The organism is Nocardia sp. NPDC006982 (assembly GCF_042869435.1).
GTDB lineage: Bacteria > Actinomycetota > Actinomycetes > Mycobacteriales > Mycobacteriaceae > Nocardia.
In genome coordinates this window covers 69583-181171 of sequence record NZ_JBIAFV010000012.1, presented here as the reverse complement: position 1 = coordinate 181171, position 111589 = coordinate 69583, and the positions used below count along the sequence as shown (strand labels likewise).

117 protein-coding genes, 4 tRNA genes and 1 pseudogene (2 of these 122 running past the window's edge) are annotated in these 111589 nt (G+C 65.6%); 45 read left to right on the top strand and 77 right to left on the bottom strand.

From position 1 onward, the window contains the following. Positions 1–470, bottom strand: partial view of a glutamate racemase gene (locus ACFYOW_RS35630; RefSeq protein ID WP_387294430.1) — the 5' portion only. Its footprint begins 292 nt before the window's first position; 470 of the gene's 762 nt are visible here — the first part of the coding sequence; the start codon lies at positions 468–470; the stop codon falls past the left edge of the window. Positions 471–499: 29 nt separating this feature from the next. Next, positions 500–1699 carry an NAD(P)/FAD-dependent oxidoreductase gene (locus tag ACFYOW_RS35625; RefSeq protein WP_387294429.1) on the bottom strand — a complete coding sequence of 400 codons (1200 nt, stop codon included), beginning with the start codon at positions 1697–1699 and terminating at the stop codon, positions 500–502. 301 nt (positions 1700–2000) lie between these two features. Here ACFYOW_RS35625 and ACFYOW_RS35620 point away from each other — a divergent pair, with 301 nt between their 5' ends. The 3 genes from ACFYOW_RS35620 to ACFYOW_RS35610 all read left to right on the top strand — a co-directional run bounded on the left by ACFYOW_RS35620 (position 2001) and on the right by ACFYOW_RS35610 (position 4290). Continuing rightward, positions 2001–2357 (top strand): SPW repeat protein, encoded by a 357-nt coding sequence (locus ACFYOW_RS35620; protein WP_063037083.1) that lies wholly within the window; start codon positions 2001–2003, stop codon positions 2355–2357. Then, a complete protein-coding gene (locus ACFYOW_RS35615; protein WP_387294428.1) occupies positions 2357–2986 on the top strand; it encodes a TetR/AcrR family transcriptional regulator in 630 nt (209 codons plus the stop codon). The genes ACFYOW_RS35620 and ACFYOW_RS35615 overlap by 1 nt, the downstream gene beginning before the upstream one ends. 107 nt (positions 2987–3093) lie before the next feature. Further along, the gene (locus ACFYOW_RS35610) at positions 3094–4290 is read left to right on the top strand and encodes a lipase family protein (protein ID WP_387294477.1); all 1197 of its coding nucleotides are present in this window, start codon (positions 3094–3096) and stop codon (positions 4288–4290) included. Here ACFYOW_RS35610 and ACFYOW_RS35605 read toward each other — a convergent pair. The 8 genes from ACFYOW_RS35605 to hppD all read right to left on the bottom strand — a co-directional run bounded on the left by ACFYOW_RS35605 (position 4287) and on the right by hppD (position 12503). After that, complete coding sequence (locus tag ACFYOW_RS35605) at positions 4287–5096, bottom strand: alpha/beta fold hydrolase (protein ID WP_387294427.1); 810 nt, start codon at positions 5094–5096, stop codon at positions 4287–4289. The genes ACFYOW_RS35610 and ACFYOW_RS35605 overlap by 4 nt on opposite strands. A 216-nt stretch (positions 5097–5312) precedes the next feature. Continuing rightward, a complete protein-coding gene (gene tuf, locus ACFYOW_RS35600; RefSeq protein ID WP_062983881.1) occupies positions 5313–6503 on the bottom strand; it encodes an elongation factor Tu in 1191 nt (396 codons plus the stop codon). A gap of 115 nt (positions 6504–6618) precedes the next feature. Beyond that, positions 6619–8721 carry an elongation factor G gene (gene fusA, locus ACFYOW_RS35595; protein WP_387294426.1) on the bottom strand — a complete coding sequence of 701 codons (2103 nt, stop codon included), beginning with the start codon at positions 8719–8721 and terminating at the stop codon, positions 6619–6621. A gap of 141 nt (positions 8722–8862) precedes the next feature. Beyond that, positions 8863–9333, bottom strand: a complete 471-nt coding sequence (rpsG, locus tag ACFYOW_RS35590) for a 30S ribosomal protein S7 (RefSeq protein ID WP_014353063.1) — start codon at positions 9331–9333, stop codon at positions 8863–8865. Between the two features lies 1 nt (position 9334). Then, entirely contained in the window at positions 9335–9709 is a 375-nt protein-coding gene (rpsL, locus tag ACFYOW_RS35585; RefSeq protein WP_014353064.1) for a 30S ribosomal protein S12, read from the bottom strand. A 295-nt stretch (positions 9710–10004) separates the two neighbouring features. Beyond that, a complete protein-coding gene (locus tag ACFYOW_RS35580) occupies positions 10005–10562 on the bottom strand; it encodes a DUF3558 domain-containing protein (protein WP_387294425.1) in 558 nt (185 codons plus the stop codon). An 11-nt stretch (positions 10563–10573) separates the two neighbouring features. Continuing rightward, positions 10574–11101: a DUF3558 domain-containing protein gene (locus tag ACFYOW_RS35575; protein ID WP_063047415.1), complete on the bottom strand. Its 528-nt coding sequence runs from the start codon at positions 11099–11101 to the stop codon at positions 10574–10576. A gap of 193 nt (positions 11102–11294) precedes the next feature. Then, positions 11295–12503, bottom strand: a complete 1209-nt coding sequence (gene hppD / locus ACFYOW_RS35570; RefSeq protein WP_387294424.1) for a 4-hydroxyphenylpyruvate dioxygenase — start codon at positions 12501–12503, stop codon at positions 11295–11297. 159 nt (positions 12504–12662) lie between these two features. Between hppD and ACFYOW_RS35565 the strand changes: the two genes are divergently transcribed. Further along, positions 12663–13187 carry an Lrp/AsnC family transcriptional regulator gene (locus tag ACFYOW_RS35565; protein WP_387294423.1) on the top strand — a complete coding sequence of 175 codons (525 nt, stop codon included), beginning with the start codon at positions 12663–12665 and terminating at the stop codon, positions 13185–13187. Between the two features lie 46 nt (positions 13188–13233). After that, the gene (locus tag ACFYOW_RS35560) at positions 13234–14397 is read left to right on the top strand and encodes a low temperature requirement protein A (protein ID WP_387294422.1); all 1164 of its coding nucleotides are present in this window, start codon (positions 13234–13236) and stop codon (positions 14395–14397) included. Positions 14398–14407: 10 nt separating this feature from the next. Here the strand turns inward: ACFYOW_RS35560 and ACFYOW_RS35555 are convergent, their stop codons facing one another. Further along, positions 14408–15523 (bottom strand): winged helix DNA-binding domain-containing protein, encoded by a 1116-nt coding sequence (locus ACFYOW_RS35555; protein ID WP_387294421.1) that lies wholly within the window; start codon positions 15521–15523, stop codon positions 14408–14410. 130 nt (positions 15524–15653) lie between these two features. Continuing rightward, entirely contained in the window at positions 15654–16628 is a 975-nt protein-coding gene (locus ACFYOW_RS35550) for an NADPH:quinone oxidoreductase family protein (RefSeq protein WP_387294420.1), read from the bottom strand. Positions 16629–16775: 147 nt separating this feature from the next. On the opposite strand from ACFYOW_RS35550, the gene ACFYOW_RS35545 reads away from it, so the two are divergent. Both ACFYOW_RS35545 and ACFYOW_RS35540 read left to right on the top strand, forming a co-directional pair. Further along, the gene (locus ACFYOW_RS35545) at positions 16776–17099 is read left to right on the top strand and encodes an ESX-1 secretion-associated protein (RefSeq protein WP_387294419.1); all 324 of its coding nucleotides are present in this window, start codon (positions 16776–16778) and stop codon (positions 17097–17099) included. Next, the gene (locus tag ACFYOW_RS35540; RefSeq protein WP_387294418.1) at positions 17096–18229 is read left to right on the top strand and encodes a transglycosylase SLT domain-containing protein; all 1134 of its coding nucleotides are present in this window, start codon (positions 17096–17098) and stop codon (positions 18227–18229) included. The genes ACFYOW_RS35545 and ACFYOW_RS35540 overlap by 4 nt, the downstream gene beginning before the upstream one ends. A gap of 45 nt (positions 18230–18274) precedes the next feature. On the opposite strand, the gene ACFYOW_RS35535 is transcribed toward ACFYOW_RS35540, so the two are convergent. Next, complete coding sequence (locus tag ACFYOW_RS35535) at positions 18275–18466, bottom strand: DNA-binding protein (protein ID WP_387294417.1); 192 nt, start codon at positions 18464–18466, stop codon at positions 18275–18277. Between the two features lie 137 nt (positions 18467–18603). On the opposite strand from ACFYOW_RS35535, the gene ACFYOW_RS35530 reads away from it, so the two are divergent. Further along, on the top strand, positions 18604–19371 hold the full coding sequence (locus ACFYOW_RS35530) for an acyl-[acyl-carrier-protein] thioesterase (RefSeq protein WP_387294416.1): 768 nt from the start codon (positions 18604–18606) through the stop codon (positions 19369–19371). A gap of 41 nt (positions 19372–19412) precedes the next feature. On the opposite strand, the gene ACFYOW_RS35525 is transcribed toward ACFYOW_RS35530, so the two are convergent. After that, the gene (locus tag ACFYOW_RS35525; protein ID WP_387294415.1) at positions 19413–21083 is read right to left on the bottom strand and encodes an FAD-dependent oxidoreductase; all 1671 of its coding nucleotides are present in this window, start codon (positions 21081–21083) and stop codon (positions 19413–19415) included. Between the two features lie 181 nt (positions 21084–21264). Here ACFYOW_RS35525 and ACFYOW_RS35520 point away from each other — a divergent pair, with 181 nt between their 5' ends. After that, on the top strand, positions 21265–21756 hold the full coding sequence (locus ACFYOW_RS35520) for a histidine phosphatase family protein (protein WP_063047403.1): 492 nt from the start codon (positions 21265–21267) through the stop codon (positions 21754–21756). Between the two features lie 12 nt (positions 21757–21768). Here the strand turns inward: ACFYOW_RS35520 and ACFYOW_RS35515 are convergent, their stop codons facing one another. Then, positions 21769–21972 carry a hypothetical protein gene (locus ACFYOW_RS35515; RefSeq protein ID WP_062983850.1) on the bottom strand — a complete coding sequence of 68 codons (204 nt, stop codon included), beginning with the start codon at positions 21970–21972 and terminating at the stop codon, positions 21769–21771. 59 nt (positions 21973–22031) lie between these two features. Between ACFYOW_RS35515 and ACFYOW_RS35510 the strand changes: the two genes are divergently transcribed. Further along, positions 22032–22400: a glyoxalase superfamily protein gene (locus tag ACFYOW_RS35510; protein WP_387294414.1), complete on the top strand. Its 369-nt coding sequence runs from the start codon at positions 22032–22034 to the stop codon at positions 22398–22400. A gap of 82 nt (positions 22401–22482) precedes the next feature. On the opposite strand, the gene ACFYOW_RS35505 is transcribed toward ACFYOW_RS35510, so the two are convergent. Then, positions 22483–22758: a hypothetical protein gene (locus tag ACFYOW_RS35505; protein WP_387294413.1), complete on the bottom strand. Its 276-nt coding sequence runs from the start codon at positions 22756–22758 to the stop codon at positions 22483–22485. 158 nt (positions 22759–22916) lie between these two features. Between ACFYOW_RS35505 and ACFYOW_RS35500 the strand changes: the two genes are divergently transcribed. The 7 genes and pseudogenes from ACFYOW_RS35500 (at position 22917) to ACFYOW_RS35470 (ending at position 27344) form a co-directional block, all read left to right on the top strand. Next, a complete protein-coding gene (locus ACFYOW_RS35500) occupies positions 22917–23387 on the top strand; it encodes a MerR family transcriptional regulator (protein WP_387294412.1) in 471 nt (156 codons plus the stop codon). Beyond that, entirely contained in the window at positions 23384–24394 is a 1011-nt protein-coding gene (locus ACFYOW_RS35495; protein ID WP_387294411.1) for an aldo/keto reductase, read from the top strand. The genes ACFYOW_RS35500 and ACFYOW_RS35495 overlap by 4 nt, the downstream gene beginning before the upstream one ends. 29 nt (positions 24395–24423) lie before the next feature. After that, entirely contained in the window at positions 24424–24717 is a 294-nt protein-coding gene (locus ACFYOW_RS35490; RefSeq protein ID WP_327093977.1) for a putative quinol monooxygenase, read from the top strand. 64 nt (positions 24718–24781) lie between these two features. Beyond that, positions 24782–25240 (top strand): annotated as a pseudogene (locus tag ACFYOW_RS35485) (carboxymuconolactone decarboxylase family protein); the annotation flags it as partial. 18 nt (positions 25241–25258) lie between these two features. Beyond that, positions 25259–25570 carry a GNAT family N-acetyltransferase gene (locus tag ACFYOW_RS35480; protein ID WP_387294476.1) on the top strand — a complete coding sequence of 104 codons (312 nt, stop codon included), beginning with the start codon at positions 25259–25261 and terminating at the stop codon, positions 25568–25570. Continuing rightward, positions 25567–26556: a pirin family protein gene (locus ACFYOW_RS35475; RefSeq protein ID WP_387294410.1), complete on the top strand. Its 990-nt coding sequence runs from the start codon at positions 25567–25569 to the stop codon at positions 26554–26556. The genes ACFYOW_RS35480 and ACFYOW_RS35475 overlap by 4 nt, the downstream gene beginning before the upstream one ends. A gap of 143 nt (positions 26557–26699) precedes the next feature. Continuing rightward, complete coding sequence (locus tag ACFYOW_RS35470; protein ID WP_387294409.1) at positions 26700–27344, top strand: hypothetical protein; 645 nt, start codon at positions 26700–26702, stop codon at positions 27342–27344. On the opposite strand, the gene ACFYOW_RS35465 is transcribed toward ACFYOW_RS35470, so the two are convergent. After that, positions 27334–28200: a helix-turn-helix transcriptional regulator gene (locus ACFYOW_RS35465; RefSeq protein ID WP_387294408.1), complete on the bottom strand. Its 867-nt coding sequence runs from the start codon at positions 28198–28200 to the stop codon at positions 27334–27336. The genes ACFYOW_RS35470 and ACFYOW_RS35465 overlap by 11 nt on opposite strands. Before the next feature lie 100 nt (positions 28201–28300). Here ACFYOW_RS35465 and ACFYOW_RS35460 point away from each other — a divergent pair, with 100 nt between their 5' ends. Continuing rightward, a complete protein-coding gene (locus tag ACFYOW_RS35460) occupies positions 28301–29308 on the top strand; it encodes an aldo/keto reductase (protein ID WP_387294407.1) in 1008 nt (335 codons plus the stop codon). Positions 29309–29362: 54 nt separating this feature from the next. Here the strand turns inward: ACFYOW_RS35460 and ACFYOW_RS35455 are convergent, their stop codons facing one another. After that, positions 29363–29833 carry a PaaI family thioesterase gene (locus ACFYOW_RS35455; protein WP_387294406.1) on the bottom strand — a complete coding sequence of 157 codons (471 nt, stop codon included), beginning with the start codon at positions 29831–29833 and terminating at the stop codon, positions 29363–29365. 68 nt (positions 29834–29901) lie between these two features. After that, positions 29902–30219: a CD225/dispanin family protein gene (locus tag ACFYOW_RS35450; RefSeq protein WP_387294405.1), complete on the bottom strand. Its 318-nt coding sequence runs from the start codon at positions 30217–30219 to the stop codon at positions 29902–29904. A gap of 194 nt (positions 30220–30413) precedes the next feature. On the opposite strand from ACFYOW_RS35450, the gene ACFYOW_RS35445 reads away from it, so the two are divergent. Continuing rightward, positions 30414–31121, top strand: coding sequence for a hypothetical protein (locus ACFYOW_RS35445; protein WP_387294404.1), 708 nt, complete (start codon positions 30414–30416; stop codon positions 31119–31121). On the opposite strand, the gene ACFYOW_RS35440 is transcribed toward ACFYOW_RS35445, so the two are convergent. The 16 genes from ACFYOW_RS35440 to rplJ form a co-directional block, all read right to left on the bottom strand. Continuing rightward, positions 31112–32161: a glycerophosphodiester phosphodiesterase family protein gene (locus ACFYOW_RS35440; protein WP_387294403.1), complete on the bottom strand. Its 1050-nt coding sequence runs from the start codon at positions 32159–32161 to the stop codon at positions 31112–31114. The genes ACFYOW_RS35445 and ACFYOW_RS35440 overlap by 10 nt on opposite strands. Positions 32162–32309: 148 nt before the next feature. After that, complete coding sequence (locus tag ACFYOW_RS35435; RefSeq protein WP_387294402.1) at positions 32310–36263, bottom strand: DNA-directed RNA polymerase subunit beta'; 3954 nt, start codon at positions 36261–36263, stop codon at positions 32310–32312. A 106-nt stretch (positions 36264–36369) separates the two neighbouring features. Beyond that, positions 36370–39879 (bottom strand): DNA-directed RNA polymerase subunit beta, encoded by a 3510-nt coding sequence (locus ACFYOW_RS35430; RefSeq protein WP_387294401.1) that lies wholly within the window; start codon positions 39877–39879, stop codon positions 36370–36372. Between the two features lie 420 nt (positions 39880–40299). After that, positions 40300–41010 carry a hypothetical protein gene (locus ACFYOW_RS35425; protein ID WP_387294400.1) on the bottom strand — a complete coding sequence of 237 codons (711 nt, stop codon included), beginning with the start codon at positions 41008–41010 and terminating at the stop codon, positions 40300–40302. A gap of 12 nt (positions 41011–41022) precedes the next feature. Then, on the bottom strand, positions 41023–41718 hold the full coding sequence (locus ACFYOW_RS35420; RefSeq protein ID WP_387294399.1) for a hypothetical protein: 696 nt from the start codon (positions 41716–41718) through the stop codon (positions 41023–41025). Between the two features lie 50 nt (positions 41719–41768). After that, positions 41769–43010 carry an MCE family protein gene (locus ACFYOW_RS35415; RefSeq protein ID WP_387294398.1) on the bottom strand — a complete coding sequence of 414 codons (1242 nt, stop codon included), beginning with the start codon at positions 43008–43010 and terminating at the stop codon, positions 41769–41771. Beyond that, positions 43007–44242 (bottom strand): MCE family protein, encoded by a 1236-nt coding sequence (locus tag ACFYOW_RS35410; protein WP_387294397.1) that lies wholly within the window; start codon positions 44240–44242, stop codon positions 43007–43009. The genes ACFYOW_RS35415 and ACFYOW_RS35410 overlap by 4 nt, the downstream gene beginning before the upstream one ends. Next, positions 44239–45513, bottom strand: a complete 1275-nt coding sequence (locus ACFYOW_RS35405) for an MCE family protein (protein ID WP_387294396.1) — start codon at positions 45511–45513, stop codon at positions 44239–44241. Before ACFYOW_RS35405 ends, ACFYOW_RS35410 begins: the two co-directional genes overlap by 4 nt. Position 45514: 1 nt before the next feature. After that, complete coding sequence (locus tag ACFYOW_RS35400; protein WP_387294395.1) at positions 45515–46525, bottom strand: MCE family protein; 1011 nt, start codon at positions 46523–46525, stop codon at positions 45515–45517. After that, positions 46525–47592 carry an MCE family protein gene (locus tag ACFYOW_RS35395; protein ID WP_387294475.1) on the bottom strand — a complete coding sequence of 356 codons (1068 nt, stop codon included), beginning with the start codon at positions 47590–47592 and terminating at the stop codon, positions 46525–46527. The genes ACFYOW_RS35400 and ACFYOW_RS35395 overlap by 1 nt, the downstream gene beginning before the upstream one ends. A gap of 8 nt (positions 47593–47600) precedes the next feature. After that, positions 47601–48953 carry an MCE family protein gene (locus ACFYOW_RS35390; RefSeq protein ID WP_387294394.1) on the bottom strand — a complete coding sequence of 451 codons (1353 nt, stop codon included), beginning with the start codon at positions 48951–48953 and terminating at the stop codon, positions 47601–47603. Positions 48954–48993: 40 nt separating this feature from the next. After that, positions 48994–49794, bottom strand: a complete 801-nt coding sequence (locus ACFYOW_RS35385; RefSeq protein WP_387294474.1) for an MlaE family ABC transporter permease — start codon at positions 49792–49794, stop codon at positions 48994–48996. A 69-nt stretch (positions 49795–49863) separates the two neighbouring features. After that, a complete protein-coding gene (locus tag ACFYOW_RS35380) occupies positions 49864–50625 on the bottom strand; it encodes an ABC transporter permease (RefSeq protein WP_063045457.1) in 762 nt (253 codons plus the stop codon). 44 nt (positions 50626–50669) lie between these two features. Further along, positions 50670–51746 carry an ABC transporter ATP-binding protein gene (locus ACFYOW_RS35375; protein WP_387294393.1) on the bottom strand — a complete coding sequence of 359 codons (1077 nt, stop codon included), beginning with the start codon at positions 51744–51746 and terminating at the stop codon, positions 50670–50672. Between the two features lie 241 nt (positions 51747–51987). Continuing rightward, a complete protein-coding gene (gene rplL, locus ACFYOW_RS35370; RefSeq protein WP_043698929.1) occupies positions 51988–52368 on the bottom strand; it encodes a 50S ribosomal protein L7/L12 in 381 nt (126 codons plus the stop codon). A gap of 64 nt (positions 52369–52432) precedes the next feature. Next, positions 52433–52972 (bottom strand): 50S ribosomal protein L10, encoded by a 540-nt coding sequence (gene rplJ, locus ACFYOW_RS35365; RefSeq protein WP_364358575.1) that lies wholly within the window; start codon positions 52970–52972, stop codon positions 52433–52435. A 428-nt stretch (positions 52973–53400) separates the two neighbouring features. Here rplJ and ACFYOW_RS35360 point away from each other — a divergent pair, with 428 nt between their 5' ends. After that, a complete protein-coding gene (locus tag ACFYOW_RS35360; RefSeq protein ID WP_387294392.1) occupies positions 53401–54999 on the top strand; it encodes an MFS transporter in 1599 nt (532 codons plus the stop codon). A gap of 70 nt (positions 55000–55069) precedes the next feature. Here ACFYOW_RS35360 and ACFYOW_RS35355 read toward each other — a convergent pair whose 3' ends face one another. From ACFYOW_RS35355 to ACFYOW_RS35305, 11 genes are all read right to left on the bottom strand, one after another. Next, complete coding sequence (locus ACFYOW_RS35355) at positions 55070–55603, bottom strand: NADPH-dependent FMN reductase (protein WP_387294391.1); 534 nt, start codon at positions 55601–55603, stop codon at positions 55070–55072. Positions 55604–55792: 189 nt separating this feature from the next. Next, on the bottom strand, positions 55793–56506 hold the full coding sequence (rplA, locus tag ACFYOW_RS35350) for a 50S ribosomal protein L1 (protein ID WP_354960268.1): 714 nt from the start codon (positions 56504–56506) through the stop codon (positions 55793–55795). A gap of 77 nt (positions 56507–56583) precedes the next feature. Further along, positions 56584–57018, bottom strand: coding sequence for a 50S ribosomal protein L11 (gene rplK, locus ACFYOW_RS35345; RefSeq protein WP_040696015.1), 435 nt, complete (start codon positions 57016–57018; stop codon positions 56584–56586). 50 nt (positions 57019–57068) lie between these two features. Continuing rightward, entirely contained in the window at positions 57069–57848 is a 780-nt protein-coding gene (gene nusG, locus ACFYOW_RS35340; RefSeq protein WP_387294472.1) for a transcription termination/antitermination protein NusG, read from the bottom strand. 105 nt (positions 57849–57953) lie between these two features. Further along, the gene (gene secE / locus ACFYOW_RS35335; protein ID WP_387294390.1) at positions 57954–58337 is read right to left on the bottom strand and encodes a preprotein translocase subunit SecE; all 384 of its coding nucleotides are present in this window, start codon (positions 58335–58337) and stop codon (positions 57954–57956) included. A 106-nt stretch (positions 58338–58443) separates the two neighbouring features. Continuing rightward, a tRNA-Trp gene (locus tag ACFYOW_RS35330) sits at positions 58444–58516 on the bottom strand. Between the two features lie 231 nt (positions 58517–58747). Beyond that, a complete protein-coding gene (locus ACFYOW_RS35325) occupies positions 58748–59812 on the bottom strand; it encodes a fused (3R)-hydroxyacyl-ACP dehydratase subunits HadA/HadB (RefSeq protein WP_387294471.1) in 1065 nt (354 codons plus the stop codon). 263 nt (positions 59813–60075) lie between these two features. Continuing rightward, positions 60076–60246, bottom strand: coding sequence for a 50S ribosomal protein L33 (gene rpmG / locus ACFYOW_RS35320; protein WP_011211653.1), 171 nt, complete (start codon positions 60244–60246; stop codon positions 60076–60078). A gap of 43 nt (positions 60247–60289) precedes the next feature. Further along, positions 60290–60365, bottom strand: a tRNA-Met gene (locus ACFYOW_RS35315). A 74-nt stretch (positions 60366–60439) separates the two neighbouring features. After that, positions 60440–60512, bottom strand: a tRNA-Thr gene (locus ACFYOW_RS35310). A gap of 141 nt (positions 60513–60653) precedes the next feature. After that, positions 60654–61145 (bottom strand): YajQ family cyclic di-GMP-binding protein, encoded by a 492-nt coding sequence (locus ACFYOW_RS35305; protein WP_040696024.1) that lies wholly within the window; start codon positions 61143–61145, stop codon positions 60654–60656. A 205-nt stretch (positions 61146–61350) separates the two neighbouring features. On the opposite strand from ACFYOW_RS35305, the gene ACFYOW_RS35300 reads away from it, so the two are divergent. Then, positions 61351–61433: transfer RNA gene (locus ACFYOW_RS35300), tRNA-Tyr, on the top strand. A 116-nt stretch (positions 61434–61549) separates the two neighbouring features. Here ACFYOW_RS35300 and ACFYOW_RS35295 read toward each other — a convergent pair. Beyond that, positions 61550–61681, bottom strand: a complete 132-nt coding sequence (locus tag ACFYOW_RS35295; RefSeq protein ID WP_387294389.1) for a hypothetical protein — start codon at positions 61679–61681, stop codon at positions 61550–61552. Next, positions 61671–62018, bottom strand: a complete 348-nt coding sequence (locus tag ACFYOW_RS35290) for a nitroreductase/quinone reductase family protein (RefSeq protein WP_387294388.1) — start codon at positions 62016–62018, stop codon at positions 61671–61673. The genes ACFYOW_RS35295 and ACFYOW_RS35290 overlap by 11 nt, the downstream gene beginning before the upstream one ends. Positions 62019–62143: 125 nt before the next feature. On the opposite strand from ACFYOW_RS35290, the gene ACFYOW_RS35285 reads away from it, so the two are divergent. Then, positions 62144–62608, top strand: a complete 465-nt coding sequence (locus tag ACFYOW_RS35285; RefSeq protein ID WP_387294387.1) for a MarR family transcriptional regulator — start codon at positions 62144–62146, stop codon at positions 62606–62608. An 18-nt stretch (positions 62609–62626) separates the two neighbouring features. Here ACFYOW_RS35285 and htpX read toward each other — a convergent pair whose 3' ends face one another. Both htpX and ACFYOW_RS35275 read right to left on the bottom strand, forming a co-directional pair. Then, positions 62627–63502, bottom strand: coding sequence for a zinc metalloprotease HtpX (gene htpX / locus ACFYOW_RS35280; RefSeq protein WP_387294386.1), 876 nt, complete (start codon positions 63500–63502; stop codon positions 62627–62629). Between the two features lie 221 nt (positions 63503–63723). Beyond that, entirely contained in the window at positions 63724–64746 is a 1023-nt protein-coding gene (locus ACFYOW_RS35275) for a polyprenyl synthetase family protein (protein WP_387294385.1), read from the bottom strand. A gap of 194 nt (positions 64747–64940) precedes the next feature. On the opposite strand from ACFYOW_RS35275, the gene ACFYOW_RS35270 reads away from it, so the two are divergent. From ACFYOW_RS35270 to ACFYOW_RS35260, 3 genes are all read left to right on the top strand, one after another. Beyond that, complete coding sequence (locus tag ACFYOW_RS35270) at positions 64941–66221, top strand: geranylgeranyl reductase family protein (protein ID WP_387294384.1); 1281 nt, start codon at positions 64941–64943, stop codon at positions 66219–66221. A gap of 1 nt (position 66222) precedes the next feature. Further along, entirely contained in the window at positions 66223–66636 is a 414-nt protein-coding gene (locus ACFYOW_RS35265; RefSeq protein ID WP_364389587.1) for an AraC family transcriptional regulator, read from the top strand. Positions 66637–66708: 72 nt separating this feature from the next. Further along, a complete protein-coding gene (locus ACFYOW_RS35260) occupies positions 66709–67143 on the top strand; it encodes a VOC family protein (protein ID WP_063045424.1) in 435 nt (144 codons plus the stop codon). Between the two features lie 48 nt (positions 67144–67191). On the opposite strand, the gene ACFYOW_RS35255 is transcribed toward ACFYOW_RS35260, so the two are convergent. After that, on the bottom strand, positions 67192–67698 hold the full coding sequence (locus ACFYOW_RS35255) for a DUF2505 domain-containing protein (RefSeq protein WP_387294383.1): 507 nt from the start codon (positions 67696–67698) through the stop codon (positions 67192–67194). 40 nt (positions 67699–67738) lie between these two features. Here ACFYOW_RS35255 and ACFYOW_RS35250 point away from each other — a divergent pair, with 40 nt between their 5' ends. The 4 genes from ACFYOW_RS35250 (at position 67739) to ACFYOW_RS35235 (ending at position 74651) form a co-directional block, all read left to right on the top strand. Continuing rightward, positions 67739–68221, top strand: a complete 483-nt coding sequence (locus ACFYOW_RS35250) for a DUF3592 domain-containing protein (RefSeq protein ID WP_063045442.1) — start codon at positions 67739–67741, stop codon at positions 68219–68221. Positions 68222–68310: 89 nt separating this feature from the next. Then, on the top strand, positions 68311–69453 hold the full coding sequence (locus ACFYOW_RS35245) for a glycosyltransferase family 4 protein (RefSeq protein ID WP_387294382.1): 1143 nt from the start codon (positions 68311–68313) through the stop codon (positions 69451–69453). 149 nt (positions 69454–69602) lie between these two features. After that, a complete protein-coding gene (locus ACFYOW_RS35240) occupies positions 69603–70316 on the top strand; it encodes a demethylmenaquinone methyltransferase (RefSeq protein WP_387294381.1) in 714 nt (237 codons plus the stop codon). A gap of 150 nt (positions 70317–70466) precedes the next feature. Continuing rightward, positions 70467–74651, top strand: coding sequence for a molybdopterin-dependent oxidoreductase (locus tag ACFYOW_RS35235; RefSeq protein ID WP_387294380.1), 4185 nt, complete (start codon positions 70467–70469; stop codon positions 74649–74651). 66 nt (positions 74652–74717) lie between these two features. Here ACFYOW_RS35235 and ACFYOW_RS35230 read toward each other — a convergent pair whose 3' ends face one another. Beyond that, entirely contained in the window at positions 74718–75752 is a 1035-nt protein-coding gene (locus tag ACFYOW_RS35230) for an aldo/keto reductase (protein ID WP_387294379.1), read from the bottom strand. 82 nt (positions 75753–75834) lie between these two features. Between ACFYOW_RS35230 and ACFYOW_RS35225 the strand changes: the two genes are divergently transcribed. Continuing rightward, complete coding sequence (locus ACFYOW_RS35225; protein ID WP_387294378.1) at positions 75835–76449, top strand: TetR/AcrR family transcriptional regulator C-terminal ligand-binding domain-containing protein; 615 nt, start codon at positions 75835–75837, stop codon at positions 76447–76449. Here the strand turns inward: ACFYOW_RS35225 and ACFYOW_RS35220 are convergent. Next, positions 76344–76913 (bottom strand): TIGR03086 family metal-binding protein, encoded by a 570-nt coding sequence (locus ACFYOW_RS35220; protein ID WP_387294377.1) that lies wholly within the window; start codon positions 76911–76913, stop codon positions 76344–76346. The two genes, ACFYOW_RS35225 and ACFYOW_RS35220, sit on opposite strands and share 106 nt — an antisense overlap. A 110-nt stretch (positions 76914–77023) precedes the next feature. On the opposite strand from ACFYOW_RS35220, the gene ACFYOW_RS35215 reads away from it, so the two are divergent. Next, the gene (locus ACFYOW_RS35215) at positions 77024–77260 is read left to right on the top strand and encodes a hypothetical protein (RefSeq protein WP_040696132.1); all 237 of its coding nucleotides are present in this window, start codon (positions 77024–77026) and stop codon (positions 77258–77260) included. A 149-nt stretch (positions 77261–77409) separates the two neighbouring features. Then, complete coding sequence (locus ACFYOW_RS35210) at positions 77410–77640, top strand: hypothetical protein (protein WP_387294376.1); 231 nt, start codon at positions 77410–77412, stop codon at positions 77638–77640. A gap of 13 nt (positions 77641–77653) precedes the next feature. Here ACFYOW_RS35210 and menD read toward each other — a convergent pair whose 3' ends face one another. The 3 genes from menD to ACFYOW_RS35195 form a co-directional block, all read right to left on the bottom strand. Continuing rightward, positions 77654–79297: a 2-succinyl-5-enolpyruvyl-6-hydroxy-3-cyclohexene-1-carboxylic-acid synthase gene (menD, locus tag ACFYOW_RS35205; protein ID WP_387294375.1), complete on the bottom strand. Its 1644-nt coding sequence runs from the start codon at positions 79295–79297 to the stop codon at positions 77654–77656. A 376-nt stretch (positions 79298–79673) separates the two neighbouring features. Further along, entirely contained in the window at positions 79674–80117 is a 444-nt protein-coding gene (locus tag ACFYOW_RS35200; protein ID WP_387294374.1) for a DUF6918 family protein, read from the bottom strand. A 154-nt stretch (positions 80118–80271) separates the two neighbouring features. Next, entirely contained in the window at positions 80272–80949 is a 678-nt protein-coding gene (locus ACFYOW_RS35195) for a PaaI family thioesterase (RefSeq protein WP_387294373.1), read from the bottom strand. A gap of 192 nt (positions 80950–81141) precedes the next feature. On the opposite strand from ACFYOW_RS35195, the gene ACFYOW_RS35190 reads away from it, so the two are divergent. The 5 genes from ACFYOW_RS35190 to ACFYOW_RS35170 all read left to right on the top strand — a co-directional run bounded on the left by ACFYOW_RS35190 (position 81142) and on the right by ACFYOW_RS35170 (position 85979). Then, a complete protein-coding gene (locus ACFYOW_RS35190; protein ID WP_387294372.1) occupies positions 81142–82035 on the top strand; it encodes a 1,4-dihydroxy-2-naphthoyl-CoA synthase in 894 nt (297 codons plus the stop codon). A 1-nt stretch (position 82036) separates the two neighbouring features. Continuing rightward, complete coding sequence (locus tag ACFYOW_RS35185) at positions 82037–82429, top strand: VOC family protein (protein ID WP_387294371.1); 393 nt, start codon at positions 82037–82039, stop codon at positions 82427–82429. A 356-nt stretch (positions 82430–82785) separates the two neighbouring features. Beyond that, complete coding sequence (menE, locus tag ACFYOW_RS35180; protein ID WP_387294370.1) at positions 82786–83946, top strand: o-succinylbenzoate--CoA ligase; 1161 nt, start codon at positions 82786–82788, stop codon at positions 83944–83946. Positions 83947–84156: 210 nt separating this feature from the next. Beyond that, positions 84157–85143 carry an ATP-binding cassette domain-containing protein gene (locus ACFYOW_RS35175; RefSeq protein WP_063045400.1) on the top strand — a complete coding sequence of 329 codons (987 nt, stop codon included), beginning with the start codon at positions 84157–84159 and terminating at the stop codon, positions 85141–85143. Then, the gene (locus ACFYOW_RS35170; RefSeq protein WP_387294369.1) at positions 85140–85979 is read left to right on the top strand and encodes an ABC transporter permease; all 840 of its coding nucleotides are present in this window, start codon (positions 85140–85142) and stop codon (positions 85977–85979) included. The genes ACFYOW_RS35175 and ACFYOW_RS35170 overlap by 4 nt, the downstream gene beginning before the upstream one ends. A gap of 24 nt (positions 85980–86003) precedes the next feature. Here ACFYOW_RS35170 and ACFYOW_RS35165 read toward each other — a convergent pair whose 3' ends face one another. Continuing rightward, a complete protein-coding gene (locus tag ACFYOW_RS35165) occupies positions 86004–89549 on the bottom strand; it encodes a BTAD domain-containing putative transcriptional regulator (RefSeq protein WP_387294368.1) in 3546 nt (1181 codons plus the stop codon). Between the two features lie 163 nt (positions 89550–89712). Between ACFYOW_RS35165 and ACFYOW_RS35160 the strand changes: the two genes are divergently transcribed. Then, complete coding sequence (locus ACFYOW_RS35160; protein ID WP_387294367.1) at positions 89713–90189, top strand: SRPBCC family protein; 477 nt, start codon at positions 89713–89715, stop codon at positions 90187–90189. Positions 90190–90234: 45 nt separating this feature from the next. After that, positions 90235–91107: a 1,4-dihydroxy-2-naphthoate polyprenyltransferase gene (locus ACFYOW_RS35155; RefSeq protein ID WP_387294366.1), complete on the top strand. Its 873-nt coding sequence runs from the start codon at positions 90235–90237 to the stop codon at positions 91105–91107. Positions 91108–91148: 41 nt separating this feature from the next. Here ACFYOW_RS35155 and ACFYOW_RS35150 read toward each other — a convergent pair whose 3' ends face one another. From ACFYOW_RS35150 to ACFYOW_RS35130, 5 genes are all read right to left on the bottom strand, one after another. Further along, a complete protein-coding gene (locus tag ACFYOW_RS35150; RefSeq protein WP_387294365.1) occupies positions 91149–91535 on the bottom strand; it encodes a phage holin family protein in 387 nt (128 codons plus the stop codon). 77 nt (positions 91536–91612) lie between these two features. Continuing rightward, a complete protein-coding gene (locus ACFYOW_RS35145) occupies positions 91613–92191 on the bottom strand; it encodes a Clp protease N-terminal domain-containing protein (RefSeq protein ID WP_387294364.1) in 579 nt (192 codons plus the stop codon). Continuing rightward, complete coding sequence (locus ACFYOW_RS35140) at positions 92191–92412, bottom strand: helix-turn-helix domain-containing protein (RefSeq protein ID WP_354959891.1); 222 nt, start codon at positions 92410–92412, stop codon at positions 92191–92193. Before ACFYOW_RS35140 ends, ACFYOW_RS35145 begins: the two co-directional genes overlap by 1 nt. Positions 92413–92516: 104 nt before the next feature. Beyond that, positions 92517–93602, bottom strand: a complete 1086-nt coding sequence (locus ACFYOW_RS35135) for a PLP-dependent cysteine synthase family protein (RefSeq protein ID WP_387294363.1) — start codon at positions 93600–93602, stop codon at positions 92517–92519. Further along, entirely contained in the window at positions 93599–93949 is a 351-nt protein-coding gene (locus ACFYOW_RS35130) for a DUF4229 domain-containing protein (RefSeq protein WP_387294362.1), read from the bottom strand. Before ACFYOW_RS35130 ends, ACFYOW_RS35135 begins: the two co-directional genes overlap by 4 nt. Before the next feature lie 210 nt (positions 93950–94159). On the opposite strand from ACFYOW_RS35130, the gene ACFYOW_RS35125 reads away from it, so the two are divergent. Together ACFYOW_RS35125 and ACFYOW_RS35120 are read left to right on the top strand one after the other, a co-directional pair. After that, positions 94160–94369 (top strand): BldC family transcriptional regulator, encoded by a 210-nt coding sequence (locus tag ACFYOW_RS35125; RefSeq protein ID WP_040696172.1) that lies wholly within the window; start codon positions 94160–94162, stop codon positions 94367–94369. 127 nt (positions 94370–94496) lie between these two features. Continuing rightward, positions 94497–94694 (top strand): hypothetical protein, encoded by a 198-nt coding sequence (locus tag ACFYOW_RS35120; protein WP_387294361.1) that lies wholly within the window; start codon positions 94497–94499, stop codon positions 94692–94694. Positions 94695–95199: 505 nt separating this feature from the next. Here ACFYOW_RS35120 and ACFYOW_RS35115 read toward each other — a convergent pair. Next, positions 95200–95820, bottom strand: a complete 621-nt coding sequence (locus ACFYOW_RS35115; RefSeq protein ID WP_387294360.1) for a hypothetical protein — start codon at positions 95818–95820, stop codon at positions 95200–95202. A 292-nt stretch (positions 95821–96112) separates the two neighbouring features. On the opposite strand from ACFYOW_RS35115, the gene ACFYOW_RS35110 reads away from it, so the two are divergent. Beyond that, the gene (locus ACFYOW_RS35110) at positions 96113–96778 is read left to right on the top strand and encodes a hypothetical protein (protein ID WP_387294359.1); all 666 of its coding nucleotides are present in this window, start codon (positions 96113–96115) and stop codon (positions 96776–96778) included. Positions 96779–96821: 43 nt separating this feature from the next. Here ACFYOW_RS35110 and ACFYOW_RS35105 read toward each other — a convergent pair whose 3' ends face one another. The 7 genes from ACFYOW_RS35105 to hemL form a co-directional block, all read right to left on the bottom strand. Continuing rightward, positions 96822–98027, bottom strand: coding sequence for an MspA family porin (locus tag ACFYOW_RS35105; protein WP_387294358.1), 1206 nt, complete (start codon positions 98025–98027; stop codon positions 96822–96824). A 159-nt stretch (positions 98028–98186) separates the two neighbouring features. Next, a complete protein-coding gene (gene ccsB, locus ACFYOW_RS35100; protein ID WP_387294357.1) occupies positions 98187–99155 on the bottom strand; it encodes a c-type cytochrome biogenesis protein CcsB in 969 nt (322 codons plus the stop codon). A gap of 2 nt (positions 99156–99157) precedes the next feature. Further along, positions 99158–100795 (bottom strand): cytochrome c biogenesis protein ResB, encoded by a 1638-nt coding sequence (locus ACFYOW_RS35095; protein WP_387294356.1) that lies wholly within the window; start codon positions 100793–100795, stop codon positions 99158–99160. Beyond that, positions 100792–101628, bottom strand: coding sequence for a cytochrome c biogenesis CcdA family protein (locus tag ACFYOW_RS35090; RefSeq protein WP_364472177.1), 837 nt, complete (start codon positions 101626–101628; stop codon positions 100792–100794). The genes ACFYOW_RS35095 and ACFYOW_RS35090 overlap by 4 nt, the downstream gene beginning before the upstream one ends. Before the next feature lie 281 nt (positions 101629–101909). Further along, positions 101910–102533 carry a TlpA disulfide reductase family protein gene (locus ACFYOW_RS35085; protein WP_387294355.1) on the bottom strand — a complete coding sequence of 208 codons (624 nt, stop codon included), beginning with the start codon at positions 102531–102533 and terminating at the stop codon, positions 101910–101912. Further along, a complete protein-coding gene (locus tag ACFYOW_RS35080; protein WP_387294354.1) occupies positions 102530–103285 on the bottom strand; it encodes a histidine phosphatase family protein in 756 nt (251 codons plus the stop codon). The genes ACFYOW_RS35085 and ACFYOW_RS35080 overlap by 4 nt, the downstream gene beginning before the upstream one ends. Further along, positions 103282–104619, bottom strand: a complete 1338-nt coding sequence (gene hemL / locus ACFYOW_RS35075; RefSeq protein ID WP_387294353.1) for a glutamate-1-semialdehyde 2,1-aminomutase — start codon at positions 104617–104619, stop codon at positions 103282–103284. Before hemL ends, ACFYOW_RS35080 begins: the two co-directional genes overlap by 4 nt. 190 nt (positions 104620–104809) lie before the next feature. On the opposite strand from hemL, the gene ACFYOW_RS35070 reads away from it, so the two are divergent. After that, complete coding sequence (locus ACFYOW_RS35070; protein WP_387294352.1) at positions 104810–105190, top strand: hypothetical protein; 381 nt, start codon at positions 104810–104812, stop codon at positions 105188–105190. A gap of 28 nt (positions 105191–105218) precedes the next feature. Here ACFYOW_RS35070 and ACFYOW_RS35065 read toward each other — a convergent pair whose 3' ends face one another. The 6 genes from ACFYOW_RS35065 to ACFYOW_RS35040 all read right to left on the bottom strand — a co-directional run bounded on the left by ACFYOW_RS35065 (position 105219) and on the right by ACFYOW_RS35040 (position 109230). Then, positions 105219–105464 carry a hypothetical protein gene (locus ACFYOW_RS35065; RefSeq protein WP_387294351.1) on the bottom strand — a complete coding sequence of 82 codons (246 nt, stop codon included), beginning with the start codon at positions 105462–105464 and terminating at the stop codon, positions 105219–105221. A gap of 346 nt (positions 105465–105810) precedes the next feature. Beyond that, entirely contained in the window at positions 105811–106077 is a 267-nt protein-coding gene (locus ACFYOW_RS35060; RefSeq protein WP_387294350.1) for a hypothetical protein, read from the bottom strand. Continuing rightward, positions 106074–106610 carry a hypothetical protein gene (locus tag ACFYOW_RS35055; protein ID WP_387294349.1) on the bottom strand — a complete coding sequence of 179 codons (537 nt, stop codon included), beginning with the start codon at positions 106608–106610 and terminating at the stop codon, positions 106074–106076. The genes ACFYOW_RS35060 and ACFYOW_RS35055 overlap by 4 nt, the downstream gene beginning before the upstream one ends. A 365-nt stretch (positions 106611–106975) precedes the next feature. Continuing rightward, complete coding sequence (locus ACFYOW_RS35050; RefSeq protein ID WP_387294348.1) at positions 106976–108070, bottom strand: hypothetical protein; 1095 nt, start codon at positions 108068–108070, stop codon at positions 106976–106978. Further along, entirely contained in the window at positions 108067–109044 is a 978-nt protein-coding gene (hemB, locus tag ACFYOW_RS35045; protein WP_387294347.1) for a porphobilinogen synthase, read from the bottom strand. Before hemB ends, ACFYOW_RS35050 begins: the two co-directional genes overlap by 4 nt. A 57-nt stretch (positions 109045–109101) precedes the next feature. Further along, on the bottom strand, positions 109102–109230 hold the full coding sequence (locus tag ACFYOW_RS35040) for a hypothetical protein (protein ID WP_387294346.1): 129 nt from the start codon (positions 109228–109230) through the stop codon (positions 109102–109104). A 160-nt stretch (positions 109231–109390) separates the two neighbouring features. Between ACFYOW_RS35040 and ACFYOW_RS35035 the strand changes: the two genes are divergently transcribed. Together ACFYOW_RS35035 and ACFYOW_RS35030 are read left to right on the top strand one after the other, a co-directional pair. After that, complete coding sequence (locus ACFYOW_RS35035) at positions 109391–110203, top strand: tetratricopeptide repeat protein (protein ID WP_387294345.1); 813 nt, start codon at positions 109391–109393, stop codon at positions 110201–110203. A gap of 165 nt (positions 110204–110368) precedes the next feature. Then, the gene (locus tag ACFYOW_RS35030; protein WP_387294344.1) at positions 110369–110734 is read left to right on the top strand and encodes a hypothetical protein; all 366 of its coding nucleotides are present in this window, start codon (positions 110369–110371) and stop codon (positions 110732–110734) included. A gap of 129 nt (positions 110735–110863) precedes the next feature. On the opposite strand, the gene ACFYOW_RS35025 is transcribed toward ACFYOW_RS35030, so the two are convergent. Further along, positions 110864–111589 carry the end of a uroporphyrinogen-III synthase gene (locus tag ACFYOW_RS35025; RefSeq protein WP_387294343.1) on the bottom strand. It continues 837 nt past the right edge of the window, so only the last 726 of its 1563 coding nucleotides appear in the window; the start codon falls outside the window, past its right edge; the stop codon is at positions 110864–110866.

The following is a 111589-nucleotide window of genomic DNA, read 5'->3' as shown; positions in this document are numbered from 1 at the left end:
TCACGAGCAGCGACCAGATCACCGCGATCGATCGAATCCGCCAGACCATGGCAGGCGATGCCGACGACCTTCGCATCGCCGCCGAAGCGGGCGATCAGATCAGCCTGATAGCGGCTGGCCGTGGTCGCCGCGGTCGCCCACACCGCGACCGATTTGCATACCGCCGCGGCGGGTTTGATCGCGGGGACCGTGCCGACCACCGGAATACCCGGTCCGACCTCGGCGCGCACCTCGTCCAGGGCGGTGACGCTGGCCGTATTGCACGGCAGCACGAGCACTTCCGCACCGAGCCGCACCGAGCTCCGCGCGGCGTCGACCACCCGGTCGGTCACCCACTGTTCCGGCTTGGGCCCCCACGGCGCGCCATCGGGGTCCAACTGGAGTAGCAGGTCGACATCGGGCCGCAGCTTGCGCAGCCAGGCGGCCGTGGGCAGCAACCCCAGCCCGGAATCGATGAGCGCGACGATCACCCGACCACCGTATTACAACGGCACAATCGCTACGGCTGGGCGGCCTCTAGCAGGTCCGCGACCGGCGCACCGGCGGCGATCTTCGCGCGGACCTTCATCACCTGAGCGGTCTTTCCGGCGCCGACCACACCGGTCAGATTGCCGTGCTGCGAGTAGTAGGCGAGGAATTTGCGGCCGTCGTCGGAGACGATGTGGATCTCGTCATCAGCGCTCGGGGTGCCGAGCGCCTGGATCTTCACGTCGTACTGATCGCTCCAGAAGTACGGCACCCGTGCCGCGGTCGGCAGTTCCGCGCCCAGCAGCGCACACGCCAGCAGCCGCGCCTGCTCACCGGCATTGGTCCAGTGCTCGACGCGCTTGCGCTGCCCGGTCTCGTGCAGCCAGGCCGACACATCGCCGACCGCCCACACACGCTCGACCGAGGTACGTCCCACCTCGTCCGCGAGTACGCCGCCACCGGCCGATGGTTCGGCGAGTGCGATACCGGAATCGGCGAGCCATTCGGTCACCGGCCGGGAACCGACACCGATGACCACCAGATCGGCGGCCACCTCGCTGCCGTCGGAGAGCCGGGCGCCGCGCACTCGATCGTCAACAGAGAGGAAGGTGTCCAGGCCGGTTTCGCAGCGCAGATCCACGCCCTCGTCACGATGCATGCGCGCGACCAGCGCACCGATCTCCGCGCCGAGCACCGAGGCCAGCGGCGTCGGCTGTGGTTCCACCAGTACGACCTCGACGCCGCCGGCCCGGAAGCTCGCCGCGAGTTCACAACCGATGAATCCGGCCCCGACCACCAGGGCGGTACCCGCACCGGACAATTCGTCGCGCAGTGCGGCGGCGTCGGCATAGCCGCGCAGGACATGCACGCCCTTCAGATCCGGCAGCCCGGGCAGGCGACGCGGCCGCAGACCGGTCGCGATGATCAGCTGGTCGTAGTCGAGCGTGCCGCCGTCGGCCAGGCGCACCTGGTGCGCGGCGGTGTCGACGCCGACCGCCTCGGTATTCAGCCGCAGGTCGATCTGCTTCTCGTCGAAGAATTCGGCGGGGCGCAGGGTGGTGTCGTCGGTTTCGCCGCGTACGAACTGCTTGGACAGCGGCGGGCGATCGTAGGGCAGCCGCGACTCCTCGCCGACGAGGAGCAACTCACCCTCGTACCCGGCCCGGCGCAATTCCTCCGCCGTGCGCAAACCGGCAAGACCAGCTCCGATGATCACAATCGGCCCGTTCATACCGCCACCTCGCTGCGCTCGGCTCCGCCATGACCGGGCCACCCGGCTCTGTTCATGGTTCGCTCGCTCACGCGACCTTCCCTTCGTAGTGCCTGGCAGGCGCCGGGTCGAGTTGGCATCCGTCACCGAGGGTGACGCAGCTAACCCTAACCTTTGCTTGGGCGCGAATCGCCGTGAGGGCGGTCACTCCGCACTACCCGACCTATCGGTGCGCAATCGTGTCCATACCTATATTGATCGGGCGGTCAATCAGAGTTAGATCTGAGTAGGGAGAACAATTCAGAGCCTGAGGAGGCACCCCATGTTCACCGAAAGTCGCGCGCAGGACTTCCTGGCCGTTGTGCTGGGCGTCTTTACCGCGCTGTCACCCCTGTGGGTGACCCACAACGACAACGCCATGTGGACGCTGATCGTGCTCGGCGTACTAATCGCCCTCACCGGCCTGGCGCAGATGTACCGAGCGAGCCTGACGGCCGCCGACTACGCGATGGGCCTGTTCGGCGCGTTGCTGTTCATCTCCCCGTGGGCGATGGACTACACCGACTACCGCGGCGCATCCTGGACCGCATGGGTAGTGGGCGTAGTGACGGTAGTGGTCGCGGTGGCGGCGCTGCCGACGGTGTCGGGCCGGTTGCACGACATGGCGCCGCATCACTGATGCAGATGCCGAAAGCCCGGCGAGGCGGGCGTCGTCGTAGCGCGAAAGTCGACGGCGACGCCCGTCAGCTCATTCTCGATGCGGCGGAACGACTTTTCGCGGCACAGGGATTCGACGCGACCGCGACAGCGGCCATTGCCGAGGGCGCCGGTGTCCCCAAGGGTCTGGTCTTCTATTACTTCCCCACCAAGGATTCGATCCTGTCCGCACTGATGGCCGAGCGGGTACCCGCCCAGCCGATCGCCGATATCGGCACCGTGGTCGCACCAGGCGATCCGGCGGCCAGTCTGATCAATCTCGATGCCGCGCTCAATCTGCGCGATCACCATTCGTCGGTGCTGCGCGTGATCATGTGGCGCGAGGCCGATACCCATCCCGACGTGCGCCGGCAATTGCGCCGCCTGCGCGATCAACTACTCGACGTCACCGCCCGGGTGCTGCAGGCCAGCGCGCCCGGCCCGGTCCAGCCCGGCACGTTGCGCGCGTGTGCCGCAGCCTGGGTTTCGGCGATGTTCGCTATTGCCAGCAGCGATCGGCTGCATGCGCTCGACGGACTGCCGCTGCCGACGGCGGATGAAATCTGCAATGTCGCCCAGGTTGTCGCGGCGGGTATGACCCAGCTCGGCTGAGCACCGAAATCTGAAAGACTCGTGTTCTCAATACGAGTCCACCGTGCGTGATACAAGTTCCAATTGTGGAGATCAATCGAATCATTCGAGATCTCACCGGTCTCGCGATGCGCGCAGTGCTTGTCGGCCTGCTGGTCGGCGCTTCGACGACAGTCCTGGGCGGAACCGAGGCCCAGGCCGCACCGACTTATCCGGATCCGGATCCAGACCCTTTCTATGCGGCGCCACCCGACCTGGCGAATAAGAAACCGGGAGACGTGCTCGCGACGCGGCAGTTGCCGCCTATATTGATCTTTCCCGATACCACCGTCACGCTGATCGAATTCCGTTCGACGAATTCCACCGGCCGACCGATCGCGGCGACGACCACGGTGCTGACACCGCGCTCACATCAACCCGATGGGCCGGTGCTGTCCTATCAGCACATCATCAACGGCCTCGGGGCGAAGTGCGCGGTTTCCCACGTGCTGTACACCTCCGATCCGAATCTGCAGGTCCGCGAGGCGATATTGCTCAACGCCCTGCTGCTGAGCGGGTGGAGCATCGCGCTGCCCGATCACCTGGGACCGACCTTCGCCTACGGTGCGGCCCGGCTCGGCGGCCAGATCACCCTGGACGGAATTCGCGCCGTGCGCCGGGTCCCCGAACTCGCCGCCGCGCGCAGCCGGATCACGATGGCCGGATATTCCGGCGGCGGTATGGCCACCGCATTCGCCGCCGCGATGGCACCGAAGTACGCACCGGAACTCGAGATCGCGGGCGCCGCGACCGGTGGCGTCCCGATGAATCTGGTGAAAATGCTGGAGGCGGTCGACTTCAATCCGCATCCGGCATTCGGACTGCTGATGGCGGCCGCTATCGGACTGGAACGGGAATACCCGGACCGATTTCCGATCAGCAACTATCTGAACAAACGTGGTGTGGCGGCACGCAATGCCATCGCCAACGGCTGCACCAATGAAATCCTCACCACCGGCGCGGGACACAGCGTTCGGGATTACGCGAGCAGTACGACGATGATCGGTGACCGCAACGCCAGGGCCGTGGTCGAGGAGAACAGTCTGGAACTGTTCGACGGAATCCCGAAAATACCGATATTCGAATGGCATTCGCCCAGTGATCCGCTCATCCCGACCGATTCGATCCTGAATGTGGACCGACGCTACTGTGCGGCCGGAGTGCCGCTGCAGGCCGAACTCACCTTCGCCCCCGAACACCTGAGCGCCGCCATCCTCGGCATCCCCTCCGCGCTCTCCTGGCTTGCCGCGCGCTTCCGCGGCGAACCGGCGCCGAGCAACTGCTAGTCGGCGAGAAACGCGACGACGTCGGGAACGAACCGCTTCACGACCCCGATATGGGTTGTTTCCGGGTAGATGATCAAGTGCGAGTCCGGGATTCCGTCCGCGGTACGACGGAAGGTCTCGGTGCTGTAGGCGCCGTCGCGGTCGCCGCCCAGGACGAGCGTAGGCGCGGTGATATCGCCGAGCCGACCGGCGAGGTCGAAAGCATCCTCGGCACGGATGAAAGCCAGTGTGTCCGCCGGATTCTTGGGGCGCGCAAGGGGATCGGCCAACCACATACCCGCCGCGGCAATGCGCTGCGCGATCGGCGAGGTGGAGCCGACGGCGGCCATATGGTGCAGTGCGCGCCTACCCGCATAGGCCGCCTCGCCGTAGGCCAGTTGCGCCGCGCGAGTGGCATTTTCCAGGGTGTAGCCAGATGAGGCGATGATCAGCCTGCGCACCGCGGCAGGTCGATCCGCCGCGAGTTGCAGCGCAAGCGATCCACCCGAGGAGACACCGAGAACATCGACAGGCGCGCCGAATTCGGCCAGCAATGCGTCCGCGTGCTCGGCGGCGATATCGGCCATCGTCGTCCCCTCGGCCATACCGGGCGCGCGGTTCACCGCATACACCCGAAAATGCGCCGCGAGCGGTGCCAACGTCTTGATTTCGGACTGCCGCATCCACCCGGTCGGATTGGCGTGATCCGGGGTGAACCATCGCAGGAATACCAGCGGCCGCCCGGCTCCGAGCGCGAGATACGGCATACCGTGCACCAACGTGCCCTCGGTGACGTCGAGCGCGCTGGCCAGCGCCGAACTCCTCATTGCATCCTCCGATCAACCGGTCTTTACCCCTTTTGCCCGACGTTAACCAAAGTGGCGGTGACACGCGATGACCACCGACGTCATGGACAGGAATACCGTTCCCCCGGCAGGACGCACCGAAAACCCGAGCGGCGCCGCACCTTTCGATGCGGCGCCCGAAATGCCGAACGGCGCCGCCCCTTTCGGAGCGACGCCGTTCGAAAGCGATTCAGGGAATCACTTGATGATCTTCGTGACGCGACCGGCGCCGACGGTGCGGCCACCCTCGCGGATCGCGAAGCGCAGACCCTCGTCCATGGCGACCGGCTGGATCAGCTTGACGGACATCTCGGTGTTGTCACCGGGCATGACCATCTCGGTGCCCTCGGGCAGGGTCACAACGCCTGTCACGTCCGTGGTACGGAAGTAGAACTGCGGACGGTAGTTGTTGAAGAACGGGGTGTGGCGGCCACCCTCGTCCTTGGACAGGATGTAGGCCTGACCCTCGAACTCGGTGTGCGGGGTGGTGGTGCCCGGCTTCACGACGACCTGGCCACGCTCGACATCTTCGCGCTTGATACCACGAACCAGCAGACCGACGTTGTCACCGGCCTGGCCCTGGTCGAGCAGCTTGCGGAACATCTCGATACCGGTGACGGTGGTCTTGGTGCTCTTCTCGCGGATGCCGACGATCTCGACTTCCTCGTTCACGTTGATCACACCGCGCTCGACACGACCGGTGACGACGGTGCCACGACCGGTGATCGTGAAGACGTCCTCGACCGGCATCAGGAACGGCTTGTCGGTCTCACGAACCGGGTCCGGGATGGACTCGTCAACCGCGGCCATGAGCTCGAGCACCGACTCGGTCCACTTCGGGTCGCCCTCGAGCGCCTTCAGACCGGAAACGCGCACGACCGGCGCTTCCTCGTCGAACTCCTGCGAGGCCAGCAGCTCGCGGACCTCCATCTCGACGAGTTCGAGGATCTCGTCGTCGTCGACCATGTCGGCCTTGTTCAGCGCGACCAGGATGTAGGGCACACCGACCTGACGGGCGAGCAGCACGTGCTCACGGGTCTGCGGCATCGGGCCATCGGTCGCGGCGACCACGAGGATGGCACCGTCCATCTGCGCCGCACCGGTGATCATGTTCTTGATGTAGTCGGCGTGACCCGGCGCGTCGACGTGTGCGTAGTGGCGCTTCTCCGTCTGGTACTCGACGTGGGAGATGTTGATCGTGATACCACGAGCCTTCTCCTCCGGCGCCTTGTCGATCTGATCGAAGGCAAAGCTCTCGTTCAGATCCGGGTACTTGTCAGCCAGCACCTTGGTGATCGCTGCGGTCAGCGTGGTCTTGCCGTGGTCGACGTGACCGATGGTGCCGATGTTGACGTGCGGCTTCGTCCGCTCGAACTTCGCCTTCGCCACTTGGTGTCCTCCTGGACTTGTTGGTGCGTGCAGTTGCAGCAGTGCGGTTTACATATTGGGGGTCGTGCATGACTCCCGGCTGATAGGGGCAAGTCTTGCACCTGCCCCAATCGACTTATTCGCCGGTCGCCTTGGCGATGATCTCCTTCGACACGTTGGCCGGAACCTCCGCGTACGAATCGAACACCATGGAGTAGTTCGCCCGGCCCTGGGTCTTCGACCGCAGGTCACCGATGTAACCGAACATCTCCGAGAGCGGAACCAGCGCCTTGACGACACGGGCACCACTGCGTTCCTCCATGGCCTGGATCTGGCCACGGCGGGAATTCAGGTCGCCGATCACATCGCCCATGTAATCCTCGGGCGTGATGACCTCGACCGCCATCAGCGGTTCGAGGATCACCGGACCGGCCTTACGGGCCGCTTCTTTCAGGGCCTGCGAGCCAGCGATCTTGAAGGCCATTTCCGACGAGTCGACGTCGTGGTAAGCGCCGTCGAGCAGCGTGACCTTCAGGTTCACCAGCGGGTAGCCCGCGAGCACACCGTACTGCATGGCATCCTGCGCACCCGCGTCCACCGAAGGGATGTATTCGCGGGGCACGCGGCCACCGGTGACCTTGTTCTCGAACTCGTAGGTCGCGCCGTCCTCGCCGACGAACGGCTCGAGGGCGATGATGACCTTCGCGAACTGGCCGGAGCCACCCGTCTGCTTCTTGTGGGTGAACTCGAGCTTCTCGACCGGCTTGGTGATCGTCTCGCGGTAGGCCACCTGCGGCTTGCCGACGTTCGCCTCGACCTTGAACTCGCGTCGCATGCGGTCCACGAGGATGTCGAGGTGCAGCTCGCCCATGCCGCCGATGACGGTCTGGCCGGTCTCCTGGTCGAGCTTGACCGAGAAGGTCGGGTCCTCTTCGGACAGACGCTGGATCGCGGTGCCCAGCTTCTCCTGGTCGGACTTGGTCTTGGGCTCGATCGAGACCTCGATGACCGGGTCCGGGAAGGTCATGGACTCGAGCACGATCTGGTTCTGCGGATCGCACAGGGTGTCACCGGTGGTGGTGTCCTTCAGGCCGATGACCGCGTAGATGTGGCCCGCGACGGCCTCGGTGACCGGGTTCTCCTTGTTGGAGTGCATCTGGAACAGCTTGCCCAGACGCTCCTTCTTGCCCTTGGTCGAGTTGATGACCTGGGCACCGGAGTCGACCTTGCCCGAGTACACGCGGACGTAGGTCAGCTTGCCGAAGAAGGGGTGCACGGCGATCTTGAACGCCAGCGCCGAGAACGGCTCGCTGGTGTTCGCGTCGCGGTGGATGATCTCCTCTTCCTTGCCCGGGACATGGCCGTCGGTGCCACCGTCGTCCAGCGGGGTCGGCAGGTAGTCGATCACGGCGTCGAGCATGGGCTGCACGCCCTTGTTCTTGAACGCCGAACCGCACAGGATCGGGTAGAGCTCGGAGTTGACCGTCATCTTGCGGATGGCGCCCTTGATCTCCTCGATCGAGAGCTCCTCGCCGCCGAAGAACTTCTCCAGCAGCGCCTCATCCGATTCGGCGACGGTCTCGAGCAGCTCCTGGCGGTACTGCTCGGCCTTCTCCTTCAGATCGGCCGGGATCTCTTCGATCTCGTACTTCTCGCCGAGCTTGGTCTCGCCCTTCCAGACCTTGGCGTGCATCTCGACCAGGTCGACGATGCCCTCGAAGGTGTCCTCGGCGCCGATCGGGAGCTGGATGACCAACGGCTTGGCGCCGAGACGGTCCTTGATGGTCTGCACGGTGAAGTAGAAATCCGCACCGAGCTTGTCCATCTTGTTGACGAAGCAGATCCGAGGCACGCCGTACTTATCGGCCTGACGCCACACCTGCTCGGACTGCGGCTCGACGCCTTCCTTGCCGTCGAACACCGCAACGGCGCCGTCGAGCACGCGCAGCGACCGCTCCACCTCGACGGTGAAGTCGACGTGCCCGGGGGTGTCGATGATGTTGATCTGGTTGTCGTTCCAGAAGCATGTGGTGGCCGCGGAGGTGATGGTGATACCACGCTCCTGCTCCTGCTCCATCCAGTCCATGGTGGCGGCGCCATCGTGGACTTCACCGATCTTGTAGGTGATGCCGGTGTAGAAGAGGATGCGTTCAGTTGTGGTCGTCTTGCCCGCATCAATGTGGGCCATGATGCCGATGTTGCGGACCTTGTTCAGGTCGGTGAGCACGTCCTGTGCCACGGAAATCTTCCCCGCTCGTAGCTAGTTGGGATTCTCGGGGACGACCGGCGTGGTCGTCTCTATGTCAACGCCGGAAGCGGCAGGTAAGTGCCGCTTTCCGACTGTGCCTCCCGACCCAGAAAACGACGGGCCGGGCAGACGTCACCAGCGGTAGTGCGCGAAGGCCCGGTTGGACTCGGCCATCTTGTGGGTGTCCTCACGACGCTTCACCGAAGCGCCCAGGCCGTTGCTGGCGTCGAGCAGCTCGTTGGCGAGGCGCTCGACCATGGTCTTCTCCCGACGGGCGCGCGAGAAGTTCACCAGCCAGCGCAGCGCCAGGGTGTTGGCGCGGCCGGGACGAACCTCGACCGGCACCTGGTAGGTGGCACCACCCACGCGGCGGGGCTTCACCTCGAGGGACGGCTTGACGTTGTCGAGCGCGCGCTTGAGGGTGACGACCGGATCGGTACCGGTCTTCTCGCGCGCCTGCTCCAGCGCGCCGTAGACGATGCGCTCTGCGGTGGACTTCTTGCCGTCCAGCAGGATCTTGTTGACCAGCTGAGTAACCAGCGGCGAACCGTAGACCGGGTCGTTGATCAGCGGACGCTTGGGTGCGGGGCCCTTGCGTGGCATATCAGCTCTTCTCCTTCTTGGCGCCGTAACGGCTGCGGGCCTGCTTGCGGTTCTTCACACCCTGGGTGTCGAGCGAGCCACGGATGATCTTGTAGCGGACACCCGGAAGGTCCTTCACACGACCGCCGCGAACGAGCACCATCGAGTGCTCCTGCAGGTTGTGGCCCTCACCCGGGATGTAGGCCGTGACCTCGACCGCGCTGGTCAGGCGAACACGCGCGACCTTGCGCAGCGCGGAGTTCGGCTTCTTCGGGGTGGTGGTGTACACGCGGGTGCACACGCCACGACGCTGCGGGCTCCCCTTGAGGGCCGCGGTCTTGGTCTTGGCGACCTTGTCACGACGACCCTTGCGGACCAGCTGGTTGATGGTTGGCATAGACCGGCTTTCCTTAATTAGTTAACGCGGTGTCTGGAACTTCATGTCTTTGTCATCGAGCTTTCACTCGCACGTCCGGCCGCGTTTCTCGCGTCCCGAGGTCGGGCGTGTCGCACGCAAGACATATCCCGAATTCCGGGCACGCCGGAAAGGTCAGCCGCTCTCGCTGGCCTACGTTTGCGCACGAACTTGCCCGCATGCTTCCGGGCACAGCGATCCACGATACTCGTGACCGCGACACAGGGTCAAAGTGGGGTCGATCATCACGCCCTACGGGCCAATACCCCCTGCCAGGCTACCGCGCCAGATTCAGCGTCAACTCGACCAATTTCTGCGCGCCCGCGCACGGATCGGGATGGCCGCCGGGGTGGTAGTTGATCCACCAGCCGATGATGCCGGTGTCGGCGGCGCCCGCACTCACCCCGCACGAGTCGGGATCGTTCGGACGCGTCGTCTTCAGACCGCGCCGCCCCTGCACGGTGATGTTCTCGGTGTTGTAGCCGAGCTTGTCGTTATTGGACTTCTCGTTGTTCAGCGAGCCTTCCTCGTACCAGTTCAGCGTCACCATGGCCGAGCCGCCGGGCGCGTCCTCGACATCCCACATGCACACCGCGCCGTTGAAGGACGGGGATACGACCGACGCATTGCCGACCGCCGCACCGATCTGGTCGAGCCCGACCACCTCGCATTCGCGCAGCAGCTTGTCGAAATTGGTATTGATCGTGGTGGTGCCGCTGCCGCCCGCCGGATGCGCCGAACCCTTGACGGTTTTGCCGCACCCGCCCGCGGACACCGCGACCGCGAGCACCGCGGCGGCGACGGTCGCTACCCGCAGACCAGGACGTGAACTCATCCGCATTCCCCTCATTGCAGCCGCTGCACGGTCAACTCGGCCAGCTTGCGGGTCCGGTCACACGGATTGCCCTGTTCGGAGAACAGTCCGTAGGACATCGACCATTCGAAGAAATCATCATCGAGCTGCACCGCCAGATCGCAGACCGAACCGCTGGGATCCAGTGCCTGGAAGCCCTTGCGGCCACCGACATCGATGGTCTCCGGATTGCGCCCGACATTGGATACCCAGGCCTTCTCGCGATCGATCGGGCTACCCCGATAGGACGCGAAAGTGACACTCGGCGAAGCGAGTCCGGCGGATTGGAAGTTGCAGCCGACCGAATTCCGGTTGACCCGCGCGAGTTGGCTCAACCCGGCGATATCGCGGACCTCTTGATCGGTGACATGGCCGCACTCACCGACGAACGGGCCGAGCGTCGCGACCTTCGGCGGCGGGCGCAGCGGGGCATTCGAGGAATCGGAGTCACCGTCCGAGCCGCAGGCCGACAGCGTCAATGCCAAGGCAAGACCGGTGATGATCGCCGACGGGATCCGCATGCCGTGAACTCTACTGAGTTTTTGGCCGCGCGGGCGCGGCGTGTTCGCGGCCCCCTTCTGTCTCGCGTCCGAGCCGTCGAGACTCGCGCCTGCGGCGCATACGCTTCGACGACTCGGACGCGAGACGGGCCGCGAACGGGCCGCTCGTAAGACTCGCTCCGTCATGGCTGGTAGTACGGAATCGTTCGTCTGGTCAGAGGTTTCCGCGCGCGGCCTGTTCGCGCTCGATTGCTTGGAACAGGGCCTTGAAGTTGCCCTTGCCGAAACCGAGTGAACCGTGGCGCTCGATGAGTTCGAAGAAGACAGTCGGGCGGTCGGTGAGCGGTTTGGTGAAGATCTGCAGCAGGTAGCCGTCTTCGTCGCGGTCGACCAGGATGCCGCGGCTCTGCAGCTCACGCACCGGGACGCGGACGTGGCCGATGCGAGCGCGCAGTTCGGGATCGGAATAGTAGGTGTCCGGCGTTTCGAGGAATTCGACGCCCTCGCGGCGCAATACATCGACGCATTCGAGGATGTCGCTGGTGGCCAGCGCGATGTGCTGCACGCCGGGACCGCGGTAGAACTCCAGGTATTCGTCGATCTGGGAGCGCTTCTTACCCATCGCGGGTTCGTTGAGCGGGAACTTCACCCGGTGATTGCCATTGGCCACCACCTTGCTCATCAGCGCCGAGTATTCGGTGGCGATATCGTCGCCGACGAATTCGGCCATATTCGTGAATCCCATGACGCGGCGGTAGAACTCGACCCACTCGTCCATCATGCCGAGCTCGACATTGCCGACGACGTGGTCGATCGCCTGGAACAGCCTGGTCGGAGTGCCGGCGCGCGGCTGATATCCGGAGCGGCGGGCGACATATCCGGGCAGATACGGCCCGTAGTATTCGGAGCGGTCGATCAGCGTATGCCTGGTCTCGCCGTAGGTGGCCAGGGCGGCCGAGCGGACCGTGCCGAATTCGTCTGTGTCGTCATGTGGTTCGACCAGGACCGTCGCGCCGTGCGTCCGTGCCCATTCGATGCAGCGGTCCACATCCGGAACCTCGAGCGCGATATCGACAATGCCGTCGCCGTGCCGATCGTGGTGTGCGACCAGCGGACTGTCCGGGGCGACCGCGCCGGTGACGACGAATCTGGCCGCACCGCTGCGCAGCACATAGCCCTTGTGATCGCGGTTGCCGGTCTCCGGCCCCGAGTAGGCCTCCAGCCGCATGCCGAAGGCGGATTCCAGGAAGTGCGCGGTCTGGGTCGCGTTGCCGACCACCCACACCAGTGCGTCCCAGCCGATGACCGGGAACGGATCGATGCTGTCGTCGTGATCGACCAGCCCGACCAGGCGGCGCAACTCACCGTCGGTGGGCAGCGGGCCGCTCGGTCGCTGGGCATTCCGCAGATGCTCGATGGTCATGATCCAAGGAAATCGCCGCCCCATCGGATAGGCAACATCACCGATTTCGGTTAGACACTATGGCGAAATCGGCTAGCAAGTCACCCCTGATGCTGGACAATTTGAATAGCACCGCAAGTGACCCGCATCACGCCGGTCACGCCCCGAACGGAGGCCGTCATGTCGCGCACGCCCGCGAAACTGGATGAACTCGATCTCGCCATCCTCACCGCGATGCACGAGTATCAGAAGGCGGGCATTCTCGAGCTGTCCCGGCGCACCCGGGTCGCCAGGGCCACCGTCCAGTCACGCATCGCGCGGATGGAGGAGTCGGGCGTCATCTCCTCCTATGATCCGCAGATCGATGTCACCGCAGCGGGTTTCGATGTGCAGGCCTTCGTCACCTTGGAGATCGCACAGGGCGCGCTGGATGCGGTGGCGGCCGAACTCGACACGATTCCCGGTGTGCTGGAGGCATATGCGACCACCGGCTCCGGCGATGTGCTGTGCCGGATCGGGGCGGATTCACATGCCGGGCTGCAGGCGGTGTTGTTGAGCATCGACCGGACGAGTTCGGTGGTGCGCTCGCACAGCGTGATCGTGCTGTCGACGGTGGTCGCGCACCGGACGCTGCCGCTGTTGCGCACACTCACACCGACTGGAACGACGAAAGCGCCCGCGTACCGGGACAACCCGGAGCGCTGATTCGATCTAGGCTCGTACTTCCTGTGTCACCGAGTACGAGATTTCGATGAGCGAGCCTGCCGAATCCACCACCGCAACACCCCATGCCCGCGCCACCTGGGCGGAACTGTTCTTCGACCTGGTCCTCGTCTTCGCGGTCACCCAGACCGCGCATGTACTCGGCCACCACACCTCGATCGGCACGCTCGGCCACGCGCTGGTGCTGTTGGCGCCGCTGTGGTGGGGGTGGGTCGGGGTCACCATCCTGGTCAATACCGTGGAGGAGAACAACGCTCAGCGCCTGGTGCTGTTCGGATCCGGGCTGTGCATCTTCCTGATGGCGGTGCCCGCGCCCGCCGCGCTGGACCAACCACGCGGGGCCGCAATGGTTTTCGCGGGTGCGCATCTCTTGCTGCGGATCGTCTTGTTCGTCGCCGTCACCCGGACGAACGGGTTCGCGACCACCATCAACCCCTTCAGCATCGGATTGGTCACCGGCATAGCGATTTTCGCGAGCGCGCCGCTGCCGGAGCATTCGCGCATCTGGGTGTGGACCGGGGCGCTCGTGGTGCAGTTGGGCGCGCCGCTGCTGTACAGCAGGGCCGTGCGCAACCGGACGATCGGGGTTTCCCATCTCGCCGAGCGGTTCGGCCTGTTCATCATCATCGCGCTGGGCGAATCCGTGGTGGATGCGGGTGCGCAGGCATCCGCGACCGGCCTCGATCCTGCGGTGGTGACCACGCTGGTGCTCGCCTTCTTGGTTGGCCTCGGGCTGTGGTGGATCTACTTCCATCGATCCGCGCGGCTGATCGAACATGCGCTGTCCACCATGCCCTCACCCGGACTGATCGTGCGAGATGTGTTGAGCTACGGGCATTTCGCGCTGGTCACCGGGCTGGTGGCGGTCGCCGTCGGGCTCGGGCATTCGGTCGCCGACCCCGGCCATACCGCGCACGGCGTGGCCGCAGCGCTGGCGCCGGGTGGCGCCGCGCTGTTCATGGTGGCACTGGTGGTTAATCGGTGGCGCATGCTCGGCAATGTGGCGACCACACGCGTTGTACCGGCCATCGCATTGATTGCCATCGCGCTCACCTCGTCGCTGCTGCCCGCCATCGTCGTGGTGGCGCTGACCGCGGCCGTGCTGGTAACCGCGAATCTCGTCGAGCAATTGGTGGCCGCACCCGGTCGGCCGTTGCCCGCGGTGCCCGTCGGGCGCCGCCGTTCGCGATAACGCTGCCGGTTCAGGGACGCAGATCCCCGTTCACGTCGAGGATTTCGACGCTCGGCCGTTTGTCGGCCTCCAGGAATGCGACCAGCGCGTTGGCTTCGGCGTCCACCGCCGCGCATTCCGTGCTCGACCACTTCCGGGTCGGGGTGATGCGCAGACGGGCGACACCCTTCTCCAGAAAGATCTTGTAGAAGCCCGCGAGAAAGCCGTCTACCAGGACCGGGGATACCGCGGTGGCGAATGCGCGCAGGGGTGGGGCCGTGCCGTCGGGGACGATCCTGGTTCGGTCCTGGTGCGAGAGGATCGCATTGTCGTACCAGCCGAGCAGGCGGACCGGCGCGGGTAGGTCGGGATCGGCGAGTTCGCCCTCGGCGATGTCGTAGAGGGTGCGGCCGCGTTCGTCGGTGTAGGTGCGCAGGCGGTCGCCGAGCTGTTCGACGGCGGCCTTCATGCCGGTCAGCTTCGACCAGGTCTGCATATCCATGGTGCTGGCAGGACCGAAGGCACGCAGGTAACGAAAGACCAACTCCGCCAACGGATAGCCGTGTTCGAGCGGCGCCCCGAGCCAGGGTTCGACGCGGGACCAGACCGGCCTGCTGTTGTCCTTCCACCTGCCGCGCGGCGGAGTCTGCAATACGGGCAGTTGGTACAGCCAGGTCTGCAGCACCGCACCGGCATCGCGATCCGGGTAGATCGCCGCTGCCTTGGCGCGCAGGTCCGCCGCCGACATCGGCTCGTCACCGAGCGCGGCCTCGCCGTGCTCGCGCACCTCGTCCGGATCCAACCCGACCATCGCGCCGTAGTTGAAACCTTTTCGGAAGGGTACTTTTTCGAGCTCGGGCTGGATATGTGGTGCGATGCGCAACGCATCCGGCGGCGTGACCATATGAATCGTGCCGCGCATCAAGGTGATTCGCACCAGCGAGCGATCGTCCAGACCCGCCGAAACCGTCTCGGGATCGAAATCCGCTATGCGGCTCCACAATCCGACGAACGGCGGCGGCGAATCCTGGGCCTGCAACCCCACCAGATGGTCACACATCTGCGGCACGGTCAACGCCGAACGCTCCAGCAGATGCTGGCGTGCCAGCAAAGTCCGATTCAGTACCCGATTAGACAGCATCTGCATAGCGATTCCATGAGGGGTGGTGGTCGGGCGACGGGTGGGCCAGCTCCATGATCAGATCACCGTACCGGCGCGCACGGTTCACCGCGCCGGACATGGAGCAGTCGGAGAATTCGCACGCGGCGGCTCATGGTCAGCGCAGAGTGACGACGACCTTGCCTGCGGCGGTGCGGTTGTCCAGGGATGCCACGGCCTCGGCGGCGCGGTCCAGCGGGTAGAGCACCGGTTCGGGCGGCGCGATCTTGCCCGCGGCGAGCAGGGGCTCGACCTCTTCCCACTGCTCGGTCAGGTAGCCCGGATGGGTCATCACCCATTCGCCCCAGGCCGCGCCGATCACCTCGACGTTCTTGAGCAGCAGTCGATTCACCTTGACCGTCGGGATCTCACCGGCGGTGAAGCCGACCACCAGCAGACGGCCCGCCGGAGCGAGACTGCGGATGCTGTCGGTGAACCGGTCACCGCCGACCGGATCGAGCACGATATCCACGCCGCGGCCACCGGTCAGCTCCTTGACGGCCGCGAGCCAGCCGTCGGTCAGCACCACATCGGTGGCGCCGTTGGCACGCGCGACTGCCGCCTTCTCCTCGGTGCTCACCACCGCGATGACCCGGCTCGCACCCAGCGCGACCGCCATCCGCAGCGTCGAGGTGCCGACGCCGCCCGCAGCGCCGTGTACCAGCACGGTCTCCCCCGCGGCCAACCTGCCGCGGTTGCGCAGGCAGAAATGCACGGTCAGATCGTTGAACAGGATTCCGGCCCCGGCCTGCAGAGATACGTTATCCGGCAACCGGAAAACCATCTGCGACGGCACCACGGCAACCTCGGCAAGGGCATTGCCGAGCAGCGTCAGCGCGACCACCCGATCCCCCGCCGCGACCTGCGCACCCTCCGGCGCCTCCCGCACGATCCCGGCCACCTCGCCACCGACGACGAACGGCAGCTCCGGCTTCATCTGGTACAGACCCCGCGTCATCAGCACATCGGGAAACGCCACCCCGGCCGCATGCACGTCGATGACCACACCCCCCGGATATGCCGCGGGCTCCGGAATCTCGACGACCTCGATCGCCTCCGGCCCTTCCAGCTTGCTGACCTGAGCTGCACGCATATGCCGACCTCTCTGTCCAGTCGGCGACATTCACATCGTCACCGACGCACTGACTTACCTAACCACGGACCGTCACCGCCCTGTCCACACCACCCGTTTTTGCTATGCTGACCGCGACCTGAGGTGGGGACGAAGGGGGAGTTTTTCGTGGTGGAGAAGATGGACGCGGGGACCCTGCGGGTCGACGCGGGCGCGCTGCAGAAATTCGCGAAGAATCTCGGCGACGAGGCGGACGGGGTCAAGAAGCTCAATGCCGGCGACGGCTTCGACATCGCGGCCAACGCATTGCCCGGCACCCAATTCGGCACCGCGGTGCCACCGGTGACCGATGCCGTCAACCGCAGCCTGACCCGAATCGGCGAGCGCCTCGAGAAGATCGCCTCGCTCACTCACAACGCCGCGGGCGCGTTCGAAGTCGCGGAGACCGACTTCGCGAACAACCTGAAGACGATCGGCCTGCAACTGCCATGACCCTCACCCTTGACGACGTAGCCAAATGGGAGCCCGACCACCTCAACACCGCAGGCAATAACGCGGCCAAAATCTCGACGGACCTGGATGCCGCGGTCCGCAAAGGCACCGACGACACCGCGAAATTGGGGACCGACAAGATGTGGTCGGGCGCTGCGGCCGCTGCGGCCGATACTCGGATGGGGACCGAGCAGACCCGCGCGTCGACGGTGAGCCAGGCACTGCACGATCTGCAAACCGCCTTTACCTCCCAGGTAGACAACCTGAACAATGCCAAGCGCAATGTCCTCTCGCTGCGCGACCTGGCCACCAACCCGAGTTGCCCGACCCCCGGCACGAAAACCGAGCCGGGCTTCCACGTCGCCCCGAACGGAACCGTCGATGCCAATGACCGAATCGCGTGGTACAAGGCGAATCTGAACGAGTCCGAAGCCAACCGGCTCACCGATCAGGCCACCCGCGACGCGGCGTACTGGCAATCGGAGATCGTCAACGCACTGGCACAGGCGGAATCGGTAGCCGAACAAGCGAAAAAGCAGGTGGATCAGGCCGTCTCGAAACTCCAGAGCGCCTTCGACAGCCTCGGCGACCCGAATGTCGTTGCGTCACAAACGCAGAACACCGGCACAACACCGGCCTCCACCTCCTCTACCACGAGCAAGCCCAGCTATGTGACGAGCAGCCACAACGGCAGCGGTTCCGGGACGTCCTCCGGCAGTTCGTATTCCGGAGCCACCGGCGGTACGCACAACGCCACCGGGGCGATGCCGACAGGCGACGTCGCGGAATGGATCAAGAAGGCCAAGGCCAAGTTGATCGAGATGGGATACAGCCCGGATCAAATCGATGAGCGGGCCCTGGCCATGATCATCGAACACGAGTCCGGTGGCAATCCCTTGATCGTCAACGATTGGGACAGCAATGCCGCGGCGGGCCACCCGTCAAAGGGACTGATGCAGACGATCGACAGCACCTTCAACGCATATAAGGCGCCCGGCCACGAGAATATCTACGACCCGGTCGACAACATTATCGCCGGCACTCGCTACGCCATCGACCGGTATGGCTCCCTGTCCAACGTCCCGGGCGTAGCGGCCGTCAACAGCGGTGGGGCCTACCAGGGTTACTGACCGGGATAGTACCGGCGCGGGTGTGGGGCGTGCCGGGTGCGGGGATCAGGCGAAGCTCTGGTTGCGTTCGGCCAAGGCGGCGCGGAGTTTGGCGATGGCGGTGGGACCGACGCCGTGCAGTGCGGCGAGATCACGTTCGGTCCATGCGGTCAGGTCGGCTAGGCGGTGGATTCCGGCGGCGGCCAGGGCGCGTTCGGCCGGTTTGCCGAGTTTTGCGGGGAGGTCGGAGTCGGGCATGGCCCCATACTGCCCCGTGGGACCGACAACGGTGAGTAGAGGCGGCTCGACGCGAGTGTGTGACGCGCGCCCCGTAAAGTCGTCTCAGAACAGCAGCGTAAGAGAACGCGGCACACCGTGCAGCGCGAGGAGCACCAGTGTCACTCGATCAGCCACTCGCCCCGCTTCCCCAGGAGGGCATGGGGTTTGCTTCGGCGTGGCCCATCCGGGCTGGCGATGTCGATCCGTACAACCGCTTGCGGTTCGACGCAGTCGCACGTTATCTGCAGGACATTGCCTGGGAACAATTGCAACAGACGAATCTGCATACGACCGATCCGAGCTGGATCGTGCGTCGCACGGTCATCGACGTCATCCGGCCGATCCTGTGGCCCGACCAGGTGCGGCTGCTGCGGTGGTGTTCGAGCATGTCCACCCGGTGGACGAATATGCGGGTACGCATCACCAGTGCGAACGGCGGATTGATCGAGACCGAGGGCTTCTGGATCAATATCAGCGAGTCCAACAACATGCCCGCCAGGATCAGCGACGAGGGCCTGTCCTACCTGGCGCAGACCACCAATGAGCACCGCCTGCGCTGGCGGCCCTATCTCACCGAAGCCACCCCGCCGGAATCGGATACCGATATGCCGTTCCCGGTGCGGGCCACCGATATCGACCAGTACAACCACGTCAACAATGCCTGTTACTGGCAGGCGGTGGAACAGTTCCTGGTCGAATACCCCAAGCTGGTCGCAGGGCCGCATCGCGCGGTGATCGAGTATGTCGCGCCGGTGCTGGCTCGTCAGCATGTCGCCGTGCGCAGCCGCTACGAACCGGGCGACCGCTCCGGACGGCCGGTGCTTCGGTTGTGGTTCGTGGTCGGCGGAACCACCACGACCGTCGTGCGCATCATGCCGCTGTAAAGAAAACCGGCTCCGTTCACTGGAACGGAGCCGGTCGCTGTTCAGCCGCGCGCGGCCTTGAGCAGATCCTCACGGGTAGTGAGCTTGACCCGCGGCCGGCCCGACGCCTTACCCGCGGACTTCTCCGCCGTATCGATCGCCTTCCAGCCCTCACGGTCGACCAGATCGGCCTGCCGCTGTCCGATCAGCGCCTTCAGCGCGGCCCGATCGGCCTGTGGCACACCGAGTTTGCCCGCGGTGAAGTCGGCGAGCAGGTGCTCGACGGTCTCCTCGGAGTCGATGCGGTTTGAGCCGATGACACCGCGCGGACCACGCTTGATCCAGCCGCTCACGTACACACCGGGCATCGGAACACCGTCCTCGCCGATGACGCGGCCGTGCTCGTTGGGAACGACCGCGCGGCGCTCGTCGAACGGCAGATCCTTGATCGCTTTGCCCTTGTAGCCGATGGAACGCAAAACCAGTCCGGCGTCCAGGGTTTCGCTGCGATCGGTCGTGCGCGCCACCAATTGGCCGTTCTCGCTGACCAATTCGTTGTGTGCGAACTCCACCGACTCGACGTGATCGGCACCGTGCAGTGCCGTCGGCGAGACCAGGTAGCGGAAGACGATCCGCTTGTTGGCCGGATCGCGCCGCCCCGCCGCGTATTCCTTGGCGAGGGTGTATTTGAGCTCCAGCGACGGCTCGACCTCGGGATCGTCCAACAGCGCCTGACTGCCCGGGTCCAGCGTCAGATCGGCCTCCTCGACGATGACATCGACGCCCTTCAGATGCGTCAGCGCCAGGAACTCCGGCGAGGTGTAGGCCGCCTGCAGCGGACCGCGCCGACCGAGCACGACGACCTCGCGGATATTGCTGCCGCGCAGCGCATCCAGGGCATGGTCGGCGATATCGGTCTTGGCGAGTTCGTCCGGGTCCACCGTCAGCACGCGGGCGACATCGAGGGCGACGTTGCCGTTGCCGACGATCACCGCGCGCTCACCGGACAGGTCGAACTTGCGATCCGCGTAGTCCGGATGGCCGTTGTACCAGGCGACGAATTCGGTCGCGGAATGGCTGCCCGGCAGATCCTCGCCCGGCACGCCCAAACGGCGGTCGGAGGACGCGCCGACGGCGTAGATGACCGCGTGGTGGTGGGCCAGCAGTTCCGCATGGGTGATGTGCGAGCCGACCTCCACATTGAGGTAGTACTGCAGCGTCTCGCGCCGGAAGGCCGACTCGAACAGCCCGGAGACCGTCTTGGTGCCCGGGTGGTCGGGGGCGACGCCCGCGCGCACCAGACCCCACGGAGTCGGCAGCCGATCGAACATCTCGACCTCGACATCGCAGCGGCGCAGCAGCTCGTCGGCCGCGTAACAGGCCGCCGGTCCCGCGCCGACGATCGCGACGCGCAGCGTGCCGAGTTCCTTGGGCGGACGCGCGGGCGTGACGATCGGATCGAAGTTCGATTCGAGTGGATGCCGCTGGAAGTAGGCGGCGTTGATGTCACGGAACCTGGCCAGCGACGCGGTCAGATCATCCTCGGAGAAGATGGCCTCCACCGGGCACGCGTCGACGCAGGCACCGCAGTCGATACAGGTGTCGGGGTCGATGTAGAGCATCTCGGTCGTCGCGAATTCCGGCTGGTCCGGGGTGGGACGGATGCAATCGACCGGGCACTCAGTGACGCAGCTGGCGTCGTTGCAACAACGCTGCGTGATTACGTAGGCCATATTGTGCAGATCCTCGAAATGTACCTGGGCTATAGCCACCCAAGGGGGTCGGGAGTGGTCGGGAGCGTCATCGTCACGGTGCCGGCGGGGGTGCCCCATGAGGCGCCGTGATTGTGATGCCGCTTTCAGTTTGCCTCGAGTGTGTTCGAGACCTCTCCTCCGGAGGGCTTACGGTATCTCCATGGTGCGGACTCTGATCCTCATGCGGCACGGTAAGTCGTCCTATCCCGACGGTATCTCCGATCACGAACGCCCGCTCGCTCCGCGTGGTCAACGCGAGGCTGGACTTGCCGGTCAGTGGTTACGCGAGACCCAGCCGCCGATCGATGCGGTACGGTGCTCGACCGCCACCCGCACGCGGGAAACGCTGGCGGCGACCGGAGTCACCGCGCCGGTGGTCTACGAGGCGGGCATCTACGAGGCGTCGCCGCGCACGCTCATCGAATTGGTCCAGCTCAGCGATGACGATGTCACGACGCTGCTGGTCATCGGGCATGCGCCCGGAATGCCGTGGACGGCATGGGAGTTGGCGAGCAATCGCGACTCCGATCCGGCGATCGAGCTCAGCCGAAAATTCCCCACGTCGGCGCTCGCGGTGCTCGAATTCGACCGGCCGTGGGCACAGGTGGACGAGGGCACCGGCGATCTGGTGCGCTTCCACATTCCGCGCTGATCGCGGACGGCGTCAGTGCAATAGTTTGCCGCCGACGACCACGACGACGCCGAGGACGACGAGCAGCACGAACGCGGCGAATCCGCCGAGCAGCCACCACACGACGCCGAGCGCCAGCACGAACGGCGCCACCGCGATAGCGGTGATCACGGGGCTTTCCTTGACCGTGGCCCAGGCCGAGCGGGCCCTGATCCGGTCGATGTCCTTACCTGGCATGTCACCAGGGTAGGTGCGAAAACCCGTTCTCGCCGTCGAGCTGATGGGATGCTCTCGAGATGGATTGGAAAATCGAACTGGTCGCAATTCCGGTGACCGACGTGGACCGCGCCAAGGACTTCTACACCAAGATCGGCTTCAACGCCGACCACGACCACCGCGTCGACGAGACCCTGCGCTTCGTCCAACTGACCCCGCCCGGCTCCGGCTGTTCCATCTGCATCGGTGAGGGCATCACCGACGCCGCACCGGGCAGCGTCGAAGGCATGCAGGTGGTCGTCGCGAGCGCCGAGGACGCGTACCAGCAACTGGTCGCGGCGGGTGTGGACGCGTCGCCGGTGGTGGATATGGGCTGGGGCCTGTTCACCTTCTTCACCGACCCCGATGGCAACAAATGGGCAGTGCAGCAGTTGCCCAAGCGCGACTGAGTCCGCAGAGCAGCAGCCGTCCGATCGATGATTCGGCCCCGCATCGCGACCAAGCGTGCGGGGATGGCCGCAACCTGCTCGGTCACCCCAGCTTGTCGAGCTGGATCGAGATCGGGCACTGCGATGTAGTCGTGAAGGTTTCCGTAACCTCGCCACTGTCGACATAGCCGAGTTCCTCGGTAAGCGACAAGGCCAGCAGACTCATCGGCGGCGTCGAATCGATGATCCAGTAGTGCGGGATTCCCGCATCACGGCAAACCGAGCTCGACCGCCGCAAGTCCACGTAATCGGCGATAGTCAGCGGCCGCTGTGGCGCGGCAATAGCCAGTCGCCGTACCGGCTCAGGAAGTGCCGTCACCCTGGCTCCTCAGCTCGCCCCACTCTGTCGGCTCCAGTGTCCCACGCAAGCTACCGGCACGGCTGCAACCAAAACCGAGGTTCGGCAGAATTGGGGCTTGCTTGGAGTGCGCTCCAGGTTATTAGCGTCGGTTGTGTTCATCGAGAAGGGCGAGTGCAGTGGGTGGAGCCGTAGGTCAGGTTGTCGGTGATCAGCAAGTCGTCGATGTGGATCGGGAGAAGCCGCAGTATTCGATCGGCGAGGCCGCCGATCGGTCGGGACTGAGTCGCGACACGCTGCGCTGGTACGAGCGGATCGGGCTGATGAACTACATCGGGCGCGATCACGCCGGGAAGCGGCGGTTCAGCAATCGCGATCTGGAGTGGTTGGCGTTGATCGGCAGGTTGCGCACCACCGGGATGTCGGTGGCGGACATGGTCCGCTACGCCGAATTGGTGCGGGAGGGGGAGTCCACTGTGCCCGAGCGGCTGCAGATGTTCCGCAATACCCGCTCGGAGGTGCTCGCCAAGATCGACGAACTCCGTCAGACCCTGGCCGTACTCGATTACAAGATCGACCTGTACGAGGGCAAGACCGCCGCCGTCAAACCGGCCGCACTCACGCAACCATGCGAAGGGATCAAAATATGAGCTCACTTCCGACTGCAGCATTGGGCGCCAGTGGCATCCAAGTGGGCACACAGGGCCTGGGCTGCATGGGAATCAGCGATGCCTACGGTCCGTCGGATCTCACCGAATCGCGGGCAACCCTCGATCGCGCGCTGGAACTCGGCGTCACCCTGTTCGACACGGCCGATATGTACGGCTCCGGTCACAACGAGGAATTCCTGAGCGATTTCGTGCGCGCCAACCGCGACCGGGTGGTCCTCGCCACCAAGTTCGGCATCGTCCGCAAGGCCGACGATCCCACCTACCGCGGCATCGACAACTCTCCCGAATACATCCGCAACGCGGTCGATGCCAGCCTGCGCCGCCTCGGCATCGACACCATCGACCTGTACTACATGCACCGCCGCGATCCCGCGGTCCCGATCGAGGAATCGGTCGGCGCGATGGCCGAACTCGTCGCACAGGGCAAGGTTCGGGCACTCGGCCTGTCCGAGGTGACCGGCAAGGAACTGCGCGCGGCCCATGCGGTGCATCCGATCGCGGCCGTGCAGTCCGAATGGTCGCTGTTCTCCAGGGATGTCGAGCACAGTGCGGTACCCGCCGCCGCCGAACTCGGCGTGGCATTCGTGCCGTACTCACCGCTCGGTCGCGGATTCCTCACCGGATCCTTCACCGCGGCAGGCGAATTGGCAGATGGTGCGGACTTCCGGCACCGGCAGCCGCGCTTCTCGGGCGACAACGCGGCACACAATGCCGAACTGCTCGCTCCGCTGCGCGCCATCGCCGACGAGCGCGGAATCTCGCTCGCGCAGGTGGCATTGGCGTGGGTGCATGCCCAGGCGGATGTGCACGGGCTGACGGTGGTCCCGATTCCGGGCACCCGCAGCCGCACCCGGCTCGCCGATAACGTCGCCGCCGCGACCATTTCGCTGACCGCCGACGAATTGGCCATGCTGGACCCGATCGCCGACAAGGTGGCCGGCGACCGGTACGCGGATATGTCTTTCACCTCGGTCGGCCGGGAATGACGGACCACCCAGCAGATCAGGAGGCATCGGTGTCCACGCTGACGCTCAATGTCCGGTTCACCGCCAAGCCCGGTCACGAGACCGAACTGCGCGAGACGCTCGAGGATTTGGTCGCGCCGACGCTCGCCGAGGCGGGCTGCATCGCCTACGAGCTGTATCTGCACCCGAGCGATCCGAGTCGGGTGGTGCTGCTCGAGGAGTGGGTCGACGAAGCGGCGCTCGCGACGCATTTCGAAACCCCGCATCTGAAGGAGGCCGCGGTCGTATTGAACGAGATCCTGATCGAGCCGTTCCAACTCCGCCGGTTCCACGAGGTCGCCTGATCCCCAACGCAGCACGGTGAACCGGACCGCAGTCCGGGAACCGTGCTGCTCTAGTATCCGGACCATGGAGTCCTCCGGCAGACGCGTGTTCATCGATAAGCAGACACCCGAGGCGTTTCGAGCGCTGAACACCGTGGCAAGCGCGGTCCGCGCGGCCGGTGCCGCGGCTGGACTCGACCGCAGGCTCATCGAACTGATCAACGTGCGCGTCTCGCAGCTCAACGGCTGCGCCTATTGCCTGGACGTGCACCATCGCGCCGCCGTCGCGGCGGGTGCCACCGAGCGCGAACTCGCCGTGCTGTCCGCATGGCGACGGACCGAACTGTTCACGCCGCTGGAGCGGGCCGCGCTGGCACTCGCCGAACTCACCACCACGCTGCCGGACGAGGCCACGCTGGACCGTGAGTACGCTCTGGCACGCGAGCATTTATCCGATGAGCAAGTCTCGGCGATCCTGTGGGTCGCCACCACGATCGGCGCGTTCAACCGCGTGTCGATCCTGAGCAAACACCCGGTCCGCCCGACGAAGGAGAAGCCGACCATGACCGAATCGACGCCCGAAAGCAAGGTCGCCCGCAACGACGAGAAGAAGCGCTACGAGGTGTTCTACGGCGGCGAACTGGCCGGATTCGCCGACTACGAGGAGCGCGACGACGAGACGGTGTTCATCCACACCGAGATCGATGGCGCGTTTTCCGGTAAAGGCCTCGGCACCATCCTGGCCAAGAATGCGATCGAGGATGCGATCGCCCGCGCCCGTGTGATCCGGCCGCTGTGCCCGTTCATCAAGGCCTACCTGGAGAAGCATCCGCAATACGACGAGCATGTGGTCGGCAAGGGCGTTACCCGATGAGCGACCTCGATCCGCATCCGGAGGAAGCGGTCTGCGAGGCGACACCGGGTCCCGGTCCGGTGGCCGAGCTCTATCCGGCGCGCGAGGTCCCGCTGGGCGGGGTGCGCGGCGTCTATGTGGAACGCGTACTGCCGCAACGTGATCTGCCGACTGTCGGCGCCTGGTGCTTCCTCGATCATTTCGGCTCGCCCACGGTTACCAAGACGGGTGCGTCACCGGATATCGATCCGCATCCGCATATCGGATTGCAGACGGTGACCTGGCCGTTCGACGGACGCATCCGCCACCGCGATTCGATCGGCTCCGATGTGGAGATCGAGCCGGGACAGCTGAATCTGATGACCTCCGGTCGCGGCATCGCGCATTCCGAATACGGCGTCGCGGGCGCGCACGCCGGGCACGGCCTGCAACTGTGGATCGCATTGCCCGGCAACAGCCTCGGGATCGATCCGCATTTCGAACAGCATCGCGAGCTGCCGGTCTACGAGGCACCCGGGGTGCGAGCGATCGTGCTGATCGGCACGTTCGCCGGACTCACCTCGCCCGCCAAGGCGTACACGCCGATCGTCGGGGCGGATGTGCGAATCGAACCGGGCACCGACACCGCCATCGCCCTGGATCCCGATTTCGAGCACGCACTGATGGTGATCGAGGGCAGTGTCACAGCCGACGGCACCGAAATCACCGCCGGCCCACTGCTCTACCTGGGCACCGGACGCGAGGAGTTGCGGCTCAGCAGCGCCGAGGGCGCGCATTTCGCGCTCATCGGCGGCGAGCCGTTCGGCGAGGAATTGGTGATGTGGTGGAACTTCGTCGGCCGTAGCCATGAGGACATCGTCGAGGCCCGAAACGATTGGGAGAAACACGTTGTCGAGCGTTTCGCCGATATCGCGGGCCACACACCGGAACAGCGCATTCCGGCCCCGCCCCTGCCCGGTCTGCACCTGAAGCCCCGTAAACGTCGCATGGGTTCGGCCAGGAGCTGAATCCGAAGCACCACAAAACAATCGGGACTTTCTCTAATGCGTTGGAGTTCGGGACGGAAACCCTTCAACATCCGATCACGAAACGGTATCTTCGTTCGGAACAAACCGGACATTCCGCGCCGGTGGTCGGATGAAAGAGCAGGATGAGGATCTCCAGAATCGCCGCGACGGCACTGCTTGCGCTCGCGGCCACCACGATCGGCACCGGCGTCGTACACGCGGAACCCGCACCGCCCGCACCGAATTCGACCGCCGACGTGCCACTCGACCTGCAGGGTTTCTTCCAGCACATCGGCTATCACGTCGCGGCGACCGAGAACCGCCACGCCGTGGTGACGACGATTTCCGAGGGACGCTGGGACCTGGTCCGCGACAACAAGGTCATCTCGCTGACCGATGCCAACGGACATGTGGTCGCCGCGCTGCCGACCGCGGTGAAGATCGCCGGACATCGGATCGATCTGGTGCCTGCCATCGATGCGGCGGGCTCCCGGCTCTCGCTCACCCCGATCAGCACGACCGATGATCCGGTGCGGGAGGTGAGCACCGAGCAGCGCTTCTTCGATCAGGTCGAGAAGTCCATGCCGCAGGTGCTGACCGGTGCCGCGATCGGTGCGGCCATCGGATTCGTCCTCGGTTTCCCGCTCGGTCTCTTCGTCTTCGACTTCGTCACCGTCCCGGTCATGACTGTGGTCGGCGGGGCCATCGGTGCGTTCGCCGGTCTGTCCGCCGGTGGTGGTGAACCGGCGGTTCAGGCGGCGATGGATTACTTCGATCTCAATCCCTGAGCGAGCCGATATCGTCGTGCGGCAGCAGGCGCTGCGTTCCGATGACTCGCAATAGATCCAGCTTCTCCGCGGCATCGGTACCCGGACGCGGCATATAGACCAGTAGCCGCTGTGCCGCGTTCGGGGTCAGCAGGGTTTCGCAGACCGTATCGATCGCGCCCACCTCGGGGTGCAGGATCCGCTTGATATCCGAAGTCCGCACCGCCACTTCGTGTTCGTGCCACAGCTGCTCGAATTCCGTACTCGCGGCACGCAATCGGCTCACGAATTCGGTGACGTCGGCATCGCCGGATCGGCGCGCCGCGGTGGCCCGCAGATCCGCGACATGGTTGCGGCCCAACCGATCCCAGTCGTCCTCGGGGAAGATCGAACGCGACTGCGGGTCGGTGAACCAGCGCCAGGCGTAGAACCGGTCCCAGCCACGCCGATTCGCGTGGTCGCCGACCAGCAGGGTGTGCATCCGGTTCTGCACCAGGACCTCGCCGAGATCGGTGATGACGGTGGCCGCGGTGTCGTCGAGCTTGGCCAGCACATGCATGATCCCCGGAGCGACATGCTTATCGGCCACCTCGCGCCCGGGCGGCGCGTGATCGCACAGGTGATAGAGATGGTCGCGCTCGTCATTGCTGAAACGCAGCGCCCGCGCCAGCGCGGCCAGCACCTGGGTGGAAGGCCGCGGGCCCCGGGACTGTTCGAGGCGCGTGTAGTAGTCGGTGGACATCCCCGCCAGCATCGCCACCTCATCCCGGCGCAGGCCGGGCGTGCGGCGGCGCACTCCCGGTGGCAGCCCGACGTCCGCGGGCGTCAGCTGTTCGCGACGCCTACGCAGGAAATCGGCCAGTTCGGATCGGTCCATGTCACCACTGTCCCGCAATACCCGTCGCCCAGCCAGGGATCGCCGGTCCCCCGATAAGCGATCTCTCCCGCAACCCTTCAGCAGGGGTCAGGCTTATCCCATGACGACATCGAAGATCACCACCAAGCTCGGCGACACCGGCCCGACGGTCGGCCGCATCGGACTCGGCGCCATGGGCATGTCCGGCATGTACGGCACCGCCGACGACGCCGAATCGATTGCCACCATCCACGCCGCACTGGACTCCGGCGCCAACCTCATCGATACCGGCGATTTCTACGGCGCCGGTCACAACGAGATGCTGATCGGCAAGGCCATTGCCGAGCGTCCCCGCGAGGACGTGGTGCTCAGCGTGAAGTTCGGTGCACTGCGTGGGCCGGGCGGCACCTGGGGCGGCAGCGACAATCGGCCCGTCGCGCTGCGCAACTTCCTCACCTACAGCCTGCAGCGCCTCGGCGTGGATTACATCGACATCTATCGTCCCGCGCGCTTGGACCCGAATGTCCCGATCGAGGAGACCATCGGCGCCATGGCCGAACTCGTCGAGGCGGGCTATATCCGGCACATCGGCCTGTCCGAGGTCGGCGTCGACACCATTCGCCGGGCCGCCGCGGAGCACCCGATCGCCGATCTGCAGATCGAATATTCGCTGATCTCCCGTGGGATCGAGACCGAAATCCTGCCCGCGGTAAGGGAACTCGGCATCGGCATCACGGCCTACGGTGTGCTGTCGCGTGGTCTGCTCAGCGATTCGGTGCGCCCGGGTGCGACCTTCGCGCCGACCGACTTCCGCGCCCACAGCCCGCGCTTCCAGGGTGAAAATCTCGACCAGAACCTGAAATTGGTCGACGCGCTCGCGAATATCGCTGCGGAGAAGGATGTTTCGGTCGCACAGCTCGCCATTGCCTGGGTGCTGACCCGGGGCACGGATATCGTGCCGATCCTCGGCGCGCGCACTCGTCAGCGCTGGTCGGAATCCCTTGGGTCCGTGGATATCCAGCTCAGCGCCGACGAACTGGCGACCATCGAGGCCGCGGTGCCCGCGGATCAGATCGCGGGCGAGCGTTATGCGGCAGCGCAGATGGCGCTGCTGGACAGCGAGCGCTGACGTGGTTTACGGGAGGGCGCGCGCTCGGGCCGCCCTCCCGACCGGGTCATTCGATCACTTCCGCCGTGGCCGAATGACCGCCGTGAATGCCGATGCCGCAACGGACTTTCCGGTGCTATCGGTGATATTCACCGGCACCTCCAGCTCGACATCGACCCGCGCCGCGATGTCGGCGCGGACCTTTTCCAGGGTTTCGGCGGTCAACTCGGACGTCGCGAGGAACGGACCCGCCTCGCCCTTGGCCCGCGCCAGATATTCGATCCGGCCGTCGCGGGCGACGATGAACGTCTCACCCATGAGATCGACGATGCCCGAGATCGACGCGCCCATCGCCGCCGTTTCGGCCAGGCCGAACAGCACCGCGGCATGCAGATCACCGTTGTGGTTGAGATGTTCGGGCTTCGGCGCGATCGTCACGACATTGCGGCCCGCGCTGAACTCCACCCCTTCGATACCGGCGAACTGGATAAATCCCAGCTTCTGAAATCCGGCCATCACCAGATCGCCCATGGTCGCGTCGTCCATCGCATCTCCCACCGAACTGAAACGTGTTCTAATTTCATACCCCGGCGGGATGGCGGTTGTCCACCGGGTCAGGAAGAGGATTGGGTGAGCGTGACGACCAGGTAGCCGAGTCCGAGTACCACGCACAGCACATTCGCGACCATCGCTCCGATCGCCCAGCCTCGTGCCTTCTTCGACGCGTCCATCGCGCCGGCGATGTCGCCGGCGATCCACTTCGAATGCACCTGGGTGCCGAAGACGATCGCGACCAGCCCGAGCGCCGTTCCCACCAGGCAGGTCAGCGTGCCGATAATCGTGGCGACGACCGCGAAGCCCAGATGTGCCGGTGGTTCGAACTGCGGCTGGGCCGGCGGGTAGCCATAGCCGGGCTGTTGTCCATAGGTCATGGGTGGGGATCCCGTCTCGAAGTCGGCGGCCGGGCCCGGCATTTCGGGCTGTACCAGCCTACGAACACAACCTTGCACCGTGGCCGATGATCGCGCGATCGGCTCGGCTTGGGCACAATTGACAACGGTGGCATGTCTATCGCGATTGGATATTGCATGACGGCGTTGGCGCGGAAAGCAGAGGGAAAGCCGATGTGTCTGCGGCCGATCGGGCGGTAGGGCCGATGTACGACCCGACCTCCGATATCGATCGGATCATCGCGCAGCAGGTGGGTTGGACCACGGCCGACGACCATCTGCTGTACACCTGCGGTGTCATCGACTTCCTGCTGCACGACCGGCTTGCCGAACTGCCGCCCCGAGCCACCATGGTCCGAACCGAAGCCGACGAAATATGCCTGGCCGAGGGCCCTGCCGTCTGGTTTCAGTGGCGGGCGGTCGGCGACGGAACCTGGAACCGCAACAGCGTGACGGCAGTCGGCACGCTGTCCTTCGTGGCGGCGGTCCATCTCGGCAATGCCATGGCGAACCGCTCGCGACGCCGCCAGGCCGAGGCGGGACTGCGCCCGCGCTGGGTGGCCGAACGCCCCGGCTCGGTAATGGTTTCGGACCGGCGGATGTACTGCTACAACGCCGATCATTCGTTCTCGGTGCATTGGGCGGGTCTGGAAATGGTGGATATGCCCGGGCCCGACCGACTGATCTGCCGTTATCCGGACCGAAACGGCAATCCACATCTCCTCCAAGTCCAAAGCCCATGGGCCGTACTGATTTTCGCACTCGCGGCACACACTCAGTTCCCGAGCCATCCGCTCCTGCAATCGGGTAACTGGCTACCGGCGGGGTTCGAGGAAAAGTGCCACATCGCAGGCAAAACCTGCCCGCGAGTACGTCATCGGTGATACGCCCTTGGCAACCGGTAGCCGCGTTCGGCAAGGATGGTGCGCAGTAGGTCCGGGCGGTTGGTGATCAGGCCGTCCACGCCGAGATCGATCAGCGCGGTCATGGTGGGGCGATCGTCGACCGTCCACGGAACCACCGTCATGCCGCACTCGTGTGCGGCGCGGACCAGTTCGGCGGTTGTGAACGCCGCGTAGCCCGGATCCTCGACCGTGCCGTCCTGCGGACTGCCGTGTACCGGTGACAGCACATTCGCGCCGAAAGACGCTGCGGCCGCGACGTATTTCTCCGGCAATGTGCCAGGGAAGTCGTCGATGTCGATCCCGCCCAACCAAGGCGACGCACCCGGCCGACCTTCCTGCAGAAATTGCTGCCCGTTGGTCAGCGCGACGATCGGCAAATCCGGCGCCACCTGTCGCATCCGCATCAGCGCGCCCCAATCGAAACTCTGTATGGTCACCCGATTTTCGAAATGCGCCCGATGCACCTGCGCCGCGACCACCTGCACGAATTGCTCCCGCGGCGCGGTCTGCTCCGGCGCCCCGGCCTCGACCTTCGTCTCGACATTCAGCTTCACATCATCGGCTCGATAGGCCCGCACCAGCTCGAATACCTCCGACAGCAACGGCATTCGCTCCCCCGGCACGATTCGCTGATTCGGAAACGCGGCCAATTGCTTCGATCCACAATCGATCGTCCACACCTGAGCCAGTGTCAGATCCCGAATGAACTGTGCACCAGGCACATACGGGAACTTCGGATCGCCCGGAAACGCGGGCGCAGTATCGACACATTTATCCGGACTCGGATCCCGATCATGCGTGACCACCGCAAACCCATCCGCCGTGATCTGCACATCCAATTCCAACGTGCTGACCCCGAGTTCCAACGCATTCGCGAACGCGGCCAATGTGTTCTCCACAACGAGCGCGGCACCACCCCGATGCGCCTGCAGATCGAAACTGTGCCCCGGCCCATCCGCCGAAGCCGCACCGGCAGCGGCCACCAACAACCCGACCAGACCCACCGCATACCACCGCATGCACCTCATCGTGACAAACGCACCCCACTACCTCGCAACCTACGGATGAACACAAACAGCCACACAGGCGACCTGGCACCCGTAAATCCTCCGTACGACGCGAAACGGCCCCCGCTCCGGAGAGCGGGGGCCGAATGCTGTTACCGGGTCAGCGGTAGTCGCTGAAACCGTAATCGTCGAGCGGGACCGCGGCACCGGTGGTGGCGCCGAAGCTGTCCGGGCTGTAGTAGGTGTCGTCGTAGGACGGCACCGCGTACGCGGCGGCACGAGCCTCTTCGGTCGGCTGGACCTGGATGTTGCGGTAGCGGTTGATACCGGTACCGGCCGGGATCAGCTTGCCGATGATCACGTTTTCCTTGAGGCCGATGAGCTTGTCCGAGCGGCAGTTGATGGCCGCGTCGGTCAGGACTCGGGTGGTCTCCTGGAAGGATGCCGCCGACAGCCACGAATCGGTCGCGAGCGACGCCTTCGTGATACCCATCAGCACCGGGCGACCCGCCGCGGGCTCATTGCCCTCGGCGACGACGCGACGGTTGGAGGCCTCGAACTCGGAACGCTCGGTGAGCGAACCGGGCAGGAACTCCGTGGCACCCGAATCGATGATCGTCACGCGACGCAGCATCTGGCGCACGATGACCTCGATGTGCTTGTCGTGGATCGACACACCCTGCGAGCGGTAGACCTCCTGGACCTCGTGGACCAGGTGGATCTGCACCTGACGGGGGCCCATCACGCGCAGCACCTCGTGCGGATCCGCCGCGCCTTCCAGCAGCTGCTGGCCGACCTCGACGTGGTCACCGTCGGAGAGCAGACGCTCGGTGCCGTCGTCGTGCTTGAACACACGCAGACGCTGACGCTTCGAGAGCTTGTCATAGACAACCTCTTCGCCACCGTCATCCGGGATGATGGTGATCTTGTAGAAGCGATCGTCGTCCTCGAGCCGCACCCGACCCGAGACCTCCGCGATCGGCGCCTTGCCCTTTGGCACACGAGCCTCGAAGAGCTCCTGCACACGGGGCAGACCGCCGGTGATGTCGTCACCCGCGACACCACCCTGGTGGAAGGTACGCATGGTCAGCTGGGTACCGGGCTCACCGATGGACTGCGCGGCGACGATACCGACGGCCTCACCGATGTCGACCAGCTTGCCGGTCGCCATGGAGCGGCCGTAGCAGGTCGCGCAGACGCCGGTACCGGTGGTGCAGGTCAGCACGGAGCGAACCTTCACATCGGTGATACCCGCGTCGAGCAGCGCCTCGATGGCCGGGTCGCCGAGATCGGCGCCCTTACCCACCACGACGTTGCCCTTGGCATCCAGCGCGTCCGCCGCGAGGGTACGGGCGTAGGCACTGGTCTCCACGTGCGCGTCCCGGATCAGCGAGCCGTCGAGCTGCTTCTCCGCGATCGGCACCAGGATGCCGCGCTCGGTGCCACAGTCGTGCTCGCGCACGATGACGTCCTGCGAGACGTCCACCAGACGACGGGTCAGGTAACCCGAGTCGGCGGTACGAAGCGCGGTGTCGGCCAGACCCTTACGAGCACCGTGGGTGTTGATGAAGTACTCCAGCACCGTCAGGCCCTCACGGAAGGAAGACTTGATCGGCCGCGGGATGAACTCACCCTTCGGGTTGGTAACCAGGCCCTTCATACCGGCGAGGGTACGAGTCTGGGTGAAGTTACCGGTCGCGCCCGAGTCGACGATCGTGATGATCGGGTTGTCGGCCGGGTAGTGCGAACGCAGCGCCTTACCGACCTCTTCGGTCGCTTCCTGCCAGATCTTGACCAGGGCGTTGTTGCGCTCCTGGTGATCGAGCGCACCACGCTGGTACTTCTTCTCGATCTGATCGGACTGCGCCTCGTAGCGCTCCATGATCTCGGTCTTCTCCGGCGGAACGAGCACGTCCGACATCGAGACCGTCACGCCGGAACGGGTGGCCCAGTAGAAGCCCGCGTCCTTCAGCTTGTCGACGGTCTGCGCGACCACGATCATCGGATAGCGCTCGGCCAGATCGTTGATGATCGTCGCCTGACGCTTCTTCGGCATCTGCTCGTTGATGAACGCGTAGTCCGCCGGGAGCAGCTCGTTGAACAGCACGCGACCAAGGGTGGTCTCGGCGATCCACGCGTCGCCGCGGTTCCAGCCATCCGGGAACAGCTCCGCCTCGATTGCCTTCGGCGGGCGCTGGTCGGTGAGACGCACCTTGATCAGCGAACGCACGGTGAGCTCACCACGGTCCACCGCCATCTGCGCCTCGGCGGGCGAGGAGTACACGCCCTGCTCCGGTGCGTCCTTGGTGGCCGCCTGGTACTCGCCCTTCGCGCCCTCTTCCAGGCGGGTCAGGTAGTACAGACCGGTCACCATGTCCAGACGCGGCATGGCCAGCGGACGACCCGAGGCAGGCGACAGGATGTTGTTCGAGGACAGCATCAGAATGCGGGCCTCGGCCTGCGCCTCCGCGGACAGCGGCAGGTGCACGGCCATCTGGTCACCGTCGAAGTCGGCGTTGAACGCCTCACAGACCAGCGGGTGCAGCTGGATGGCCTTGCCCTCCACCAGCTGCGGCTCGAAGGCCTGGATGCCGAGGCGGTGCAGGGTGGGCGCACGGTTCAGCAACACCGGGTGCTCGGCGATGACCTCTTCGAGGACATCCCACACCTGGGGACGCTGCCGCTCGACCATCCGCTTGGCGGACTTGATGTTCTGCGCGTGGTTCAGATCGACCAGACGCTTCATCACGAACGGCTTGAACAGCTCCAGCGCCATCAGCTTGGGCAGACCGCACTGGTGCAGCTTCAGCTGCGGACCGACGACGATGACCGAACGGCCCGAGTAGTCGACGCGCTTACCGAGCAGGTTCTGACGGAAACGACCCTGCTTACCCTTGAGCAGATCGCTCAGCGACTTCAGCGGACGGTTACCCGGTCCGGTGACCGGGCGGCCGCGGCGGCCGTTGTCGAAGAGTGCGTCCACGGACTCCTGCAGCATCCGCTTCTCGTTGTTGACGATGATCTCGGGCGCGCCCAGATCAATCAGTCGCTTGAGGCGGTTGTTGCGGTTGATCACGCGGCGGTACAGGTCGTTCAGGTCGGAGGTGGCGAAGCGGCCACCGTCGAGCTGAACCATCGGGCGCAGCTCCGGCGGGATCACCGGAACGGCGTCGAGCACCATGCCCATGGGCGAGTTGCCGTTGGCCTGGAAGGCCGCGACAACCTTGAGCCGCTTGAGCGCGCGCAGCTTCTTCTGGCCCTTACCGCTGCGGATGGTCTCGCGCAGCGATTCGGCCTCGGCGTCGATGTCGAAGTTCTCCATCAGTTTCTGGATGGACTCCGCACCCATGGCGCCGGTGAAGTACTCGCCGTAGCGGTCGATCAGCTCGCGGTAGAGCACCTCATCGACGATGAGCTGCTTGACCGACAGCTTGGTGAAGGTGCTCCAGATCTCGTCGAGCCGGTCCAGCTCACGCTGGGCGCGGTCGCGCAGCTGACGCATTTCGCGCTCGCCGCCGTCCTTGACCTTGCGGCGGACATCGGACTTGGCACCCTCGGCCTCGAGCTCGGCCAGATCGGCCTCGAGCTTCTGGGCGCGGGCCTCGAGATCGGCGTCGCGCTGATCGGCGACCGCCTTCTTCTCGACCTCCATCTCGGCCTCGAGCGTGGAGAGCTCGTTGTGACGCAGCTCCTCGTCGACGCCGACAATGACGTAGGCGGCGAAGTAGATGATCTTTTCCAGATCCTTCGGCGCCAGGTCGAGAAGGTACCCGAGGCGCGAGGGCACGCCCTTGAAGTACCAGATGTGGGTAACCGGAGCGGCCAGCTCGATGTGGCCCATCCGCTCACGGCGCACCTTGGCGCGAGTCACCTCGACGCCACAGCGCTCACAGATGATGCCCTTGAAGCGGACGCGCTTGTACTTACCGCAGTAGCACTCCCAGTCTCGGGTCGGACCGAAGATCTTCTCGCAGAACAGGCCGTCCTTCTCCGGCTTGAGCGTGCGGTAGTTGATGGTCTCCGGCTTCTTCACCTCGCCGTAGGACCACTGGCGGATGTCTTCGGCGGTGGCCAGACCGATCCGGAGTTCATCGAAGAAGTTGACGTCTAGCACGTAACTTCCTTTCCCCTATTCGGGTCGAATTCGAGCAAAAAGTTCACTAGTTGGTCGAGCGCGGAGGCCGGATGTCGTCGGCGTGCACGCCATCCGGCCCTACCGCCTAGTTCGCCAGATCGTCGACGGTCGCGGCTTCGTTCCTGGACAAGTTGATGCCCAGGTTCGCGGCCGCGCGCTCCAGATCCTCATCATCGCCGTCGCGCATCTCGATCGCCGCGCCGTCCGAAGACAGCACCTCGACGTTGAGGCACAGCGACTGGAGCTCCTTCAGGAGCACCTTGAACGACTCCGGAATGCCCGGCTCCGGAATGTTCTCGCCCTTGACGATCGCCTCGTACACCTTCACGCGACCGACCACGTCGTCGGACTTGATGGTGAGCAGCTCCTGCAGCGTGTAAGCGGCGCCGTAGGCCTGCATGGCCCAGCACTCCATCTCACCGAAGCGCTGACCACCGAACTGCGCCTTACCACCGAGCGGCTGCTGGGTGATCATCGAGTACGGACCGGTCGAACGGGCGTGGATCTTGTCGTCGACCAGGTGGTGCAGCTTCAGGATGTACATGTAGCCGACGGCCACCGGGTACGGGAAGGGCTCACCGGAACGTCCGTCGAACAGCGTCGCCTTGCCGTTGTCGTCGACCATGCGCTCACCGTCGCGGTTCGGCAGGGTCGAGGCGAGCAGACCGGTCAGCTCCTCTTCACGAGCGCCGTCGAACACCGGGGTGGCGATGTTGGACTCGGCCGGAGCCGCCAGCATCTCCTCCGGCAGCGCCCTGGCCCAATCCGGACGGGAATTACCGTCCACACCGGCGCCGACATCCCAGCCCGCCTTGCCGATCCACCCGAGGTGGGTCTCCAAGATCTGGCCGATGTTCATACGACGCGGCACGCCGTGGGTGTTCAGGATGATGTCCACCGGGGTGCCATCGGGCATGAACGGCATGTCCTCGGTCGGGAGGATCTTGCCGATGACACCCTTGTTGCCGTGGCGGCCGGCCAGCTTGTCGCCGTCCTGGATCTTGCGCTTCTGCGCCACGTACACCCGGACCAGCTCGTTGACGCCCGGAGGCAGATCGTCGTCGTCCTCGCGCGAGAACACGCGGATGCCGATGACCTTGCCGGACTCACCGTGCGGCACCTTCAGCGAGGTGTCGCGCACTTCGCGCGCCTTCTCACCGAAGATCGCGCGCAGCAGCCGCTCCTCCGGGGTCAGCTCGGTCTCACCCTTCGGGGTGACCTTGCCGACCAGGATGTCGCCGTCGCGAACCTCGGCGCCGATGCGCACGATGCCGCGCTCGTCCAGGTCCGCGAGAACCTCGTCGGAGACGTTCGGGATGTCCCGGGTGATCTCCTCGGCACCGAGCTTGGTGTCGCGGGCATCGATTTCGTGCTCCTCGATGTGGATCGAGGTGAGCACGTCCTCTTCCACGAGGCGCTGCGACAGGATGATCGCGTCCTCGTAGTTGTGGCCTTCCCACGGCATGATCGCCACGAGCAGGTTCTTGCCGAGGGCCATCTCACCGTTCTCGGTGCAGGGACCATCGGCGAGCACCTGACCGGACTCGACGCGCTGCCCCTCGTCCACGATCGGCCGCTGGTTCGCGCAGGTGCCCTGGTTCGAGCGAGCGAACTTGCGCATCCGGTAGCTCTTGCGGGTGCCGTCGTCGGCCATCACAGTGACGTAATCGGCCGAAACCTCTTCCACCACACCGGACTTCTCGTTCACCACGACGTCACCGGCGTCAACCGCGGCGCGCAGCTCCATACCGGTACCCACGATCGGGGATTCGGAACGGATCAGCGGCACGGCCTGGCGCTGCATGTTCGCACCCATGAGGGCACGGTTGGCGTCGTCGTGCTCGAGGAACGGAATCATCGCGGTCGCGACCGAAACCATCTGGCGCGGCGAAACATCCATGTAGTCGACCTCGGAGGCGGGGACGAGTTCGTTCTCGTCGTTGCCCCGGCGGCAGAGCACGCGCTCCTCGAGGAAGCGGCCGTCGGCGTCGACCGGCGAGTTGGCCTGCGCACGGACGTGGCGGTCCTCTTCGTCGGCGGTGAGGTACTTGACCTCATCGGTGACCTTGCCGTCGACCACCTTGCGGTAGGGCGTCTCGATGAAGCCGAACGGGTTCACCCGCGCGTACACCGACAGCGAACCGATCAGGCCGATGTTCGGGCCTTCCGGGGTCTCGATCGGGCACATGCGGCCGTAGTGCGAGGTGTGCACGTCGCGGACTTCCAGACCGGCGCGCTCACGGGACAGACCACCCGGGCCGAGCGCCGAGAGGCGACGCTTGTGGGTCAGACCCGACAGCGGGTTGTTCTGGTCCATGAACTGCGACAGCTGCGAGGTTCCGAAGAACTCCTTGATCGCGGCCACGACGGGACGGATGTTGATCAGGGTCTGCGGCGTGATGGCCTCGACGTCCTGGGTGGTCATCCGCTCGCGGACCACGCGCTCCATGCGGGAGAGGCCGACCCGGATCTGGTTCTGGATCAGCTCGCCGACGGTGCGCAGGCGACGGTTGCCGAAGTGGTCGATGTCGTCGACCTCGACCGGCACCTCTTCGCCGCCCGGCGCGGTCATCGCCCGATCACCCGCGTGCAGACGCACCAGGTACTCGATCGTGGTGACGATGTCTTCCTTGGTGAGCACCGATGCGGTGATCGGCTCGCCGAGGTGGATGCCGAGCTTCTTGTTGATCTTGTAGCGACCGACGCGCGCCAGGTCGTAGCGCTTCTCCTTGAAGAACAGGTTCTCCAGCAGGGTCTGCGCGGACTCCTTGGTCGGCGGCTCGCCCGGACGCAGCTTGCGATAGATGTCCAGCAGCGCCTCGTCCTGACCGGCGGTGTTGTCCTTCTCCAGGGTCGACATCATGATCTCGGAGAAGCCGAAGCGCTCGACGATCTCCTCGTTCGTCCAACCCAGCGCCTTCAGCAGCACAGTGACCGGCTGACGGCGCTTGCGGTCGATGCGCACACCAACGGTGTCGCGCTTGTCGATATCGAACTCCAGCCACGCGCCACGCGACGGGATGACGCGCACGCTGTGCAGGTCCTTCTCCGTGGCCTTGTCGACGCTGTGATCGAAATACACACCCGGCGAACGCACCAGCTGCGAGACGACGACGCGCTCGGTGCCGTTGATGATGAACGTGCCCTTGTCGGTCATCATCGGGAAATCACCCATGAAGACCGTCTGGCTCTTGATCTCACCGGTGTTGTTGTTGATGAACTCGGCGGTCACGAACAACGGCGCCGCGTAGGTCATGTCCTTGTCTTTGCACTCATCGATGGAGGCCTTGACCTCCTCGAAACGAGGATCAGAGAAAGAAAGGGACATGGAGCCGGAGAAGTCCTCGATCGGCGAGAGCTCCTCGAGCACCTCCTCCAGACCGCCCGTTAGTCCGCCGTCGCCGCGAGCCGCGGCTTTCTCACGCCACGAGGGCGAGCCGATCAACCATGCAAATGAGTCGGTCTGTAGATCGAGAAGTCCGGGCACCTCCAAGGGTTCACGGATCTTCGCGAAAGACACCCGCAACGGGGCTCCGGGGATTCCGGCAACTGCCTTGGTCTGGGTGGAGACTGCCAAGATGCGTCCTTCCAGCACCTCACGCGCGTCGCGTGGTGGTCCGCGACCGTCGCTTGTCTGCTACGAATTCCGCTGGATACAACCCGAACGAAACCCGAACAGGCAACAACGGAAGTAACACCGGAAGGTGGAACTTACGTATGCAAATCGAGGTATGGACAGGAGGCAGCCAGCGCAACGTCCAACCGTACACCCATACGCAAGGTGGTGTCAAAGTACCACCCGAACAAGCCTCCGTGTGGCGGCACGCCGTGACCGTTATGGCCGCATTCCGGGTCCGAATCGCTGGCTGCGTCGGGAGCCACGGGGCGCGAAAAGCCACTGTGACAGCTGCCGCTGTTGTGAATAGCGTGACGTGTCCGGCGAAACTCGTCAAGTGGCGGGCCCGACCCGGTGATCAGCCAGATCCCCTGCCCCGCTGGGCTTATGCCGCCGAAATCACTGGTCGACGATGGCCGCGGCCAGCCACTTGCCGTCCACCTTCTGCATTTTCAGCACGATCGGGCCGGAGGCGCTCTGCTGGGCAACGCCGTTCTTGTTCGCGCTGACCACGAAGTTCACCAGCAGCTCGGCCCTGTCCTGGGTGAGCAAGGTCACCCCGATCGGGTCAGCGAGGGCATCGGCGCTGGTCTGCGCCTGTTTCAGGGCGGCGAGATTGGTATCGGCGTACTTGTCGAAATCGGCGAGCATCTGCCCGGTGACGACACCGTGCACCGCATCCTTGTAGCCGTCGAGCTTGTTCACGTCATAGGCGTAGATGGTCTTCAACGCGTGCGAGGCGGCCGCGGTCACCTCTTCGGTGGCCTTGGTGTCCACGTAGGCCTCGTTGGAATCGTCGATGCCGGGACGGAACGCCGCAACCGCGGCGAAGGCACCGAACAGCACAGCGACGAGGAGAAGGGCCGCGACCACGCCCCACCCCGCGCCCGGACGCAACCGCTGCGACCACGGCCGCGACTGCTCGGTGGACTGCGGAGCCGGTCGGACCGGTTCCGCGCTACCGGCGACCTTCGTCCGGCGCTTCGTGGTCGCTTCGTCGGCCGCGCGGGTGCTGCGGCGTGCGGTGACGGAACCGGTGTTCGCCGCCGTGCGGCCGACGGTGGGACGGTTGCGGGGAGTGACCCGATTGACTGGTCGACGAGATGCCATGACGGGGTTCTCCTACGATCCGGGCTTGGGCGCGGGCGTGGCACCGGGCTGTGCGGCAGTCGGCTGATTCAAGGGGATCGGCTGACTCAACGGACTCGCCTTCTCGGCCTTCCAGACCTCCCCCTGCTTGACCAGATCAAGGGCCCAGGTCTGACGGTAGGAGTACGGCGCGACATCCGGGACGGTCCTGGTGGTCTGCAGCACGATGAGCGCGGAGGCGTGGTCGCGCTCGGAGTTCAGCGCGGTCAGCGAGGAACCGACGACCTTGGACTCCAGCCTGGTCTTGGCCTGCGTGGCCTGCTCGCGGAACTGCTCCTGGGTCTTGGTGGCATCGTCGAGCAGCGATCCGGTCATCGACGACTGGATCAGCTTGATCGAACCGTCGACATCATTGGGATCCAGCGACATCAGGTTGATCGCGGCCTGCCTGGCATCGGCGAGCGCGGTATCGCGCGCCTCGACGCGCGGACCGTCGGTGAAGAAGGCCGCGCGCACCCAGCCGGTGCCGAACCAGACCGCGGCGATCAACGCGACGACCAGCGCGGCGGCCGCGACCATGGTGACCGCGAGTCGTCCGCGGGGTGCGTCCGCGGACGCGACCGCCGGGTGCACGGGATCCGATGCCGTCGCGTCATGCGCTGCGGCATCAGCTTCCGTGGAATCGGAGCCGGTTACCGCCGGCGTTTCCTTGGACATGTCGATGCTCACAGCGAGACACCCTAACTATTGTTACTGCGGCGTAGCCGCGTAGGTCCTGTTCACCGCTTGGGCGTGACCCCCAACAGGGTGGCCATCTGTACGGCGATCGGGTTCAGATTCAGCTTCTCGGGATCGGTCTTGGGGTTGGCATCCCAGGGCTGCACAATGCTCGGATCCGCCAGATCTGCGCGCATTCCACCGCGCACCGCGGTCGGATTACCGAACGGCACAGTGCATTTCGCGTCCTTGTTGAACGGGAACTCGTCGCGGGTGTCGTCGAAGTCCGGATTCTCCCGCTTCATCTGGTCGAGGATCGCCTTGGTGCCCTCGTAGCCCTGGGTGCACGCGGGCGGGTTGTTCGCCTCTAGCACCAGGCCGAAGTGGCTGGTGCCGTCGCCGGGCGCGGTGGACGAGGCGCCGATGGACAGCCCCGGCAGCATCTGCAGCAGCGGACGCAGCGCGTAGAACTTCGGCGAGATGGTCAGCAGCAGCTGACGCAGGTTGGTCAGATCCTCGGTGAGCGCGCCGCCGCTCTCGTTCAGCAGCGCGGTGATCTGCTGGCCGGCATCGGTGCCGGTGCCGATGAGCCGCCGGATGTCCGGATCGCTCGAGCGCAGTTGAGCGGTGAGTTGGTCGAGGCCCTGGCTGAACTGCCGGATGTAGCCCGACTGCTCGGCCTGGGTGCCCAGTGCGATCCGGCCGTCGCGGATCAACTGGATCGTCTGCGGCAGGCTGTCGTTGAACGTGGCGGTGAACTTGTTCAGCGAATCGACGAAGACCTTGAGGTCGTCGCCCTTGCCGTCGAAGGCCTTGCCGAGTTCGGTGACGGTGGTGTTCAGCGCGGTGAGATCGACCGAGCGAGTGAAGGTATCCACGCTCTGGACCAACTGCTCGACGGAAATCGGGGTCGTCGCCGAGGTGATGACCGAACCGTCGCGCAGATACGGGCCCTTATCGGAATCGGGCTGCAGATCGAGGTACTGCTCACCGATGGCCGACCGGTTGGCGATCACCGCCTTGGCCGACTCCGGAATCTTCGGCGCACTCGAATCGAGCACCAGGCCGATAACCACACCCTTGTCGGTGAGTTCCAGATTGCCGACCCGGCCGACCGGGACGCCGCGGTAGGTCACCTCGGCGCCCTTGTAGATGCCGCCGGTCTGCTTCGCGTCGACCTTGACGTTGTACTCGCCGATGCCCAGCATGTGATCGAGCCGAACATATTTGGCGCCGACGAAAACCACGCCGAGCACCGCGATCAGGGCGAACGCGACCAGCTGGTAGCGCACCAGACGGGTCATCGCTGACCACCTCCGATCTGGTCGAGAATCGCCCCGAGCGGATCGGCAGGCAGCTGCGGCAGGCCGGCGGGGTAGCGCGGAATATTGGGCGGCAGCGGCAGCAGCGAAACCGTCGGCCAACCCGGGCGCGGACCATTGCCGCCGTAGTACGGGTTGGTCGGATTCACCGGCACCTCGGGGCCGTAGGGCGGCGGGATATAGACCGGGTCACCCTTGCCGACACCGAGATTGCTGAGCGTGACACCGATCTGCTGGTCCACCGAGAGCCAGGTGTTCACCTGGCCGCCGAAGGTGCCCTCCAGCGTCGAGTCCGGGAACGGATAGGTCGGTATCAGCGGCAGCGCGGTGACCAGATCCGGTGCCGCCTTGCCGAGTTCCTGCAGTGTCGGACGCAGCGAGGTCAGATCCTTGATCAGGTCGTCCTTCGAGTGGTTCAACACGTCGAAGCCGGCCTGACCCACCCGATCCAGCTGCTGCAACAGCGAAATCAGTTGTGGCCGTTGTTCGTCCAGGATCTTGATGCCCCGCGGCAGCTCATCGATGATCTTGCTGATCTGATCGGTCTGCGTGCTCACCCGACCGCTCAGCGTGGCGAGTCCGTCGATGGCCCTTGTGATGTCGTCGACCTGCTCGTTCAGCCCGCCGATCAGGGTATTGGCCTGATCCAGCAGCGAGCGCACCCGCTGCTCGCGTCCGCCGAGCGTCTTGTTCAGCTCCGTGACGATGGGCTGCAACTGCGCGACGCCGCCACCGTTGAGCAGCAACGACAGCGCACCGAGCACTTGCTCGATCTCGGTCGCGTGCCGGGTGTGGTCGGCCGGGATGACCGAACCATTGGCGAGCTTCTTGCTGTCGGGTTCCTCGGCCGGCTTGGACAGTTCGATGAACTTCTCACCGAGCAGATTCGACTGCCGCACCTCGGCCCGCGCATTGGCGGGCAGGTCGACCGAGGAGTTCACCAGAGCGCGCACGCTGGCCGTCCAGCCGTCCGGAGCAAGGGCGATTTTCTCGACGCGGCCGACCGCCACGCCCTCGACCTTGATCGCGGACTGCGGCACCAGATCGAGCACATCGTCGAACCGGATATCGATGGTCATCGGATGGTCGCCGACATCGGCGCCGCCGGGCAGCGGCACTGCGTAGATACCCTCGGACGAGCACGAGGTCACCAGAACCGTGCTCATGCCCACCACCAGCACCGCGCTGGCCAGGGAACGGATTCGCTTGTTCATCGCTGGCCACCTCCCTGCGAGGGCGGAAGTTGATCGGACGGGGTGCCGGGAACCGTCCCGGGCACCGGGTCGCGCTGCTGATTGTCATTGCTGAGGATGCCGAACGGCAGGATCAGCGTCGGCGTCTTCACACCGGCGGTGATCTGATCGGTGATCTCCTTGCAGTGATCCAGAATCGGGCGCATCTGCTTGCCGAGCGCCTCGAACTTCGGATCACCCGGCATCAACTTGCTCAGATCCAGCATCTTGCACACCGCACCGAACGGATCCTGCAGATCGGTGAAGTTGGCGCGCATATCGAGGGTGCCGGATTCGGCATTGTGGATATTGATCAGATTGCTCAGCGCCAGCGGCAGCACCGGCAGTGCCGCGGCCAGATCGTCGCGCTGCTTGGCGAGCGTCGCGGTGAGCGTGGTCAGGCCCTGGGCATTCTGCTGGATCAGATCCCGGTTCTCGTCGATGAATCGGGCGACATCGCCGAGTGCGACCGAAAGCAGGTTCAGCGCCGCGCCGAGATCCTGGCGTTCCCCCGCGAGGAAGGTCGACAGATCCGCGAGCTGGGCATTGAATTGCCGCACCTGCTGGTCGTTCTGGGCCAGCATGGTGACGAAGGTCTGCAGATTCTTGACGGTGTCGAAGATATCGCCGCGAGCATCGCCGAGGTACCGCGCCGCGCGCGAGAGCTGAGTGATGCTGTTGGCCAACGCCTCTCCGTTGCCCGCCAGATTCGCGGCCGAGGTGCGCACCAGTTGGTTCACCGCGCCCTGGGCGTTGGCGCCGTTGGGGCCCAACGCATCCGAGAGTTCGGTGATGCTCTTGTACAGCTGATCGACCTCGACCGGGGTGACCGTGCGATCGCGCGGAATGGTCGCGTTGCGCGCCATTTTCGGTCCGCCGGTGTAGGCCGGGGTCAGCTGGATGTAGCGGTCGGACACGATCGACGGCGTGATCTGCGCGGCCTTGGCATCGGCGGGCACGTCGATGCTGCGGTCGACGCTCATCACCACCTTGACCTGCTCGCCTTGCGGCTCGACGGAATCCACCTTGCCCACCGGCACGCCGAGGATGCGCACATCCGAACCCTCGTAGATGCCCACGGAGCGGTCGAAGTACGCGGTGATCTTTGTCGTGGTCATCCGGTCGAAAAGCCACCAGAGGGCGCCGGCCAGGACCAGCGCCGCGATCACGCCGATCGCGATGGTCGCCTTGGTGCCGCGACGCGAGGTCCGCAGCGCGGTGAGCGGCTCCTTACGAGGCCAGTTCACCCCCATGTCAGTTACCTCCCATGGTGCGCACCGGCGGCCGATCGCCCGGAATCTCCGGCAGGCCGGGCGGGAGCAGGTTCACGATCACCGCGTCGAACCAGCGCCCGGTACCGAGCACATTCGCGTAGAGGCCGTAGAACGGCGCCGCGAGTTCCAGCGTCTTGGAAATGTTCTGCTGATTCTTGTTCAGCAGGTCGATGGAGGCCGCGAGGTTGGTCAATGCCGGCCCCATCTGCTTCTCGTTATCGGCGACCAACGCGCTCAGTTCGGCCGACACCGTCTTGGCGCCGGTGAGCAGCTGCGCGATGGACTGCTGGCGAATGTTCAACTCGGCCAGCAACTGTCCGCCGTTGGCCAGCAGCCGCTCGAACTGCTGATTGCGGTCGGCGAGCACACCGGTGGTCTGCCTGGTCGCCGCGAACAGCTTCTTGAGCTCCTCATCGCGCTTGCCGAGGGTTTCCGAGAGCCGGGCCACGCCGTCGATGGAGTTGCGGATCTCCGGCGGGGTGGTCTCGAACGCCTCCGAGAGCACCCGCATGCTGGTGGCCAGCTGCGCGGTGTCGATCTGGTCGATGTTCTTGGCCGCATCGCTGAACGCGTCCACCACGTCGTACGGAGATACCGTCCGCGACAGCGGAATCACTTTGCTCGGATCGGCGGGCTCGGAGCCCTTCGGATCCAGTGCCAGGTATTTCTGGCCGAGCACGGTCTTGATCTGAATGGAGGCGGTGGTCTCGTTGCCGACCCACGCGTCCTGGGTGCGGAAGTCGACGAGCACCTTATTGCCGTCGAGCCGAACATCCGACACCGCACCGACCTTCACACCGGCGATGCGAACCTCATTGCCCTTCTTGAGGCCCGCGGCCTCGGAGAACTGCGCGGTGTATTTGGTGCCCGCGCCGATGATCGGCAACCTGTCCAGGAAGAACGCGGAGATCGTCACGAGCAGCACCATGGCCAGGCCGAGCACACCCAGGAACGCGGGGCTGCGCTTGCCGAGCAGGATCCGGTCGTCCATCAGTGACCACCCTTCCCCTGGCAGCGCGGTGCGGCATTGGTGTAGATCGGCTGGTTGACCGTCGGCAAACCGGCGGGGAGGTTGAGCTGCGGCGCATCCACCGCGCCCGGTCCGACCACGATGTCGATACCGCACAGATAGAACTGGAACCAGGAGCCGTAGCTGCCGGCGCGGCCGAGCTTCTCCATCTTGATCGGCAGATTCGTCAGCGCCGTATTCACGTCGTCCTTGCGCTCGTCGAGGGTGCCGGTGAGCTGGCTGAGCCCGGCGATCGAGCCCTGCAGCGTCGGGCGGGTCGGCACCAGCAGATCCGCGGTGGCCGAGGCCAGATTGGCGAGCGAGGTGACCGAGCTGCCGATGGTGTCGCGTTCGGCGGCCAGCCCGCTGACCAGTGCCTCGGTATTGACGATCAGCTGATCGAACTGGCCCTCGCGCTCGTTGACCGCATTGAGTACGGCCGTCAGGTTGCGCACCAGATCACCGATGACCGCGTCCTTGTCGGCGATCTTGTTCGTCAGGTTCGCGGTGGTTGCCACCAGATCGTGGATGGTGCCCTGCTCGCCCTGGAAGACCTGGATGATCTCGTAGGACAGCTTGTTCACGTCATCGGCGGTCAGCGTCTGGAACAGCGGACGGAAGCCGTTGAACAGTGTGGTCAGGTTCAGTGCGGGCCTGGTGTGCTCGAGCCCGATGGTCGCACCCTTGTTGAGTTTGCGGCCCTGCTCGCCCGTGCCCTGTTCGAGCGCGATGTAGCGCTGGCCGACCAGGTTGCGGTACTTGATGGTCGCCGTCGTCGACGCGGGCAGCCAATCTCGGTCGGTCAGTTCGAATCCGACCTCGGCCTGGCGCTTGTCCACGATCTTGACGCTGGTGACCTTGCCGACCCGGACACCGGCGATGCGCACCTCGTCACCTTTATTGACCGAGGTGACATCGGAGAAGCGCGCCTTGAACGCGGTGCCGCCGCCGGTGTAGTTGGCGATCGAGAGCCCGAGGATCGTCGTCGCCAACAGCGTGACGACGATGAAGATGATGAGTTTGGTCAGCGGCCCGCCGAGGCCGCGCATCGTTTCCTTCATCGCACGCTCACCTCACTGCCACGGAATGCGGGTGCACCGATCCTGGTGACCCAGCTGGGCACCTGGTCGGGCGAAACACCGTTCGCCGCACCGTAGATCGTGCCGAGGGTCTGCTGTTCGGCGGGCGAGCCGGCCGTGGTCGGCACATTCGCGGCCGGGTACATGCCGAACTGCGGCACCGGCAGCTTGCCGCTGTCCTGGTCACCCGGATTGCGGCTGGGCACCTGGTAGGAACCGTCGTTGATCGGTCCGCCGGTGTACTGCCCCGGATCGGTGAAGACCGGGTATTCGGGCAGGCACCAAGGCCCGCGGGTGTCCAGCCAGCGTGGCTCGTCCTGGTTGGGCAGGTACTTGCCGCGGGTGTTGGTCAGCTCGATGGTGACTCGCGAGCCGGGCCGCTTGGTGCCCATACCCATGAGCTGGTCGATGCGCGGCTTCATCTTGGCGAAGTTCGCTATTGCGCAGGTGTAAGTCGGCGAGTAGGTCGCCAGCTGTTCCAGCGCGGGCCGCGAGTCGGCGGCCACATCGATGATGTTGTCGCGGTTGGCGATCAGGAAGTCCGTGGTGGTGGCCGCGGTCGGATTCAGCGTGGCCAGCAGGGTATCGATCTGCGGGCGGCGCTGCACGATGGTCGCGTTGGTGGTGCGCAGGTTGTCGAATGCGTCGACCAGTTGCGGCAGCGCATCGGAATAGGTGGCGGCCACATCGGCGAAGCTCACCAGATCCTGCTTGAGATCGGGCATGACCCCGTTGACCTCACGGAAGATGTGATCCAACTTCTCCACCGTTTCACCGAGCGCCAGACCCTGACCCGAAAGCGCTTGGGACAGTGCGCCGAGCGTCGAGGCGAGATCCTGCGGCGGAATCGCCTGCAGCAGTGGCAGCACATCGTCGAGCAGCTTGCTGATCTCGATGGCATTGCCGCTGGTGTCCTGATGCAGGGTCACGCCCTCGGTCAGGTGCTGCTTACTCGGCTCGTCCGGGATGACCAGATCCACATACCGCTCGCCGAACAGCGTCTTCGGCAGCAGCCGGGCCGTCGCATTGACCGGAATCTGCTGCGCCTTACCGGGATCGATCGCGAGGTCGAGGGTCACCTTGCCGCCCTCGGACCGGCTCGACCTGACCTCGCCGACATTGACGCCGCGCACCTTCACATCGGCATTGCGGGTCAACGCATTTCCCACGCTGTCGGTGATCAGTTCGACCCGGACGGTATCGACGAACGCCTTGTTGTAGATCGCGACCGTGGTGACCAGGAATAGTGCGCAGACCACGAAGAATGCGATACCGAGCAGCCGGACGCGCAATTTCTCCGTCGCGCGCCACATCTGCACGCGATTACTCATGACGGCACCTCACTGCCGCTCCCAATTCGATGATCCGCGCTCATCCAGCAACCCGCACTGTCGTAGTAGTTCCCCAGATTGCGAGGCTCAGGAAGAAATCGAGCACATTCACGAGGACGATCGCCGCGCGCACCGCGCGACCCACCGCAACGCCGACACCGGCCGGTCCGCCGGTGGCATTGAAGCCGTAATAGCAATGCACCATGATGATTACGAATGCGAAGACCAATACTTTGACGAATGAATACAAGACGTCTTCTGGTGGCAGGAACAAACTGAAATAGTGGTCATAGGAACCACTGGATTGTCCGTTGAACCAGATGCTGATCATTCGCGACGCCAGGAATGTGCCCAGCAGGCCCACGATGTAGAGCGGGATGACCGCGAGGAAGCCTGCGATCACCCGGGTGGTGACCAGGAACGGCACACCGGGCACCGCCATCACCTCGAGCGCATCGATCTCCTCGGAGATACGCATCGCGCCGAGCTGGGCGGTGAAACCACAACCCACCGTTGCCGATAGCGCGAGCGCCGCGACCAGCGGCGCGATCTCGCGGGTGTTGATGTACGCGGTGAGAAAGCCGGTCAGCACCGAGCTGCCGAGCGAATCCAACGCCTTGAAGCCCTGCAGGCCGACGACGACGCCGACCGAGCCGGACATGAACACGATGACGCCGATGGTGCCGCCGATGACGGCCAGCGCACCACTGCCGAAGGTCACCTCGGCGAGCAGCCGCATGACCTCCTTGCGGTAGTGCACCGCGGTGCGCGGTATCCAGGCGATGGCCTTGGAATAGAACGACATCTGATCGCCGGCGCGATCGACGATATTCACCGGCATGCGCGCGATCTCACGGACCCGGCGGGCGGATTTCGCCAGGACCGGGGGACGGTACGAGGTGGCCACGGGTCAGGCGCCCTTGGCGGGGACGACCTGCAAATACACCAGTGTCAGGATCAAGTTCACGAAGAACAGAACCATGAAGGTGATAACCACGGATTGGTTCACCGCGTCTCCGACTCCTTTCGGGCCCCCTTTGGGATGCAACCCCTTGTACGCGGCGATCACGCCTGCGATCAGACCGAATACCAAGGCCTTGATCTCGCCGATCCACAGGTCCGGCAATTGGGCCAGCGCGGAGAACGAAGCGAGGTAGGCGCCGGGCGTACCGCCCTGCAGCCCGACATTGAAGAAATAGCCGCCGGCGATGCCGACCACCGATACCAGACCGTTGAGCAGCAGCGCGACCAGCATCATGCCGAGTACGCGCGGCACCACGAGCTTCTGCACCGGATCGACGCCGAGCACCTCGAGTGCGTCGATCTCCTCACGGATGGTGCGCGAGCCGAGATCGGCGGCTACCGCCGATCCGGCCGCGCCCGCGATGATCAACGCGGTGACAACGGGGGCGGCCTGCTGGACGGTAGCCAGGACGCTGGTTGCGCCGGTAAACGATTCGGCGCCTAGTTGTTTGATCAGAGAGCCGGTCTGCAGCGCGACAACCGCACCGAACGGGATGGCAACCAGTGCGCTCGGCAATATCGAGACACTCGCGATGAACCACGACTGCTCGATGAATTCGCGCAACTGGAAAGGCCGTTTGAACGTCTTGCGCATAACGTCGATGAACAGCGCAAAGATGTTGCCGGCCTGGCCAAACCCCGACTCCATTGGAGTCCGCAATCGCGCCAGGGTGGAATTCACGATCGCAGATGTTACCCGTTAGTTGTGTTGTGGCGCACGGTAGTGTCGAATGACCCACCCTGGTATCCGCCCAGCTCCCCGTTCTGGTACGCCATCACCTGCGTATCGTCGCTCTGCTCGAGTGACTCACGGATAGCCGCCTGGGCCGCGTGCGGGAGGGTGTGCATGATCTCGCGGACGCGCGCCTGACGGCGAAGCACCGCTTGGCGCACCGGCATACCGGGAGTGGCCCGCATCTGCGGGATGATGCCCTCGACCTCTTCGGCGCCACCATGATGGTGTCCGGCGTCCACGAGCGCCTGCTCGCGCGCCATCTGCGCCTCGTCCTTTTCCTCCGACATACCGATCGGACCGATCATGCGGCCGTTGAGGAACTGCTTGACCACCGGCTCCTCCGAGGTCAACAACACCTCACGCGGACCGAACATCACCAGCGAACGCCGGAACAGCATCCCGATGTTGTCGGGCACGGTGCGCGCCAGGTTGATGTTGTGAGTCACGATCAGGATCGTCGCGTCGATCTGAGCGTTGATGTCGATCAGCAGCTGCGACAGATACGAAGTACGGACCGGGTCCAGACCGGAGTCGGGCTCGTCGACCAGGATGATCTGCGGATCCAGCACCAGCGCGCGGGCCAGACCGGCACGCTTGCGCATACCACCGGAGATCTCACCGGGCAGCTTGCCCTCCGCACCGAGCAGACCAGTCAGCTCGAGCTTCTCCATCACGATCTTCTTGATGTCGGACTCGGACTTCTTGGTGTGCTCGCGCAACGGGAACGCCACATTGTCGAACAGATTCATCGAGCCGAACAGGGCACCGTCCTGGAACAGCACACCGAACAGCTTGCGGATTTCGTAGAGCTCCTTATTGGAGCAGGTGGTGATATCGGTGCCGTCGATGAAGATCGAACCGCGCTCCGGACGCAGCAGACCGATCAGCGACTTCAAAAAGACGGACTTACCGGTACCCGAGGGGCCGAGCAGCGCGCTGACCTCACCCGAGGGCAGCGTCAATGAGACGTCCTGCCAAATTCGCTGTGAACCGAAGGACTTGGTAACACCCTCGGTCCTGACCTCGACGCCCACGCCAACCTCCACAAATTCTCAGCGAGCCACCCACCGGCGAACCGCGCTATTCGGTATCACGGTGTGTCGCATCACAGTGGGTGCGGTCACTGTATCCCATGAGCATGACGCGGCACACCCTTACCTGACCGAAGAGTAACCCCGAATCACTCGCAATATTCGCATTACCGTCGCACCCGTCATGACAACGCAAACGGGCGGCCCCCAATGGGAACCGCCCGCTCGGCGAGTTACTCGCGAATTACTTCACGGAAACCTTGGCGCCAGCCTCTTCCAGCTTCGCCTTGGCAGCCTCGGCGGCGTCCTTGGCGACCTTCTCCAGGATCGGCTTCGGGGCGCTCTCGACGAGGTCCTTGGCTTCCTTCAGGCCCAGGCCCGAGACGATCTCACGGACCACCTTGATGACCTGGATCTTCTTGTCGCCGGCACCCTCGAGGACGACGTCGAACTCGTCCTGCTCCTCGGCGGCCTCGGCCGGAGCGGCAGCGCCACCGACGGCGGCGACGGCGACCGGAGCAGCCGCGGTGACCTCGAACTTCTCCTCGAACTTCTTGACGAAGTCCGACAGCTCGAGCAGGGTCATGTTGCCGAAGGTCTCGAGCAGTTCGTCAACGTTGGCCATTGTTGTTTCCTTTCGGTAGTTGGTTGTCTATGTGGGCGAGCCGCACGCGATCCACCCGGGGGTGTTACTCGGCGGCAGCTCCGCCTTCTTCGGCCTGCTTCTTCTCCTGCAGCGCAGCGGCCAGGCGGGCCACCTGCGAAGCGGGAGCGTTGAACAGACCGGCAGCCTTCGCCAGGTTGCCCTTCATCGCGCCGGCCAGCTTGGCCAGCAGCACCTCGCGGGACTCCAGGTCGGCGATCTTCTCGACCTCGGCAACGGACAGCGCGGCGCCGTCCATGTACCCGCCCTTGATGATGAGCGCCTTGTTGTCCTTGGCGAAGGTCTTGATGGCCTTCGCTGCGTCGACCGGCTCGCCCTTGATGAAGGCGATGGCGGTCGGTCCGACGAACAAGTCGTCCAGGCCAACGACGCCCGCTTCCGCAGCCGCCCGCTTGACCAGGGTGTTCTTGGCGACGGAGTAGGTAGCGCCTTCGCCGAGCGCGCGACGCAGATCGGTGAGCTTACCGACCGACAGACCACGGTATTCCGTGATGACGGTGGCCGACGAGCTCTTGAACTGCTCCGTGATCTCCTCGACCGCGGTGACCTTCTCGGGTTTTGCCATACTTCGCCTCCTCTCTGGATGTCGGTTCGTATTCGAACTGCCGAGTACCAGGGGCCAGCGAAAAGCAAACGCCCCGAACGCAGAGCGTTCCGGGGCGCAATAGGTGATCGACCCAGGCATGGCCCAGATCGAATCCCAGCCTCGGTCCTCCCTGCGTGGGCCGCCGGCTCGATGCCGGACCTTCGACCACGCCCGAACGGGCGCAGCGACCAACGGTCTTCGGTAGAACGGATTGGGTAGTCATCGAACTCGTCGATTACTTCGGTCCAGAGTAGCCGAACCCGCCGCCATCTGCCAAAACGGCTACGAACGGAACCCTTCCGCGCCTGAATTGTTGTGGTGCAGCTCACAATTCGGCCCAATATGTGTCGGACATCGCCGCAATAAAGCGTTACCAAGAGTCACAGTTACTGTTTCACTACCTAACTATGGCAACCTCCATAGTCGATCCACCGGTGCTGTTGGAACGACGCACCAGGCGCTTCATCGCTCTTGCCGTCATCTGTCTGGCGGAGCTGCTGGTCGTCCTCGACAACACCATCGTGAATGTGGCCCTACCCTCCATCGGAGTGGAATTGGCCACCGGCGTCAGCGGCCTGCAATGGGTCGTCGACGCGTACACCCTGACCTTCGCCGGATTGTTGCTGGCCTTCGGCAATCTCGGCGACCGCTACGGACGCCGCCGCGTCATGATGATCGGCCTGGTCGGCGTGGCCGTCATGTCCATCGGCGGTGCCCTGTCGGAATCCATGGGCAGTGTTATCGCCGCCCGCGCTGCGATGGGAGTTTTCGCCGCGGCCGTCTTCCCCGCGACGCTGGCGCTGATCATCAATATCTTCACCGATAAGCGCGAGCGCGCACTGGCCATCGCCGCCTGGACGGCCATGGCCGGCTTCGCCATCGCGATCGGCCCGATCTCCGGCGGCTGGCTGCTGGAACACTTTTCGTGGCATTCGGTCTTCTGGATCAATGTGCCGGTAGCGCTGATCGCCCTGGCCGCCACCCTGATCTGGGTGCCCGAATCGCGATCCGCCCAGGTGGGGCGGCTCGATCTGCCGGGCATCGGATTGTCGGTCACCGGCATCACCGCACTGGTGTGGGCAATTATCGAAGCGCCGCGATACGGCTGGCTTTCCACGACCACACTCGGCGTCAGCGCACTCGGCGGCGCACTGCTCGCGGCGTTCATCACGTGGGAATTGCGTACCAGCGCACCGATTCTCGATATGCGCCTTTTCCGCAATCGCCGATTCTCGATGCCTGCCTTGGCGATTGCGGTCGGCTACTTCTCGATGTTCGGGTTCCTGTTCCTTATTACTCAGTACTTCCAAGGGGTACGGGAGTACACGCCGCTCGAATTCGGTATCGCCTCACTGCCGTTCGCGTTCTCGGTGGCGGTCGGCGCACCGATCGCGACGCTCATGGCGACCCGCATCGGCACCACGCCGGTGATCGTATTCGGGTTGTTGCTCACCGGTGTCGGACTGTATCTCGGCGGACAGGTCACGGTGGACAGCAGTTACGTCATCGGTGTGCTGCCGTCCATGGTTTCGATGGCGCTCGGTCTGGCCATCGTGCAGGGCCCGGCCACCGAATCGATCATGTCGGCACTGCCACTGGACGAAGCGGGCGCAGGGTCGGCGGTCAACGACACCACCCGCGAGATCGGCGGCACCCTCGGCGTCGCGGTGCTCGGCTCGATTGTGGCCTCGTACTACACGACTCGGATCGCCGCGCGCATCGATGCGGTGCCGAAGGGGCTGATGAGCGACAACGAGAAGAGCCTGGTGAAGGCCAGTCCGCTCAGCGTCCTCGAAATGCGCAAGCGCCCGCTGGCACCGTTCTTCGAAACCCAACGCGAAAACCTCATCATCGCAATGAAAACCGCAGCACTACAGGGTTCCCACGCAGCATCACTGGTCGCCGCGGGTGCGGTGGTGGTCTGCGCCGTAATCGTCGCCATCTTCCTCCCCTGGGCCGCACCGGAAGGCGAGTCCGTCCTCCTCGGCTGGCGCAACACCGACTGACCGTCGAGGCGAGTCGAAAGGTGGTTCGGATGTGCTCCGGCAGCCACCTTTCGACTCGCCTCGGCGACGGTCAGACGTGCGCGGCCTGGCGGGCCAGGAGGGTGAGGGCCGCCAGGGCGCCGGTGCGGAATTCGGGGGTGGTGACCAGGCCGTCGGTATCCATGGCATCGCGTGCTACGGGGAGGCGGGGACAGTTTGCCGGGTCGACCACGGCGCCGACGTAACCCAGGACCGTAGTCAGGGTCGCGGCCGCACCTTCGCCGCGGCCCTGGGCGGCGACATTGAGGAAGGCGGTCGGCTTTTCGTAAAGGTCGGCGGTGCCGACGGTCCAATCGAGCAGGTTCTTGAAGCTGCCCGGAAGGGTGCCCGCGTATTCGGGGGTGCAGAGCAGGACGGCGTCGGCGCGGGAAAGGTGTTCGCGCAGTGCGAGAACTGAGGGGTGGGCGGTCCCGTCGTCGTCCGGACTGAAGGCGGGGAGTTCGGAAAGCCCGTCGTACCAGAAGGTTTCGATGCCCTCCGGCGCGATCGCCGCCACGGTGCGCAATGCGGCGGTATTCGTCGAAGCACTGCGCGTGCTTCCGGAGATGAGCAGAACAGCGGTCACCTGAGGGGCAACGTCCGCGACAAGTCGATTAGTCCGGCGCGACCGTACGGAATCGATGTCAGCAGTTCCCAGTTCGCATGATCCGGGTTCGAAAAGCACAAAGGGCGGGAACGCGATTCGCGTTCCCGCCCTTTGTGCTGGTACTCAGCGTCCGGAGAGGCGCCAATGCTCCGAAGAGCCGGGTGCTACTTACGCATCCTCGTCGAGGAGGTTGCGGGTGCGGTTCGGGTCCACCGGGATGCCCGGTCCGGTGTTCGTCGAGACCGTCACCTTCTTGACGTAGCGGCCCTTGGCCGTCGACGGCTTGGCACGCAGGATCTCGTCCAGCGCTGCGCCGTAGTTCTCCACCAGCTTGGCATCGTCGAAGGACGCCTTGCCGATGACGAAGTGCAGGTTGGCCTGCTTGTCGACGCGGAAGTTGATCTTGCCGCCCTTGATGTCGTTGACGGCCTTGGTCACATCGTTGGTGACCGTGCCCGTCTTCGGGTTCGGCATCAGGCCGCGCGGGCCGAGGACACGCGCGATCCGGCCGACCTTGGCCATCTGGTCCGGGGTGGCGATCGCGGCGTCGAAGTCCAGCCAGCCGCCCTGGATCCGCTCGATCAGATCCTCGGCGCCGACGGCGTCCGCACCGGCGGCCTCGGCCTCGGCGGCCTTCTCACCGGCCGCGAACACGATGACGCGGGCGGTCTTACCGGTGCCGTGCGGCAGGTTGACCGTGCCGCGGACCATCTGGTCGGCCTTGCGGGGATCCACACCGAGACGAACGGCGACCTCGACGGTCGCGTCGGTCTTGGTGGTTGCGGTCTCCTTCGCCAGCCGCGCGGCGGCCAGCGGGGAGTAGAGCTGAGTGCGATCGACCTTCTCGGCCGCGGCGAGATACGCCTTGCTTCGTTTTGCCATGATTTTCTGTCCTTAATGTGGTTCAGAAGTGGTTATCGGGTCTGGCCGACCCTCCCACCGGGATTGCGAGTGCGAACTCACGCCTCGACGGTGATACCCATCGAACGCGCGGTACCCGCGATGATCTTGGCCGCCTGGTCGATGTCCTTGGCGTTCAGATCTTCCTGCTTGGTCTTGGCGATCTCCCGGACCTGGTCCATGGTGACCTTCGCGACCTTGGTCTTGTGCGGCTCGGCCGAGCCCTTCTGCACACCGGCGGCCTTGAGCAGCAGCTTGGCGGCGGGCGGAGTCTTCAACTTGAAGTCGAAGGTCCGGTCCTCGTATACCGAGATCTCGACCGGAATGACGTTGCCACGCTGCGACTCGGTCGCGGCGTTGTACGCCTTGCAGAACTCCATGATGTTGACGCCGTGCTGACCGAGCGCGGGCCCGACCGGAGGGGCCGGGTTCGCCTGGCCGGCCTGGATCTGAAGCTTGATGATCCCGGCGAGCTTCTTCTTCTTGGGGGGCATCTTTCTTTCCTAGGGTTTTTGTGTCCTTGCTCTTTGCAAGATTCGGGGTCCTAGATCTTCGCGACCTGGGTGAACGCCAGCTCGACCGGAGTCTCGCGACCGAAGATCGACACGAGCACCTTGAGCTTCTGCTGCTCGGCATTGACCTCGGAGATGCTGGCGGGCAGCGTCGCGAACGGGCCGTCCATCACGGTCACCGACTCGCCGACCTCGAAGTCGACCTCGATGACCGGCTTGGGCGCGATATCGGTGGCGGTCGAAGCCGCGGCGGCGGCCTCGGCAGCGGGCTTCTTCTGCTGCTGCGCGGCCGGGACCAGGAACTTCACCACGTCGTCGATGGAAAGCGGCGACGGCCGCGAGGTGGCGCCGACGAAACCGGTCACACCGGGGGTGTTGCGCACCGCGCCCCAGGACTCGTCGTTGAGTTCCATCCGGACCAGGATGTAACCGGGCAGCACCTTACGGTTGACGTGCTTGCGCTGACCGTTCTTGATCTCGGTGACCTCTTCGGTCGGCACCTCGACCTGGAAGATGTAATCCTCGAGGTCCAGGTTCTGCACGCGGGTCTCGAGGTTGGCCTTCACCTTGTTCTCGTAACCGGCGTACGAGTGGATTACGTACCAATCGCCGGGGGCGCGCCGCAGCGCGGCCTTCATTTCGGCAACCGGATCGGCGGGTTCGGCATCGACAGGAGCGGCCTCGACAAGTTCGGCGTCAGCGGCGTCGGATTCGTCGACAACAGCTTCCTCGACGCCCGCGGACTCCTCGACGGTCTGCACCGCTTCGTCGACCGGGAACTCGTCGGTTGTGTCGTTCTCCGGGGTGCTCACTGGGGCACTCGCTTCCTGTGTCGTCACGTACATCCTTTGCGTACCGGGCCTGGCGCGCTGTAACGCGCCGGCTCGGGGTCGGCTACCGGCGTCGGCGGCGATCAGCTAGCCGAACAGCCAGTTGACACCCTTGATGAACGCCAGATCCAACCCGCTGATGAACGCGACCATGAAGATCACGAACACCAGAACAACGCTCGTATAGGTGACCATCTGCTTCCGGTTGGGCCAGATCACCTTGCGCAGTTCCGCGACTACTTCGCGCAGGAACTTGATCAAACGCTTGAACGGGTTACCCGTCTTCTTGCGTTCGGCCCGATCGGTCTTCTTGGCTGCCTTGCCCGATGCGGGCCGATCGATCGTGGCGACCGAGCCCGAATCGGCATTGCGACTGCGCCGCGCGGACCTCTTACCGCTCGGCCGAGCCACCGCGGCGGTGTCGTCGTCCTCGGCATGCGCACCGTGGCGATTATCCCGCTCGTCGCTCACGCCGTCACCTCGCTACGCTCGGCGCCGCCGTGCGCGATGCGCGCTGTGCCAATGGCTCGCTCGCTACGCTCGCTCACGTCGATCCTTTCGTCGCTGGCATCCAGGGCAGGGGCGACAGGACTTGAACCTGCAACCTGCGGTTTTGGAGACCGCTGCTCTGCCAGTTGAGCTACGCCCCTTCGGTTGGACGATCCAGCTGTCCAACCACTGTTCTGTGTTCAGTTGTCGTTCTTCCATCTGGTGTCACACAACACGCGCGCCACTCCGGCAGTTGCCGGCCCCGTCGGCGAATCCCTGCGGACTCACCTGGAACCAGCCCTTGCAGAGCAGCGCGCAGCGGCTGGTGACCCCAGAAATCTGAGTGTACGTTACCGCCTGCGGCATATGCCAATCAGGGTCGCTCGACCAGGTCAGGCCAGTTGGACCGTCGCGGTGGCGCGTCCGAAGATCTTCCTGCCCGCCGACTTCGCCACGATGGCGACGACCGCGGTCCGGGTCTCCGGATCCACCGACTTCACCTTACCCGTGAACTCGACCTCCGCAGGCTCCTCGGAGCCGACGTAGACCGGGCTGGTGAAGCGGACGTTGTACTCCTTGACCGCGCCGGGATCGCCGAGCCAGGAGGTGACGAAACCGCCGCCGAGGCCCATGGTGAGCATGCCGTGCGCGACCACGTTGTCCAGGCCGACCAGCTTGACGACCTCGTCACTCCAGTGGATCGGATTCGCGTCGCCGGAGACGCCCGCATAGTTCACCAGATCGCCGCGGGTCAGCCGGACGGTACGTGGGGGCAGCTCGTCGCCGACGGCGATGTCCTCGAATTTGATCGCGTGCTTACTCGGCACGATCGCAGGCACCACGGGCGCAGGCGCCGCGAGTGCATCGGTGGCGGCACCGGTGCGCGGATGGTGGCTCGGCGCGTCCTCGCCGATGCCGTGCATCAGCACATTGCGGACCGCGCCCTGCAGGTTCGGATCGATATCGCCGCCGCTGCGCCCGATCAGCGTGGTGTAGGTGGTGAGCACCACCTCGTCCTGTGCGGTGACGATGTTCTTGGTGACGATGATGTCGCCGCCGAAGGCCTGCCGGAACGAGTGCAGGTAGACATCGCAGACCAGCTGGTCGCCGACCTTGATCGGCCGGTGGAATTCCAGGATCTGATCGGTCTGCATGATCTGGCTCAGGTCGTAGCCCGTGACGATCTGCTCGAAGAGTTTGCGCTGGGCCAGAATTCCGACCAGGGAGATGAAGGTGACCGGGGCGAGCAGGCTGTCGTAGCCGTACTCCTGCGCGGCGTCTTCATCCCAGTGCACCGGGTGGTAATCCTGCACAGCGCGGGCGTATTCACGCACCTTCTCGCGGCCGACCTCGTAGTAGTCGTCGACGCGGTAATGATGACCGACCATCGCCGCGGCGTGCGCCGCAGGATCGAGTTCTTCGTCCGCTGCAACCGCTTCGTCTGTACCGGTGTTGATTGTCACGGGAGGACTGTACCTATCTGACCCCGAGCCCCGGAGTCGACGGAGCGTTCACGACTACGCCTCGCTAGCGCTCGGCTCCGTCGTGCCCGCTTGGCGGCTGTGTCGATCGGTTACTCGCTTCGCTCGCAACGCCCACCGCACTCGAGTCGTAAAACACGTCAGGGCCGGACATATGTCCGGCCCTCGCAAGTGTCACGACCCGAGAATCCGGGACCGACCCGGAAGCCAATCACCGCGGCAGCGGCACGCGTGGTGGACTAGCGGGATTCGCGGTGCGCCCGGTGGGTGCCACAGTTCGGGCAGAACTTCTTCAGCTCCAGCCGATCCGGGTCGTTGCGCCGGTTCTTCTTGGTGATGTAGTTGCGGTGCTTGCACTGCTCGCAGGCCAAGGTGATCTTTGGCCGGACATCGGTGGACTTCGCGGCCACGATATTCCTTCTTTCGGGTCAACCAGATGGTCTGATCGGTTTTTGGTAGCGATGGCCGGACTTGAACCGGCGACACAACGATTATGAGTCGTTTGCTCTACCGACTGAGCTACACCGCCACGGGGTCGCATTGCTTGGTGATGCCGCGCCCAACCTTGGAGATGCCGAGTCGGTCACCACCGGCAATCCGGCGAGCCCCCTAACGGAATCGAACCGTTGACCTTTTCCTTACCATGGAAACGCTCTGCCGACTGAGCTAAGGGGGCATGACTAGCTCCGCACCGTGACCAACGTTCAGGACTCCGGCGCGGCGAAGTCTTGAACGAGATTACACACTCACCGGTCGCACCTCCAAACCGGGTGGTCAGAGCGGTTTTTGCGGCCACACGCGGCGGCCGCCACGACTCCTACCGGTAATTGACGAACTGCAGCGCGATGCCGAAGTCCTCACCCTTCAGCAATGCGATCACCGCCTGCAGATCGTCGCGCTTCTTACTGGAGACGCGTAGTTCGTCACCCTGGATCTGCGCCTTGACGCCCTTGGGCCCCTCGTCGCGGATCTTCTTGGAAATTTTCTTCGCATGCTCGGCGTCGATGCCCTGCACCAGCGTGCCGGTGATTTTGTAGGTCTTGCCGGAGGCCGCGGGCTCGCCGGCATCGAAGGCCTTGAGCGAGATATCGCGGCGAATCAGCTTTTCCTTGAATACGTCGAGCGCCGCCTTGACCCGCTCCTCGGCCTCGGCACTGAGCACGATCTTGTCCTCACCGGACCATTCGATACTCGCGCCGGTGCCACGGAAGTCGTAGCGGGTGTTCAGCTCCTTCTCCGCCTGATGCAGCGCGTTGTCGACCTCCTGACGGTCGACCTTGCTGACAACATCGAAAGACGAATCGGCCACACTTCGCTCCTGTCCTGGCGGTCCAACGGGTCCCAGCTGACCCTTTCGAGCGACCTGCAAGCAGTCGCCGGCGACCAGATGATCCGGTCACCGTCAGTTCTACCCCGGAGCGCGACCCTAGTCCCGCCACATGGCCGATGGCCAGCCGGTTTGCATTCAGGGTGCAGGTTCGTTGTAAGCTGCTCTGCGCGTCGAGAAGCGCGACGGCAGGTTGCCCGAGCGGCCAATGGGAGCAGACTGTAAATCTGTCGGTGAAAGCCTACGTAGGTTCGAATCCTACACCTGCCACCGAAAGCCCCCGTCGATCATCATGATCGACGGGGGTTTCTCATTTCTGCGGGCATATATCGGTGCCGAAGCGCGGCCGGGTCGGTCGCATTCAGTATTGCCACGAGTTCGTCCTCTTAACTGAAATGGGTTTCCAATTCATTTGCGAGACGGTCGAATTCGGTGCGCAACTCGGCCGCGTCGGCGCTGTTCAGCAACTGTCGCAATTCGGCGAGTGCCGTGGCGACCACACGGTGCTCACGCTGCACGCTCGGCGCCCGCCAGCACTGTTGCGGTGGCCCGAAATGTCTCGACGCCGGCCGCTTCGCCGATCTCCACGGTGGCGCCCGGATTCCGCTGCACGTTGTGAAACCACGCCGGATGGGTGTCGGCGCCGGCGTTCGAGCCGAAGATCAGTATTCGATCGCCGTCTCGGTAATAGACGACCGGCGTCGTGTGCTCGCGTCCGCTTTTCGTGCCGACCGTGGTCGGCAAGATGAGCGGTACCCCCTCGAACATCGCGCCGACCGACCCCGCGTTCGCGCGGAACTCCTCGATGATCGCCGCATTGAAATCCGCCGCCGAAGTCTGCTGTGCATCCGCCATGTCCTGCGCCCTACCAGATCGCCGGGCGGACCGGCGACCGCCGATACTAGCCTTGCCAGAGAGATTAGATTTTGCTTTGCAAGCAAAAATATTTTGTAAGCAATGGCTATTTGGAGGTGTGCGGGATGTCAGCGAGTGCGCGTGGCATCGGAGTGGACGAGGGCATTCGGAGTCTGCTGCTGCTCATGCCACGGGTGGTGGGGCGGGCCAAGAAGATGCGCGTTCCCGAAGAGCTGCAATCGTTTTCGCTTGCTCCGCGGCATCTGTCACTGCTGGCGAATCTGGTGTTCGAGGGGCCGATGACGGTGAACGAGCTGGCCGCGCGGCTGGAAGTCGCGCCGACGACCGTCAGTCTGATGGTGGGCGATCTGAGCCGTCAGGGGGTGCTGGAACGCCGCTCGGATGCGGCGGATCGCCGTCGGACCATCGTCGCCATCGCGGCGGCGCACCAGAAGTCGGTCAATGCCTGGCTCGGCGGCAGTGCGCGGGCCTGGCGGAAGGTGCTCGAGCCGTTGAATGCCGAGCAGCGGCGGATGTTCGTCGAGACGCTACGGGCCTACGAACAGGAACTCGCGACCGAACACGATTGAGCGCGTCGGGTCCGCCGATCAGTAGTTGCGGGGCCCGCCCGCCATTTCCTCGAGACGGGCGATGCGATCGGCCATCGGGGGGTGGGTGGAGAACAGGCGTGCCGCACGCTCACCGGCCCGGAACGGGTTGGCGATCATCAGATGCGACTGGGCCGTCAGCTGCGGCTCGGGGGGCAGCGGGGCGGCCTGTACGCCGCGCTCCAGCTTGCGCAGCGCCGAAGCCAAGGCGAGCGGATCGCCGGTCAGCTCGGCGCCGGATTGGTCGGCTTGATATTCGCGGGAGCGGGAGACCGCCAACTTGACCAGGGTCGCGGCGATCGGGCCGAGCAGCGTCACCAGGATCACGCCGAGGATATTGGGGCCGTCACCATTCCGGTTGCCGCCGAACATCGAGGCGAAGAAGGCCAGGTTGGCCAGGCCGGAGATGACCGCGGCCAGTGCGCCCGCGATCGAGGAGATCAGGATGTCGCGGTTGTAGACGTGCGATAGCTCGTGGCCGAGCACCGCGCGCAGTTCGCGCTCGTCGAGGATCTGCAGGATGCCGCTGGTACAGCAGACCGCGGCGTGGCGCGGATTGCGTCCGGTCGCGAAGGCGTTCGGGGCGTTGGTCGGGCTGATATAGAGCTGCGGCATCGGCTGACGCGCTGTGGTCGCGAGCTCGCGCACGATGCGATAGACGACCGGGGCCTCCAGCTCACTGACCGGCTGGGCGTGCATGGCCTTGAGCGCGATCTTGTCGCTGTAGAAATAGGCGTAGGCATTCATGCCGACGGCGAGCAGGATCGCCAGGAAGAGAATCATCGGGCTGCGGAACATCGCCCCGGCGAACACGATCAAGGCCGAGAGGCCGACCATGAGCCCGAACGTCTTCAGCCCATTCGCATACCCGTGCATATCCGCCTCTCCGCGTATTCAGGCCGTACAAGTCAGTGCCGCGAGACTTGGTCACAGGTCCTGCGTCGAGTGCCTGGTGGGTTCTGGGCGTACCCGGCGAGATACCCATGTACTCACGAAATCAGTCATCGCGTTTGCCACGATCTCACCGATTGGATTACACCAGGTCAACGCCGAGGGCCGAGCGAAGGTTCCTGATCGAAATGTGAGCTCCGTGCCACCTAGCCGACGCGTTCGATGGTGTAGCGGACCAGGTGCTCCAGGGCGTCGTTGGCCGGGCCCGACGGCAGTGCGGAGAGTTCGGCGTGCGCGATATCGGCGTAGCTCTGCAGCTTCTCCTTGGCCAGCACCATGCCGCGGGAGTGGGCGAGCAGGGACAGCGCCTCCTCGACCTCGTCGTCGGTCTGCAGCGGGTGGGCCAGCAGTTTGCGCAGGCGGTCGCCCTCGGCGCCCTCGTCGCGCAGCGCGTACAGCACCGGCAGGGTGTGCACGCCCTCGCGCAGGTCGGTGCCCGGCGTTTTACCGGATTGTTCGGCGGCCGAGGAGATGTCGATGATGTCGTCGGAGATCTGGAAGGCGGTGCCGACCGCATCGCCGAGCCGAGCCAGCCGCTCGACGTGTTCGGCATCGGCGCCGGAGAAGGTGCCGCCGAAGCGTCCGGCGGCGGCGATCAGCGAGCCGGTCTTCTCCCACACCACGCGCAGGTAATGCTCGACCGGATCCTGGGATTCGCGGGCGCCCATGGTTTCCCGCATCTGGCCGGTGACCAGTTCGGCGAAGGTTTCGGCAATGATCCGCACGGCATCGGGACCGAGGGTCGAGGTCAGCCGTGACGCGTGCGCGAAGAGATAGTCGCCGGCGAGGATGGCGATGCTGTTGCCCCAGCGTGAATTCACGCTCGGGGCGCCGCGGCGCATCGGGGCCTCGTCCATGACGTCGTCGTGGTACAGCGTCGCCAGGTGCACCAACTCGACCACGGTGCCCGCAGTGATCAGCGCCGGATCGGTGGGGCGCGGACCGAGCTGGCCGGTGAGGATGGTGAACAGCGGGCGGAATCGCTTGCCCCCGGCCTTGGCCAGATGCAGCGCCGCCTCCTGTAGGAACAGCTCGCCGTCGGACAGCTCATCGATCAGGAGTTTTTCGACATCGATGAGGCCATTGCGCACGGTCTCCGCGAGCTCGGTATCACCGAGATCGACTCCGGCCACCACCGTGCTCTCATCACTCACAGCCGATGTGCTCATCTCTTCTCCCAGCGATGCGTCCGACCCCACGGTAGAGAACCTAGCGTGTCCCCGCCGCGCGGCCCATGAACACCGTCACTCTGCGGTGTATCAGACACTTTTCCATATCGTTTTCCGACCTCATCGATCGCATGGTCTGTGCCACGGGCAGGCTCCATCGACACGAACCGAATGCTGCTGCGAGTATTGAGCGCATGGGTTCACCGGATGTCACCCCCGCCGGCGGGGACGGGGAGACGCAGAGCGCGATTCCCACACAGACCGAAGTGCTCGTGGTCGGTGCCGGGCCGGCCGGATCGGCCGCCGCCGCCTGGGCCGCGCGGGCCGGTCGCGATGTCCTGCTCATCGATTCCGCCGTCTTCCCACGTGACAAGACCTGCGGCGATGGACTCACCCCGCGCGCGACCGCCGAATTGGAGCACCTCGGGCTCGGCGACTGGCTGCGCGCGCACACCGTGAACCACGGCCTGCGGCTGACGGGTTTCGGCCGCGAGGCGCTGCTGCCGTGGCCGGGCGGTTCCTTCCCAACGTATGGAAGTGCCGTTCCCCGAACCGAACTCGACGACAAGCTGCGTGAGACAGCTGTGAAGTCCGGGGCCAGGATGCTGGATGGCACGAAAGTGATCGATGTCATCCGGGAGGGTGTTCGCGTCACGGGTGTGACGGTGAAGACGGCGGAGGGCACCCGTTCGATCGGATGCAAGACGCTCGTCGTCGCCGACGGCGTCCGCTCCCCGATCGGCAAACTGCTCGGGCGAACCTGGCATCGGCAGTACGCCTACGGCACCGCGGCCCGCGCCTACATCAAGTCCGCGCGCAGCGACGACCAGTGGATCACTTCGCATCTGGAACTGCGCAACGCCGACGGAGACTTGGTGCCCGGCTACGGCTGGGTCTTCCCGCTGGGCAATGGCGAGGTGAATATCGGCGTCGGCTCGCTGGCCACCGAGCAGCGGCCCTCGCATATCGCGCTGAAACCGCTGCTGGAGCACTACACCTCGTTGCGCCGCGAGGAGTGGCAGTTCGAGGGTTCGCTGCGGGCGGTCGCGTCCGCGCTGCTGCCGATGGGTGGGGCGGTGTCGAATGTCGCGGGGCGCAATTGGGTGTTGATCGGCGATGCCGCGGGCTGTGTGAATCCGCTCAACGGCGAGGGCATCGATTACGGACTGGAGGGCGGGCACATGCTCGCCGAACTGCTGGACGAACCGGATCTCACGAAGGTGTGGCCGGAGCTCTTGCGTACCCGCTACGGTCGGACGTTCTCCGTGGCGCGACGGATCGCCGGTCTGGCGACCCACCCCAGGATGGTGCCGATGGGCGGCCCGCCGGTGATGCGGTCGAAGTATCTGCAGCGCACCGCGGTTCGGGTGATGGGCAATCTGGTCACCGACGAGGATCTGGATCTCACGGCCAGGGCCTGGCGGGCCGCGGGCCGGGCCTCCTACCGCTTCGACGAACTCGCACCCTTCACCTGAGATGACCGGATTACCCGCGCTCTACCTACTTCCGCATCTGCGGCGGGCGCGGGATCTTGCGGACCGGAACTATGCCGAGCCGTTGAATCTGGACGAATTGGCAGCCGCCGCAGGGGTTTCGAAGTATCACTTCCTGCGCGCGTTCGCGGCCGTATACGGCGTGACGCCCGCGGCGTATCTGGCGCAGCGTCGAATCGAGCGGGCACAGGACTATCTGCGGGCCACCAACCTCACCGTGACCGAGGTCTGCATGCTGGTCGGGTACAGCAGTCTCGGGTCGTTCAGCAGTAAGTTCCGGCAATTGGTCGGGGTGACGCCGTCGGAGTACCAGGCCAAATTCGCGGACGGCGCGCCACGGATTCCCGGCTGTTATGTGTTCATGCACGGGCTGTCGGATCGCAAGCCGCGGGGCTGAGTGCTCAGCGGTTCGCACAACTCAGCAATTTCGGAGAAGCGCCCAGGTCGACGCGCTTCCTAGCCTTTGGGCATGACGATTACGAATGTCTCGCTGGTCACCGTGTACGTCACCGACCAGGACGCGGCCAAGCAGTGGTACACCGAAAAGCTGGGGTTCGTCGAGACCAGCGATGTGACGATGGGCGACAACGGATTCCGCTGGGTCAGCGTGGCACATCCCGATCATCCCGAACTCGAAATCACCCTGATGATTCCGGGACCGCCACTGGATGACAATCTCGCCGACGCCATCCGCCGGGCCCTGGCCAACGGCACCAACGGCGCGCTCGGCCTGAAGACCGACGACTGCCAGAAGACTTTCGAGGAATTGACCGCCAAGGGCGTGGAGTTCATCCAGCCGCCCGCCGAACGGCCCTATGGCACGGAGGCGATCATCCGGGACAATTCCGGCAACTGGCTGGTGCTGGTGGAGCCCAAGGAATTCAGCCCGGAGGACTTCGCCTAGCCGATGAGCCCGGCACGCCCCGGCTTTCGCCGGGGCGTTCGGAACGGGTCAGGCGCTCGCCTGCGCGGCGACCCACTTCTCGATATGTTTGCGCTCGCTTTCGAGCACCCGATGATGCAGCTGTTCGGCCAGCGGTTCGATGGCACCGCCGACCAGCGGCACCTTGACCCGCACGGTGCCGACGACCTCGATCTCGGACCCCTCGACGGTCGGTCGCAGTTCATAGGTGCCCGACATTTCGCTGCTGATGCCGCCGGTGGCGCCCTCGAAGGTGCCCTTGGCGATTTCGCCGTCCAATGCCTGCCAGTTGTCGGTGCGCGAGAGCACCAGTTCGCTCTTGAGTACCTTGCTCACGATGCCGGGAACCTTGTCATCGCTTGCCTTTTCGGTCATATGTATGCGGATTGTGCCCGTGCCCTGCGGATGCGAGAGATCGAGTGTGGCGGTCTGCGCACCGGCGAACCGGGACTGCCAGACGTCATCGGTGGTGAGTGCCCGGTGAAGATCTTCGACCGGGACGGCGTAGGGCACGGTGAAGCTGAATTTTCGGGACATGGCCGCAAACGGTATCGGAGGCGGCAAGTAGCCTGTTGTGGTGTCGGAAACCAGCCAGTCTGAAAGGCGTTCGAACCGCCTGCGGCGGGCCAGGATCGGGGTGCTGACGGCGGCCGTCTTCCTCAGCGCCCTCGTCGTGCTGCTGGTGCTGGCCGCCTGGCGCAACGACTATCTGATCAGCTCCGACAAGGGTGTGACCTCCGCCGAGGTGCTCTCGGCCGGGCGGCTGCGTTCGGCGGTCATCTATGTCACACCGGACGGGAAGACGCACAATCCGAAGGTCGGGGTGCTCTATCCGACCAACCTCACCGCGGGTGAGCGGATCAATGTGGAGTACAGCCGCAAGGATCCGGATCTGGTCCGGGTGGCCGGACGTGACGTGCGGGTCGCGATTCAGCCCGCGCTGTCGGTGATCCTGGTGGTGTGGGCGGTCGCGCTGCCCACGATGTGGCTGCTGCTGCGAGCACAGCGCCGTACGCCTGGCCCGGTGAACGGATCCCGCGCGGCCGCCGGCGCGGCCTGAGGCAAGCAGCCCCGACAGTTCGCCGGATCTTTGCGTATCGGTCATTTCGACGTGACGGCGTGGCGCGTTGCACGGGTCAACCTGGGATGGTGCGAGTAGCCATCGTTTCGGAGTCGTTCCTGCCGAATATGAACGGCGTCGTCAATTCCGTGCTCCGGGTGCTGGACCACCTGGACCAGCACGGGCACGAGGCGCTGGTGATCGCGCCGGATACGCCGCACGGGCTGCCCGCCGCGCCATGGGTCTACAAAAGATTCCCGGTACATCTGGTACCAGCGGTGATGGTGCCGAAGGTCAGCTCGCTGCCGGTGGGCCTCCCGCAGCCCGGGATCACCGCCGCGATCGATGAATTCGATGCCGATGTGGTGCATCTGGCTTCGCCCTTCCTGCTCGGCGCGGGTGGTCTCGGTGCGGCGATGCGGTTGGATCTGCCGACGGTCGCGATCTATCAGACCGATGTGGCCGGGTTCGCGAAGAGTTACGGGCTGGGGCTGGCCAGTCGGGCGGCCTGGGCCTGGACGCGACGGATTCACGAGGGCGCGACACGGACGCTGGCACCGTCGCGCGCGGCGGTAGAGGATCTGGGGCGGCACGGCGTCCCCCGGGTGCACCGCTGGGGTCGCGGTGTCGATATCGGCCGGTTCACACCCTCGGCGAAGCGACCGGAGCTGCGGGCGTCCTGGTCGCGTGGGCAGGACAAGCTGCTGGTTGGGTTTGTCGGGAGGCTGGCCCCGGAGAAGCATGTGGAGCGGCTGGCGGTGCTGGCGAGCGATCCGGCGATCCAGCTGGTGATCGTCGGGGACGGACCGGAGCGGGCTCGGCTGGCTCGGATGATGCCCACCGCGATCTTCACCGGTGAGCTCGGCGGCGACGAGCTGGCGCAGGCGTATGCGAGCCTGGATGTGATGGTGCACGCGGGTGAGCACGAGACTTTCTGTCAGGGGGTCCAGGAGGCGCTGGCCGCCGGCGTTCCGGTGATCGGGCCGGATGCGGGCGGACCGCGCGATCTGATCGCGCACTGCCGCAACGGCTATCTACTGCCGGTGGATCGCTTCACCGAGCTCCTGCCCAGTGCGGTTGCGGCGCTTCGTGATCCGGTACTGCGGGCGCGATTCGCCGCGGCCGCTCGCAAGTCGGTGCTGCACCGGACCTGGCCCGCCATCTGCACCGAACTGATGGGCCACTACGCCGACGTCACGGGGATTCGGACCCAGTTGCCGCACACGGCGTAACTCGTTTGTGAGTTCCGCGACCTCCGATGCCGATTACGGGGGTGTGACCATGGAAAAGACCGGCGCGTCCGATGGCGACGCGAATTGTCTGGGCCAGTTCGGCGCGGGAGTCTCGCTCAGCATGTGCTACGCGCGGTAGGTTCGGGGGCGTGGCGAAAACAGAGCAGCGGGAACCGGTTCGGGCTTCGCTGGACAAGCAGCCGCACGAGGTCGCGTCGATGTTCGACGGGGTCGCGAAGCGGTACGACCTGACCAACACCGTCATCTCCTTGGGGCAGGACCGATATTGGCGCTGGGCGGTGCGCAAGGCAGTGGCGCCGCGGCCGGGTGAGCGCGTGCTCGACCTCGCCGCGGGCACCGGCATTTCGACGCTGGACCTGGCGAAATCCGGTGCCTGGTGCCTGGCGGCCGACTTCTCCCAGGGCATGCTCGCCGCGGGCAAATTCCGCAACGTGCCGATGGTGGCCGCCGATGCGACCGCACTGCCCTTCGCCGACGATTCGTTCGACGCGGTGACCATCTCCTACGGCCTGCGCAATATCTCCGAGACCGATGCCGCGCTGCGCGAGATGCTGCGGGTCACCAAACCGGGCGGGCGGATGGTGATCTGCGAGTTCTCCACGCCGATCGTGCCGATCTTCAGCACCATCTATCTGGAGTACCTGATGAAGGCGCTGCCGAAGGTCGCGGTGGCGGTGAGCAGTAATCCGGATGCCTACGTCTACCTCGCCGAATCCATCCGAGCCTGGCCGAATCAGCGGCAGTTGGCGCTGCGGATCGCGGATGCGGGCTGGTCGTCGGTGAAATGGCGCAATCTGACCGGCGGCATCGTCGCACTACACCGCGCTTACAAATTGGGCTGACCGGCAAATCGGACGGAGCTCCTGGTCGCGGCACATTTTCGTGGCGTACGCCACACCTCACGGGGGAAATTTGCTGCGGTGAGGTTAATTGTTATCTGTCGATAACGTTGGGTAAATCGGCGGCAATCGGCGGTGCGCATGATCGGTGGCATGACCGACGCAGGCACCGATCGCGCGAGCACCGCCAGAACGGCGTGCTCGTACTGCGGCGTCGGCTGCGGCATCGTCGTCGAGACTCGCGCGGGCGCGGACGGTGCGCCGGTCATCGCCAAGGTCCGCGGTGACAAACTGCATCCGACCAATGCGGGCCGGCTGTGCACCAAGGGCGCGACCCACCAGGAGTTGATGGCGGCGCCGGGGCGGATGGAGACCGCGTACCGGCGGCCCGAGCGGGGTCAGGTGCCCGTGCCGGTGCCCGTCGACGAGGCGGTGCACGAGGTGGCCACCCGGCTGCGGGCGATCCTGGACGAACACGGACCGGACGCTATCGCGCTTTACGTCTCCGGGCAGATGTCGCTCGAGGCGCAGTACCTGGCCACCAAGTTGGCCAAGGGGTATCTGCGGACCAAACACATCGAGGCCAATTCCCGGCTGTGCATGGCCAGCGCCGGGACCGGCTACAAGCAGTCGCTCGGCGCGGACGGGCCGCCCGGCTCCTACGACGACTTCGAACACGCCGATCTGTTCTTCGTGACCGGCGCGAATATGGCCGACTGCCATCCGATCCTCTATCTGCGCATGATCGACCGGGTCAAGGCGGGGGCGAAGCTGATCGTGGTGGATCCGCGGCGCACCGATACCGCGGCGCGGGCCGATCTGTTCCTGCAGATCGCGCCGGGTACCGATCTCGCCCTGCTGAACGGGCTACTGCACCTGCTCGTCGAAAACGGTGCTATTGATGCGGAATTCATCGCCGAGCACACCGAGGGGTGGGCGGCGATGCCCGAATTCCTCGCCGACTACCCGCCGGACCAGGTCGCCGCGATCACCGGGCTGGCCGAGGACGATATCCGAACTGCAGCGCGCTGGATCGGCGAAGCCGGTGAATGGATGTCGTTGTGGACCATGGGACTCAACCAGTCGACCCACGGCACCTGGAACACCAACGCGCTCTGCAACCTGCACCTGGCCACCGGGGCTATTTGTCGTCCTGGCAGCGGACCGTTCTCGCTGACCGGTCAGCCGAATGCCATGGGCGGGCGCGAAATGGGTTATATGGGTCCGGGTCTGCCCGGGCAGCGCAGTCTGCTCTCCCCCACCGACCGCAGCTTCGTGGAGACCGCGTGGGGCGTCGAGCCGGGCACGCTGCGCACCGAAACCGGACCGGGCACGATCGAGATGTTCCGCGAGCTGTCGGAGGGGCAGATCAAGGCGGCCTGGATCATCTGCACCAATCCCGTTGCCACCGTAGCCAATCGGAAGACGGTGATCGGCGGCCTGGAGGCGGCCGAGCTGGTCATCGTGCAGGACGCCTACACCGATACGGCCACCAACTCCTACGCCGACATACTGCTGCCCGCCACGCTGTGGGCCGAAGCCGATGCGGTGATGGTGAATTCGGAGCGCAATGTCACATTGCTGCAGCGCTCGGTGGATCCGATCGGCGACGCCCGTCCGGACTGGTTGCTGATCGCGCAGGTCGCCACCGCAATGGGCTTCGCGGGTTTCGAATACGCCTCCAGTGCCGAGGTTTTCGACGAGATCAAGCAGTTCGCCAATCCGGCCACTGGATACGACCTGCGTGGCATGAGCTACGAGCGGTTGCGCGAGGGACCGATGCAGTGGCCGTGCGCCGAGCCCGAGCGCGCGCGCAACCCGATCCGCTACCGCAATGACGGTGTCAGCCAGGAATTTTTCGTCGACCATGCCGGGCGCCAGCCCCGGTTGGCCTTCGCGACGCCGAGCCGTCGCGCGGTGTTCTGGCCGCGTCCGCATCTGGCGCCGGCGGAAATGCCCGACGACGACTACCCGTTCATGCTGAATACCGGCCGCCTGCAGCATCAGTGGCACACCATGACCAAGACCGGCAAGATCGACAAGCTGACCAAATTGACCGGCCGGCCGTTCGTCGAGGTGCATCCCGAGGATGCCGAGCGGCTCGGGGTCGAGGCCGGTGACCAGCTCGAAATCGCCTCCCGACGCGGTCGAGCGGTGCTGCCGGTGCAGATCAGCGACCGAGTGCGGCCCGGTGTTTGCTTCGCGCCGTTCCATTGGAATGACGAGCAGGGCGAATATCTGACGATCAACGCCGTGACCAATGACGCGGTGGATCCGGACTCGTTGCAGCCCGAATTCAAGGCGTGCGCGGTGTCGTTGCGGCGAGTCGCGGTGATGCCGAAAGCTGTCGAAAGCCCTTCGGCGGGAGTGCCGGAAAGCGCCGCGACCCATGACTCGCACCCGCTGGCGGTCATGCTGGGGCTCGACGCGGGCACAGCGCCGACGCTCAGTGACACCGAACGGATCTATCTCGCCGGATATCTCTCGGCGCTGCAATCCCTTCCGGTGACCGGTCAGCCGGTGCTGCCCGAATCCGCGCCGCTGGCCAAGAACAGTCGGCTGTGGATCGACGGAATGCTGGCCGGTATGTATTCGCGAAGCGCGGCAACAGAATCCGCGTCCACCGATGATGTTCCCGACGAACGGACCCGGCCGGTCACCGTGCTGTGGGCCTCACAGACCGGCACCGCCGAAGAGTTCGCGGCGACGACGGCCGCCCGCCTGGCCGAATCCGGTTTCGCGCCGCGGCTGCTCGATATGGACTCGTGCGAACTCCACGAACTCACCGGCGATGTGCTGGTGATCAGCAGCACCTTCGGCGACGGCGGACCGCCGGATAACGGCACCGACTTCTGGGAACGCCTGGACGACAGCGTGATCCGATTGACCGGCATGCGGTACGCGGTATTCGCACTCGGCGACTCCTCCTATGACGACTTCTGCGGCCACGGTCGCAAACTGGACGCGAAACTGACCGAACGCGGGGCCACCCGTCTGCTCGCACGCGTCGACAGCGAGCCCGATTACGAGGAAACGGCGGCGCGCTGGCTCGACGAGGTGCTCGCCGTGCTGGACGGCGGTGCGCCCGAGACGAGTCCTTCCGGTCCCGGCGGAACTCGGATGCCCGAGCGGTCCTCCGGCGGCACGATGGTGCTGACCCGCACCGCACCGGCCGTCGGGACCCAGACCGCCGGACCGGCGTCGTTCACCCGCAACGCCCCGGTGACCGCACCACTGGTGCGCAATGAGCCGCTGTCGCATGCCGGATCGCCGAAGGAAGTGCGCCAGTTCGGCTTCGATCTGCGCGGACTGAAAGCGAATTACGAGGTCGGCGATTCGCTCGGGGTTTGGCCTACGAACGCCGAGTCGATGGTGGCCGAATGGCTCGGGGCGACCGGTTTGGACGGCCGTCGGATCATCGAACTCGACAACCAGGAATTGTCGTTGGCCCAGGCGCTGCGGACCCGCTTCGACGTCACGAAGGTCAGCCACGATCTGCTCACCTTCATCGCCGAACGCAATCCGAACAACCGGCTGGCGAAACTGCTGCGCCGCGATAATCGCAATGAACTCGACAACTACCTGTGGGCCCGGCAGGCGGTCGACGTGCTGCGCGATTTCCCGGTGCGCGCCGATCTCGTGGAATGGCTCGGCACGCTGAAAAAGCTGCAGCCGCGCCAGTATTCGATTTCGTCGAGTCCGCTGGTCAGTCCCGACGAGGTGCAGCTCACCGTGGGTGTCGTCCGGTACGGCGATCCGGCCGCGACCGGATCCGTCGCGCGGCGCGGTGGGGTGTGCTCGACCTTCCTCGCCGACCGCGCCGACGCCGCCGAATCCGCGGTGCCGATCTTCCTGCAGCGCGCCCCGCACTTCCGGCCGCCGCTCGATCCGACCGCACCGATGATCATGGTCGGCCCCGGCACCGGCATCGCGCCCTTCCGCGGCTTCCTGCAGGAACGCCGTGCCCTCGGCTGCAGTGGCCGCAACTGGTTGTTCTTCGGCGATCAGCATGCCGCCCAGAATTTCTACTACCGAGCGGAATTGGAGGATATGTTCCGCTCGGGCTTCCTCACCCGACTCGATCTGGCCTTCTCCCGCGACCAGCGCGAGCGGATCTACGTGCAGCACCGGATGATCGAGCACGGCGCCGAGCTGTGGTCCTGGCTGCGCGACGGCGCGCACTTCTATGTGTGCGGTGATGCGGCGCGCATGGCCAAGGATGTCGATCACACCCTGCTGGCCATTGCCAGGATCCACGGCAAACTCGATGAGGACGGGGCGCTGGCGTTCCGGAAGCAGTTGGTTGCCGAGAAGCGATACGTTCGCGACGTGTACTGAGGGTGGTTGCCTCAGCGCCCGATCCCGCGGGTTCTGAGGAGAAGTGGGCGCTGTGGCTGATGCCCCTCACACCGCAGGAGCACTCAGCCGCGCAAAGTCCGGCAGCCGGTAGTACGGGTAGTAGGGGTACGCCGGGGTAGTCGCGCCTGCCTTGTCGAGGCGCGCGATCTGCTCGGCATCGAGTTCCCAGCCGACTGCGCCGAGGTTCTGGCGCAGCTGCTCCGCATTGCGTGCGCCGACGATGACGGTCGACACCGTTGGCCGGCGCAGCAGCCAGTTGAGGGCGATCTGCGGGACGGTCTTACCGGTCTCCGCGGCGAGTTCGTCGAGGACGTCGACCACGTCGTAGAGCTTGTCGTCATCGACCGGTGGACCTGCCTCGGCGGTCCGATGCAGACGGCTGCCCTCCGGAAGTGGTTGGCCGCGGCGGATTTTCCCGGTCAACCGGCCCCAGCCGAGCGGACTCCACACCACCGCGCCGACACCCTGATCCAAGCCGAGCGGCATGAGCTCCCATTCGTAGTCGCGGCCGACGAGCGAGTAGTAGACCTGGTGGGCGACGTAGCGGGTCAGGCCGTGCCGGTCCGCCGCGGCAAGGGATTTCATCAGCTGCCAGCCGGCGAAGTTGGAGGCGCCGAGGTAGCGGATCTTGCCCGCGCGCACCAGATCGTCCAGTGCCGCAAGGACTTCCTCGACCGGAGTGTGCGCGTCGAAGGCGTGCAGTTGGAACAGGTCGATGTAGTCCGTGCCGAGTCTGCGCAGCGCACCCTCGACCGCCTTGATCAGGCGCGAACGGCCGGAACCCGCATCGAATGGGCCGGGACCGGTCGGCAGGCTCGCCTTGGTGGACAGCAGCAGTTGGTGACGCCTGCCCTTGATGGCCGCACCGAGCACTTCCTCGGAGGCGCCGTCGGAATAGACGTCGGCGGTATCGAACATGGTGACGCCCGCGTCCAGGCTGATATCGACCAGTCGGCGCGCCTGCTCCGCATCGGTATCGCCCCACGCGCTGAACAGTTCGCCCCGCCCGCCGAAGGTGCCCGCGCCGAAACTCAGCGCCGGGACGAGCAAACCTGAGGCGCCGAGCCGCCGGTACTCCATGATGACTCCTAAAGGGTCTATAGTTCCGTTAACGATTCGAACCATACACCCGTCAGGTCACAAATGAAACTGGAGTTCCTTTATGGAGTCTGACAATGCCGCCCCCGGCTCGGTTCGCCCCGGTGGACGCACCGCGCGCGTTCGCGAGGCCGTGCTGCAGGCAGCGGGTGATCTACTCGCCGAGCGCGGTTTCGCACACCTGGATCTGACCGAAGTCGCTGCGCGCGCCGAGGTCGGCAAGACCACGGCCTACCGCCGCTGGCGCAACTCCACCGGACTCGTCGCCGACCTGCTCGTCGAAATGGCCGAACAATCGCTGCCGCACGCGGATACCGGCTCCCTACTCGGCGATCTCACCGCCAACGCCCGCCTGGTCGCCGAAACCCTCACCGATCCCCGCCAAGGCAAGCTCTTCCAGGCCGTCATCGCCGCGGCCACCTGCGACGAAACCGCCGCGGCCGCCCTACGCCGCTTTTACGACATCCGCCTCACCGAATGGACCCCCTGCATCGACGCCGCCATCACACGCGGCGAAATCCCCGAGAACACCGACGCCCGCGCCGTCCTGACCGCCGTCTCAGCCCCCCTCTACTACCGCCTCCTCGCCAGCGGCGACCCGATCGACGACACAGCCGCCCGCACCGCCGCCGCAGCCGCCACCCGGGCCGCCTCGGCAGGCATCTTCACGAAGTCATGAACAAGATCAGATGATTCGAGCAGGACGGTCAGGTGCACCGGGTCGACTGCCAGTTGCTGATCGGTAGCGCGAGCGAGATCCCAACTGTGGACAACGATTTCGTCCAGCGCGATCGTGGCCATGACGACCGCCGGGGCGGATACCCCGCCCGCTTCGGTCTCGCCGTCCCAGGCCGCCGGTTCGCGCCAGGCCGCGACGAGTGCCTTCAGCTGAGCCGGAATGCGGTAACGCCAGTCGGCGGGCATGGCGCCGTCCGGGCCGACGGCGGGCGGGACCGACCGGCCGACCGCTTCCTTGGTCGCGGCCTGCCGGAAGGCCTCGGTGAGTCCGATGACGTGCGCGAGCAGGTCGCGCACGCTGGTATCGGTGCAGGGTGTCGACGCGCTGAGCTGATCGTCGGCAATGGCGCCGGCCACCGCCTCCGTGGCGGCGGCGGCCGGTTCGAAATCGAAATTCGGGTGCATCGGGGCCTCCTCGGCAACGGACGTCAACGATTGATACGGCGCGCACCGTCGCAATTCATCGCAACCAAGTCGTAGCGGCGAAAAGTGCTGGAAAAGCGGAGAATTGGTAGATGAAGGGCGATCGGGTGGAGATCGTCGTCGATTTCGGCGACGGGTCTCGCAGTTATGAAGTGGTCGCGACGCGGGCCGGGCGCAAGGTCGAGGTGCGCATCGCGCGTGGCGTGGTCGAGGTCAGCGAAGTGACGCGAACGGGCGTCGCGGTGCGTACGGCGCGGTTCATGGCGGGGCGCACATTGGCGCTCGTCGAATTCCCGGCGAATGGTTCGGGTCCGGTCGACGGCGAGTAGCAGGTGGGTTGCCGCGCGGCCGGACTAGGTGCATTCTCAACAGTGTTGGACTAGTTGTCCGCCTGCGCTGTGATTCCCGCAGCACCTGGAGTTCGCTCGGCAGAGCATCGGGTACCCAGCCGAAAAGCACGCGCGGAGAGGAATGAACGATGACCGATCCAAGCACGTCCCGCACCGTCGACGCGGTTTCGGAAGCCGACTACATCGAGCAGAACGTCCCTGCCTATCCTGAGATCGTCGATGACACCGACGACAGCTCCGACCGCGAGCTCGCGGCAGCGGTCGATCGAGATGCCTTCGATGCCAATCCGGCCGATGTCGTGGAACAGTCGATCCCGGTGCCGCTCGACGACGATCGCGATTCCGAGCCGGAATACTGATCGGCCCGTCGGCTTACGGCGCGATCTTGGCCCGCACCGTCGCGTGCAACTCGCGCAGACTGGAACGCTCGGTCGCGACTTCGAGCACCCGCAACCCGTGCGCGTGCCCGGCCAACTCGACCGCCAACTGCTCGGTATCGACCTGCCTGTGCGGAATCCGGTAGGCGGCACACAACGCGGCCAAATCCATTCCGTGCGGCGTACCGAAGACGCGCTCGAAAACACCGGCGTACTGCGGATCGCCCTGTTCCAGGAGTTCGAAGATGCCGCCACCGTCGTCGTTGGCGACCACGATGGTCAGATCGGCGGGGCGGGGTTCACCGCGGCCGATGAGCAGTCCGGAGGCGTCGTGCAGGAAGGTGAGGTCACCGATCAGCGCGATGGTGCGGCCGGTGTGGTGCAGTGCCGCGCCGACGGCCGTGGAAACGGTGCCGTCGATACCGGCCACGCCACGATTGGACAGCACTCGGACACCCGGCCGCGGCGGCGAGACCAGGGCCGCGTCACGCACCGGATTGGACGCCCCGAGCAGCAGCTGATCGCCCTCGCGCAACGCGTCCATCACCACTGCGGCGACGTGCAGTCCGGTCGGCTTCGGGTGGTTGGCCAGTTCGGCGCGAACGACCTGAACGGCCTTCGCATCGAGTTCGCGGCAGGACGCGAGCCAGTCCGCACTCGGAGCACCGGTGGTAACCGCCCGGGTTCCGGTGCCGACCACATTGCCGGAGACATCGGGCCAGCGCGGACCGGTGGTGAGCGCGTATACGGTCACGGCCGGATCCGCGAGCACCCTCGCGACCTGGCGATGCAGCGTCGGCCGCCCGGTGATGATCGCCTGCCGCGGCTTCAGCAGCGGCAGGGCCAGCGGATGCAGGGCCGGACCGTGCATCGGGGCGGTGGGTTCGGCCACTGTCGGCAGCTCGGCCAGTTCCGGCCGCAAGCCTGCGCCGTGGCCGGAGATGACGACCGTATCGGGCGTCAGGTCGAGGTCGAGCGGCACATCGAGCGTCGCGTACCGGGTGCACGTCCACGCCTCGCCGCCGGGGCGGCCCTGAGGCGCCCACTCGTCCGGCGTGTGATCCGGCACCAGCGGCTCGCGCAGTGGAATATCGAAATGCACCGGCCCGGCATTGCCGGAACGGGTGCCACGGGCCGCCGCGAGTACCCGGCAGACGGCCGAACGCCATTGACTGTTCTGCTGGCCGTAGGGCACGCCGCCATCGGTGTCCGGCTCTTCCTCGGCGAGTCCGAGGCTGATCGAGGCACGGACCTGGCTACCGAACAGCCCGAACTGTTCGACGGTCTGATTGGCGCCGGAACCGAGCATCTCGTAGGGCCGGTTGGCGCTCAGCACCACCAGCGGTACGCGGGCGTAGTTCGCCTCCAGCACGGCGGGACCGAGATTGGCGACGGCGGTCCCCGAGGTCATCACGACCGGCACCGGCAGTCGACTGGCGATGGCGAGTCCGATGGCCAGGAAGCCCGCGGTTCGCTCGTCGATGCGCATATGCAGGCGAAGTCGGCCTGCCGCATCGGCCGCCTGCAGTGCGAATGCCAGGGGCGCGTTTCTCGACCCCGGGCACAGAACGACGTCTCGCACACCCCCGCGCGCGAGCTCGTCAACGACCACTTGCGCCTGTGCTGTAGACGGATTCACATCTCCAGCCTCTCAGACAGTTGCTTCGACGTCTTCGTCACCCTGCTCACACTGGCACCTCGCTAGCGCTCGGCACCATTGTGCCCAGAGGGCGCTGTGCCGTTGGTTCGCTCGCTGCGTTCCCTCACACCTGCCGGGGGCTGGCGGAAAATTCGCCCCGCGTCCACCACCGGACGCGGGGCGCTCAGCGCCCGTGGTCGGCCGAATCGCCGTGCGCGGCAATGCGCGTCGCGGCGCACCCACCACGGAGCGAGTCCCATGCGCGAACGCAGTGAGCGACAAAAAACACAGCCGCCCACGCGGTCATGCCGTAGCCGAGCGCTAGCGAGGCGCAGGCACGAGCGGGATACGCGGCGCCGTGGCGCCGCAATCCAACTCAGGCGTGCCGCTGCACGAGGTCGCCCAGTCGCGGCAGGGCCTCGATGACGTTCTTCTTGGCCGAGGAACGCATCGACGAGTAGACCTTCTTCAGCGCCGGACGCGTCGAGGCGTCGGCACGCGCGTCGGTCACCGCGAGCAATGCCTCGGCGACCTCGTCCGACTTGGCGACCAGCAGGTCGGCGAACTGGCCGGACCCCGTCGCCACGTATTCCTGCCAGAACGGCTCCAGCTGCGAGACGAGCTTGGGCGCCAAGGACTCCAGCGCGTCCGGCACGATGGACGGGCTGATCTTCTTGACCGCCGCGTAGCCACCCTTGACGGCCAGGCCCGACGCACCACCCTTGTCCGACACCTCGGCGTCCAGAACCTCCTTGGCATCGGCAAGGAAGGCCGTGCGCTTTGCGTCGTCGAGCAGGGATTCAGACAGTGCTGCAACCACTTTCAGGTTCCTCCGGGATCGATGTCGATGAACGAGCGCACGTCACTATACGCACTGGTGCGCAGAGTCACACGGCACTCGTCCGCTAATGAGGCGCAGCCGGACGAAGTCCGCCGTCAGTCTCTTGCGCTTGGCGAGCGGAGGCGGAGCCCGCCTACGGCTGCCACGGCAGCAATTGGACCATCAATCCTTCACAATCGGCGAGGACATTGCCCTGCTCATCGGCCAGTTCCGCAGTGATGAAGGTCTTTCGGCCTTCGATGCGGTCGACGCGACCCCGCACGGTCAGCGGCGTCTGCAGCGGAGTGATCTTGCGATAGTTCACATGCAGATAAGCGGTGCGACTGATCGGCCGTCCGGCGTAATGCACGATCATGCCGAGCAGATCGTCGAAGAGCAGTGGGAGCACGCCGCCGTGTGCCGCGCCGTTGCCGCCGAGATGGAAGCGACGGAATTCACCGGTCATCACGATGCCGTCGGGTCCGGCCTCGACCACCTGCCACGGCAGCAGCAAAAGGCTGCCGCGCCCGGGCAATTCGACCGCGCGGCCGGCCGGGCCCTGCAGTTCGGGTGCGCGATACGGCTGGAGCAGATCGATGAGTTCGCGCGTCCGGTCGAGTGCCTCGCCGTAGATTTCGTCGGGGGCGTCCACGGAGACGACCAGATCCTGCAGCGTGCGCATGGCCTCGACGAACGGACCGAAGTCGGCGCCGACTCGCGCGGGGGAGACCTTGGGGAAGCCGCCGTGCTTCTCGTACCGGGATTCGTCCACCGCGCTGTTGTCGATACGCGGACCGGACCGTCCGACAACATGCTCTGCAACCCGTTTCACTGCCTCGCGCCCGCCCGTCGCCCGACCGCCGCCCCTCATGGAATCGCTTCGCGATGCTCCGTTCATCCTTAGCACGGTATCGCGTTGTTATACACCGTCAAGTCGTACCGCCGAGTAATGGAATCGGCACCGTAGAAGTTCGCATGGAAGTCGCTGGCATCCGAAACATCGGTGGGAGCAATAATCACTGGGGTGACGTTCAATCCGAAGCTGTGGCGGCCCGTTCCGGGGTTCGAGAACCTGACCGACATCACCTATCACCGGCATATCGAGCAGGGCACCGTCCGGGTGGCCTTCGATCGGCCGGAGGTGCGCAATGCGTTCCGCCCGCACACGGTCGACGAGCTCTATCGCGCGCTCGATCACGCCAGGATGACCCCGGACGTCGGCGCAGTGCTGCTCACCGGCAACGGTCCCAGCCCCAAGGACGGCGGCTGGGCCTTCTGCTCGGGCGGCGACCAGCGCATTCGCGGCCGCAGCGGCTACCAGTACGCCGATGGCGAGACCGCGGACACTGTCGACCAAGCGCGCGCGGGCCGCCTGCACATCCTCGAGGTGCAGCGGCTGATCCGGTTCATGCCGAAGGTGGTCATCGCGCTGGTCAACGGCTGGGCCGCGGGCGGCGGGCACAGTCTGCACGTGGTCTGCGATCTGACCCTGGCCAGCCGCGAGCACGCCAGGTTCAAGCAGACCGACGCCGATGTCGGCAGCTTCGACGGCGGTTACGGCAGCGCCTATCTCGCGAAAATGGTCGGCCAGAAATTCGCGCGGGAAATCTTCTTCCTCGGCCGTCCCTACACCGCCGAGGAAATGCATCAGATGGGTGCGGTGAACAAGGTCGTCGATCACGCCGAACTGGAAAATGTCGCACTGGAGTGGACCGCCGATATCAACGGCAAATCCCCACAGGCCCAGCGCATGTTGAAGTACGCGTTCAATCTGCTCGACGACGGTCTGGTCGGTCAGCAGCTCTTCGCGGGCGAGGCCACCCGGATGGCGTATATGACCGATGAGGCGGTCGAAGGCCGCGACGCCTTCCTGGAAAAGCGCGAGCCGGACTGGACCCCCTACCCCTGGTACTTCTGACATGGACATCCTCAGCAGCCGGGTCATCCTGCGGCCCGCCGACTACCAGGTAACCCTCGCGTTCTACCGCGACGGACTCGGCTTGGCCATCGCGCGCGAGTATCCAGGCGGCACGGTTTTCTTCGCTGGACAGTCGCTGGTCGAGGTGGCCGCGCACGGCGGATCGGGCAAATCGACCACCTTCGAAGGCGCGCTCTGGCTGCAGGTTCGCGACATTTCGGACGCGGCGGCGGAGCTTGCGCTGAAGGGGATCCGCATCGAGCGCGAGCCGGTGCGCGAGCCGTGGGGACTGATCGAAATGTGGGTGCGCGATCCGGACGGCGTGCCGATCGTTTTGGTCGAAGTTCCCGCCGAGCATCCGATCCGGCGGGATTCGCGCTGGTCACCGGACTGATCACGTCGGCAGCGGCGGCGCGGCCGGTCCGGCTCGAGTTGCCAATGCCGACCCCGGCGAGGACGATAACCACGGATGACCGCCCGACCGCCGACGTCCGGGTGAGCACCGCTGAGTACCGTCCTCCGAGTGAATCGCAGTCTCGATGTCCGGCGTACCCGACTTCTTCTCCCATGACGCGGCCGAACCCCCAACGCGCCGCCCCAGCAAACCGACCCCTGCCGCGTGCGGTCGTGTCGACATGACACGATCAGACTCGTGAGGGAGCGCAGCGAGCGAACCATGAACACAGCGCGCCTGCGCACGACGGCGCCTAGCACCAGCGAGGTGCGGTCGCGCATGACGGGGGCGAAATCATGAGTCGCACCCTGCGGACGCTGCCGATGCCGAGCGGATCCGGGCTCGGCGATGTCATGCCGCATCTGCGAGAAGTGTTGGAGGGCAACGGCCCCGCGTGGTTGCCGATACCGACCAGCGACCGTCGAGAGGCCCGGCGACTGAGCGATGCACTCTCGCCCGGCGAACTGATCGATGACGAGGCGGCACTGGTCGTGACCACCTCCGGCACCACCGGTGTGCCGAAGGGCGCCATGCTCAGCTCCGCCGCGCTGCGGGCCAGCGGGACCGCGACACACGATCGACTCGGTGGTCCCGGCACCTGGCTGCTCGCCCTGCCGACCCATCACATCGCGGGCATTCAGGTGTTGCTGCGCAGCATTCTGGCCGGCACCGAACCCAGTGTGCTCGACGTTTCCGGCGGCTTCCTCCCCGAGGCGCTGGCCGGCGCGATTTCCGGTATGCGCGGTGAGCGCCGCTATACCGCACTGGTGCCGACCCAGCTCATCAAGGCGCTGGAGGCGCCCACCGCCGCGGCAGCACTTGCCCAGTTGGACGGCGTGCTCGTCGGCGGGGCGGCCACTCCGGCACCGGTCTATGAACGCGCGAAAGCGGCCGGTATCAACGTCGTTCGCACCTACGGCATGAGCGAAACCTGCGGTGGCTGTGTGTACGACGGAGTTCCGCTCGACGGCACCGAGATTCGCATCGAGGACGGTCGCGTGCTGCTCGGCGGCGCGATGATCGCCATCGGCTACCGCGGCCAGCCCGACCATCCCGCGTTCGCCGAACCCGGCTGGTTTCGCACCGAGGACGCGGGCACCTATGAGAACGGCGTGCTCAGCATCAGCGGACGGCTCGACGAGGCCATCATGACCGGCGGTCTGCTCGTCATCCCGCAGGTCGTCGAGGCCGTGCTCATCACGCATCCCACCATCAGCGAATGCGTGGTGCTCGGTCTGCCCGACGATCGGCTCGGCCAGCGCGTCGCGGTCGCGGTGGTCCCCGCCCCCGGTGCCACCCCGACCCTCGAGGAACTGCGCGATCACGTCGTGCGCGAACTCGATTCCATCGCCGCACCGCGCGAGCTGGCGCTGCTGGACGAGCTTCCGCTGCGCGGCCCCGGCAAACCCGATCGCGTAAAACTCCGCGAGCGCTTGTCCGCCTCTCCGCGTATTTAGGCGCCAGACCCTGGTGCGACCACAGTTGCGTCGGAGACCGGCGATGACATCGTTACCGAGTTAGCCCGTACCCGACGAGTTACCTCTCCCGAAATCAGTTGTTACGTTTCCCCGTTGACCCAGCGGGATATGAGCACGCGATCGTGGTGCAAGGTTGCGCGACATCGTGATGCAAGGGCCGTGCAAGACGGCGGCCCCAAAGTCTTGTGCATGACTTCTTACACACCCACTTCAGCGCTCGCCGTCGAGGCGGACAGCCTGGTCAAGGTGTTCGGGGAACAGCGCGCCGTCGACGGTGTGAGCCTGGCGGTTCCGCAGGGCTCGGTCTACGGCGTGCTCGGGCCGAACGGCGCGGGCAAGACCACGACCATCCGCATGTTGGCCACCCTGTTGCGCCCGGACGGCGGCAGCGCCCGCATCTTCGGCCATGACGTCGTCGCGGAACCGACGGCGGTCCGGTCGCTGGTCGGCGTCACCGGGCAGTACGCCTCGGTCGACGAGGACCTGACGGCCACCGAAAATCTGATCATCTTCTCCCGCCTGCTCGGCCTCAGCAAGATCGATGCCAGGCGCAAGTCGGTCGAACTGCTGGAGGAGTTCGACCTCACCGAGGCGGCGAACAAGCCGCTGAAGAACTTCTCCGGCGGTATGCGACGCCGTCTCGATCTGGCCGCCAGCCTGATCGCGACACCGCCGCTGCTGTTCCTGGACGAGCCGACGACCGGCCTCGATCCGCGCACCCGCGCCCAGATGTGGGAGACCATCCGCCGCCTGGTCCGCGAGGGCGCGACGGTGCTGCTCACCACGCAGTACCTGGACGAGGCCGATCAGCTCGCGGACCGGATCGCCGTCATCGACCACGGCAAGGTGATCGCCGACGGCACCGCCGACGAACTCAAGGCCTCGGTCGGCGGCTCCTCACTGCATCTGACCCTGGTCGACCGGGCCCAGCTCGAGGAGGCCCGCCGGGTTGTCGGTGACTTCCTCGGCGTCGACGCCCAGATCACGCCGGAGGCCGGTCGGCTCACCGCGCCGCTTGCGGACGCGGGCATGACCGCCGATCTGCTGATTCGCCTGCGCGAGTGGGAGATCGCGATCGACGAGATCACCGTCACCAAACCCAGCCTCGACGAGGTCTTCCTCACCATCACCGGCCACCCGGCCGACGACAACGATTCCGAACGGAGCGCGGCATGACAACCATCACCGCCGAAAGCACCGCCGCGCGGCATGCGGCACCGACCTCGATTCCCGAGGTCACCAATAAGATCAGCCTGCAACAGACCGTGTCGACCTCGCTCACCATGGCCTACCGGGGCATCCTGAAAATCAAGCACAATCCCGAGCAACTGTTCGATGTGACGATTCAGCCGATCCTGTTCACCGCGCTGTTCGCCTACATCTTCGGCGGGGCGATCGGCGGGAGCGTGTCGAACTATCTGCCGGTCCTGATTCCCGGAATTCTGGTGCAGACCGTGATCCTGACCTCGGTCGTCACCGGCACCCAGTTGCGCGAGGATATGGACAAGGGCGTCTTCGACCGGTTCAAATCCCTGCCCATCGCCCGCATTTCGGTGCTGGCGGGCGCGTTGATCGCCGACATGGTGCGCTACGCACTGGCGACGACGCTGACCATCGTGGTCGGTCTGGCCATCGGCTACCGGCCCGAGGGCGGTGTGGCCGGTGTCGTGGTGGCCGGTCTGGTCATCGTGGTCTGCTCGTTCGCGGTGAGCTGGATCTGGGCGCTGGTCGGCGTCACCGGTAAGAGTGCCGCAGGCGTGCAGGGCATTTCGATGATGGTGATGTTCCCGCTGACCTTCATGTCCGGCGCGTTCGCTCAGGTGAGCACCATGCCGGGCTGGATGCAGGGGCTCAATCACGTGAATCCCGTGTACTACATGGTGAATGCAGCCCGTGCGCTGATGAACGGCAATGTCTACGGCAGCGATCTGGCCTGGTCGCTGATCGGCTCGGTGATCGTGATCGCGATCTTCGCGCCGCTGAGCATCAAGGCGTACATGCGCCGGGCGTGATGCACAGAAGTCGCGGTGGGTGCGTCACCCACCGCGATTTTCGTTGTCGCAGGACAGTTCCTGCAGGAGTTCGAGGATCCTGTCCGCCGCTTGCCGCCGCCGCATGCCTGCGGCACGGGCCAGTGCTTCATCGAAGCGCTCGTCCCCCACCGTTGTTCGGTGCAGTGCCGCGTGCCGCCGCAATTCGGCCGACGGACTATCCTGTCGCCCCAGCACTTTGGTAGACAGCGAGAGCAGCTCCAAGCCGACCTCCGAATCGTGTCCGACCGCGAGACAGAATGTTCCGACGGCATTGCCGACTGCCCCGATCTGCGGCAGGTCGGGGAACTGCCCGAGTCGGCCGACCGCGAGGCGCAGCAGCGTCCACGCGATATCGGCGGCCTCCGCCGCCCGTCCGTGCAGCACGTACGCGTCCACGGCCCCGCTCGCGGTCACCAGGATGCCCGGGCCGACCATCGGGGCGTCATCGGGCCAGCCGTGCAGGTCCAGTGCCCGCCGGTAATAGTGCAGCCCGGCGTCGATATCGCCCTCGGCCAGTTCGAGTTCCGCCATTCCGACGACGACCGGCGCCAGGCGGTGGTTACGTCGGATGTGTGGGTCATCGATCGGCGTACCGTGTGCCGGATCGCCATCCGCGGCGCCGAGCGCAAAGCCCAACTCCCGCCGCGCCTCGTCGAGCCGGCCCGCGCCGATCAACGACACCGCGAGATAACTGGACATTTCGACGGCTTCTTCGTGGGCGCGCAACTCCCGCAACAGTTCCGCCGCGCGGCGGTAGTACCCCACCGCATCGGCATAGTGCGCGGTCTGTCCGGCGAGCTGCCCGAGGTGCTGGGTGACCATCGCCGTGCCCCAGACATCGCGGCCCTCGATCAGCTGCAAGGCAGCCTTCGCGTCCCGGGTGGAGCCGTAGACATCGCCCGCGTTTTCCCGGATATTCGCGCGCATGAACACCGCCGCGCCGCGCACCACGGGGTCCGGCGACCGGGCGCCGTCCGCGAACTGCCTCGGCGTGTCCGAGCCCGAGGCATTCCCGCAGGCCATCGTGCCGATAAAGCGCGCTCCACCATTGAGATCGATTGCGGTGCTGAGCAATCGACGGATCCTGGCCCGCGTGGTCGCCACCTCACGCAGGTCGGCGCCGAGGAACACGACGTGCATGCCGATCTGCAGGTGCGCGAGCATCTGCAGATCGGCGACCGGACCGCGCACCGGACCGGGTTCGGGCGGCAGGGTCAGAATCCGGCGCGCCCAACCGCCCAGCTCCATATGCGCGCCGCGCATCACCCATAGCGTGCCGGCAACCGGGAAGACCCGGTATACCGTGCGAGCGTCCCTGCGCTCCAACGCATATCGCAGCACCGCGACCAGGTTGTCGAGTTCCGCGCCGATCGAGAGCACGGTGGCCACCTGCACGTCGGACAGGTAACGGTGCACCGTGGCGATCGAATAGTCACGGGCCCAGCGCGACATGCGATCCATCACCACGGGACGCTCGTCGACCGCTCCCGAAATGCCCGCCGCCGCATCGGATCCGGTCAGCGCGAGCTGTTCCTCCCCGAATTCGCGAACGGTTTCCAGCATTCGGTAGCGGGTGCCGATCAGGCCCTCATCGTCGTCCAGGACGGTCAGCAGGGACTGGCCGACCAGTCCGTCCACGGCCGTGGCCACATCGTCGACATCGGGGCCGCCCGCCACCACTTCGGCGGCATCGAGGGTGAATCCGGCCGGAAAGCGGCACAGCCTGCGCAAGGCGATCTGTTGCGGCTCTTCGAGCAGATTCCAGCTCCATGCGATCACCGCGTGCAAGGTGCGATGACGTTCCGGCGAGGAGCGATCTCCGCTGCGCAGCAAGGCGAATCGGTGTTCCAGGCGGGTTTCGATTTCCTCGACACTCATGGTCCGCACCCGGGCGGCCGCGAGTTCGATGGCCAGCGGCAGCCCGTCGAGTGTCGTGCACAGCCGGGCCACCACCTCGGGATCCAGACGGACGGTCGGCCGCACCGCACGCGCTCTGGCCATGAACAGCTCGGTGGCGGGCGATCCGGCCGCGTCGATCGCCAAGGGCGCCAGCGGATAAACCGTTTCCGCGGTGATCGCCAGCGGCGCTCGGCTGGTGGTGAGCACACTGAGCTGGTCGCAGCTGCCGACCAGGTCGGCGACCACTTCGGCGACCGCGTCGATCAGATGCTCGCAGTTGTCCAAGATCAATAGCGTCGGGCGAGCGGCGAGCGCATCACGCAGTCGGCGACCGGCATCGCTGTAGCCGGTGGAGCGCCGCCACGCCGTCTCCCGGACGATCTCGCCGAGACCGAGCGTGGTGCTGATCGCGGCCTCGATATCGGCGCGCGGATCGGCGTCGGCGGCCGTATCGGCCCGCACCGACGCCAGCTCGACCAGCACCACGGATTCGCTGCGCGCGACTCGTGCGCCCAATTCGTTGGCCACCCTGGTCTTTCCGGTGCCGCCGGGACCGAGGACGGTCGTCACCCGGGAGCGGTGCCGCAGTTGCGCGAGTGCGTCCAGATCGGTGGCACGTCCGAGCAGGGCATTGGGAGCCGCGCGCAGGCCGATCGCGGAGCGGGCACTCGGCGGCACGGCCGCGGCCGAATCCGAAACTCGTCCAATCGAATCCAGTGCCGTCGCGTCCCGCCCCGCGGAATCCCGTGCGGCCGAATCCGCTACCGCGGCCGATACCGTCGGATCAGCTGGTGTGACCGAATTCACGGCGAGCGTCGGCTTGCCATGATCGGTGCGCGATGCGAATCCGGGCACCGGATCACCCCGCAGGATCGCGGTATTCAGCTCGACCAGCACCGGCCCCGGATCCGCGCCGAGTTCTTCGACGAGTCGCCCACGGATCGATGCGAAGACATCGAGTGCTTCGTTGGGCCGACCAGCTGCGGCGAGCAACCGCATCAAGGTGGCGTGCGCGGTTTCGTCGAGCGGTTTGGCAGCCGCGGTTCGGCGGGTGATCGCCACCGCACCGTCGAGGTCACCGCCGGCGACCCGGGCGGCGACTTCGATCGCCTCCAGCTCGGACCAGCGGTGCGCGGCCGCGGCGCGCAGTTCGTCGGCGAGGTCGCCTGCGGGTAGGTCGGCACCGGGCTCGCCGCGCCAGAGCGATCTGGCCTGGGTCAACACCTCTAGACATCCGGCGTGGTCGCCGTCGCCCTGTTTAGCGCGGGCCGCGCGCACCAGGTCGTCCGCGAGGGTCAAATCGACCTGATCGGCGGTCAGCGTGAGACGGTAGCCCGCCGGACCGATCTCCAGCGCCGCATCCGGCAGCGCCGCGCGCAGTCGCGACACCTGAGTGTGCAGCGCGTTCATCGGCGCGCGCGGCGGCTGCTCACCCCACACCTCATCGATCAGCGCCTGGGCACTGCGGCTGCGGCCGGGCCGCAGGGCCAGTGCGGCGAGCAGCAGTCGCGACCGTGCCCCGGGTAGCGCTGCGAGCGTGCCGTCTCGGCGTAGCGCGATTTCGCCCAGCAGGGCCACTACGACCGATTCGCCTGCGGGCGTCGTCAGGGTTTGACTTCGGCCGTTCGGGCCGCTCTGATCGGGAAACATTCCGTGGTTATCGTATGCGAGCCCCGGCGCGAGCGACGGGCCCGGAGGCGGTAGCGCAGCGTGACCACGGAGGGATCCGGGAGTGCCGCAATCGAATACTGCGTGCTGGGCTGACATGGTTTTTCGCCCCTGTTCGGACCGGTAGGTCGCCTACGCTGTGCGCATGGCTGAGTTCGAAATCGTTCGGCAGGCTGTGATCACGGCCGAGCCCGCGCGCATTCATGGGCTGATCGATAACTTCCACGAGTGGACCAAGTGGTCGCCGTGGGAGGACGTCGATCCGCAACTGCAGCGGAAATACTCCGGGCCGGACGCCGGCGTCGGCGCCCGGTACGCCTGGGACGGCAACCGCAAGGCTGGTCGCGGCAGCATGGAGATCACCTCCAGTGACGACCGGCAAATCGGCATCCGGCTGGCCTTCGAGAAGCCGTTCAAGGCCACCAATAAGACGACCTTCGAGCTGAACCCGGTCTCGGCCCTCGAAGGAGAAGAACCCCGCACCGAGGTGGTCTGGCGGATGAGAGGCGAGCACAAGGGCCTGATGGGCGTGCTCGGGAAGGTGTTCCCGATCGACAATATGATCGGCAAGGACTTCGAAAAGGGCCTGGACCGACTGAAGACCGCCGCCGAAGCCAACTGAACCGCCCGAGCGGACCGAACCGCGTAGGCGCATTAGGCTGCGAACATGGCTACTGCAGCGCAATGGATCGAGGGCGCACGGCCCCGTACCCTGCCGAACGCGATCGCCCCTGTCCTCGCCGGAACCGGCGCCGCCGCCTCCATCGATGGCGCAGTCTGGTGGAAAGCGGTTCTCGCGCTGCTGGTTTCGCTGGCCCTGATCATCGGGGTGAATTTCGCCAACGACTACTCCGACGGCATCCGCGGCACCGATGACGTGCGGGTCGGTCCGCTGCGGCTGGTCGGGCAGAAGCTCGCCTCGCCCGCCGCGGTCAAGAATGCCGCGATCATCAGCCTGGCCATCGGCGCGGTCTTCGGGCTGGTGCTCGTCATCGCGACGGCGTGGTGGTTGCTGCTGGTCGGCGCGGCCTGCCTGGCCGGTGCCTGGTTCTACACCGGCGGCAGCAAGCCCTACGGCTACAGCGGGTTCGGTGAGCTCGCGGTCTTCGTCTTCTTCGGTCTGATCGGTGTGCTCGGCACCGAATTCGTCCAGGCCGAGCGGATCGAATGGGCGGGCCTGGTGCTGGCGATCGGGGTCGGGGCGTTCTCCAGCGCGGTGCTGGTCGCCAATAACCTGCGCGATATCCCGACCGATACCGAATCCGGAAAGGTCACCCTCGCGGTCAAACTCGGCGATCCGCGGACTCGCACACTGCACCTGGCGCTGCTCGCCGTGCCGTTCATCGCGACGCTGCTGTTGGTCGTCCGCACGCCGTGGGCGCTGGTCGGACTGGTCGCCGTGCCGCTGGCGGTGCGCGCCAATGCACCGGTGCGCTCCGGTAAGGGTGGGCTGGAATTGATTCCGGCGCTCCGCGATTCGGGGTTGGCGCTGTTGACATGGTCGGCGGTCACCGCGTTGGCGCTGGGTATCGCCGGTTAGTAGCGCGCGGGCGACCAGGACGGTCGCCCGCGCCGCAGCTCTTAGTCGTCGCCGTCCGGGACCAGGATGCCGAGGACCCAGTTGACCACCGCGACGATGATGCCGCCCCAGACGGCGGCCCAGAAGCCGTCGACGCGCAGGCCGTAGTCGGTGGTTTCGCTGATCTTCGCGGTGAGCCACAGCATCAGCGCGTTGATCACCAGCAGGAACAGGCCGAGAGTCACGATGACCAGCGGTAGCGATAGAAGTTTCACAATCGGTTTGATCACCGCGTTCACCACGGTGAAGACCACCGCGACGACCAGGATGACAATGACTTTGCCGCCATTGCCCTTGTCCGCGGGACTGAGAATTTCGATCTTGTCGACCCAAGCGGCGGCCAGCCAGATGGCCACCGCGTTGATGATCAACCGAATCAGAAGCTGCATGCGCCAATGCTAGGCCTGACGGGCGGGCATGTGCTGCCACAAAGCGCGAATCGAGCGGGGCGCACATGCCCGACCCCTCACGCGGCGCGGTCGAGCAGCGCGTGCACCCTCGGCCGGAGCGCATCGATTGCTTCCGAACCGCCCAGGATTCGGGTGGTGGTCGCATTGGGCGCGCGCAGAATGCCGAGCAGCAGGTGCCCGGATTCGATGGACCTGTCCTTACGGGCCAGCGCTTCGCGCAGTCCCAGCTCCAACACCTTCTTGGCATCCCTGGTGAACGGGATGTGGCCCCAGTTCCGATCGCGGCCGCGGCCGAATCGGGACCGCTCCTCGGGCACGGCCCGTTCCAGCGCATCCTCGCCGAAGGTGGCCTCGAGGCTCTCGCGCACCGCATCCAGATCGATGCCGATCGAGCGCAGCGCCTCGGCGTCCTCCGCACCGAGCGGCTGGCCTTTGGCCTCCTGGCCGAGGGATTCGAGCACCGCCCGGTGGGTGAGCCCCGCCTCCTCGAGCAGTGTCTTCAATTCCGGCTCGCCCTGTGCCAATAGACCGAGCAGGACATGCTCCACCTCGATCTTGGGCGCGCGCAGTTCCCGCGCGTCTTCCTGAGCGATGACGATCGCCGTCCGCGCCGACCTGCTGAACCGTTCGAACATCAGCGGTTCCCGCCTCTCCGGTTGTATTTCTGGTGGACCGCCTGCTTGCTGACCTCGAGCGCCTCCGCGATCGCCTGCCAGGACCAGCCCTGTTCGCGGGCATTGGTCACCTGGATCGCCTCCAGCCGTTCGAGCAGCCGACGCAGTGCGAGCACCGCGCGCAGCCCGACCCTGGGGTCCGGACTGCCTGCGGCGGCCGCCAGTGTGGTTGCTTCAGTCATGGCGTCAATTTTGATTGACGAACTCCGCACTTGTCAACGAAAATTGACGAGGTTCGCCGCAAGAGAAAACCCCGGCGCTGCGGCCGGGGTTGCGATATCGCGTACTAGCCGGACCAGATTCCGGTCGCGGCGAACTTCTCCAGGATCGCGGCGGGGTCGGCGAGGTTCATGCCCTGTGCCTCGACCCATGAGTCATCGAAATACGTTCCGGCATAACGATCTCCGCCGTCACAGAGCAGCGTCACCACACTGCCCGAACGACCAGCGGAGATCATTTCGGCGATGAGTGCGAACGCGCCCCACAGATTGGTTCCGGTGGAGCCGCCCACGCGGCGGCCGATTACCCGGCTCGCGAGCCGGGCGGTGGCGATCGATGCGACATCGGGCACCTCGATCATCCGGTCCACCACCTGACCGATGAACGACGGCTCGACCCTCGGTCGGCCGATTCCCTCTATGCGTGAAGGCATTCCGGTCTGATATCCGGCATCGGCGGTTTCGTAGCCGCCGTAGAACGCGGAGTTCTCCGGGTCGACCACGGCCAGTTTCGACGGGTAGCGGTGATAGCGGATATAGCGGCCGATGGTGGCACTGGTGCCGCCGGTACCCGCGCCGACCACGATCCAGTCCGGCACCGGATGCGCCTCCAATTCCATTTGCTGGAAGATGGATTCGGCGATGTTGTTATTGCCGCGCCAGTCGGTGGCACGCTCGGCATGGGTGAACTGATCCATGAAGTGGCCGCCGCATTCGGCGGCCAGCCGCGCCGCCTCGGTGTACATATCCGGTGCACGCTGCACGAAATGGCAACGGCCGCCCTGGGCTTCGATCAACTCGATCTTCTGCGGCGAGGTACTCGCCGGCATCACCGCGACGAAATCCAGGCCGAGCAATTTGGCGAAATACGCCTCGCTGACCGCGGTCGAACCGGATGACGCCTCGACCACCGTGGTGCCCTCGGTGACCCAGCCGTTGCAGATCGCGTACAGGAACAGCGACCGCGCCAGCCGATGCTTGAGGCTGCCGGTGATGTGGGTCGACTCGTCCTTCAGATACAGCTGGACCTGCCAGGCGGCGGGCAGTGGGTACCGGATCAGATGGGTGTCGGCGCTGCGCTGGGTGTCGGCCTCGATGAGTCGCACGGCATTGTCGACCCAGGCGCGTGGCGTACTGCGATCGCAGTACTTCACGAGGCCGCACCGGTCGGGTCGTCGTCACCACGCAGCCGGGCGCGCAGCTGCGCCTTGTCCTGGCGACGCTTCGCATCGACGACCGCGATGTCCTCGTTGACCCGAGCGCGCAATTTCTTGAACAGCGTCAGCGACAGCGGCATCGCGATGATCAACGCGAACAGCGCGGCGACCAACCATGGGACATCCACCGAGACGAGCCGGGCGATGCCGATGATCGCTGCGGCGATGACGACGACCAGCGCCAGCCTGGCGAGCGTGTACAGCACCAGATTGCGGGCCAGCCGCGCGCCGACGCCAGCGGTTTGCTGTGCGGATTCACCCTTCGGTGGCGTTGCGTCACTCACGTCGTCCAGCCTATGCGAAGCTATGGCCCATCCTCGGCGGTACCTCCGGTCGAGGAGGCGGACTACGTCCGACTGCGCCTGACCAGGGCTCATATCCGTTTTGTCTATTACTTCCCCTTTACCAACTGTAGGTGGTTCGAGTACCTAGGGGTTGCAGTGCAACGATGGCGCCATCTGATGAGGGAACTGTCGAGAACGGAGAGGTTTGCTATGACTGCGATCACCGTCGGCGGCCAGGACACCCTGCTGACACCGGGCCAAGTCGCCGCCATGTTCCACGTCGATCCGAAGACCGTTACCCGCTGGGCCCACGCCGGGCGCCTGGGATCACTGCGCACACCGGGCGGGCATCGCCGATTCCGCGAATCCGAAGTACTTCAGCTGCTCCAGTCGCTCACCACCGAGGCCACCGCACGCTGAGCCTGGTCCGCGGGCCTGTAGCTGTGAGTTCGATCTTCCTGTCTAGGGGCCCGCACGCACCAATTTCGTGTCTGCGGTGTTCGAAGGCTACGCACGCGACTACCCTCGTTAGCAGGAGGTGAGCGACGTGACGTACCTGTTGGCACTCATCGCAGTTGTGGCAGTCGCGGTGTTGTGCTGGAAGGCGTTCGGCCCCGAGAAGACAGCCGGACCGCCCACGCGTTCGCCGCAGCGCAAGCGCATCAAGGGGCCCGACGACGACCCCGAATTCCTCTGGCGCCTTTCGCGTCAGCATCGCGACGGTGACGGGTCTACCGAGCGCTGAGCGTTCGCGCGGTTCACCGGGAGGCTTCCGGGAGCCCTCTACCGCGCAACTGTATTGACCGCGGATATTTGCTGCCCCGATGATCAATTGCGTCTAGACGCGCAATAAGCCGGCGCGCATGCCATTAGTAGGCCTAGGGCCAGCTGATCGCCGAGCTATGCCTTCCGGCCGCATGGCGCCGTATCGGATGCCAGGTCGGCCAGGCGGGCACAGGCAACGGATATCGAACTTCGTCGGATACCTGTCGACGCAAGAGCGTTGCCTCGGCCTGCGAACCGAGCTCGGCGATCACGTGCGACAACGATCGCTCAGGCCGACAAGGTCGCGGAAATCCATGTCATCCAAGACCCAGGGGCACGCTCTGCACGTACCGTGCGCTTCAGTCCGGTCGGCCGAATCTCCACTCGCGCACAAGCGGTGGCGTTCACGCACCCCGAGTGACTACTTCGCACAAGGTAGAGAGCCTGTGCGAAGTTGTCGCCAGGGATTGCGAGAGCTCAAAGGATCACGGCTCGCCGTTGATGACGGCCATGAGGGCGTCCATGAACGACTGGCCGCCCATGATGTAGCCGCCGGCGATCGCGCCGATTACCGCGCCGATCGGGCCGGTGATGATGCTAAAGAAGAAGACGCCGACAATGGCGCCGATGATGAGGCCCAGGACGCCGCCGAGGACCACGCCGACGATGTTCTTGTTGATTTCGTCGGTCAGGCGGGCCATGGAATTGACCGGCTGCATCTCGCCGATGTTCTTGGCGCTCAATTTCGGTGTGAGAGCGAGGGTTCGGCCGTTATCGGAGATCGCCTGGTCGACCGCGACCTTCGTGCCGGAGAGCTCGTAGGTCAAGGGGACTTCCGTCACCACAGCGCCGGCATCGGACTTCAGCAAGACCTTGGTGCCGTTGTCGGCGAGTTCGAACTTGCCGCTGTCGACCTCGGTGGTGAGAACGCGATCCCGGTGCCCATCCGAGATTTCGGAAGCCACTGTGTGGTAACCGATTCCCTGCTCGACGCCGGAGGCCGACACCTCTTTGGCAACTTCCGCTGGCTTCGCATTCGCGGTTCCCGCCGCGATTCCCACGGCGGCGATGGACACGAGAGTGACGGCGAACGTGCCGAACTTCATCAAGGTTTCCTTCTGACAAGCACCGGCCCCGGTAGCCGGTTGACGCGTCTAGCGCCACGTAGCTTGTTGCCCCGCACGGCATTTGGGAAACCCTAAACGGCCATCGTTATTCGATTGTTATCCCACCATCCGACCTATGATCATTTCACACAAGTATCCTTTTTATCCTCGAAAATAGGTGACTCGACGCGCACACACCGGATGGTGTAGGCATGACGTGATCTCTCACCATTGCAACTTTCAACTTCGTATCTCGGCGCGCGAGTTCGAACAGCCCTGGAGGACGTCACAGGTGTCGCGTCAACGTGTCCGTGCGGGTCTCACCTTGACGGTCTTCATAGCTGTAACCGCGCTGGCCGCAGCCGTCGTGGCGGTGGCGGCGATGTCGCTCGGCAATGACAAGTCCACGACGAGCAGCCCATCGCCCGCGGCCCAGAACGACGCCGCGCCGACCACCGCGCCGGAACCGTCGTTCCCCGAGCTGCCGCTGACCACCCCAGAGGCCCCACCGACCACCTCCGCCATCCGCAGCACCTTCGACAAGATCGCGGGCGGCCTGAAGGTCGAGGTCGGTGACTGCGTCGAAATCGGCGGCAGCGGTGACAATCCCACCCTCGGCAAGGCCACCTGCGGCAGCGCGACCTCCAACTACAAGGTCATCGACAAGGCGCCCGTGAATGCCGGCTGCCCGACCGACGCCGACCGCTCCCTCAACGACACCCTGCACGGCATCAACCGCGCCACCCTCTGCTTGGACATCGATTGGGTAATCGGCGGCTGCATGGACCCGAACAAAGACGGCCCCAAACGCCTCGACTGCAACACCAAGGGCGTCCCCAACGCCGTCCGCGTCATGGACGTCAAACTGAACACCACAAACGTGAACGTCTGCTCATCCAGTGACCGCGGAATCGTCTACCAGCAACGCCAATTCGTAGTCTGCGTGCACCGATTGTAAGTCGCACCATTCGGCCATCGAGCGCCGAGGGTCCGTAATCGGATCAGAAGGTGAACTGGGTGCCGTAGGCGGAGGTCTGCACCGTCTCCAACGCGGTACTCACCGTGGCGGTGACGAAAGGGACGGCCGATACCGGTGCGGCACACTGGCCGACGTTCAACGCGGCGTTGTTGAAAATGAAGTGGTACGGGAACACCGTCTTGTTGTCCAGGTTGGTCGTCACTGTCGTGACGGTGGTGATCTGGCCCGGCGCCAAGGTGGCTTCCAGTACCTCTCCCAAGCCAAGGGTCCCGCCGACGGTCGGTCCGAGGCTCGCGCTGGGAGCACTCGGGGTCGTGGTCTCGACGCTCGGGGTCGTTGTCTCGACGCTCGGAGTCGTGGTCTCGACGCTCGGGGAGGTAGTGGCGGCACTCTGAGAGGTGGGCACGGCACTCTGGGAGGTCGTCGCGGCACTCTGAGAGGTGGGCACAGCACTCTGAGACGTCGGCGCAGCACTCTGAGAGGTGGGCACAGCACTCTGAGACGTCGTCGCAGCAATGTGAGAGGTCGGCGCGGCACTCTGAGAGGTCGTCGCGGCACTCTGAGAGGTGGGCACAGCACTCTGAGAGGTCGTCGCGGCACTCTGAGAGGTGGGCACAGCACTCTGAGACGTCGGCGCAGCACTCTGAGAGGTGGGCACAGCACTCTGAGACGTCGGCGCAGCACTCTGAGACGTCGTCGCGGCAATGTGAGAGGTCGGCGCGGCACTCTGAGACGTCGGCGCAGCACTCTGAGACGTCGTCGCGGCGCTCCGGGAGGTGGTGCTGGCAGGCTGCGGTGTGGACACCGGCTTCACTACCGTACTCGGCAGTCTGGCGGCTGCGTTCGACTGGCTGAATTGGGGGGAAATACTCGCCAACAGCCCTTGATTCGGATCGATTCCGACCGTGAAGCCGTTGTCCACCGTGAGCGCGCAGCCGAGGAGGAACCCCGCGACGGCCTGGCCGGACACTATTCCATCGCTCTCCACGTTCAGCGAGTAATTGCCGGATAGCTGCGCGGCATGCGCGAACGTCATGAGGAAGTTCGGCATCCGGTCGCCCGGTGGGTCCACTCTGACGTTCTCCACCGATGTCGTCACATGAATCCCGGCACCGGATACGTCAGCACCGGGCGGTTGGGCTCGGCTCGGCTCGGCGCCGGGCCACACAAACACAGCCACGACGGCCGCGACCACACCGGTCGCGATAACGACGAATCGAGGGCGCATATCTGATCCCGTTTCGAATCGGATGTACATCAGCGGCGGCGAAATCGGACGAACGGACCCACATAGCTAATAACTGGCAAGCATAAGTGGGATACCGGCCCGGCGCGTTCAGGCTGCGGGGCGTGTCGCGCACCGCCCCATTTCCGCTGGTAAAGCCCTTTAGTTCAGCCCTGCGTACGAGTGCAGGCCGCTGATCACGATATTGATGATGAAGAGGTTGAAGAGCATCGCCACGAACCCCGCGATGTTGATGTACGCGGCCTTGGTGTCGCGCCAACCCGAGGTTGCGCGGGCGTGGAGGTAGGCGGCGTACAGGACCCAGGCGATGAAGGAGCAGGTTTCCTTCGGGTCCCAGCCCCAGAAGCGGCCCCAGGCGGCTTCGGCCCAGATGGCGCCGAGGATTACGCCGGCGCCGAAGAGGGGGAAGCCGATGATCGTGGTTTTGTAGGCGAGGCGGTCCAGGGTACGGGCGTCGGGGAGGCGGCGGGCGATGGTGCCGAGGATGTTGTCGGATTCGGCGCCTTCGGGCTGATGCAGGCGGTAAAGGAACAGCAGACTGGCGATGCCGGAGACCAGGAAGACGCCGCTGCCGATGCTGACGATGGTGACGTGGATGGGCAACCAGAACGACTTCAGTGCGGGCACAACGGGTGCCGCGTCGGCGTACAGCAAGGTGCCGGCCAGGAACAGCAGGATAAGGATCGGAACGAGCAGGAAGACCCACATCGAGCGGTATCGCTGTTCGCGCAGGAATACCATGCCGACCACGGCGGCCGCGGCGGTCGCCATGGTGACGAATTCGTACATGTTGCCGAGCGGGAAGCGGTGGGTTGCGAAGCCGCGCAATACGATCGAGGTCACATGCAGCGCGATGGCGACGAACAGCACCGAGAACGCCATATTGCCTGCGCGTTCGGCGAACGGCTTGGCCTGCGGCGTCTCGACCCGACCGGGTCCGGCGGGACGATCGGAACCACCGCCGGCAGTTACCAGTTCACGCGCGACGACCTTCTGCGTCCGCGCCGCCGCGTACTGCACAATCAGCAGCACCAGCACCAGCGCGTATACGACGATCGCCGATTTGAAGGCGAGATCGCTGTACTGGGCGATGGTGTCGTCGATCGGCATGGTCACTCTCCCGTGGCGGATCGGTCATCGAGCAGGCGCTTGCGCAGGCGATCGAATTCGCCGCCCCAGCCCGCCTGATCGGTTCTGGCGAGCCCGCCCATCTCTACTACGGTGCGTCGTTTGTCAACGGTACCCGCTTCGTCATCGGCCGGGTACACGCGGATCCAGATGCGTCGCCGCTTCACCAGCAGCGACACCAGCAGTCCGGCCATCATGGCCAGCGCGCTCACCAGCACCCACTGCTGCGCCGGATCGTGCGATACCTGCAGATTCACGAATTCCTGCGCACCGTCGAAGGTGACCTTGGTGCCATTGGGCAGCGTCGACGACTCGCCGGGACGCAGGTTGACCCTGGCCTCCTTGGTCAGTCGCCCCTGCTTGACCTGCTCGGGATCCAGCGCGAACAGCGACTGCGGCTTACCGGTATCGAGGCCGGTATCGCCGCGATAGATGTCCACCGCGACGGCCGGGTCGTTCATGGTCGGGAACGAGGAGGTGAGCAGGCTGCCGTGCAGTAGTGCGGTCGGCGCGAACAGTCCCTCGATGGCGATCTGGTTCTTGCGGCGCTCTTCGTCGGTCGCGTACATGCCGCCGGGCGGATCGATCCGCAGCACACCGCTGGACAGGAAGGTCTGCGCGTTGTCGGGCCGCCACTGGACGGTCTCGGTTCGGGTCTGGCCGTTCGGGAAGGTCACCGTGAATGTCGGCGCGTAACCGTGGCCCTGCAGATACAACCGGTCCCCTGAGACCCGCAGCGGATGGTTCACCTGGATCTGCGCATCACGCCAGGTATCGCTCTGCAGATCGCCGCCGGCCTGATATTCGATATGCGAGGTGAACATCTCGGCCTGACCGTTCTGCAGGTAATCGGCCTTGAAGTCCTTGACCCGCACGCACAATGGCGCCATACCGGTGCCGTCGTTGATATTGCCCGCCTTGAACGAGTCGAAGACCGCGGGCGAGGTGGTGCAGAAGCCGGGCCCGTTGTTCGCGATGACGATCACGCTGCCCTCGTAACCGAACAGCTTGCCGACCGCGATCGCGACGAGCAGCCCGACCAGGGCCAGGTGGAAGACGAGATTGCCGAGTTCGCGGGTGTAACCCTTCTCCGCCGAGAGGGTGATCTCACCTTCACGAGTGCCGTCGCGAACCTCGGTCCGCCAGCCGCGCAACTCTTTTCGAGCGTGCTCGAGCGCGGCGTCCGGAGTGCCGTCGATGGTCTCGGAGTAATGGTGCGGCAGCCGAGACAGGTTACGCGGCACCCGGACCGGTGGCGTGCGCAGCGCGCGATAGTGGTCCAGGCAGCGCGGCAGAATGCAGCCGACGAGCGAAATGAACAGCAGCGCATAGATTGCCGTGAACCAGAAGCTGGAGAACACGTCGAACAGCTGGAACCGGTCCATCCACGGTCCGAGCGTCGGGCGGTCGGCGATGTACTGGTCGACCTTGCCCTCGTTGAGATTTCGCTGCGGCAGCAGCGCGCCCGGAATCGCGCCAAGGGCCAGCAGGAACAGCAATACCAGCGCGGTGCGCATACTGGTGAGCCCACGCCAGGCATTGCGCACGAGCGCCCAGGCACGCCCGACCGGGGACTGCTTCGGCTGCGTCACCGGCGCCTCAGGTCTGTCGATCACGGTCATATCGGCAGCGTCACCTCGGAAACGAACCCGTCGCGCACCCAGGCGACGAACTGGTCCCACGCCCCCGTGACCAGCGCGATCCCGACCGCGACGAGCAATATGCCCCCGATGATCTGAATAGTGCGCGAATTGCGCCGCAGCCAACCGACCCCGCGCAACGCACTCGCCGACCCGAAGGCCAGGATCACGAACGGCAGTCCGAGGCCGAGGCAATAGGCGACGATCAGTGCGACACCGCGCACGGCTGTCGTGCCCTCGGTCCCGGCCGAAACCGCCATCACCCCGGACAGTGTCGGCCCGAGGCACGGCGTCCAACCGAGCGCGAAGACCGCCCCGAGCAGCGGAGCGCCCAGAATGCCGGTGAGCCTGCGCGGCTCCATCCGCGTATCGCGCTGCAACGCGGGGACCAAGCCGATGAACACCAGACCCATCAGGATGGTGACCACACCGCCGACCCGTTGCAGCAGTTCACGATTCACGTTCAAGGTCTGGATGACGCCGAAAACCGTTGCGGTGGCGAGCACGAACACCACGGTGAAGCCCGCGACGAACAAACCGGCCGCACCGGCCACTCGGATCCGACCCGTACGTGCCGCAGCCCGATCGACCGAAACCGCTGTGCCGCCAAGGCTTTTGGCCTGCGCTGCGGTGGCGGGCGGCGCCTCGGCGCCGACCAGCCCGGCCAGATAGGACAGGTAACCCGGCACCAGCGGCACCACACACGGCGAGGCGAACGAGACCAGTCCGGCCAGTACGCATGCGCCGAGAGCCAATAACAGCGGCCCCGTCGCCGCCGTCTGCTGGAACGAATCACCTACTGCGGCAAGCACCATCAGTCGGTCTCCACCGGGGGTCGATCAGTTCGCTCGGGCACCGGCGCGGCTTCCGGCGCGAAGTCCATCATGGATTCGGCTGCGGCGCTGCGTGGCACGGCGGCAACGCCGACCCACCGGTCATCGACCGTCCAGACACCGCGAACGAGACGGGCGGCCTGCCGCGGGCGACAGGCACGCGGGCTACGAGTACGGCGATCGCGAATCACGATTGCACCTTTCCTACCGCTCGCTTTCGAGCGGGACGTAATTACGACATGGGCCGAACGGCTTGTGCGGGGTCACTGCGAACCTTCCGCGGCAATACGTTCGACAACTGGTTGGAGGTCTTCCGCCAAGAGCGAGCGGAGGAAGACAGCGGCGACCCGATGTTGCCGATCCAGCACCAGCGTGGTGGGAATGACACTGGTCGGGAAGTTACCGCCGAGCGCGAGCAGGGTGCGCATGGACGGGTCGTAGACGGACGGATAACCGACCTTGTTGTCGACGACGAAGTCCTGCGCCTTGTCCTGCTGGAAATCACGGACATTGATGCCGAGAAAGACGACGCCCCTGTCCTTGGTTGCCTCGTAGACCTTTTCGAGCGCGGGCGCCTCGGCACGGCACGGCCCGCACCACTGCCCCCACAGATTGAGCACGACCACCTTGTCCGGGAAGTCGGCGACCGAGGTGGTCTTGCCCGAGGTCATCAGATCCGGCCCGGCGAGCTTGCCGATGGTGCCACGCGCGGCGGGCGGATCGTAGAAAATATCGGTTTTGCCACCGGGCGAGACGAATTCGAACGTACCGCCGGAGGCCACCGCATCCTTCCCGGTCGAACAACCCGCGAGCGCGGCCACCAGGGCCACGCACGCGAGCAGGACCGACGTGAAACGCCGGGCCGACGGCCGGGAAGAAGTTCTCATGCGCCGCGCACCGTGGGATCCGAACCGCCTGCGGGCTCGGAGTAGACGATGTCGACGAGGGTGTCGCCCTGGTAGACCAGCGAGGTCAGCGAGGCGAGCGAGCATTGCCGATGCCGCGGATCGTGCCAGAGCCGCTGGCCCTGCAGGAACCGCCGCAGCGTCCAGACCGGCAGCTGATGCGAGACAAGCACCGCCTCGTGTCCGGCCGCCTCGACCCTGGCCTTGTTGACCGCGGCCAGCATGCGGTGCGCGATCTGCAGATACGGCTCGCCCCAGGACGGGGTGAACGGATCGCGCAGCTTCCACCAGTGCCTCGGCTTGCGCAGCGCACCGTCACCGACCGAAACCCGCAGACCCTCGAAAGTATTACCGGCCTCGATCAGGTTCTCGTCGGTGCGCACGAGCAGCCCGTGCTGTCGCGCGATCGGTTCGGCGGTCTCCTGCGCACGCTGCAGCGGCGAGGCGATCACCAGCGCGATGTCGTGGTCGGCCAGCGACCGCGCCACCGCACCGGCCTGTGACCGACCGGTCACCGAGAGGCTGAACCCGGGCAGGCGACCGTAGAGAATGCCCTTCGGGTTGTGCACCTCGCCGTGGCGCAGCACATGCACGATGGTCTCGACGGTATCGGCCTCGACCGCGTCGACCGGCACAGCGGCATCGGACTCGTCGGCGAGGGCGGCCGTTTCCGCGCTGTCGACAGGGGTATCTGGTAGTTCGCGCATTTCTGAATCTGGCTGGTCGGAACTCACGCGCGGGATCCTTCGGGGGTGGCGGCCGCGGCCGCATGTGCGGCGGCGGGCAGGGCGGCGGCGATACGGTCGAATGCGTCCTCGTCGAGCGCCGCGGAGACGAACCATGCTTCGAACGCGCTCGGCGGCGCATACACACCGCCGTCGAGCAGTGCGTGGAAGAAAGCGGGGAAACGCCAGGTCTGGCTGGCTTTGGCGGCGGCGTAGTCGGTGACCGGACGGTCGGCGAAGAACACGCTCACCATATTGCCCGCGAACTGGACCTGATGCTCGACCCCCGCGGCACCGAGCGCCTCGGTGAACAAGCCGCCCAGCCGCTCGGCATTGCGATCGAGTGCGGCGTACACCGCGTCATCGGCCGCACGCAGCGAGGCGAGGCCGGCGGCGACGGCAACCGGGTTCCCGGAAAGGGTCCCCGCCTGATACACCGGGCCAAGCGGCGCAAGGTGATTCATGATCTCGGCGCGACCGCCGAACGCGGCGGCAGGCAGCCCACCGCTCATCACCTTGCCGAAGGTGTAGAGGTCACCGGCGACACCGTCGCGGCCGAACCAGCCGGACCGGCTCACCCGGAACCCGGTCATCACCTCGTCCATGATCAGTAGCGCGCCGTCGTCGGCGGTCAGCTTGCGCAGGCCCTCGTTGAAACCGGGCAGCGGTGCGACCGCACCCATATTGCCCGCGGCCGCCTCGGTGATCACACACGCGATTTCACCCGGATGCGCGGCGAACGCGGCGGCAACGGCCCCGACGTCGTTGTACGGCAGCACGATGGTGTCGCCCGCCTGCGCACCGGTGACACCGGGCGAGGTCGGCAGGCCGAGGGTCGCGACGCCGGATCCGGCGTCGGCAAGGAGTGCGTCCACATGGCCGTGGTAGCAACCCGAAAACTTGATGATCTTGGTGCGACCGGTGTAGCCGCGGGCCAGCCGGACCGCGCTCATGGTGGCCTCGGTGCCGGAGTTGACCAGGCGGACCCGGTCCACCGGCGTTACCCGCTCGGCGATCAGCTCGGCGAGTTCGATCTCGGCCTCGGTCGGCGCGCCGAAGGACAGTCCACCGACGGCCGCACGCTGCACCGCCTCGACCACCTCGGGATGCGCGTGGCCGAGAATCATCGGACCCCAGGAACACACCAGGTCGACATACTCATTGCCGTCGACATCGATGAGTGTGCAGCCCTTGGCCGATGCGATGAATCGCGGTGTGCCACCGACGGACTTGAAGGCCCGCACCGGCGAATTCACACCACCCGGAATCACCGAAGCGGCCCGGTCGAAGAGCTGAGCCGAGACCGGCACCGATGCCCTGGTCACGCGCGGAGAAGAACTCACGACGTCCAGTGTCTCAGCCCGATTGGAACGAGTCGACGACAGGGTGTAGTCGAGTGACGCAGACCGCACGCACCGCAGTCTCTTCGGCGCAACACGCCGATCATGGTTGCGGCCGATATCGGTCGCCGACCGATTACCGATGCGTAATCTCGGTGGGTCGTAGCACCATCTAACCCATCGGGAGGGTCCAATGCGGTTCGCCGTCATCAGCGCCACGATCTTCGCCGCGCTCGCCGCCGCCGTCACCGTCGGCACCGGGACCGCAGCCGCCGCGGATCCGGTCAGCCAGCCCGACCGGATCGGGCTGCATCTGGATCACGCGGAGACCGCGGCGCTCGGCGACGGACCACTGCCCGCATTGGTCACCATGGTGGTGCCGCTCAACCGGATCGGCGCCGGACTGAAGAGCGACACCGAGATCTACCGCGACGAGAACGGCGGAGTGCACACCTCATTGCGCCAGGTCATCATGGAGGCGGCCACGCATCCGGACGGCACCGTCACCGTGTACCTCAACGCGCCGGGCACCAGGGACGGCCGCGCGCTGGACATCTATCAGAGTTGGGACTAAGGAACGGCCGCCGGCGGGGTGGGCGAACTCAGGTGTACATGCACGGCGCCGAGGCCGAGATGGTGTGCAGCTGGCACATGAAGTTGTTGTACACACCGGCCGAACCCGAATCGGGCACGAAGATCGGCGCGGGCTGGGCCACCTCGGTCTGAGTGTCGGTCTGGGCAGTGGGCTCCAGCGGCAGTCCCGGCGCGGCCCATGCGGGCGCCGCACCGATTGCGGCCACCGCGACGACCGCCGCGCACACTTTCCCGGCAAAACGAATCACAAGCATTTCTCCCAGTCGACACAATTCGGATTCCGGCCGAAAGCATAACGGCCACAACAGTATTCACTGAATGCCGACCGTTGCACCTCGCGGCGCGGCACTTGCACGGTAGTGCAGTCGCGGCCGATGCGCCAGGGCACCTCTCGGATCGCCGTTGCGCCCGAGGTGCGGCGCTACGAGGTGACGCCCAAGCAGAGCCCGACGAAACCGGTTGTCAGCAGACAGGCCAACGGAACCGGCAGCAGATTCAGTAGCGAAAACGATGGAATTGTCGGCATCATGCCTGCGATGTTCCCGCGAAATTCGCGAACAAACTGGTGCGGCGATCCAGATCGCCGGTGATTGCCCTGGTTCAGCGCGAACGCGCGGCACGCACCGTGCGCGCGAAGGCATCGATCGCGAGCACGCCGGCCACCATGACCAGGAAAGCGGCGAGCACCAACCACGGAGCGCTGTAGCGGGTGGAATCGAAGCCGGGCACGTCACCCGACGGCGCGAAGGTGGTGGTGATCAGCCCGTTGCGCCAACTCACCACCGTGAGAACCGCGCACCCGAGCGCGAGTGTCAACTCGACCAGTGCCGCAAGCATCCGGTCACCGAGCGCAATCAAGCGCGTCAACGATCCGCTCCGTTCTCGCTGTCTTCGGTTTCCTCGGTCCGCGTAGGCAGGTCGGCATCGGTCCCGCCGAGCGCTTCGGTGAGCGCGGCCCGCAGTCCCCGGTGATCCTTCGCCCACGCCTGCACCAGTTCACCACCGACGAGCCGCAGCCCGACGCCCTTGCGCCGGCGTGGCACGCCACTCAATTCGCCGAGCGAGCGCGCCGATTCCCAATCCTCATCATCCCAGGAGTCCTCGTCCCGCTCGGGCAGCACCGCTGCGATGGACGCCAGCGGCAGGGTCTCGGTGCCCTCGCGCAGCGTGTCGGGGGTCAACTCGACGCTCACATGCCGCTGCCCGGCGATCACCTGCAGCACAACGAAACCCGCGATCAGCGCGGCACAGAAAATGAGAGCGAACCAGTGCACCTGATCAGCGCTCACCAATTCCAGCATCAACACGATCAGACACAGCAACGGCCCGTAGGCCACCGAACGCCACCGCGCGCCCGGTTCGGCGAACAGGATGGTCGCGCCATCCGCGGAATCCGTCACACCATGCTCCCGGCCGCTGGCGACTGCTTGCAGGTCGCTCGAAAGGGCCAGTCGAGCACGGCGACGGGAATCGACACCCGGTCCTGGATCAGCCGACCGCGCCGGGCAGGATCAGCAGCGCGACGGTGATCAACGCAAACAGGACCAGCAGGCTCAGTACAAGCAGATCTCGTCGAATGCTCTGCGGCTGTTGGATCACCACTCGCATCGATGCCTCCGATCTCCCGGAGCCATCTGGTCGACGTACTTACAAAACGTAAGACAACGTGTAACAAATGACTTCCGGTTCCCATGTCCTCTGTGACAACCCTCACGATACATGCTGCCGATTTCTTGACAAACTCGCGGACGGCTCCAGCGTTCGTTCACCTGCGATTCATCTGGAAGTACGCGGTCGAGTCCGGACGGTGACTCAGATACACCGCACCCGCCGCCAGCACGCCCTGCACGATCGCCGCCGCACCGGCTACCAGCGAGGCCGCTCCGGTCACCGCTTCCAGCGCGAACAGTGTGCCGACCGCGACCAGCACCAACCAGACACCCACAGCGGTCAAAAGCGTCCGTGCCCATAGCTTTCCGCGCACGAACTGGTGCACGAACAGCAAGGCGAATGCGGCCAGCGCCAACCCGATCACCACAGCGACCACGAAGGCCAACGAGACCATCAGCTCCGCATTGGCCATTGTGAAATTCGGATCGCCGACGTGCACCTGGTCGAACATCTTCTGCGCGAAATCCTTGCGCTGCTGAAAAGCCGCGATAACCGACCCGACCATCTGCAGAATGCCGAATCCGATTACACCCCACCACAATTGCCGCGCCGTCCGAATATCCTCCGGCGGTTCCGGCCGCGGCTGCGGCGGCCCGACAACGGGCCCGCGCGGGTACGCGCCCGGTGGATACACCCCAGGCGGATACGGCATCGGCGGAATCGCGCCCTGCGGATACGGTCCGGGCGGATGCGCTGCCGTCGGACTCGAGCCGGACGGATGCGCCCCCACCGCACTCGAGCCGAGCGGATGCGCCCCCACCGCACTCGAGCCGGGCGGATGCGCGCCCGCCGCACTAGGGCCGTCGGTTTGCGCTCCCGCAGGACTCGAGCCGGGCGGATGCGCCCCCGCCGGAGTCGCGCCATGCGTATTCGAATCAGCCGTCCCGGGCGCCTCGGCCCCCTGCGGCCACGCCCCGGCCGACTCGGTGCCCCGCGACCCAGGCGGATACGCCTCGGTTGGATGCGTGCCCTCAGGCAGTGACGCGGGATTCGGTCCCGCAGTATCCGGCCCTTGCGGATTCGAACCGAGCGACTTCGCCCCGTCCGACTCGCGATCCGGCGACTTCGAACCCTCCGACTCGGAGGATGACGGCGCTGTGGGCGATTCCGGGCTCACCGATTCCGACTCGACCGACTTCGGACTGCCGGACTCCGAACCCGGCGCCTCGGGTCTGGGCGGATTCGTCACGACAGCCAGTGCGCGGCCTCGGTCGCCCAGTAGGTGAGCACCATATCCGCGCCGGCCCGGCGGATGCCGATCAGCGATTCCAGGATGGCGGCGCGGCGGTCGATCCAGCCGCGCTGGGCGGCGGCGGTGATCATCGCGTATTCGCCCGAGATCTGATACGCGGCCACCGGCACCGTCGATTGATCGGCGACATCGCGCAGGATGTCCAGATACGACATCGCCGGCTTGACCATCACGATGTCCGCGCCCTCGGCCAGATCCAGTTGCAGTTCCCGGATCGCCTCGCGACGGTTCGCCGGATCCTGCTGGTAACTGCGCCGATCCCCTTCCAGCGAGGAGGCGACCGCCTCGCGGAACGGACCGTAGAACGCCGAGGCGTACTTCGCCGCGTAGGCGAGGATGCCGGTATCGGTGCGCCCGACCGCGTCCAGCCCGCGCCGGATCGCGCCGACCTGACCGTCCATCATGCCGCTGGTACCGAGCAGATCCGCACCGGCTTCGGCCTGCGCGAGCGCCATCTCCACGTAGCGGTGCAGGGTGGCGTCGTTATCGACGGCACCGTCCGCGGACAACACGCCGCAGTGCCCGTGATCGGTGAATTCGTCGAGACAGGTATCGGCCATGACCACCGTCGAATCGCCGACCTCGTCGGCGAGCGCGCGCAGACCCCGGTTGAGAATGCCGTCGGGATCGCTGGCCCTGCTGCCGGTGGCGTCCTTGTCCTCGGGCCGCGGCACACCGAAGAGCATCAGCCCGCCCACGCCCGCGGTGACCGCCTCGACCGCCGCCTTGCGCAGCGAATCCATCGAATGCTGCAGCACACCCGGCATGGAGCCGATCTCGCGCGGCTCGTCCAGTCCGTCGGCGACGAACATCGGCAGCACCAATTGCCGTGGCTCGAGAGTTGTTTCGGCCACGAGACGACGCAGGGCGGGGGTACGGCGCAACCGCCGCGGGCGGTCCAATCCGGTCATAACCGCACGATACGCCCGGCCCGAATACGAGTCGCAAGCGGCGGGTACGCCAATGGATCAGGGCGCCGGGAAGCCCGGCGGCATCTGCATCTTTCCGCCGCCGAACGGGCCGCCGCCGACCAATACCGTCGAACCCGCCATATATCCGAGGTCGTCGCCGCACAGCCCAAGGATCGCGCGGGCCACACCACGTCATCCCGTTAAGGATGTCTCGAGGATTCGATAAGCCCGCTGCGCGAGACTGCGGGCCACCCGGCGGTCACCGGGGATTTACCGGTGCTCGAAGAGCGCGGTGCGAGGGGCGGATGATGGTGGGGAGCGGCCGGTCTTGTTCCAGGAGTAGGCGATGACCGAATTCGCGACGCCCCCGTGGCGACGCACCGATTGGGAAGGTCTGCGGAGACTGGCGCGTGGCGGGGATTCGGGCGTGATCGTGCAGTTGGCGCAGCGGCTATCGGAGGCGGGTGAGACGGCCGAGGCCGAGCAGTGGTTCCGCCGCGCCGCCGCTCGAGGCAGCGGACCGGCCATGGCAGGGCTCGGCGCATTGCTCGCGGCCGATGGTCGGATCTCGGATGCCATTCGATGGCTGGAATTCGCGATCGCGGCGGGTTGTCCGGGGGCGGATCAGCAATTGGGCACGTTGTATCTGGAGCGCGGAAATCTCGACACTGCCGAGCTGTGGTTCCTGCCCGCGGCCGAGGACGGGCTGCCCGAGGCGCTGTGCAATATGGGTGTTGTCGCGAGTCGACGCGGTGTCGATAATGAGGCGCGGCATTGGTACGAGCGCGCGGTGCGCGCCGGAAGTCCAACGGCCATGCGCACCCTCGGCGTATATCTGGCGCGCGACGGTGAAATCGAAAGGGCGGTCACGCTGTTGACCGAGGCCGCCCGGCGCGGTCGCGACGATGCCATGGCCGTACTCGGCGCGATCTTCCTCGACCACGGCGACCGGGTCGAGGGCGAGCGGTGGTTGCGCCGCGGCGCCGAAGCGGGAGATGCTGATTCGATGTTCCAGCTCGCGCGATTCCTGCGAGAGCAACCTGTGCAGACAGACAATCCCGCGGCAAAAGCGCAGGCGCACAAGGACGCCCGCTACTGGCTCGAGCGCGCCGCAATCCTGCGCCACCCCCAAGCGCTCGAACTCCTACACGGTCTCTGAAACGCACACCCGCGAACAAATCATCCGCCCGGATAACCGGTCTCACGGACGGGCACCGCGTGCCCGCGCTCTCGGTTCGAACCCGGGGGCGCCCAGATCGCCGCAGCGTACGAAAGCCCTTGTGAGCGGGCATTTTTGTCGGTGGGCAGTAGTAAAATCGAAGACGTGTTCGAGGGAATCGCTCCGGGTTCCCGATTGCGACGGGAGGACGCCACCGTGCCCAACACCGCACCGAAGTCGAAGGTCGCCGCTAGCGATTGCTTGCAGGTCGCTCGAAACAACACGGTTCGACCCTATGTTCCGCTGCAGAAGCGGCCGCTGCCCGCCGGGCGACCGCGCAAGTGGTACATATCGCACAATCGGCGACTCAAGGCGATGCGCCTGACCATCGCCCTGCTGGACTCCGGGATCTATCTGCCGAGCCAAGCCAGCAACGAAAGGATCCGGCGCACAGCCGAACTCATCGATATCCGCCCGCCGTCCGACGCCACCTGCCGTTTGGTGCGGACCCTGATGCGCTACAGCCGCTGATCAACGGAGTAGCTCGACAGTTGCGGCGGCTCCGGGTTGCGCGGTGAGAGAGCTAGCGCTAGCGACTGCTTGCAGGTCGCTCGAAACAGCCTGCACTCTCGCCGCCCAACCAGGTAGGCCAACGGATATCTAGCGGCTGCGGCGGCTCTTCTTGCGCGGCGGGGGCAGCAGGCCCTCGGCGCGCAGGCGGGCCGCATGCTCGGCCAGCGCCTCCACCAGCGGACCGACCTGGGCGACCTCCGGCTGCACATCCACGCGCAGACCGAATTCGATGGCCGTCTCGGCGGTCTTCGGGCCGATGCACGCAACGATGGTGCGCGCGTGCGGCTTACCCGCGATACCGACCAGATTGCGGACCGTGGAGGACGAGGTGAACAGCACCGCGTCGAAGCCGCCGGTCTTGATCATCTCGCGGGTCTCAGCGGGCGGAGGCGAGGCGCGCACCGTGCGGTAGGCGGTCACGTCATCGATTTCCCAGCCGCGGTCGCGCAGACCCTCGGCCAGGGTTTCGGTGGCAATGTCCGCGCGCGGCAACAGGACTCGGTTCACCGGGTCGAAAACGTCGTCGTAGGGCGGGAAGTCGGCGAGCAGGCCCTCGGAGGATTGCTCGCCACTGGGCACCAGCTCCGGGTTGATGCCGAACGAGCGCACCTTATCCGCGGTGGCCTCGCCGACGCAGGCGATCTTCACACCGGAGAAGGCCCGTGCGTCCAAACCGAACTCGGCGAACTTCTCCCACACCGCGCGCACCGCATTGGTGGAGGTGAACACCACCCACTGGTAGCGGCCGTCGACCAGACCCTTGACCGCGCGCTCCATCTGAGCCGGACTGCGCGGCGGCTCGACCGCGATGGT

What these genes read in the sequence shown, in the direction of transcription:
- ccsB (WP_387294357.1), bottom strand. Translation starts at nt 99,155, where the DNA reads ATGCCGATCGACGACACCATCGCCCAGTACAGCGATCTCGCCTTCAAA.
- hppD (WP_387294424.1), bottom strand. Translation starts at nt 12,503, where the DNA reads ATGACCATCGAGCATCTGCGGAATGCCCAGCGACCGAGCGGCCCGCTG.
- ACFYOW_RS35390 (WP_387294394.1), bottom strand. Translation starts at nt 48,953, where the DNA reads ATGAGTAATCGCGTGCAGATGTGGCGCGCGACGGAGAAATTGCGCGTC.
- ACFYOW_RS35225 (WP_387294378.1), top strand. Translation starts at nt 75,835, where the DNA reads ATGGAGTCTGACAATGCCGCCCCCGGCTCGGTTCGCCCCGGTGGACGC.
- ACFYOW_RS35140 (WP_354959891.1), bottom strand. Translation starts at nt 92,412, where the DNA reads ATGACTGAAGCAACCACACTGGCGGCCGCCGCAGGCAGTCCGGACCCC.
- ACFYOW_RS35580 (WP_387294425.1), bottom strand. Translation starts at nt 10,562, where the DNA reads ATGAGTTCACGTCCTGGTCTGCGGGTAGCGACCGTCGCCGCCGCGGTG.
- rplK (WP_040696015.1), bottom strand. Translation starts at nt 57,018, where the DNA reads ATGCCCCCCAAGAAGAAGAAGCTCGCCGGGATCATCAAGCTTCAGATC.
- ACFYOW_RS35145 (WP_387294364.1), bottom strand. Translation starts at nt 92,191, where the DNA reads ATGTTCGAACGGTTCAGCAGGTCGGCGCGGACGGCGATCGTCATCGCT.
- ACFYOW_RS35215 (WP_040696132.1), top strand. Translation starts at nt 77,024, where the DNA reads ATGAAGGGCGATCGGGTGGAGATCGTCGTCGATTTCGGCGACGGGTCT.
- ACFYOW_RS35235 (WP_387294380.1), top strand. Translation starts at nt 70,467, where the DNA reads ATGACCGACGCAGGCACCGATCGCGCGAGCACCGCCAGAACGGCGTGC.
- ACFYOW_RS35065 (WP_387294351.1), bottom strand. Translation starts at nt 105,464, where the DNA reads ATGCTTGTGATTCGTTTTGCCGGGAAAGTGTGCGCGGCGGTCGTCGCG.
- ACFYOW_RS35440 (WP_387294403.1), bottom strand. Translation starts at nt 32,161, where the DNA reads ATGCGGTGGTATGCGGTGGGTCTGGTCGGGTTGTTGGTGGCCGCTGCC.
- ACFYOW_RS35510 (WP_387294414.1), top strand. Translation starts at nt 22,032, where the DNA reads ATGGATTGGAAAATCGAACTGGTCGCAATTCCGGTGACCGACGTGGAC.
- ACFYOW_RS35085 (WP_387294355.1), bottom strand. Translation starts at nt 102,533, where the DNA reads ATGAGAACTTCTTCCCGGCCGTCGGCCCGGCGTTTCACGTCGGTCCTG.
- ACFYOW_RS35165 (WP_387294368.1), bottom strand. Translation starts at nt 89,549, where the DNA reads ATGTTTCCCGATCAGAGCGGCCCGAACGGCCGAAGTCAAACCCTGACG.
- htpX (WP_387294386.1), bottom strand. Translation starts at nt 63,502, where the DNA reads ATGCACGGGTATGCGAATGGGCTGAAGACGTTCGGGCTCATGGTCGGC.
- rplJ (WP_364358575.1), bottom strand. Translation starts at nt 52,972, where the DNA reads ATGGCAAAACCCGAGAAGGTCACCGCGGTCGAGGAGATCACGGAGCAG.
- ACFYOW_RS35465 (WP_387294408.1), bottom strand. Translation starts at nt 28,200, where the DNA reads ATGGACCGATCCGAACTGGCCGATTTCCTGCGTAGGCGTCGCGAACAG.
- ACFYOW_RS35540 (WP_387294418.1), top strand. Translation starts at nt 17,096, where the DNA reads ATGACCCTCACCCTTGACGACGTAGCCAAATGGGAGCCCGACCACCTC.
- ACFYOW_RS35380 (WP_063045457.1), bottom strand. Translation starts at nt 50,625, where the DNA reads ATGGAGTCGGGGTTTGGCCAGGCCGGCAACATCTTTGCGCTGTTCATC.
- ACFYOW_RS35455 (WP_387294406.1), bottom strand. Translation starts at nt 29,833, where the DNA reads ATGGACGACGCGACCATGGGCGATCTGGTGATGGCCGGATTTCAGAAG.
- ACFYOW_RS35405 (WP_387294396.1), bottom strand. Translation starts at nt 45,513, where the DNA reads ATGGGGGTGAACTGGCCTCGTAAGGAGCCGCTCACCGCGCTGCGGACC.
- ACFYOW_RS35575 (WP_063047415.1), bottom strand. Translation starts at nt 11,101, where the DNA reads ATGCGGATCCCGTCGGCGATCATCACCGGTCTTGCCTTGGCATTGACG.
- ACFYOW_RS35265 (WP_364389587.1), top strand. Translation starts at nt 66,223, where the DNA reads ATGACCGGATTACCCGCGCTCTACCTACTTCCGCATCTGCGGCGGGCG.
- ACFYOW_RS35285 (WP_387294387.1), top strand. Translation starts at nt 62,144, where the DNA reads ATGTCAGCGAGTGCGCGTGGCATCGGAGTGGACGAGGGCATTCGGAGT.
- ACFYOW_RS35475 (WP_387294410.1), top strand. Translation starts at nt 25,567, where the DNA reads ATGAGCGACCTCGATCCGCATCCGGAGGAAGCGGTCTGCGAGGCGACA.
- ACFYOW_RS35400 (WP_387294395.1), bottom strand. Translation starts at nt 46,525, where the DNA reads ATGGACGACCGGATCCTGCTCGGCAAGCGCAGCCCCGCGTTCCTGGGT.
- ACFYOW_RS35495 (WP_387294411.1), top strand. Translation starts at nt 23,384, where the DNA reads ATGAGCTCACTTCCGACTGCAGCATTGGGCGCCAGTGGCATCCAAGTG.
- ACFYOW_RS35290 (WP_387294388.1), bottom strand. Translation starts at nt 62,018, where the DNA reads ATGGCGGATGCACAGCAGACTTCGGCGGCGGATTTCAATGCGGCGATC.
- menE (WP_387294370.1), top strand. Translation starts at nt 82,786, where the DNA reads ATGAGTCGCACCCTGCGGACGCTGCCGATGCCGAGCGGATCCGGGCTC.
- ACFYOW_RS35270 (WP_387294384.1), top strand. Translation starts at nt 64,941, where the DNA reads ATGGGTTCACCGGATGTCACCCCCGCCGGCGGGGACGGGGAGACGCAG.
- ACFYOW_RS35260 (WP_063045424.1), top strand. Translation starts at nt 66,709, where the DNA reads ATGACGATTACGAATGTCTCGCTGGTCACCGTGTACGTCACCGACCAG.
- ACFYOW_RS35035 (WP_387294345.1), top strand. Translation starts at nt 109,391, where the DNA reads ATGACCGAATTCGCGACGCCCCCGTGGCGACGCACCGATTGGGAAGGT.
- rplL (WP_043698929.1), bottom strand. Translation starts at nt 52,368, where the DNA reads ATGGCCAACGTTGACGAACTGCTCGAGACCTTCGGCAACATGACCCTG.
- ACFYOW_RS35220 (WP_387294377.1), bottom strand. Translation starts at nt 76,913, where the DNA reads ATGCACCCGAATTTCGATTTCGAACCGGCCGCCGCCGCCACGGAGGCG.
- ACFYOW_RS35410 (WP_387294397.1), bottom strand. Translation starts at nt 44,242, where the DNA reads ATGAACAAGCGAATCCGTTCCCTGGCCAGCGCGGTGCTGGTGGTGGGC.
- ACFYOW_RS35090 (WP_364472177.1), bottom strand. Translation starts at nt 101,628, where the DNA reads ATGGTGCTTGCCGCAGTAGGTGATTCGTTCCAGCAGACGGCGGCGACG.
- ACFYOW_RS35480 (WP_387294476.1), top strand. Translation starts at nt 25,259, where the DNA reads ATGACCGAATCGACGCCCGAAAGCAAGGTCGCCCGCAACGACGAGAAG.
- rpsG (WP_014353063.1), bottom strand. Translation starts at nt 9,333, where the DNA reads ATGCCACGCAAGGGCCCCGCACCCAAGCGTCCGCTGATCAACGACCCG.
- ACFYOW_RS35170 (WP_387294369.1), top strand. Translation starts at nt 85,140, where the DNA reads ATGACAACCATCACCGCCGAAAGCACCGCCGCGCGGCATGCGGCACCG.
- ACFYOW_RS35150 (WP_387294365.1), bottom strand. Translation starts at nt 91,535, where the DNA reads ATGCAGCTTCTGATTCGGTTGATCATCAACGCGGTGGCCATCTGGCTG.
- ACFYOW_RS35105 (WP_387294358.1), bottom strand. Translation starts at nt 98,027, where the DNA reads ATGCGCCCTCGATTCGTCGTTATCGCGACCGGTGTGGTCGCGGCCGTC.
- ACFYOW_RS35230 (WP_387294379.1), bottom strand. Translation starts at nt 75,752, where the DNA reads ATGGAGTACCGGCGGCTCGGCGCCTCAGGTTTGCTCGTCCCGGCGCTG.
- ACFYOW_RS35620 (WP_063037083.1), top strand. Translation starts at nt 2,001, where the DNA reads ATGTTCACCGAAAGTCGCGCGCAGGACTTCCTGGCCGTTGTGCTGGGC.
- ACFYOW_RS35175 (WP_063045400.1), top strand. Translation starts at nt 84,157, where the DNA reads ATGACTTCTTACACACCCACTTCAGCGCTCGCCGTCGAGGCGGACAGC.
- ACFYOW_RS35470 (WP_387294409.1), top strand. Translation starts at nt 26,700, where the DNA reads ATGAGGATCTCCAGAATCGCCGCGACGGCACTGCTTGCGCTCGCGGCC.
- ACFYOW_RS35460 (WP_387294407.1), top strand. Translation starts at nt 28,301, where the DNA reads ATGACGACATCGAAGATCACCACCAAGCTCGGCGACACCGGCCCGACG.
- ACFYOW_RS35415 (WP_387294398.1), bottom strand. Translation starts at nt 43,010, where the DNA reads ATGACCCGTCTGGTGCGCTACCAGCTGGTCGCGTTCGCCCTGATCGCG.
- rplA (WP_354960268.1), bottom strand. Translation starts at nt 56,506, where the DNA reads ATGGCAAAACGAAGCAAGGCGTATCTCGCCGCGGCCGAGAAGGTCGAT.
- ACFYOW_RS35515 (WP_062983850.1), bottom strand. Translation starts at nt 21,972, where the DNA reads ATGCCAGGTAAGGACATCGACCGGATCAGGGCCCGCTCGGCCTGGGCC.
- ACFYOW_RS35185 (WP_387294371.1), top strand. Translation starts at nt 82,037, where the DNA reads ATGGACATCCTCAGCAGCCGGGTCATCCTGCGGCCCGCCGACTACCAG.
- ACFYOW_RS35615 (WP_387294428.1), top strand. Translation starts at nt 2,357, where the DNA reads ATGCAGATGCCGAAAGCCCGGCGAGGCGGGCGTCGTCGTAGCGCGAAA.
- hemB (WP_387294347.1), bottom strand. Translation starts at nt 109,044, where the DNA reads ATGACCGGATTGGACCGCCCGCGGCGGTTGCGCCGTACCCCCGCCCTG.
- ACFYOW_RS35555 (WP_387294421.1), bottom strand. Translation starts at nt 15,523, where the DNA reads ATGCAGATGCTGTCTAATCGGGTACTGAATCGGACTTTGCTGGCACGC.
- ACFYOW_RS35385 (WP_387294474.1), bottom strand. Translation starts at nt 49,794, where the DNA reads ATGCCGGTGAATATCGTCGATCGCGCCGGCGATCAGATGTCGTTCTAT.
- ACFYOW_RS35255 (WP_387294383.1), bottom strand. Translation starts at nt 67,698, where the DNA reads ATGTCCCGAAAATTCAGCTTCACCGTGCCCTACGCCGTCCCGGTCGAA.
- ACFYOW_RS35520 (WP_063047403.1), top strand. Translation starts at nt 21,265, where the DNA reads ATGGTGCGGACTCTGATCCTCATGCGGCACGGTAAGTCGTCCTATCCC.
- ACFYOW_RS35450 (WP_387294405.1), bottom strand. Translation starts at nt 30,219, where the DNA reads ATGACCTATGGACAACAGCCCGGCTATGGCTACCCGCCGGCCCAGCCG.
- ACFYOW_RS35550 (WP_387294420.1), bottom strand. Translation starts at nt 16,628, where the DNA reads ATGCGTGCAGCTCAGGTCAGCAAGCTGGAAGGGCCGGAGGCGATCGAG.
- ACFYOW_RS35535 (WP_387294417.1), bottom strand. Translation starts at nt 18,466, where the DNA reads ATGCCCGACTCCGACCTCCCCGCAAAACTCGGCAAACCGGCCGAACGC.
- ACFYOW_RS35565 (WP_387294423.1), top strand. Translation starts at nt 12,663, where the DNA reads ATGTCGCGCACGCCCGCGAAACTGGATGAACTCGATCTCGCCATCCTC.
- rpsL (WP_014353064.1), bottom strand. Translation starts at nt 9,709, where the DNA reads ATGCCAACCATCAACCAGCTGGTCCGCAAGGGTCGTCGTGACAAGGTC.
- ACFYOW_RS35155 (WP_387294366.1), top strand. Translation starts at nt 90,235, where the DNA reads ATGGCTACTGCAGCGCAATGGATCGAGGGCGCACGGCCCCGTACCCTG.
- ACFYOW_RS35275 (WP_387294385.1), bottom strand. Translation starts at nt 64,746, where the DNA reads ATGAGCACATCGGCTGTGAGTGATGAGAGCACGGTGGTGGCCGGAGTC.
- ACFYOW_RS35625 (WP_387294429.1), bottom strand. Translation starts at nt 1,699, where the DNA reads ATGAACGGGCCGATTGTGATCATCGGAGCTGGTCTTGCCGGTTTGCGC.
- ACFYOW_RS35160 (WP_387294367.1), top strand. Translation starts at nt 89,713, where the DNA reads ATGGCTGAGTTCGAAATCGTTCGGCAGGCTGTGATCACGGCCGAGCCC.
- ACFYOW_RS35210 (WP_387294376.1), top strand. Translation starts at nt 77,410, where the DNA reads ATGACCGATCCAAGCACGTCCCGCACCGTCGACGCGGTTTCGGAAGCC.
- ACFYOW_RS35605 (WP_387294427.1), bottom strand. Translation starts at nt 5,096, where the DNA reads ATGAGGAGTTCGGCGCTGGCCAGCGCGCTCGACGTCACCGAGGGCACG.
- ACFYOW_RS35610 (WP_387294477.1), top strand. Translation starts at nt 3,094, where the DNA reads ATGCGCGCAGTGCTTGTCGGCCTGCTGGTCGGCGCTTCGACGACAGTC.
- ACFYOW_RS35425 (WP_387294400.1), bottom strand. Translation starts at nt 41,010, where the DNA reads ATGGCATCTCGTCGACCAGTCAATCGGGTCACTCCCCGCAACCGTCCC.
- ACFYOW_RS35360 (WP_387294392.1), top strand. Translation starts at nt 53,401, where the DNA reads ATGGCAACCTCCATAGTCGATCCACCGGTGCTGTTGGAACGACGCACC.
- ACFYOW_RS35125 (WP_040696172.1), top strand. Translation starts at nt 94,160, where the DNA reads ATGACTGCGATCACCGTCGGCGGCCAGGACACCCTGCTGACACCGGGC.
- ACFYOW_RS35095 (WP_387294356.1), bottom strand. Translation starts at nt 100,795, where the DNA reads ATGACCGTGATCGACAGACCTGAGGCGCCGGTGACGCAGCCGAAGCAG.
- ACFYOW_RS35525 (WP_387294415.1), bottom strand. Translation starts at nt 21,083, where the DNA reads ATGGCCTACGTAATCACGCAGCGTTGTTGCAACGACGCCAGCTGCGTC.
- ACFYOW_RS35115 (WP_387294360.1), bottom strand. Translation starts at nt 95,820, where the DNA reads ATGAAGTTCGGCACGTTCGCCGTCACTCTCGTGTCCATCGCCGCCGTG.
- ACFYOW_RS35070 (WP_387294352.1), top strand. Translation starts at nt 104,810, where the DNA reads ATGCGGTTCGCCGTCATCAGCGCCACGATCTTCGCCGCGCTCGCCGCC.
- ACFYOW_RS35560 (WP_387294422.1), top strand. Translation starts at nt 13,234, where the DNA reads ATGAGCGAGCCTGCCGAATCCACCACCGCAACACCCCATGCCCGCGCC.
- ACFYOW_RS35395 (WP_387294475.1), bottom strand. Translation starts at nt 47,592, where the DNA reads ATGCGCGGCCTCGGCGGGCCGCTGACCAAACTCATCATCTTCATCGTC.